Source organism: Staphylococcus equorum (assembly GCF_029531845.1).
In the GTDB taxonomy this organism is placed as follows: Bacteria; Bacillota; Bacilli; order Staphylococcales; family Staphylococcaceae; genus Staphylococcus; species Staphylococcus equorum_C.
In genome coordinates this window covers 1-115,343 of the sequence record NZ_JAMBPV010000002.1, presented here as the reverse complement: position 1 = coordinate 115,343, position 115,343 = coordinate 1, and the positions used below count along the sequence as shown (strand labels likewise).

General features: G+C 32.5%; 102 protein-coding genes and 2 pseudogenes (1 of these 104 running past the window's edge). 20 read left to right on the top strand and 84 right to left on the bottom strand.

The genetic code is table 11. From position 1 onward, the window contains the following. The 14 genes from M4L39_RS02830 to parE form a co-directional block, all read right to left on the bottom strand. On the bottom strand, window positions 1-98 hold the 5' end (the start) of the coding sequence (locus tag M4L39_RS02830) for a D-ribose ABC transporter substrate-binding protein (RefSeq protein ID WP_277580653.1). Its footprint begins 817 nt before the window's first position; only the first 98 of its 915 coding nucleotides appear in the window; it begins with the start codon at window positions 96-98; the stop codon falls past the left edge of the window. Window positions 99-115: 17 nt separating this feature from the next. After that, window positions 116-1,057 carry an ABC transporter permease gene (locus M4L39_RS02825; RefSeq protein WP_277580652.1) on the bottom strand — a complete coding sequence of 314 codons (942 nt, stop codon included), beginning with the start codon at window positions 1,055-1,057 and terminating at the stop codon, window positions 116-118. Continuing rightward, window positions 1,044-2,537, bottom strand: coding sequence for a sugar ABC transporter ATP-binding protein (locus M4L39_RS02820; RefSeq protein ID WP_277580651.1), 1,494 nt, complete (start codon window positions 2,535-2,537; stop codon window positions 1,044-1,046). The genes M4L39_RS02825 and M4L39_RS02820 overlap by 14 nt, the downstream gene beginning before the upstream one ends. A gap of 12 nt (window positions 2,538-2,549) precedes the next feature. Further along, window positions 2,550-2,939, bottom strand: a complete 390-nt coding sequence (rbsD, locus tag M4L39_RS02815) for a D-ribose pyranase (RefSeq protein ID WP_277580650.1) — start codon at window positions 2,937-2,939, stop codon at window positions 2,550-2,552. Window positions 2,940-2,984: 45 nt separating this feature from the next. Further along, a complete protein-coding gene (locus M4L39_RS02810) occupies window positions 2,985-3,983 on the bottom strand; it encodes a LacI family DNA-binding transcriptional regulator (protein WP_277580649.1) in 999 nt (332 codons plus the stop codon). Between the two features lie 240 nt (window positions 3,984-4,223). After that, complete coding sequence (locus M4L39_RS02805) at window positions 4,224-4,586, bottom strand: hypothetical protein (RefSeq protein WP_277580648.1); 363 nt, start codon at window positions 4,584-4,586, stop codon at window positions 4,224-4,226. A gap of 32 nt (window positions 4,587-4,618) precedes the next feature. After that, the gene (locus M4L39_RS02800; protein ID WP_277580647.1) at window positions 4,619-4,786 is read right to left on the bottom strand and encodes a hypothetical protein; all 168 of its coding nucleotides are present in this window, start codon (window positions 4,784-4,786) and stop codon (window positions 4,619-4,621) included. A gap of 451 nt (window positions 4,787-5,237) precedes the next feature. After that, on the bottom strand, window positions 5,238-7,763 hold the full coding sequence (gene mprF / locus M4L39_RS02795; protein WP_277580646.1) for a bifunctional lysylphosphatidylglycerol flippase/synthetase MprF: 2,526 nt from the start codon (window positions 7,761-7,763) through the stop codon (window positions 5,238-5,240). A gap of 250 nt (window positions 7,764-8,013) precedes the next feature. Beyond that, the gene (locus M4L39_RS02790; protein ID WP_277580645.1) at window positions 8,014-9,240 is read right to left on the bottom strand and encodes an AI-2E family transporter; all 1,227 of its coding nucleotides are present in this window, start codon (window positions 9,238-9,240) and stop codon (window positions 8,014-8,016) included. Between the two features lie 346 nt (window positions 9,241-9,586). Then, entirely contained in the window at window positions 9,587-10,684 is a 1,098-nt protein-coding gene (locus M4L39_RS02785; protein WP_277580644.1) for an acyltransferase family protein, read from the bottom strand. A gap of 485 nt (window positions 10,685-11,169) precedes the next feature. Beyond that, window positions 11,170-12,018 (bottom strand): glucose PTS transporter transcription antiterminator GlcT, encoded by an 849-nt coding sequence (gene glcT, locus M4L39_RS02780; RefSeq protein WP_277580643.1) that lies wholly within the window; start codon window positions 12,016-12,018, stop codon window positions 11,170-11,172. Between the two features lie 163 nt (window positions 12,019-12,181). Next, complete coding sequence (locus M4L39_RS02775; RefSeq protein ID WP_277580642.1) at window positions 12,182-13,627, bottom strand: alanine/glycine:cation symporter family protein; 1,446 nt, start codon at window positions 13,625-13,627, stop codon at window positions 12,182-12,184. Between the two features lie 252 nt (window positions 13,628-13,879). Further along, complete coding sequence (gene parC, locus M4L39_RS02770) at window positions 13,880-16,282, bottom strand: DNA topoisomerase IV subunit A (protein ID WP_277580641.1); 2,403 nt, start codon at window positions 16,280-16,282, stop codon at window positions 13,880-13,882. Then, entirely contained in the window at window positions 16,279-18,273 is a 1,995-nt protein-coding gene (gene parE, locus M4L39_RS02765) for a DNA topoisomerase IV subunit B (RefSeq protein WP_277580981.1), read from the bottom strand. Before parE ends, parC begins: the two co-directional genes overlap by 4 nt. A 201-nt stretch (window positions 18,274-18,474) precedes the next feature. Between parE and plsY the strand changes: the two genes are divergently transcribed. Both plsY and M4L39_RS02755 read left to right on the top strand, forming a co-directional pair. After that, entirely contained in the window at window positions 18,475-19,083 is a 609-nt protein-coding gene (gene plsY, locus M4L39_RS02760) for a glycerol-3-phosphate 1-O-acyltransferase PlsY (RefSeq protein WP_277580640.1), read from the top strand. Between the two features lie 355 nt (window positions 19,084-19,438). Next, window positions 19,439-19,735, top strand: a complete 297-nt coding sequence (locus tag M4L39_RS02755) for a HesB/YadR/YfhF family protein (RefSeq protein WP_277580639.1) — start codon at window positions 19,439-19,441, stop codon at window positions 19,733-19,735. A 244-nt stretch (window positions 19,736-19,979) separates the two neighbouring features. Here the strand turns inward: M4L39_RS02755 and menI are convergent, their stop codons facing one another. The 3 genes from menI to M4L39_RS02740 form a co-directional block, all read right to left on the bottom strand. Beyond that, complete coding sequence (gene menI, locus M4L39_RS02750; protein ID WP_277580638.1) at window positions 19,980-20,459, bottom strand: 1,4-dihydroxy-2-naphthoyl-CoA hydrolase MenI; 480 nt, start codon at window positions 20,457-20,459, stop codon at window positions 19,980-19,982. Between the two features lie 248 nt (window positions 20,460-20,707). Then, window positions 20,708-23,413, bottom strand: coding sequence for an aconitate hydratase AcnA (gene acnA / locus M4L39_RS02745; protein ID WP_277580637.1), 2,706 nt, complete (start codon window positions 23,411-23,413; stop codon window positions 20,708-20,710). 365 nt (window positions 23,414-23,778) lie between these two features. After that, on the bottom strand, window positions 23,779-25,422 hold the full coding sequence (locus M4L39_RS02740) for a glycine betaine uptake BCCT transporter (RefSeq protein WP_277580636.1): 1,644 nt from the start codon (window positions 25,420-25,422) through the stop codon (window positions 23,779-23,781). A 201-nt stretch (window positions 25,423-25,623) separates the two neighbouring features. Between M4L39_RS02740 and mscL the strand changes: the two genes are divergently transcribed. Next, a complete protein-coding gene (gene mscL, locus M4L39_RS02735) occupies window positions 25,624-25,974 on the top strand; it encodes a large conductance mechanosensitive channel protein MscL (RefSeq protein WP_277580635.1) in 351 nt (116 codons plus the stop codon). 386 nt (window positions 25,975-26,360) lie between these two features. Here the strand turns inward: mscL and sbcC are convergent, their stop codons facing one another. The 8 genes from sbcC to sosA form a co-directional block, all read right to left on the bottom strand. Then, a complete protein-coding gene (gene sbcC, locus M4L39_RS02730; protein ID WP_277580634.1) occupies window positions 26,361-29,390 on the bottom strand; it encodes an exonuclease subunit SbcC in 3,030 nt (1,009 codons plus the stop codon). Further along, complete coding sequence (gene sbcD, locus M4L39_RS02725) at window positions 29,391-30,521, bottom strand: exonuclease subunit SbcD (protein WP_277580633.1); 1,131 nt, start codon at window positions 30,519-30,521, stop codon at window positions 29,391-29,393. A 270-nt stretch (window positions 30,522-30,791) separates the two neighbouring features. Continuing rightward, window positions 30,792-31,259 carry a CcdC family protein gene (locus M4L39_RS02720; protein WP_002507699.1) on the bottom strand — a complete coding sequence of 156 codons (468 nt, stop codon included), beginning with the start codon at window positions 31,257-31,259 and terminating at the stop codon, window positions 30,792-30,794. 402 nt (window positions 31,260-31,661) lie between these two features. Continuing rightward, the gene (locus tag M4L39_RS02715) at window positions 31,662-31,847 is read right to left on the bottom strand and encodes a hypothetical protein (RefSeq protein ID WP_277580632.1); all 186 of its coding nucleotides are present in this window, start codon (window positions 31,845-31,847) and stop codon (window positions 31,662-31,664) included. Window positions 31,848-32,105: 258 nt separating this feature from the next. Beyond that, window positions 32,106-32,345, bottom strand: a complete 240-nt coding sequence (locus tag M4L39_RS02710; protein WP_021338794.1) for a YneF family protein — start codon at window positions 32,343-32,345, stop codon at window positions 32,106-32,108. Window positions 32,346-32,553: 208 nt separating this feature from the next. Further along, a complete protein-coding gene (gene tkt, locus M4L39_RS02705) occupies window positions 32,554-34,542 on the bottom strand; it encodes a transketolase (RefSeq protein WP_277580631.1) in 1,989 nt (662 codons plus the stop codon). Between the two features lie 78 nt (window positions 34,543-34,620). Next, complete coding sequence (locus tag M4L39_RS02700) at window positions 34,621-34,869, bottom strand: DUF896 domain-containing protein (protein WP_277580630.1); 249 nt, start codon at window positions 34,867-34,869, stop codon at window positions 34,621-34,623. Between the two features lie 130 nt (window positions 34,870-34,999). Then, window positions 35,000-35,233 carry a DNA damage-induced cell division inhibitor SosA gene (sosA, locus tag M4L39_RS02695; RefSeq protein ID WP_277580629.1) on the bottom strand — a complete coding sequence of 78 codons (234 nt, stop codon included), beginning with the start codon at window positions 35,231-35,233 and terminating at the stop codon, window positions 35,000-35,002. Between the two features lie 141 nt (window positions 35,234-35,374). Between sosA and lexA the strand changes: the two genes are divergently transcribed. Next, a complete protein-coding gene (lexA, locus tag M4L39_RS02690; RefSeq protein ID WP_277580628.1) occupies window positions 35,375-35,998 on the top strand; it encodes a transcriptional repressor LexA in 624 nt (207 codons plus the stop codon). Window positions 35,999-36,198: 200 nt separating this feature from the next. On the opposite strand, the gene M4L39_RS02685 is transcribed toward lexA, so the two are convergent. The 3 genes from M4L39_RS02685 to rpsN all read right to left on the bottom strand — a co-directional run bounded on the left by M4L39_RS02685 (window position 36,199) and on the right by rpsN (window position 38,675). After that, window positions 36,199-37,227, bottom strand: a complete 1,029-nt coding sequence (locus M4L39_RS02685; RefSeq protein ID WP_277580627.1) for a CAP domain-containing protein — start codon at window positions 37,225-37,227, stop codon at window positions 36,199-36,201. A gap of 11 nt (window positions 37,228-37,238) precedes the next feature. Continuing rightward, a complete protein-coding gene (guaC, locus tag M4L39_RS02680; protein WP_277580626.1) occupies window positions 37,239-38,216 on the bottom strand; it encodes a GMP reductase in 978 nt (325 codons plus the stop codon). 189 nt (window positions 38,217-38,405) lie between these two features. Further along, entirely contained in the window at window positions 38,406-38,675 is a 270-nt protein-coding gene (rpsN, locus tag M4L39_RS02675; protein ID WP_277580625.1) for a 30S ribosomal protein S14, read from the bottom strand. 234 nt (window positions 38,676-38,909) lie between these two features. On the opposite strand from rpsN, the gene rpmG reads away from it, so the two are divergent. Together rpmG and M4L39_RS02665 are read left to right on the top strand one after the other, a co-directional pair. After that, the gene (rpmG, locus tag M4L39_RS02670) at window positions 38,910-39,059 is read left to right on the top strand and encodes a 50S ribosomal protein L33 (protein WP_002507773.1); all 150 of its coding nucleotides are present in this window, start codon (window positions 38,910-38,912) and stop codon (window positions 39,057-39,059) included. Window positions 39,060-39,633: 574 nt separating this feature from the next. After that, the gene (locus M4L39_RS02665; RefSeq protein WP_277580624.1) at window positions 39,634-39,882 is read left to right on the top strand and encodes a hypothetical protein; all 249 of its coding nucleotides are present in this window, start codon (window positions 39,634-39,636) and stop codon (window positions 39,880-39,882) included. Between the two features lie 102 nt (window positions 39,883-39,984). Here M4L39_RS02665 and M4L39_RS02660 read toward each other — a convergent pair whose 3' ends face one another. Continuing rightward, window positions 39,985-41,472, bottom strand: coding sequence for a catalase (locus tag M4L39_RS02660; protein ID WP_277580623.1), 1,488 nt, complete (start codon window positions 41,470-41,472; stop codon window positions 39,985-39,987). A 224-nt stretch (window positions 41,473-41,696) separates the two neighbouring features. Between M4L39_RS02660 and M4L39_RS02655 the strand changes: the two genes are divergently transcribed. Both M4L39_RS02655 and M4L39_RS02650 read left to right on the top strand, forming a co-directional pair. Further along, complete coding sequence (locus M4L39_RS02655) at window positions 41,697-43,142, top strand: amino acid permease (RefSeq protein ID WP_277580622.1); 1,446 nt, start codon at window positions 41,697-41,699, stop codon at window positions 43,140-43,142. Window positions 43,143-43,371: 229 nt separating this feature from the next. Then, entirely contained in the window at window positions 43,372-43,686 is a 315-nt protein-coding gene (locus M4L39_RS02650; protein ID WP_002507777.1) for a hypothetical protein, read from the top strand. 130 nt (window positions 43,687-43,816) lie between these two features. On the opposite strand, the gene M4L39_RS02645 is transcribed toward M4L39_RS02650, so the two are convergent. From M4L39_RS02645 to M4L39_RS02630, 4 genes are read right to left on the bottom strand one after another with little or no spacing between them, the layout of a single operon-like run. Continuing rightward, window positions 43,817-44,623, bottom strand: coding sequence for a Cof-type HAD-IIB family hydrolase (locus tag M4L39_RS02645; RefSeq protein WP_277580621.1), 807 nt, complete (start codon window positions 44,621-44,623; stop codon window positions 43,817-43,819). Between the two features lie 44 nt (window positions 44,624-44,667). Continuing rightward, window positions 44,668-45,588 (bottom strand): homoserine kinase, encoded by a 921-nt coding sequence (thrB, locus tag M4L39_RS02640; RefSeq protein ID WP_277580620.1) that lies wholly within the window; start codon window positions 45,586-45,588, stop codon window positions 44,668-44,670. A gap of 1 nt (window position 45,589) precedes the next feature. Beyond that, window positions 45,590-46,651: a threonine synthase gene (thrC, locus tag M4L39_RS02635; protein ID WP_277580619.1), complete on the bottom strand. Its 1,062-nt coding sequence runs from the start codon at window positions 46,649-46,651 to the stop codon at window positions 45,590-45,592. Between the two features lie 5 nt (window positions 46,652-46,656). Then, on the bottom strand, window positions 46,657-47,937 hold the full coding sequence (locus tag M4L39_RS02630) for a homoserine dehydrogenase (RefSeq protein WP_277580618.1): 1,281 nt from the start codon (window positions 47,935-47,937) through the stop codon (window positions 46,657-46,659). Window positions 47,938-48,128: 191 nt separating this feature from the next. Between M4L39_RS02630 and M4L39_RS02625 the strand changes: the two genes are divergently transcribed. After that, window positions 48,129-49,496, top strand: coding sequence for an aspartate kinase (locus M4L39_RS02625; protein WP_277580617.1), 1,368 nt, complete (start codon window positions 48,129-48,131; stop codon window positions 49,494-49,496). A gap of 90 nt (window positions 49,497-49,586) precedes the next feature. Here M4L39_RS02625 and M4L39_RS02620 read toward each other — a convergent pair whose 3' ends face one another. Together M4L39_RS02620 and M4L39_RS02615 are read right to left on the bottom strand one after the other, a co-directional pair. Continuing rightward, window positions 49,587-50,180, bottom strand: coding sequence for a hypothetical protein (locus M4L39_RS02620; RefSeq protein WP_277580616.1), 594 nt, complete (start codon window positions 50,178-50,180; stop codon window positions 49,587-49,589). 111 nt (window positions 50,181-50,291) lie between these two features. After that, on the bottom strand, window positions 50,292-50,747 hold the full coding sequence (locus M4L39_RS02615) for a hypothetical protein (RefSeq protein ID WP_277580615.1): 456 nt from the start codon (window positions 50,745-50,747) through the stop codon (window positions 50,292-50,294). 262 nt (window positions 50,748-51,009) lie between these two features. Here M4L39_RS02615 and M4L39_RS02610 point away from each other — a divergent pair, with 262 nt between their 5' ends. Beyond that, window positions 51,010-51,873, top strand: a complete 864-nt coding sequence (locus M4L39_RS02610; RefSeq protein ID WP_277580614.1) for a hypothetical protein — start codon at window positions 51,010-51,012, stop codon at window positions 51,871-51,873. A 171-nt stretch (window positions 51,874-52,044) separates the two neighbouring features. Here M4L39_RS02610 and nucI read toward each other — a convergent pair whose 3' ends face one another. Continuing rightward, window positions 52,045-52,575 carry a thermonuclease NucI gene (nucI, locus tag M4L39_RS02605; RefSeq protein WP_277580980.1) on the bottom strand — a complete coding sequence of 177 codons (531 nt, stop codon included), beginning with the start codon at window positions 52,573-52,575 and terminating at the stop codon, window positions 52,045-52,047. A 210-nt stretch (window positions 52,576-52,785) separates the two neighbouring features. On the opposite strand from nucI, the gene M4L39_RS02600 reads away from it, so the two are divergent. Continuing rightward, a complete protein-coding gene (locus M4L39_RS02600; RefSeq protein WP_277580613.1) occupies window positions 52,786-52,977 on the top strand; it encodes a LapA family protein in 192 nt (63 codons plus the stop codon). 231 nt (window positions 52,978-53,208) lie between these two features. Here M4L39_RS02600 and M4L39_RS02595 read toward each other — a convergent pair whose 3' ends face one another. The 3 genes from M4L39_RS02595 to M4L39_RS02585 all read right to left on the bottom strand — a co-directional run bounded on the left by M4L39_RS02595 (window position 53,209) and on the right by M4L39_RS02585 (window position 55,284). After that, the gene (locus M4L39_RS02595) at window positions 53,209-53,406 is read right to left on the bottom strand and encodes a hypothetical protein (RefSeq protein ID WP_021338779.1); all 198 of its coding nucleotides are present in this window, start codon (window positions 53,404-53,406) and stop codon (window positions 53,209-53,211) included. A gap of 421 nt (window positions 53,407-53,827) precedes the next feature. After that, the gene (locus tag M4L39_RS02590) at window positions 53,828-54,247 is read right to left on the bottom strand and encodes a VOC family protein (RefSeq protein ID WP_277580612.1); all 420 of its coding nucleotides are present in this window, start codon (window positions 54,245-54,247) and stop codon (window positions 53,828-53,830) included. A gap of 296 nt (window positions 54,248-54,543) precedes the next feature. After that, window positions 54,544-55,284: an SDR family NAD(P)-dependent oxidoreductase gene (locus M4L39_RS02585; protein ID WP_277580611.1), complete on the bottom strand. Its 741-nt coding sequence runs from the start codon at window positions 55,282-55,284 to the stop codon at window positions 54,544-54,546. Window positions 55,285-56,093: 809 nt separating this feature from the next. Between M4L39_RS02585 and M4L39_RS02580 the strand changes: the two genes are divergently transcribed. The 3 genes from M4L39_RS02580 to M4L39_RS02570 are packed head-to-tail and all read left to right on the top strand — an operon-like array spanning window position 56,094 to window position 56,888. Next, the gene (locus tag M4L39_RS02580; RefSeq protein ID WP_277580610.1) at window positions 56,094-56,411 is read left to right on the top strand and encodes a hypothetical protein; all 318 of its coding nucleotides are present in this window, start codon (window positions 56,094-56,096) and stop codon (window positions 56,409-56,411) included. Window positions 56,412-56,419: 8 nt separating this feature from the next. Further along, the gene (locus tag M4L39_RS02575) at window positions 56,420-56,581 is read left to right on the top strand and encodes a hypothetical protein (RefSeq protein WP_277580609.1); all 162 of its coding nucleotides are present in this window, start codon (window positions 56,420-56,422) and stop codon (window positions 56,579-56,581) included. A 22-nt stretch (window positions 56,582-56,603) separates the two neighbouring features. Continuing rightward, on the top strand, window positions 56,604-56,888 hold the full coding sequence (locus M4L39_RS02570; RefSeq protein ID WP_346818184.1) for a tyrosine-type recombinase/integrase: 285 nt from the start codon (window positions 56,604-56,606) through the stop codon (window positions 56,886-56,888). A gap of 175 nt (window positions 56,889-57,063) precedes the next feature. Here M4L39_RS02570 and glnA read toward each other — a convergent pair whose 3' ends face one another. The 4 genes from glnA to hflX form a co-directional block, all read right to left on the bottom strand. Then, window positions 57,064-58,404 (bottom strand): type I glutamate--ammonia ligase, encoded by a 1,341-nt coding sequence (gene glnA, locus M4L39_RS02565; protein ID WP_065337891.1) that lies wholly within the window; start codon window positions 58,402-58,404, stop codon window positions 57,064-57,066. 21 nt (window positions 58,405-58,425) lie between these two features. Beyond that, complete coding sequence (locus M4L39_RS02560; protein ID WP_002507792.1) at window positions 58,426-58,794, bottom strand: MerR family transcriptional regulator; 369 nt, start codon at window positions 58,792-58,794, stop codon at window positions 58,426-58,428. Between the two features lie 265 nt (window positions 58,795-59,059). Next, a complete protein-coding gene (locus M4L39_RS02555) occupies window positions 59,060-60,298 on the bottom strand; it encodes an aminotransferase class I/II-fold pyridoxal phosphate-dependent enzyme (RefSeq protein WP_277580608.1) in 1,239 nt (412 codons plus the stop codon). A 16-nt stretch (window positions 60,299-60,314) separates the two neighbouring features. Further along, window positions 60,315-61,550 carry a GTPase HflX gene (gene hflX, locus M4L39_RS02550; protein WP_277580607.1) on the bottom strand — a complete coding sequence of 412 codons (1,236 nt, stop codon included), beginning with the start codon at window positions 61,548-61,550 and terminating at the stop codon, window positions 60,315-60,317. A 95-nt stretch (window positions 61,551-61,645) separates the two neighbouring features. Here hflX and M4L39_RS02545 point away from each other — a divergent pair, with 95 nt between their 5' ends. Then, window positions 61,646-62,119, top strand: a complete 474-nt coding sequence (locus M4L39_RS02545; RefSeq protein WP_277580606.1) for a glutathione peroxidase — start codon at window positions 61,646-61,648, stop codon at window positions 62,117-62,119. Between the two features lie 132 nt (window positions 62,120-62,251). On the opposite strand, the gene hfq is transcribed toward M4L39_RS02545, so the two are convergent. Genes hfq through M4L39_RS02530 form a run of 3 tightly spaced genes read right to left on the bottom strand, consistent with a single transcriptional unit; the run spans window position 62,252 to window position 64,379 of the window. Next, entirely contained in the window at window positions 62,252-62,470 is a 219-nt protein-coding gene (gene hfq, locus M4L39_RS02540) for an RNA chaperone Hfq (protein ID WP_107515070.1), read from the bottom strand. Then, window positions 62,442-63,419, bottom strand: a complete 978-nt coding sequence (gene miaA, locus M4L39_RS02535) for a tRNA (adenosine(37)-N6)-dimethylallyltransferase MiaA (RefSeq protein ID WP_277580605.1) — start codon at window positions 63,417-63,419, stop codon at window positions 62,442-62,444. Before miaA ends, hfq begins: the two co-directional genes overlap by 29 nt. 21 nt (window positions 63,420-63,440) lie before the next feature. Further along, on the bottom strand, window positions 63,441-64,379 hold the full coding sequence (locus M4L39_RS02530; RefSeq protein ID WP_277580604.1) for an alpha/beta hydrolase: 939 nt from the start codon (window positions 64,377-64,379) through the stop codon (window positions 63,441-63,443). A gap of 268 nt (window positions 64,380-64,647) precedes the next feature. Here M4L39_RS02530 and M4L39_RS02525 point away from each other — a divergent pair, with 268 nt between their 5' ends. Next, window positions 64,648-65,394, top strand: a complete 747-nt coding sequence (locus M4L39_RS02525) for a sulfite exporter TauE/SafE family protein (protein ID WP_277580603.1) — start codon at window positions 64,648-64,650, stop codon at window positions 65,392-65,394. Window positions 65,395-65,461: 67 nt separating this feature from the next. Further along, on the top strand, window positions 65,462-65,965 hold the full coding sequence (locus M4L39_RS02520) for a MepB family protein (RefSeq protein ID WP_277580602.1): 504 nt from the start codon (window positions 65,462-65,464) through the stop codon (window positions 65,963-65,965). An 83-nt stretch (window positions 65,966-66,048) separates the two neighbouring features. On the opposite strand, the gene M4L39_RS02515 is transcribed toward M4L39_RS02520, so the two are convergent. The 9 genes from M4L39_RS02515 to M4L39_RS02475 all read right to left on the bottom strand — a co-directional run bounded on the left by M4L39_RS02515 (window position 66,049) and on the right by M4L39_RS02475 (window position 80,766). Then, the gene (locus M4L39_RS02515) at window positions 66,049-67,722 is read right to left on the bottom strand and encodes a glycerol-3-phosphate dehydrogenase/oxidase (RefSeq protein ID WP_277580601.1); all 1,674 of its coding nucleotides are present in this window, start codon (window positions 67,720-67,722) and stop codon (window positions 66,049-66,051) included. Between the two features lie 146 nt (window positions 67,723-67,868). Beyond that, the gene (glpK, locus tag M4L39_RS02510) at window positions 67,869-69,371 is read right to left on the bottom strand and encodes a glycerol kinase GlpK (RefSeq protein WP_277580600.1); all 1,503 of its coding nucleotides are present in this window, start codon (window positions 69,369-69,371) and stop codon (window positions 67,869-67,871) included. A 183-nt stretch (window positions 69,372-69,554) separates the two neighbouring features. Continuing rightward, on the bottom strand, window positions 69,555-70,373 hold the full coding sequence (locus M4L39_RS02505) for an MIP/aquaporin family protein (protein ID WP_277580599.1): 819 nt from the start codon (window positions 70,371-70,373) through the stop codon (window positions 69,555-69,557). Window positions 70,374-70,546: 173 nt separating this feature from the next. Next, the gene (locus tag M4L39_RS02500; protein WP_277580598.1) at window positions 70,547-71,581 is read right to left on the bottom strand and encodes a S66 family peptidase; all 1,035 of its coding nucleotides are present in this window, start codon (window positions 71,579-71,581) and stop codon (window positions 70,547-70,549) included. A 212-nt stretch (window positions 71,582-71,793) separates the two neighbouring features. Further along, window positions 71,794-72,327: a glycerol-3-phosphate responsive antiterminator gene (locus M4L39_RS02495; protein ID WP_277580597.1), complete on the bottom strand. Its 534-nt coding sequence runs from the start codon at window positions 72,325-72,327 to the stop codon at window positions 71,794-71,796. An 11-nt stretch (window positions 72,328-72,338) separates the two neighbouring features. Further along, a complete protein-coding gene (mutL, locus tag M4L39_RS02490) occupies window positions 72,339-74,285 on the bottom strand; it encodes a DNA mismatch repair endonuclease MutL (protein ID WP_277580596.1) in 1,947 nt (648 codons plus the stop codon). Between the two features lie 12 nt (window positions 74,286-74,297). After that, entirely contained in the window at window positions 74,298-76,925 is a 2,628-nt protein-coding gene (mutS, locus tag M4L39_RS02485; RefSeq protein WP_431197646.1) for a DNA mismatch repair protein MutS, read from the bottom strand. Window positions 76,926-77,498: 573 nt separating this feature from the next. Continuing rightward, window positions 77,499-79,721: a beta-glucosidase gene (locus tag M4L39_RS02480; RefSeq protein ID WP_277580594.1), complete on the bottom strand. Its 2,223-nt coding sequence runs from the start codon at window positions 79,719-79,721 to the stop codon at window positions 77,499-77,501. Between the two features lie 82 nt (window positions 79,722-79,803). Then, window positions 79,804-80,766 (bottom strand): alpha/beta hydrolase, encoded by a 963-nt coding sequence (locus tag M4L39_RS02475; protein ID WP_277580593.1) that lies wholly within the window; start codon window positions 80,764-80,766, stop codon window positions 79,804-79,806. 142 nt (window positions 80,767-80,908) lie between these two features. On the opposite strand from M4L39_RS02475, the gene M4L39_RS02470 reads away from it, so the two are divergent. After that, window positions 80,909-82,120, top strand: coding sequence for an AraC family transcriptional regulator (locus M4L39_RS02470; protein WP_277580592.1), 1,212 nt, complete (start codon window positions 80,909-80,911; stop codon window positions 82,118-82,120). Window positions 82,121-82,304: 184 nt separating this feature from the next. Here the strand turns inward: M4L39_RS02470 and thiW are convergent, their stop codons facing one another. The 10 genes from thiW to M4L39_RS02420 all read right to left on the bottom strand — a co-directional run bounded on the left by thiW (window position 82,305) and on the right by M4L39_RS02420 (window position 91,369). Then, window positions 82,305-82,802 carry an energy coupling factor transporter S component ThiW gene (gene thiW, locus M4L39_RS02465; protein ID WP_431197622.1) on the bottom strand — a complete coding sequence of 166 codons (498 nt, stop codon included), beginning with the start codon at window positions 82,800-82,802 and terminating at the stop codon, window positions 82,305-82,307. A 34-nt stretch (window positions 82,803-82,836) separates the two neighbouring features. Further along, window positions 82,837-83,196 (bottom strand): RicAFT regulatory complex protein RicA family protein, encoded by a 360-nt coding sequence (locus tag M4L39_RS02460; protein WP_277580591.1) that lies wholly within the window; start codon window positions 83,194-83,196, stop codon window positions 82,837-82,839. Continuing rightward, window positions 83,196-84,737 carry a tRNA (N6-isopentenyl adenosine(37)-C2)-methylthiotransferase MiaB gene (gene miaB / locus M4L39_RS02455; RefSeq protein ID WP_277580590.1) on the bottom strand — a complete coding sequence of 514 codons (1,542 nt, stop codon included), beginning with the start codon at window positions 84,735-84,737 and terminating at the stop codon, window positions 83,196-83,198. The genes M4L39_RS02460 and miaB overlap by 1 nt, the downstream gene beginning before the upstream one ends. A gap of 421 nt (window positions 84,738-85,158) precedes the next feature. Next, entirely contained in the window at window positions 85,159-85,455 is a 297-nt protein-coding gene (locus tag M4L39_RS02450; RefSeq protein WP_002507818.1) for a thiamine-binding protein, read from the bottom strand. Window positions 85,456-85,556: 101 nt separating this feature from the next. Next, window positions 85,557-86,450: an NAD(P)/FAD-dependent oxidoreductase gene (locus M4L39_RS02445; RefSeq protein WP_277580589.1), complete on the bottom strand. Its 894-nt coding sequence runs from the start codon at window positions 86,448-86,450 to the stop codon at window positions 85,557-85,559. A 72-nt stretch (window positions 86,451-86,522) separates the two neighbouring features. Further along, on the bottom strand, window positions 86,523-86,906 hold the full coding sequence (locus M4L39_RS02440; protein ID WP_277580588.1) for an RrF2 family transcriptional regulator: 384 nt from the start codon (window positions 86,904-86,906) through the stop codon (window positions 86,523-86,525). Between the two features lie 105 nt (window positions 86,907-87,011). Next, a complete protein-coding gene (locus tag M4L39_RS02435) occupies window positions 87,012-87,647 on the bottom strand; it encodes a poly-gamma-glutamate hydrolase family protein (protein WP_277580587.1) in 636 nt (211 codons plus the stop codon). Window positions 87,648-87,839: 192 nt separating this feature from the next. Beyond that, window positions 87,840-88,706, bottom strand: a complete 867-nt coding sequence (locus tag M4L39_RS02430) for a 2-oxoacid:ferredoxin oxidoreductase subunit beta (protein ID WP_277580586.1) — start codon at window positions 88,704-88,706, stop codon at window positions 87,840-87,842. Next, window positions 88,707-90,467, bottom strand: coding sequence for a 2-oxoacid:acceptor oxidoreductase subunit alpha (locus M4L39_RS02425; protein WP_277580585.1), 1,761 nt, complete (start codon window positions 90,465-90,467; stop codon window positions 88,707-88,709). It lies immediately after the preceding gene. A 113-nt stretch (window positions 90,468-90,580) separates the two neighbouring features. After that, window positions 90,581-91,369: a TIGR00282 family metallophosphoesterase gene (locus M4L39_RS02420; protein ID WP_277580584.1), complete on the bottom strand. Its 789-nt coding sequence runs from the start codon at window positions 91,367-91,369 to the stop codon at window positions 90,581-90,583. 164 nt (window positions 91,370-91,533) lie between these two features. Between M4L39_RS02420 and M4L39_RS02415 the strand changes: the two genes are divergently transcribed. Beyond that, window positions 91,534-91,749 (top strand): hypothetical protein, encoded by a 216-nt coding sequence (locus M4L39_RS02415; protein WP_069815977.1) that lies wholly within the window; start codon window positions 91,534-91,536, stop codon window positions 91,747-91,749. Window positions 91,750-92,187: 438 nt separating this feature from the next. On the opposite strand, the gene rny is transcribed toward M4L39_RS02415, so the two are convergent. The 18 genes and pseudogenes from rny to rbfA all read right to left on the bottom strand — a co-directional run bounded on the left by rny (window position 92,188) and on the right by rbfA (window position 112,638). Continuing rightward, complete coding sequence (gene rny / locus M4L39_RS02410) at window positions 92,188-93,747, bottom strand: ribonuclease Y (protein ID WP_069815980.1); 1,560 nt, start codon at window positions 93,745-93,747, stop codon at window positions 92,188-92,190. A 325-nt stretch (window positions 93,748-94,072) separates the two neighbouring features. Further along, window positions 94,073-95,119, bottom strand: a complete 1,047-nt coding sequence (gene recA, locus M4L39_RS02405; protein WP_069832855.1) for a recombinase RecA — start codon at window positions 95,117-95,119, stop codon at window positions 94,073-94,075. Window positions 95,120-95,292: 173 nt separating this feature from the next. Then, window positions 95,293-96,435, bottom strand: a complete 1,143-nt coding sequence (locus M4L39_RS02400; protein WP_277580583.1) for a CinA family nicotinamide mononucleotide deamidase-related protein — start codon at window positions 96,433-96,435, stop codon at window positions 95,293-95,295. Between the two features lie 301 nt (window positions 96,436-96,736). After that, entirely contained in the window at window positions 96,737-97,315 is a 579-nt protein-coding gene (pgsA, locus tag M4L39_RS02395) for a CDP-diacylglycerol--glycerol-3-phosphate 3-phosphatidyltransferase (protein WP_277580582.1), read from the bottom strand. A gap of 54 nt (window positions 97,316-97,369) precedes the next feature. Next, window positions 97,370-97,762 carry a helix-turn-helix domain-containing protein gene (locus M4L39_RS02390; RefSeq protein WP_277580581.1) on the bottom strand — a complete coding sequence of 131 codons (393 nt, stop codon included), beginning with the start codon at window positions 97,760-97,762 and terminating at the stop codon, window positions 97,370-97,372. A gap of 33 nt (window positions 97,763-97,795) precedes the next feature. After that, the gene (locus M4L39_RS02385) at window positions 97,796-98,626 is read right to left on the bottom strand and encodes a YmfK family protein (RefSeq protein WP_277580580.1); all 831 of its coding nucleotides are present in this window, start codon (window positions 98,624-98,626) and stop codon (window positions 97,796-97,798) included. Window positions 98,627-98,789: 163 nt separating this feature from the next. Beyond that, entirely contained in the window at window positions 98,790-99,494 is a 705-nt protein-coding gene (ymfI, locus tag M4L39_RS02380; RefSeq protein WP_277580579.1) for an elongation factor P 5-aminopentanone reductase, read from the bottom strand. A gap of 1 nt (window position 99,495) precedes the next feature. Next, window positions 99,496-100,782, bottom strand: a complete 1,287-nt coding sequence (yfmH, locus tag M4L39_RS02375; RefSeq protein ID WP_277580578.1) for an EF-P 5-aminopentanol modification-associated protein YfmH — start codon at window positions 100,780-100,782, stop codon at window positions 99,496-99,498. Then, window positions 100,782-102,071, bottom strand: a complete 1,290-nt coding sequence (yfmF, locus tag M4L39_RS02370) for an EF-P 5-aminopentanol modification-associated protein YfmF (RefSeq protein ID WP_277580577.1) — start codon at window positions 102,069-102,071, stop codon at window positions 100,782-100,784. The genes yfmH and yfmF overlap by 1 nt, the downstream gene beginning before the upstream one ends. Before the next feature lie 10 nt (window positions 102,072-102,081). Next, complete coding sequence (locus M4L39_RS02365) at window positions 102,082-102,795, bottom strand: GntR family transcriptional regulator (protein WP_277580576.1); 714 nt, start codon at window positions 102,793-102,795, stop codon at window positions 102,082-102,084. Window positions 102,796-102,797: 2 nt separating this feature from the next. Then, window positions 102,798-104,264, bottom strand: a pseudogene (locus M4L39_RS14585) (DNA translocase FtsK); the annotation flags it as partial. A 234-nt stretch (window positions 104,265-104,498) separates the two neighbouring features. Next, a pseudogene (locus M4L39_RS14580) lies at window positions 104,499-105,245 on the bottom strand (cell division protein FtsK); the annotation flags it as partial. Window positions 105,246-105,552: 307 nt separating this feature from the next. After that, entirely contained in the window at window positions 105,553-107,226 is a 1,674-nt protein-coding gene (gene rnjB / locus M4L39_RS02355) for a ribonuclease J2 (RefSeq protein ID WP_277580574.1), read from the bottom strand. A 406-nt stretch (window positions 107,227-107,632) separates the two neighbouring features. After that, the gene (pnp, locus tag M4L39_RS02350) at window positions 107,633-109,732 is read right to left on the bottom strand and encodes a polyribonucleotide nucleotidyltransferase (protein ID WP_277580573.1); all 2,100 of its coding nucleotides are present in this window, start codon (window positions 109,730-109,732) and stop codon (window positions 107,633-107,635) included. 154 nt (window positions 109,733-109,886) lie between these two features. Next, window positions 109,887-110,156 carry a 30S ribosomal protein S15 gene (gene rpsO, locus M4L39_RS02345; RefSeq protein ID WP_021338745.1) on the bottom strand — a complete coding sequence of 90 codons (270 nt, stop codon included), beginning with the start codon at window positions 110,154-110,156 and terminating at the stop codon, window positions 109,887-109,889. Window positions 110,157-110,260: 104 nt separating this feature from the next. Further along, entirely contained in the window at window positions 110,261-111,232 is a 972-nt protein-coding gene (locus M4L39_RS02340; protein ID WP_277580572.1) for a bifunctional riboflavin kinase/FAD synthetase, read from the bottom strand. A gap of 13 nt (window positions 111,233-111,245) precedes the next feature. After that, a complete protein-coding gene (gene truB / locus M4L39_RS02335) occupies window positions 111,246-112,163 on the bottom strand; it encodes a tRNA pseudouridine(55) synthase TruB (RefSeq protein WP_277580571.1) in 918 nt (305 codons plus the stop codon). Window positions 112,164-112,290: 127 nt separating this feature from the next. After that, the gene (rbfA, locus tag M4L39_RS02330) at window positions 112,291-112,638 is read right to left on the bottom strand and encodes a 30S ribosome-binding factor RbfA (protein ID WP_031265894.1); all 348 of its coding nucleotides are present in this window, start codon (window positions 112,636-112,638) and stop codon (window positions 112,291-112,293) included. Between the two features lie 436 nt (window positions 112,639-113,074). Here rbfA and M4L39_RS02325 point away from each other — a divergent pair, with 436 nt between their 5' ends. Continuing rightward, window positions 113,075-113,947, top strand: a complete 873-nt coding sequence (locus M4L39_RS02325; RefSeq protein ID WP_277580570.1) for an HTH domain-containing protein — start codon at window positions 113,075-113,077, stop codon at window positions 113,945-113,947. 77 nt (window positions 113,948-114,024) lie between these two features. On the opposite strand, the gene M4L39_RS02320 is transcribed toward M4L39_RS02325, so the two are convergent. Further along, the gene (locus M4L39_RS02320) at window positions 114,025-115,005 is read right to left on the bottom strand and encodes a hypothetical protein (RefSeq protein WP_277580569.1); all 981 of its coding nucleotides are present in this window, start codon (window positions 115,003-115,005) and stop codon (window positions 114,025-114,027) included. Window positions 115,006-115,343 lie beyond the last annotated feature (338 nt).

Below are 115,343 nucleotides of genomic sequence, written 5' to 3'. Positions count from 1 at the left end.
TCTGACTTACCGCCATCATTATTTTCCAAAGGAGACTCAAGTGAACATCCTGTTAAAAATAATAAAATAGCAATTGCACTGATTAATCGTTTTTTCATCTTGCAAACCTCCCACACTATTTATTTTTTCTATCAATTAATACAGCTATGATAATCACTACACCCTTAACAACTTGTTGATAGAACGATGAAACGCCTAATAAATTCAAACCATTGTTTAACACACCGATAATCAGTACACCAATTAATGTGCCAAGTATACGTCCTTTACCACCAGTGAGTGATGTACCACCCAGTACAACTGCTGCAATCGCATCTAACTCATATGACATCCCTGCCGTTGGTTGTGCAGAGTTTAAGCGTGATGTTAATATTGCTCCAGCCATTGCCGACATCAAGCCAGCTAAACTATAAATCATGATTTTTAATTTATTTACTTTAATACCAGAAATAAATGCTGCTTTCTCATTACCGCCCATTGCATAAGTTTGTCTACCAAATACTGTTTTATGTAGCAAAATATATAAAATGACAAACGTTACAAACATTGTGACTGCCGGAACAGGTATGCCTAAAAAGTAACTACGTCCAAATAATTGGAAAGCATAGCTCCCATTTAAACTTGTAATTGGGTTACCATCCGTAATTACTAGCGTTAAGCCCCTAAAGACAGTCATAGTAGCCAAAGTTGCGATAAATGGCGCCATCTTACCTAAAGTGATTAATAAACCGTTAATTGCCCCTAGAACTGCACCAAAGATACAGCCGAGTAATAAGGCAATCATTGAATCTACACCTGATACCATTAAAATTGCTATCATCGCACTTGATAATGCCAATGTAGAACCGACAGACAAATCAATACCGCCCGTTAAGATAACAAATGTCATACCAAATGCAATGAGCCCGTTAATCGATACTTGTCTAAGTAAATTAAATAAGTTGGATGGTTCTAAAAATGCGCTGTTTAATGCACTAATGATAATAACCAATAATATTAATCCAATAAATGGAATTATCTTTTCTAAATATGAAAATGATAATTTAGACTGTGTCATGTACTTCCCCTCCTGTAGCTAATGTCATAATACGTTCTTCTGATAATGATGCTTTCTCTAACACACCTGTAATATTCCCTTCATGCACAACGGCCACCCTGTCACTCATACCTATGATTTCAGGCAATTCTGATGAAATCATAATGATAGACATGCCACGTTCAGTCAATTCATTCATCAATTGATAAATCTCTCTTTTCGCACCTACATCGATACCACGTGTAGGCTCATCTAAAATTAAGACATGCGGGGCAGTTGCTATCCATTTTGCGATGACGACTTTTTGTTGGTTACCACCTGATAAATCAACACAAGCATCATTTTTTTCACCTTTAATATTCAATCGTTGAACCATTTGTTCTGCATATTGTTTCATAGAACCTTGCGTTAAAAATCCAGATTTAGAAAAGCTTTTCAACGCTGGTAATGAAATATTCTCTAATATTGAATCTTGAAGCACCAAACCTTCTTCTTTTCTGTTCTCTGTGATAAATGCTAAACCTTGCTTGATAGATTGATTAGGATTATTTATCTGTAATTGTTGACCATTCATTTTCACTTGCATACGCCCCTTATCTAAACCGAACAGTACACGCATAATTTCAGATCTCCCTGCACCCATCAATCCACTAAAACCCAGAATTTCACCTTTATGTAGATTAAAGTGAATATCATTTAACTTATGCTCATTAGAACTGAGGTTTTTCACTGAAAGAACAACTTCCTCATCTTGTGTGTAATGCCTATCCGGATATTGATTATCTAGGTCTCTACCAATCATTGCCTTAACAATTTTCGCATTGGTCGTATCTGCTGTTGCAGCAGTTAAGATAGAACGTCCGTCTCGCATTACCGTAATACGGTCTGAAATACTGAAAATCTCTTCCATTCTGTGAGATATATATACAAATGACACGCCTTCACTTTTCAGTTTTCGAATTTGTTCAAATAAAATATCAATCTCATTATTTGTTAATGCTGCAGTAGGCTCATCCATAATAATGACTTTTGAATCTTGCATTAGCGCTTTACTAATTTCTAACATCTGCTGCATACCTACAGATAAAACACCCGCTTCTTTATTTAAATCGATATTAATATTTAGTTTTTTGAAAATGGCTTTTGCTTGTTTTTTCATCTTTTTATTATCGACAATACCTAAAAACTTTGTTTCCTCTTTACCGAGAAATAAATTTTCTAACACCGTCAAATTAGGCCATATATTTAACTCTTGTTGTATGAATGACACACCATTTTGTTCCGCGTCTTTGGTATTTTTAAACTGAATAGCTTCATCGTTTTCTTCAACAGAACCACTATCCGATTTATATACACCTGTGAGTATCTTCATCAATGTACTTTTACCAGCACCATTTTCTCCCATTAAGGCGTGTATCTCACCATCATCTATTTCAAAATCCACGCCTCTTAATACGTCATTTTGACCGAAAGATTTAAATATTTGTTCCATCTTTATCATTTTATTCACCCCTTAAAATAAAACACCGCTTGACAGTACGACATTAGCAAAAGGTTTAGCTTCACCTGTGCGAATGATGGCTTTGACTGCTTTACTTTGTACTTTGAATTGCTCATGTGATGTCGTTAGAATTTCAATATTTTCCGCTGATAATGTCTGATATAATGTGTTATTTTGCGTTATCATTTCTTCAGCTAATGTCATTTGTTCAATTTCCATATGCGCTTTTATAAGATTAAAAACTTCTATAAAAGAGGGCCTTCCAAATTCCAATGCGAGATCAATCTTCTTAACACCTTCTGGAACTGGAAGTCCACAATCTGCAATGATAATTTGATCAGTATGCCCTAAATCACTTAACAATTTTAAAATTTTGCTATTTAATATACCTGTCTTATACATTCAATCACCCCTAAAGTTTTTATGTAACCCGTTACATGTTATGCATTAAAATCTCGTGCTTTTCCTCCGCTTCACTGTAATCGCTACTTGGTCAACATGATTCTCGTCTTCCTCATCATATAAATTGAGCAGTTTCGATACAGCAAGTTCACCTATACGATATGCCGATTGGTCTATCGTTGTAATTTGAGGAAATGTCATTTTTGAAAATGGTATATCGTCATAACCAACAAGTTGTATGTCTTTCGGCACTTTAAATCCATGTTGTTGAATCACACCCAATATTTTAATCGCAATCAAATCGTTACTACATATAATGCTATCTATACGATTTTGGCGTATTTGTTTAATAAATTGTGCTTCGTCATCTATTTGATCTTCTTCACAACGACAATATGACACATCATGTTGCCTTAGAATATCTTCTACACCATCCACCCGTAATTGGAATGCAGCTACATTTAAATCAGAATGCACGATTAACACGTGTTGTGCCTCCCCTTCGATGATTAATTGAGCTTGGAGTTGACCACCTTCAAAATGATTTGTAGAAATCCCTTTATTGCCGTCATTGATACGATCAACAAATACAAATGGAATACCATATGTATTGAGTGTATTTTCAATTACATTTTCATTTAGTGCTGTGGAAATCATACCCGTACAATTGTGAGCTACAAATGTAGAAAGATAATTTTTTGCTTTATCAATATCGTTATCGCTATTACCTATCAATACTTGATAACCGTGTGCCAAAGCTACATCTTCTACACCACGAGCGATAAGTGTGAAAAACGGATTACTAATATCTGGAAGCAATAATCCTATCATCTTAGATTTCCGCTTATATAACGTACGTGCCGCTTCATTCGGTTGATACTTCAGTTGCGTAATTGCACTTTCAATTTGTGCTCTTGTTTGTGCTTTTACATAACCATTATTATTGATTGCTCTAGAGACAGTTGCTACAGAGCAACCTGCCAATCGCGCTACTTCTTTAATTGTTGCCAATGAAATCACCTCAGTTTGTGTAACCGCTTTCATATTACCACAACTTTTTATAATTTAATAGAACAATCGTATGTTTTATTTATTAGATTAATTTTTTGTAGAGGTATTTACAGTTTTTAAAAATTATAATAAATAATAAAAAGCGGTATTCTTTCCACTTTATAATACCGCTCTAGCATATCAATGTCTTTATCAACCAATATGTAATATAGTTCAATACTATTACTAATTATCTAGATATATTAAATGCCTACAATTGCTGCATTTTATCTTTTAATGATTGATTGTTACTTGATCAATATTTTCTATCCCCTTAATTTCACCATTCTGACCTACATAAACTTTTACTGAAAATTTATTATTAGGATTGTCATCATAGATCATTGTTCCTTCTTCGTAGTTTATTGTTCTAGTACCATGTACTTGTATAAATTGTTGGACATTCACATCTGTCGGTATGATAAAGTAGCGGCTCACTTTATGGTTGCTGTAGTGAACTCCAATGTCGCCGTATTTAATAACTTTTACGCCGGCAATATTCAATGCTTTCTCACTTTCACCAAATTCATCTTCTATTTTTTCCTTGTGCATCCCCTTTGATACTTTATGATAACCATGTCTCGTATCACGGTTCATGAAATCTGTGCTAAATTGCTGCGCTAACACATCTATTTTAGGTAGATGGCCGTTACTTTTTCTTTATTGTGTTCATTACTCTGAGAAACTTGTTTTGTCCCTTTATAATTAGAATTAAGGGATTGGTATAAAAACGTGCCTGCAACTATTAATGCAATGACTAATAAGGCTAAGATAATGCCAATTATGATTTTCTTCATTTTAATACGCCTCAATATTTTAATTTATTCTATATCTTACTACAAATAATGCACTGATTGGATCCATTTTTAATATTAAATAATTACAATGTGAATCTATTTTTTGTAGTGCATTTCGCCCCTTTAAAATAGTAATAATACAATTTATTTTTAAAAAGAAATCATGTAGATAAAATGTCATTTTTTATTTGAATAATCTCACTGCCTACTATTGAAAGCGTTTTCCAATAATGATATATTATGATTATACCTTAACAAAGGGGTAACGAGAAATTCATATATAGTTAGAGTCAAATAATATTTAGAACAGTTCTACCAGTTAGTTTATTTAAAGTAGTTAATAACTTCTCCAGATATTAACTATAAAAACCATTAAATACTTTTAAACTCCTTAAAAAAAGCAACCAGCACACAAAGCGTGTGTTGGTTGCTTTTTTTATTTATTACTTTTTTATTTATGCTTTCTAATTACACGCATTACTTTTAACATACTGAGCCATAACGAATGATGTTTCTGATAAACTAAGAACCTTGGTTCCCAAAGAGGATTGAATTTCTCTTTGTATCTTCTCAGACCTTGAAATCTATACAAACCATTAAAATGTTCGAAAACTCTACCTGCGATTCTCTCTCCATAAAATGAGAACGGCACTTGCCCCACATTAGATAACGTAGCCATACCCATATTAAAATGTTCGTAATTATGTTCCTTTGCCCATAACAGCATATTTAAATATAAGCCATCCATTAAAGGTAACTCAATACCCGACTTCCAACGAATTAAATCTACAGAAATTGTTTCCTTATAATACGTAGGCATAAATGTACAAAATGCAATAATAGATTGCTCTTTATCTTTAATGATCGCTATAGGTGCTTGAGATAAATAATGTTCATTAAAGCTACCAACAGAAAAATGCATTTCATTTCTTTCTGCTAACCAATCATCACTAATTTTTTTCAAATCAGCAAATAATCTTGATGAAAACGGTGGGTTCAACACTTCAAAAGTTAAATTAAGATCCTCAAATTTATTTAACGTTGCACGTAAGCCGCGTTTCTTTTTACCTGATGTAGTAAATGTAGTTAAATCTATAACCGCTTCTTCACCTAACTTGAAAAATTGATTGCCAAAATTATGATAAAGTGACATATACTTATCAGTTACTTGATAAAATATCACATCGTAACCTAAATATTGTGCTTCACGGTAAAACGATTCTAATAATTCATGAAATGATTCTGGATTTCCGACTGGATCACCTAATACAATATATGCACTGTATTTATAACGATACATAAGAAATGCATCTTCTTTTTCATTAATAAAATAATTCTTATCTCCACTATACATTAAATGGCTTAAATAATTACCTCCATATTGCGCTATAATTGTTTCGCACAATTCAATATTGCTACTTCTATTCTTTACTCTATAACGATACTCAAACCACCAAACGATCACCCCCACAATAATAGCAACGAGTAAAATCATAAACCAGAAATAATACCTTAATATTGAACTGTCCATTTCCAAATGATAAATATCTAATGTATAGAATGTTCCATCTATAACAATATGATTAATATACAAAATGAGTGCACCGACAGCGACACTTAACCATAACTTTGTATATCTGAATGGTCTTTTAATTGTATTCGAGCGTCTATAAAATACCAATAGTAGAACAAACATAACTGCAAGCCAACTCAGTAGTATAAAAGAAGCATAAGTATAAGCTGTAACAATAAATATTAAACTAATCGAAATCATTGAAAATAAAATAGCTCGTTTAGAGAGATGATATACACCAATTATATTTAATAATAAAAGTAAACATGCCGATGTATGCACTGATACAATAATGTAATAAATATAATGATTTGGATCATATAAGCCATCATATATAATGGTCAAATTATTTAAAAAACATATTAAGCTTGTATACATCAGCAATATTGCAATTGAAAACGATGGTATTCTTACAATAATATCTTTTTGATACGAGGCTAAAAGCGATGTCATATCTTTCACTGGTAACATAAACTTTGAATCTTCCCAATAGCGTTTTGCAGTACTTCTGAATTCAAATGTAGAAAGAATCAAAGCGATTAACACTGGGAATAAATAATAAGCAAAACGATAGAGTAATAACGCTAAAACGATTTCTTCTTCCGGTACATTTAGACTTTTCAGACCTAATAATACGACTAAATCAAATGTCCCAAAACCACCAGGAATAAAACTAATCAAACCTGATAATGACGCTATAATAAATATGCCCATAAATGTAGTAAATGGTATGTGGATGCCTACAATGACTAAAGCCATGTATAATACGAATGACGCTATTATCCATTCAACACCAGAAACAACTGTGCAATAAATACCAAGTAATTTATGTGATTGTTTAACTGGTTTTACATAAGTAACTATAATAAATATTGGTAAAAATAGTGCCACAATATACAATAACCAGCGAATCCATGGAAAAGGACTAAATATGTGCTTAACGTCAAATACGTGAATCACTACAAGAATAGACAGTAAACTAAGTCCTGTTAACATTGATATTAAAACAATAGAGATTGTATGCAATAACGCTTTTTTATCATCGGTTGCGTTCTTGTACAATAGGAAACGTACACTTGCACCAATAAAACCTCCAAATCCTACGACAGCATTAAGTGCATTTACAATATAACCAATACGAATGGTTTTCAATAAAGAGATTTTCAACTTTAACGTTTTTACTAAGAGGACATCATAAAGTGATAATACAATAATAGATAAACCACCACTTAAGAATAAAGCCACTAACCATACTCTATTAATTTCCCCAAATGATTTTACTGTTTCTTTAAGATTAATATGTGAGAGTTCTTTATATAATGTGAAAACAACAAAAATAAATAACGTAACTGCAAATACTACCTTTAATATAGAAAACAATTTACTTCTTAATTCTTTAGACATATCTTCACTTCTCTTTTCAGTGTTTCTATTGTGTCATAAAAAATATAGCACAACACTAAAATATAATAAATAAATTTTTAATGACATCTACATAACATAATTGTTAGGTGGTTTCCATTTCAATCATTTATACGATACACAATGAAGTAGTTATGCAAATTAGCACATATAAAAAAACAAGGCTAAAACACAATGTAGATGTCTTAGCCTTGTTTTTTATTTGAAGTAACTTATTGAATTGAAAATTATATTAACGAATTTCTTCTTCTGATGAAGTTTGATACTCACCCGCATCTTCACCATAATATTTATTATATCTACGTTTATACATAGAATATAAGTGTGAAATAAGCACTTTCAAAATAGCGTAAGCTGGTATACCTAAAATAACACCAACTACACCGAGTAAGTTACCTGCACTTAACAAGATGAAAATAATTGTGAGTGGATGTATTTTCAGCGTTTTACCCATTACATTCGGTGAAATGAAATGACCTTCGATAAATTGTACAGCCGTCCACACGATAATTAATTTCAATAACATAATTGGTGAAGTAATTAATGCAATGATAATTGCAGGTGAAATCGCAATCGTAGGACCAATGTAAGGTACTACACTCGTTACAGCTGCAATAGATGCTAAGATTAAACTATAATCTAATCCGATAATGCTATAACCGATAAATAATAGAATTCCAATACAGAACGAGACAATAATTTGTCCTTGGATATAAGAACCTACTTGAACACTCATTTTGTCTAATAAATCATGAAAATCTTTTCTGAATTTTGGTGGCATCAATTTTGTAGAAAAATCTTTAAAACGATAGCCATCTTTTAACATAAAGAATAATACAAATGGTGTCGTTGCAATTACTACACCAACATTGACTAACGCTTCGGCAAAATTCTTGATTTTAGATCCAAAACCATTGAAATAATCAGAAACCATAGATGGTAATTTTTTGGCTAATGTATCAAGTTGATCTTGAATCTGTGTGTAGAAATTAGATATCACAGAAAATTTAGTGAGACTATCAATAAATTGATTCACTTTATCGACATAGTATGGGAAATTATTACCAAAACTTTTGAATTGGGACCCAATCACTGGGATAAGTAGATTAATTGCCAATGATATTACACCCACGATGAGTAGAAATAAAATGATAACGCCCCAAACTCTTGGAATATTATATCGTTCCATTAAATTAACTAATGGATTCAATAAATAATAGAGAATAACTGAAACAATGATAGGGGCTGCAAGCGTATTAAATACGATGATAAATGGTTTGAAAATGTAAGAAACTTGGTCAAATATAAAAATTGCGAAACCAACTAATATTAAAATCAACAAACCAAAAAGTAAATCTTTACCGCCTAAAAACTTCATGAAGCGGGTTTCTGGAAAACTTAATTTTAATTTATCTTTTCCAGTCTTTTTTTCTTGTTTGATATTATCTGCATTCGACATAAACTCACCATACCTTAATTTGATTCTTAAAATTATAATTTCACATTAACACGATATAAAACTACGAACATAAAATACATTGTCGTTTTATTCACTAATATTAATATTAACACATTCGACATCTTCCAAACATATATTTTACCACATTATATATTGTAAGAATCCTTTTGAGAAATTATACACATAAATGAGGACACAACAATACTTCTATTATTTTTGTACTACTATCTCTTTAAATAAGTACTTAAACTGAATATTAAATAAAAAAGGCCAAACCAAACGTGATAATTTGCTTGGTTTGCCTTGTCGTTAGTAGATTCCACAATAATGCGAAAGCTCTAAATTATTAATTTAAAGTGGGTTCATTTTCACGAGCTGGTTCTTCAGCGATAACTTTATTTTTGTTAGTCTTCTTTTTGGGGATCGGAACGATATAATTGCCATAAGGTAATTTACCAATTAAGTATACAAATAATACAGATAGTGCAACTGCTGCAATAAAGACACTCACAAATTTACTTTGTGGTGCTATATTCTCTACAATTGGTAATCTTTTTACGAATTGTATGGCAACATAATGAACTAAGTATATTCCCATTGAATAGTTACCAATTACAGTTAACGTATTTAATACAACTTTATTTTTCTTAACATGCTCATACATGTAATTAAGAAAAACGATAAAGAAAGGAATATAAATAATGTTCGAAATTGTGATTGAAGTATTGAGATTATCTAAATCAATACTTATGAGTAAGTCTATAAATAATATTGCAATAATTATAGTAAGCAGCGTTTTATACTTAAATATCAATTCTTTTATTTCATTATAAAATTTAGCATATACAACGCCTAGCATAAAGAATGAAATCCAATTCAAAATAAATAATTTATCATTAATGAAGCGTTCGACGCCTCCGCCACCTAATGAAATTGGCTGAATTACAATCCAAACAACGTTGACAACGGTCGCTAAGATAAAAACCAATATAATTGGCCACCCTTTTTTAAATTTATGCACAAATGGAAAAAGAAAATAAAATTGAATGACAGTCAAAATAAAGTATAAATGAAAATTAGCTTTACCATAAACGAAATAGTTAATTAACTCACCGTCGTCCTCAAGGTTATGTAAAAAGTATTCTCTATATAACAAATAAAAAACCGTCCAAATTATGTAAGGGATAAAAATTTTACTGAATCTAGATTTCATAAAGTAATTTAAACTAAATCCTCTATTAATAACTGATATAGTCAATAAAAAAGCGCTGATAACAGCAAATATAGGCGTACCTAATCTTGCCATTTGGTTGATATAACCTAAAGCATCAGAAGTAAATTCGCCAGTTGAAGCTGAATAACCAATACTATTGACTGTATGAATTGCTACAACTAACATAGCAGCTACTGCTCTTATAATAGGCACTTCATCATAATACTTCATGCAACTGTAGCCTCCCTACTCATAATTAACCTGAAGACTAAGTCTATTATGTTCATCATAAGCTGTAAACCTTGTTTGCGTTGATATTTTAAATCTTAATACATTATTATATATCGTTTAATATTTGCTAAACATTCTTTACATTTCAACCCTTTTTAAAAGTAAAATTACTTTTTATTTAAATTAAAATAATATTCTTTAATATAAGTTCTAATTTTCCTAATGAGATTACGTTGTATGAGCCCAGACCGGCAAAGATGACTAGAAAATGGAATACAAGAGCTGAAGCTCTTGCGTAAGTACTACTTCTCTTCATAAATTAATAAATAAAGTAGTAGTTTTTTAAAAGCTTAGTATAAGCGCATTTTCAATTCAGTCAGCTACTGCCAATTAAAATGAGGCTGAAACATGTATTTATGTCTCAGCCTCATTTAATTTTGAGGAAGTTTTTACTATTTCTGATTTTGTAATTAATCAAATTATATTTAATCTGACTGCTTATCAGCCATAAAATGATAAACATGTAATGTTAAGTAAATGACCTCTGCCTCATATATAGTAATATTCAGTTCTTGTTGCAACATTTTCATTATTTTCAATGCGATATTAAAACACAAAGGATATTGTGTTTTTAATACTTCTTCAAATGCACTTGTTTTTTGCAATACTTCCCCTTTATTCAATCTTCTTATTAAAAATTGAATATGTCTAATAAAGCGTTGATATTGAACCGTTTCTTTATCGATTGTATGTTTCAAATCATGCTCTAAAATAAAGATACTTTTATTAATTAACTCATTTATAGTTTCCATCTCACGTATGGATACTGTTTCAGTATTAGAAGCAATATGTAACGCGATAAAACCAATCTCATCTTCTGGAAAATTTACCTCTAAGACATGATTTAATCGTTCAATTACTTTTTCTGCTATTTCATAAGCTTCACTATATAACTGTTTTGTTTCCATGACGAATGGATTATTAATCAATTGATTTTGTTTCATACGCTTATATGCAAAAATAATATGATCTGTGAGCGATACAACCAATTTTTGATTATCTATTTTCATTACTGAATTGGTAATAATATTTACTGCATCGATCACGGCTTGTATCAAGTTATCATCAGCTAATTCAACCAACGTTTTATAGTGGTCTTGTTGTGATTTTTGATCTAATATATATACTTTTTCAATTGATTGGTTTTCATGCAATGTCATGCCAACCTTTTTATTAAAACCAATGCCTTTTGCAATTAATACATATTCTTGCATTTCATTAGTGCAAATAATTACATTATTATTTAAAACCTTTGTAATAAGGTAAGAACTCATGTCACTCATCCTTCTTATTATGTCAATAAGCATTATATAGTGAAAAATAGAAAATTGAAAGTAGTAAAGCGCTTTTCTATTACTTTTATAGTATTAGTGCATAAAAAAACTATGTATTTCCATTTATAGAAAATACATAGTTATAATTACTCACTTTATATCATTATTTCTTTTTCATGCCCCAGCTTTCAATACCAAATAAATTAATTTCTAATTCTTCTGGTTTAAAGATAGGCTTCTTACCTGCTTTACGTTGACGTTGATAATCGTTCATTACTGCAAATGCAATATTAGATAATCCAATAATTGCGACTAAGTTGACGATTGCCATTAAGCCCATAAATACATCGGCTGTACCCCAAACAGTTTCCGTTTTAATTACTGCACCTACAAATACAAGTACAACAACTAAACATCTAAAAATAAATAATAAAGCTTTGTTTTTTGATAAAAATTCAATATTTGATTGTCCATAGTAATAATTTCCTACTACAGATGAAAACGCAAATAGTGATATTGCTACTGTTAAGAAAATACCACCGGCACTACCTAAATGTTCATTAAGTGCGGATTGTGTTACTGCAACACCTTGTGCCGCATTTTCACCAAATTCTAATCCTGTATATAATAAAATCATAATCGCAGTTGCAGTACAAACAAGCATTGTATCAAAGAATACACCTAACGATTGAATTAAACCTTGTTTTACAGGATGAGGAACAGCTGCTGTTGCCGCAGCATTAGGTGCAGAACCCATACCTGCTTCATTGGAGAACAAACCACGTTTAATCCCTTGTAAAATTGCTGCACCAACTGCACCACCAGTCGCCTGTTCAAATCCAAAGGCGCTCTTAACAATCGTAGTAATCATTGGAATAATTTGGTCATAATTGATAAACAAAATAACAACTACAAGACCGATATATATGATTGCCATAAATGGTACGATGATTGATGATATTTTAGCAATACTACGTACACCACCAAAAATAATAATACCTGTTAGTACTGCTAAAACGATACCTGTTACAACAGGGCTCACGTTATATTGTGTTTTTAATGATTCAGCGATTGTATTAGATTGCACCGTATTAAACACAAATGCAAATGTCACTGTAATTAATATGGCAAATAAAATACCTAACCATTTTTGATTTAAACCTTTAGTTATGTAATAAGCTGGTCCACCACGGAAACCACCATCTTCATCAGGTACTTTATATACCTGTGCTAAAGTTGCTTCTATAAAAGCACTCGCTGCACCAATTAATGCGATGACCCACATCCAGAACACAGCGCCTGGACCACCTAAAACAATTGCAGTAGCTACACCTGCGATATTACCTGTACCAACACGAGATCCCGCACTAATTGCAAAAGCTTGGAATGGCGAGATACCTTTCTTACCACTGTCTAGTGTTTCGGGTTTTTCGCCAATGGCACGAAACATTTCTGGAATCCATCTTAATTGAACAAATTTAGAACTAATAGTAAAGTATAAACCTGCTGTTATTAGTAGTCCAATTAGATATTGCGACCAGATTAAATCATTCCCGACTTGAACAAAAGTTTTGAACCAATCTGGAATTAAACTATCAAAATTACTCAATTTAATCCCTCTCATCTATATAATTTGAATTTTATAGCAAAATCAAGAGATTCATAGTTATTTCATGTACATATTAATAGTCAAAATGCATATGTGCACATGAAAGTGAGCAAAGGTTTAACAGCGTCAGCTAAAAGCCTTGCACTATCATATCTTGCTCCACTATAAATCTCTTGGTTTTATTTTTTATTGCACCTAAAAGGTATTTTATCATTATATAGTTGTATTTACTAACAGTTTTTTCAATTTATATTATTTAACAACTAAACTTTCTACTTCGCCAAAGTCATTAATATCTACTATGAAACTACCATTTGTGTATTGTTCGGATAAATGAATATCTTTTATATCGCCAGTTTCTTGTTGTTTATTTGAATAGATTGTATATTGCTTTTGTCCTGGTTGGACAACTTCGGCAGCTACAATACGATGTGGTGCTTTCTTAAGTTCCTTCAACAATGTAAGGCCACGTTGCGCACGTTTTGCTGTTTGCAACACTTTAAATCCTATACGTTTTAAAGAACCTCTTTGCGTTGCCATTAGAATTGAATCCTTTTCAGAAATCAATTGTGTAAGCACTGCATAATCTTCATCTTTTAAGTTGATAGATTTAACACCAGCTGCTCTTAAACCAGTATCAGAAAGTTCATCACTACTATATGTTAATGACATACCTTTATGTGTAAGCACTGTAATCAGTTGTGGCTCTTCTATGCGCATAACATTAATTATTTCATCATCAGTTTTTAATTTCATTGATACTAATGGTTTATTAAAGCGTGATGTTTTGAACATAGAAACATTACTTTTCTTAATCATGCCATTACGTGTAGCAAGAACATAAAATGCTTCAGGTTTAAAGTCACGTTCACAAAAGACATCTATAACGTGTTCACCTTCATCAATAGGTACGATTTGTGATACGTGTTGACCCAAATCTTTCCATTTGATCTCTGTTAGTTTATGCACTGGAATATACAAGTAACGTCCTTTATTAGTAAAGACAAGTGCTGTATCTAAAGTATTAACTTCTTGATATTTCAGCATCTCATCGCCTTCTTTGACACCAACTTCTTCAGCGCCGCTTGCATTAAAACTACGTAAAGATGTACGTTTAATATAGCCATGTTTTGTGACACTCATGATTACAGTTTCACTTGGTATCATAACTTCTTTATCAATTTTGATTTCCGTAATTTCCGCTTCAATTGAAGACAAACGTTTTTGTTTATAGCGATTTCTTATTTCTGTTAATTCTTCTTTAATAACATTTAATAGAGCATCATGATTATCTAAGATGTTTCTTAAAGCTTCGATAGTCTTTTTCAATTCATCATGTTCATTTTGTAGTTCAACAATGTCTGTATTTGTAAGACGATACAATTGTAACGTGACAATTGCTTCAGCCTGAGCATCACTAAAATCATATTCCGCTACTAAGTTGTTTTTAGCATCTTTTTTATTTTTAGAACTTCTAATGAGTTTTATGACCTCATCCAAAATAGAAAGTGCCTTCATTAAACCTTCTACAATATGCATTCTACTTTCAGCATGGTTTAATTCGTAGCGCGTACGTTTCGTCACAACGTCAATTTGGTGATTGATATAGCTATCAATAAATTGACGTATGCCCATTAGTATAGGACGGCCATCACTAATTGCTACCATATTAAAGTTATAAGCAACTTGTAAATCGGTATTTTTGTATAAAAAGTTCGCCACCGCTTCACTATTAACGTCTTTCTTCAATTCAATTGCTATACGTAAACCAGTGCGGTCTGTTTCATCACGTACTTCAACAATACCGTCTACTTTTTTATCTGCGCGTAACTCATCCATTTTTTTAACTAGTGAACTTTTATTCACTTCATATGGTACTTCGGTAACGATAAGTTCTTTTCTACCATTTCTCAGTTCTTCTAATTCTACTTTAGAACGGACAATAATTTTACCTTTTCCTGTTTCATAAGCTTTCTTGATACCGTCAATACCTTGGATAATGCCACCAGTAGGAAAATCAGGTCCTTTAATATATTTCATCAACTGACTCACTGTAATATCAGGGTTATCAATATATTTAAGCGTTGCTTGTATTACTTCTGCCAAGTTATGCGGTGGTATATCTGTTGCATAACCTGCAGATATACCGGTACTACCATTGATTAATAAATGAGGTAACCTTGCTGGTAAGACCATAGGTTCCATTGTTGTGTCATCATAGTTCGGCATAAATGGTACTGTTTCTTTATTAATATCCCTTAATAGTTCTTCTGAAATAGGGCTCAATTTAGCTTCCGTATAACGCATAGCTGCAGCCGGATCGTTATCAATACTACCATTGTTACCTTGCATATCTACTAACACATGACGTAATTTCCATCCTTGACTCAGTCGAACCATGGCATCATATACAGAAGAGTCACCATGTGGATGATATTGTCCAATGACGTCACCGACAGTTTTAGCACTTTTACGGAAATTTTTATCATATGTGTTTCCACTTGAATACATTGCATATAAAATACGTCTTTGAACAGGTTTGAGCCCATCACGAACGTCTGGCAATGCACGCTCTTGAATGATGTATTTACTATATCTACCGAATCGATCGCCAATAACATCTTCTAGCGATAAATCTTGAATTATTTCACTCAATTTATTTCCTCCTCATCGGGGTTTTCCTGTTCTAAAATTTGAATTTCATTATTATCTAAAATACTTTGTTCTTGTTGTAAACCAAATTCAACATTTTTTTCAATCCATTCACGTCGTGGTGCAACTTTATCTCCCATTAATGTTGTTACACGTTTAGAAGAACGCAATTCATCTTCAATTTGTACTCTAATTAATGTTCGAGTTTCAGGATTCATTGTTGTTTCCCACAATTGGTCGGCGTTCATTTCACCAAGACCTTTATAACGTTGTAGCGTAAAGCCTTTACCTAATTTATCTTGTAATTGCTCTAATTCTTCGTCAGTCCAAGCATATTCAATTTTTCTTGAAGCGCCTTTACCTTTTTCTAATTTGTATAAAGGAGGTAGCGCTATAAATACTCTACCAGCTTCCACTAAAGGTTTCATATACTTAAAGAAGAACGTTAATAACAATACTTGTATATGAGCGCCATCTGTATCAGCATCTGTCATAATGATGATTCTATTATAATTGCTATCTTCAATTTTAAATTCGTTACCAACACCTGCACCAATTGTATGGATAATTGTGTTGATTTCTTCATTTTTGAATATATCATCCAGTTTAGCTTTCTCTGTGTTAATCACTTTACCTCTTAGCGGTAATATCGCTTGATACTTACGATCTCTTCCTAACTTAGCAGAACCTCCTGCTGAGTCACCCTCTACTAAGTATATTTCTTTCTTCTCAGTATTTTTACTTTGCGCGGGCGTTAATTTCCCAGAAAGTAATGTATCTTTACGTTTGTTTTTCTTTCCTGAGCGTGCATCCTCTCTTGCTTTACGCGCTGCTTCCCTCGCTTGTTGGGCTTTTAGTGCTTTTTTCACTAGAGATTTAGACAATTGGCCCTTTTCTTCTAAATAATATGGCAACTTGTCAGACACAACAGAATCAACAGCACTTCTAGCTTCTGGTGTACCCAATTTAGACTTGGTTTGTCCTTCGAATTGGAGTAATTCTTCCGGAACACGTAAGGATATAATTGCTGTAAGCCCTTCTCTTATATCATTACCATCTAGATTCTTGTCTTTCTCTTTTAATTCGTTAATACGTCGTGCATAGTCATTAAACACACGTGTCATAGCTGATTTAAAACCAACTTCATGTGTACCACCATCTTTAGTACGTACATTATTAACGAAACTCAAAATACCTTCTGAGTATTGATCGTTATATTGAAATGCTACTTCTACTTCAATTTTATTCGCTTCACCTGAAAAATTAGCAACTTCGTGTATTACTTCTTTGCCTTCATTAACATAACTCACAAATTCTTTAATACCATCTTCATAGTGGTATACATCTTCACGTTCTTTACCAGCTCTTAAATCTCTAAGCGTGATTTTTAGGCTTTTAAGTAAAAAAGCCGACTCTTGCAAGCGTTCACTTAGCATATCGTAATTAAATGACGTTGCTGCTTTGAATATTTCAGGATCCGGTTTAAACGTTACTTTTGTGCCTGTTTTTTTTGTTTTACCATGTTTTTCAAGTCCTGATGATGGTTTACCACCATTTTTAAAACTTTGAGTATACACCGTACCATCTCTACAGATTTCAACCTCTAACCATTCACTCAGCGCATTGACAACTGATGCACCCACGCCGTGTAACCCACCTGAAGTCTTATATCCACCTTGTCCAAACTTACCGCCTGCATGAAGTACCGTAAAAATGACCTGAACAGTAGGTTTCCCTGATGTATGGATACCTGTTGGCATCCCACGTCCATTATCTTCTATTGTAATACTTTCATCTTTATTGATAGTTACTATGATTTCACTACCAAAACCGTTTAATACTTCATCGACGGAATTATCGACAACTTCATACACTAGATGATGTAATCCACGTTTATCGGTAGAACCAACATACATACCAGGTCTTTTTCTTACGGCCTCTAACCCTTCAAGAACCTGAATGGAATCATCCGAATAGTTATTTTGTTTATTCATTGCCAATCGTTTCGCCCTCCTACAAACATACGTTCGTTTTTAAAACTATACATTAGTTATTCTTATATAAATCTGGATAAATTGCAAGCACCAAATCAATTTTCAAGTAATATTTCATTCACTTATGAAAATTTTTATTCGTCTTATTATGGTCTTATGTGGTAAAATAATTTTAATGTCATTAAAGGATGTGGATTATATATGATGATTATAATCATGTTGATACTAAGTTACCTCATTGGTGCATTTCCAAGTGGCTATGTAATAGGGAAATTATTTTATAAAAAAGATATCAGACAATTTGGTAGTGGCAACACTGGCGCAACAAATAGCTTTAGAGTATTAGGTAAACCAGCAGGATTCCTAGTTACTTTTTTAGACATATTTAAAGGTTTCATTGTGGTCTTTTTACCACTTTGGTTACCTGTCAGTGCAGAAGGCCCTATTAGTTCATTTTTCACAAATGGATTAATCGTTGGTGCTTTCGCAATTTTAGGTCATGTATACCCAGTTTACCTTGGATTCAAAGGTGGTAAAGCTGTTGCTACAAGTGCTGGCGTTATACTCGGTATGAATCCTATCTTATTAATTATATTAGCAGCTATTTTCTTTATAATATTGAAATTAACAAAATATGTTTCGCTTTCAAGCATTATTGCATCAATTTGTTGTCTTATTGGTGCAGTACTAATTCGAGACTTTATCTTGTTTATCGTTAGCATCGGTGTGGTTGTACTACTGATCTTTAGACACCGTTCTAATATTGTAAGAATATTCAAAGGTGAAGAACCTAAAATAAAATGGATGTAACTATTACACAAGTCACTATGTAAACAATCAAGTAATTAAAATAAAAAGCTAGAGGACTTCTATTGTCTCCAGCTTTTTATTTTTAGCTTAAGACACCTAACATCCACGTACGAAGAATTAATTTCTCCGAGCACTTTAAAACATCATTACTTCTATTATACTACTAATGTAGCGCTTTAACATAGATTTTCGCTATTTCACATATGTCTAAATTAATTTTAAATAACTTTTTAATAATTTATGCTATAATACATTTAATATTACTCAGAACGGGTAATGTATATAATACTAATTTTTAGATTAGTGACTAACTTTCATAAGTTAAGTACTTGTGAACCGAAAGGAGACTTTTATTATGGAAATAGAACTTTCAAATAAAGCAGTGTCTTGGTTTAAAGAGGAACTTGAATTACCTGAAGGTGATAAAGTTTTACAATTTTTCGTTCGTTATGGTGGAGAATTCCAGTTAAAACAAGGATTTAGCCCTGCCTTTAGCGTAGACAGAAAAAACGAAGTTGAAATTGGTTACGAAAATAATTACGAAGGTTTAGACGTTGTAATCGCCGAAAAAGATTTATGGTATTTTAAAGATGATAATTTATTCATCGATATAAGTGATAGCGTTGACGAAATTTCGTATACTACTAAATAATATATAGTTAAATTATTTGAACTTAAGTTAATGTACAAACTGTGTTGATTATTATTTTCCTTCTATATAATATTAGTTATACAATTGCATTTAAACTTTTGGATTCAAATAATTCACTATTAGTATAATTAAAGAAGATTTCGAGATAAAAGACTTAAAGATAAATAAATAAAGGATGATTTCTATTAATTATTATAGAAATCATCCTTTTTCTTTGTCTTGTCATGCATCATTTGATCAACACTTAACGAAAAGCATCATTAAGTGAAACACCACGCACAAGCTCTAACGTTTCGCCCACTTTATTTCTTTGATCAACATCAAGATAAGCTGTGTGCCACTCCGGGAAATATTTATCTAGTCTAATAGGTTTAAAGTCTTCTTTTTTGATACAAGTTAAAGTTGTAGATCCTGTAGTCGCTAACTCGCCTGCTTCATTAAAAATCTCATAACGATACACATATCTCAATCTAGAGTATTTATCGACCCACGTCTTAACTGTTACCTTCTCAGGATACGTGATGGATTTAATATATTTAATATCTATCTCTGTTACTGGCGAAATAATACCAGCATCTTCCATGTCTTTATAACTGAAGCCCAATTTAGAGATATAATCTGTACGTGCGACTTCAAACCAAGTAGGATAGTTCCCATGATAAATCACGCCCATTTGGTCTGTCTCTTGATAACGTGATTCTATTTTTGTCATACTGTAAATCATTTTACGTCCTCTTTTCAAATACTCATAGTCATTATTACACATTAAATATTAACATAAAAAAGGGAGTAGGACAGAAACCAAAATTTGATTTCATATTCCCACACCCATAAGTCTGACTAGAAAAGGAATACAAGTGCTGAAGCTTTTGCATAAGAACTACTGGCCTTCATAAATGAAGAAGTAGTTCTTTAAAAGCTTGAAACAAGTGTATTTAAATATCAGACAGCTACTGTGTAATTTTTAAGTTACTATTTACTTGCTAATTTTTTTCTTAATACAAGTTGTAAGATACCACCATGGCGATAATAGTCCATTTCCACGTTTGAATCAAAACGTGCAACTGCTTCAAATTCAATGACTTTGCCATTTTCTTTTTTAGCTTGTACTTTAACTAAATCATGAGGTTTAACATTCTCATCAATATCAACTGAAATAACTTCAGTTCCATCGATGCCTAAACTTTCAGAAGACTCCCCGTCTTTAAATTGTAAAGGTAATACACCCATCATAACTAAGTTTGAACGGTGAATACGTTCGTAACTTTGAGCAATAACTGTTTTAACACCTAAAAGGTTTGTTCCTTTAGCTGCCCAGTCACGTGAAGATCCCATGCCGTAGTCATTACCTGCTAATACTACTAAGCCCGTGCCATCTTCTTTGTATTTCATTGCTGCGTCATATATTGGCATTTGTTCGCCTGTTGGCCAATATGTTGTGAATCCACCTTCTGTACCTGGGGCCAATTCATTTTTAATACGAATGTTAGCGAAAGTACCACGAACCATAACTTCATGATTACCACGACGTGAACCATATGAGTTAAATTGACGAATTGGAACATCGTGATCTAATAAGTATTTACCTGCTGGTGTGTCTTTACCAATAGCGCCTGCTGGCGAAATATGGTCAGTTGTTACTGAATCTCCAAATTTACCCATAACACGTAAATTATTAAGTGATTCAATTGTTCCTGGCTCTTTAGATAAGCCTTGGAAAAATGAAGGATTTTGAATGTAAGTAGATTCAGAATCGAAGTCATATAACGGTTTATCTGTAACATCGATTTCGTTCCACATTTCATTATTATTGTACACCGTTGCATATTCTTCTTTAAATAATTCAGGTGTAACAACATTATCTACAGTATCCGAAACTTCTTTAATTGTAGGCCAAATGTCTTTTAGATATACATCTTCGCCATCTTTGCCTTTACCTAGAGGTTCATTTTGTAAATCAATATTTACTGTACCTGCTAAAGCATATGCCACAACTAATTGTGGTGAAGCTAAGTAGTTACCTTTAACTAATGGATGAATACGTCCTTCAAAGTTACGGTTACCTGATAATACAGATGTAACTAATAAATCTTCTTCTGCTATAGCTTTTTCAATTTCTTCTAGTAATGGGCCAGAGTTACCAATACAAGTTGTACAACCATAACCTACAAGGTTAAATCCAAGTTTATCCAGATAATCGTTTAAACCTGAATCATTTAAATAACCTGTAACAACTTTTGAACCTGGCGCTAATGAAGTTTTAACATATTCTGGAACTTCTAATCCTTTTTCTACTGCTTTCTTAGCAACAAGTCCAGCACCTAACATTACATATGGGTTAGATGTATTTGTACAAGATGTGATCGCGGCAATAGCTAAGTCACCAGTTTTCATTGTTGTCGTTGAACCGTCTTTAAATTCAATATCAATGGTTTTATCAAACTCGCTCTCATCAAATCCGTGACCTTGGTTGCCTGCTGGTGCAGTAACTGATTTTTGGAATTCAGATTTCATATCACTTAAGAAAATTAAATCTTGAGGACGTTTTGGACCTGCTAATGAAGCTTCAACAGTTGATAAATCTAATTCAACAACTTTAGTATATTCTGGTTCATCTGCTTCTACTGTGAAGAACATACTGTTTTCTTGTAAATATTTTTTCACAAGTTGAATTTGATCCTCAGAACGACCTGTTAAGCGCATATATTTTAATGCTTCTTCATCGACTGGGAAGAAACCACAAGTCGCACCATATTCTGGAGCCATGTTTGCAATTGTCGCACGATCTGCCAATGGTAGATGTTGTACACCTGGGCCAAAGAATTCAACAAACTTGCCAACCACGCCTTGTTTACGTAACTCTTGAGTCACACGTAAAGCTAAATCTGTAGCTGTTGCACCTTGTGGTAATGCATTAGATAATCTAACGCCAATCACTTCAGGAATTGGGAAGTATGAAGGTTGACCAAGCATTCCAGCTTCAGCTTCGATACCACCTACGCCCCAACCTAATACGCCAAGACCATTGATCATTGTCGTATGTGAGTCAGTACCTACTAATGTATCAGGAAATGCTACAGTTTCACCGTCTACTTCACGAGCATGAACAACATTTGCTAAATACTCTAAGTTAACTTGGTGAACGATACCAGTTGCTGGTGGCACTGCACTGTAATTGTTAAACGCTTTAGTAGCCCAATTTAAAAATTGGTAACGTTCGTAGTTTCTTTCAAATTCTAATTTCATATTACGTTCTAGTGCATCAGGATTTGCATAGCTATCAACTTGAACTGAGTGGTCAATAACTAAATCTACTGGTACTTCTGGATTGATTTTGTCCAAATCCCCGCCAACATCATTCATTGCTTTACGTAATGATGCTAAGTCTACAACAGCAGGAACCCCTGTGAAATCTTGTAAAATAACACGTGAAGGTTTAAATGGTACTTCGCCTTCTGCGCCTTTAGTGAAGTCAGATAATGCTTTGATGTGTTCGTCAGTGATTACAAAACCATCTTCTTGTCTTAAAACAGACTCTAGTAATACTCTTATTGAGTATGGTAATTTTGATACTTTCGTTAAACCTTGTTCTTCTAACGTGTTTAAATCATAAAAAGTATATGATTTCCCGTTAAGCTCAAACGATTTTTTCGCTTGTTGTTTGATATTAGAAGCCATAAAAATCCCCCTTGAAATTTATATTGATTATATGCCGTTATCTGAATTGTATAATTAAATGCAACTTAAAACAACTACATAAGACTAGAAACCTATATAATTTAGATTTGATTTTTCAATCAGTATGTATAAGCATAACTTATCACGCGCTGAATGTGTAATAAGTTAATGTTATCAATTGAGAATCATTATCAGCTATTTTCATTTACATATCGTATTCAATTTAGTATTTTACATTATTCTAGTTGCCTATATATTTTTTATTTATATTAATGCCTTAAACAAAAGCCGCTTCTACTTAATATTTAATCTTTTTGCGTACAAAAAAACTGGGGATCCACTACGGGTTCCCCAGTTACTTCACATTATTTTTCAGTTTTTTCAGAGTCTCTTAATGGTTTACGTCTTTCAATAATATCATCTTCATATTCATCTTCTTGATGTTGTACATAATCTTGCAATCTATGTTTGTTAGGTGTCAGTGTTAAGCCTAAGAACTTACGCTCTTTGTTCGCATCTTTGTAGAATGAAATCATCATCATTATAACTACAAAGGAGAACGGCAAGGCACTTATAATGGCGGCACTCTGAATCGCGTTCAGTGCTTGTGCACCATCGCCCCCACCTGCAAATAATAATACGAAAGCAATTAATGACTGTGCAATACCCCAAGTGACTTTAACGTAATTCGAAGGATTTAACGAACCATATGTCGTTTGCATACCTAATACGAATGTCGCTGAGTCAGCTGAAGTAATAAAGAATGATGCAATTAATACCAATGCAATAATTGACAATATAATGCCCATAGGTATTTCGTTAAACACAGCAAAGAGTTGTGTTTCAACGGTCATATCGAATATTTCAGGATTTTTCTTACCAGTTTCAATACCTAGTACACCAAATACACTGAACCAAACGAAACTTACTAATGCAGGTACTAAAAGTACACCTGAGATAAATTCTCGGATAGAACGTCCTTTAGATACACGTGCGATAAATATACCTACGAATGGACTCCAGCTTAACCACCAACCCCAATAGTAAAGTGTCCAACTAGACATCCATTCACTTTTTTGAGGGTTTAAAGCTGCTGTATCAAATGAATTAAATAGGAATGAGTTCAATAGACTACCTGTTGAACTTGTCATCATATTTAAAATTAATACAGTTGGGCCAATAATAAGTACAGCTACCATCAATATTAAACCTAAACTAATATTTAGATTACTTAAATATTGGATACCTTTACTTAATCCAGACCAAGCACTCATGATAAATAATATAGTTACAATCACTATAATTATTGCTTGTACCCATATATTATTTGGAATACCGAATAAGTAATTCAAACCACCATTGATTTGTAATGCGCCCATACCAAGTGATACGGCAACACCAACAACAGTAGCAAATACTGCTAATACGTCGATTATTGTTCCGATAGGGCCTTCTACTTTATCGCCTAAGATAGGTCGCAAAGTTCTTGAAATAAGTCCCGGTTCGCCTTTTCTAAACTGGGCATATGCAAGCGCTAATGCTACTACGCCATAAATTGCCCATGCATGGAAGCCCCAATGGAAGAACGTTGCGCGTAAACCTTCAGTATACGCTTCAGTTGTTTTTGGATCTGCAGTTGGCGGTGCAGCAAAGTTAGCCATCGGTTCAGCAGCACCATAAAATACAAGTCCAATTCCCATACCAGCACTAAATAACATCGCAAACCATGAAATTGTATTAAATTCAGGTTTATCATTCGGTTTACCAAGTTTCAGTTTACCGATAGGACTAAATATTAGGAAAACACAGAAGAAAACAATGAAAGTTGTAAGTATTAAATAATACCATCCAAGTTTTTCTGTTATCCATAGTTTGATTGTATTTGTTACAGTATCAAACTGTTCCGGCAAGAATGCACCAATGAGCACTACAATCGCTACGAGAATCGCACTATAGATAAAAACTGGAGATATCTTCTTACCACTAAGTTTATCGTTAGAAGAATTCATTAATAATAACTCCCTTTCTCATCTTATTTAATTTTTTAAAATCCTAAATAGAAAAAACACAATAAATTCTATTTTTATCTTTCGCCACGTCTTAGAATAACAAACCCTAGTGTTAATATCAAATTTAGTTAAAAAAACTATTCTCTTTATTTGACACTTATTGTATAATAAAATTTATATTTAATTAAGAGGTGTTATATAATGTTAAAGGAATTTAAGGAGTTTGCATTAAAAGGTAATGTCTTAGATTTAGCAGTAGCTGTAGTTATGGGTGCAGCTTTCAACAAAATTGTTACAGCATTAGTCGCATACATCATCATGCCTTTGATTGGTTTAATTTTCGGAACTGTTGACTTTGCAAAAAGTTGGACGTTCATGGGCATTGAATATGGTATGTTCGTACAATCGATCATAGATTTTATTATCATCGCTTTTGCATTATTCATCTTTGTTAAAATTGCAAATACGTTAATGAAACCTGAAGAAGATGAAATCGAAGAAAACACTGTATTACTAACGGAAATTCGCGATTTACTACGTGAAAAAAATTAATTAAAAAAGCCTTAAAGCATTGGATATTTACTGCTTTTGACTACCAACAAAATCTATCGATTGCGTTGGTATTTTTTATGCGTATTTTTCTTCTGAACCTTAATCTATAGCCTTCATCAAACTCACGATTATAAAACAAACATCTAAATTAAAAATGTTAACTTTTCAAACTAAAACAGAGCGGGACAGAAACCAAAATTTGAAATTTGATTTCTGTCCCGCTCACACAAAGCTGACTATAAAAAGGAAAACCAAAGATGAAACTCTTGCATAAGTACAACTCATCATCATAAATGAAGACATAGTTCGTTAAAAACTTGATATAACGTTATTTTCAATTTAGTCATCTACTGTTAATATAACCATTGAGTCTGAGTTGCTGTTAATTATTGCCTTTTAAACTGTGTAGTACTTTGATATTGCTCTGTACTAACTTCAAGAATTAACGGAATTCTTTGCTTAAGTTCACTTACGTGAGAAATAATACCTACCATTCTCCCCGTAGATTTCAAACTGAGTAATGTATCTAACGCTGTTTCTAGTGTTTCTTGATCTAATGTTCCGAAACCTTCATCTACAAACATTGAGTCTAAAGCAATACCTCCAGACTCTTGTTGAACTACTTCACTAAGTCCTAAAGCTAAGGCTAATGATGCTTGAAAAGTTTCTCCACCAGACAATGATGAGATATGTCGGGATTGATTTGAATGGGAATCAAACACGTCTATTTCAAGCCCACTGTATCCTTGTGATATTTGTTCCCTTCTTGTTAATTGATAGCGTTGGCCTGTCATTAACGCTAAGCGCTGATTGGCTTGAGCAAGAATCCGTTCTAAGTAGTGAATTAATACATAGTTTTCTAATGTTAGCTTTTGATCATTTTTACCTGATAATATTTCAGCTAATTGAAATACTTCTTGTTGTGCTTTTAATTCCTTTTCTAATTTCTCTATAATTGTATTAATTTCATTGATTTTCTTCTGATTAAAATCAATCTTATATTCATGTTGGCTTAATTCAGTAGCTACCTTGTCTAATGTTTGTTGCTTTTGTTGATGAACTTCTTTTAAATGTTGGCTATCTTGAAGTTTTTTATTTTTCGTTTCCTCACTGAGTTGTGAAATAACTAATTTCAATGACTGTTTCTCTTTATTGTAAGTATTGATTTCTGCCTCAATTTTATCTTTATCTGCTACTTTAACTATCGTTTCTTGCACTTGTGCAAATTGAGTAAAGCCAATTCTTGCCATTTCTTCATCAATCTTCAGATTCATATTTTCTAATTCATTTTTCAATTCTTTTAAGCTAGATTCTATATATGCTTTACTATTTCCTTCAATAGACAGTTGGTGATTATTATTTAGAATATTTTGTTCTAATTTATAAATAATATTGTCATATTCTTTTATCTTTTCTAAATTACTTTCATAAACTTTCACAAACTTAGCAACATTATCAAAATCAGTATTATGTTCGAAGTCATTTATAGTAATATCATTTTCTCTTAAAGTGTGCTGCTTATTTTTCATATCTAATTCTAGCGTGTGATAACTTTGTTCATCTTTCTGTAATTGTTCTTTTAATTGATTAATCTCTTCATTTTCTTTTTCTAAATTCTGTTTTTCCTCATGTTTATAATCAATTCGCTTTTCAAGTTCATGATAATTTGTATTGTTAAGCTCTTTTTGAGAAATTTTTTCTATTTGTTCATTTAAATGATTTAATTCACTTTCAGATTTAATCTTTTTCTCTTTTATGTCACTACGTTGTTCTTCTATTATAGATAACTGTTGATGCCTTTCCGTAAGTTCATCAAAGTCTAAATGTTCTTCAATTGAATGTACTTCATTTCCACAAATCGGACATGTATCGCCTGAATTTAACGCTGATTGAACTTTTGCAATAATATCCTTTTTATTGTTTAAATCCATATTCGTTTTATCTATATCATGATATTTATCATCTAATTGTTGAAGCTGTATGTGAAATTTTTCTATATCTTCTAATTGCTGTTTTTTTCTTTTCTGTAAGCTTTTAAATTCAATTTTTTTGAGTTCATTTTGTTTTAATTCTTTAATTTCATTATTTAAATTGAAAATTTGTGAATTAAGCAATTCGACTTTTTTATAATCAGGCTTACGCTGGTTTAACTTCTCAGTGATAGCATCCAATTGTTGCTTTTGTGTTTTTATCTTTTCTTCAAGTGTTTTGTAAGCGCTAGTTATAGTTTCACGCTGATGATACGCATCTTGATATTTGATTGCTTTATCATAAAACAACTTACATTTCTCTACATACTTTCTAAAATCTTCTATAGCCTCTGAAGACTGTAAATATTTTTCAAGTTGTTTTTTATTTTCATGTGCCTTTTTTGTGATGATATTAATTGCTTTTTCTTTTTCTTCTATATCTTTTATTGCTTTTTCTTTTTTTAAAGATAAAGTTTCTTTAGACTCTAACAAATTAGCTAATGGTCTTACTTCATAAATTTCATTTAATAGCTTTATTTTCTTTTTGATTTCATCATCATCTAAAAGCAACTGTTCATATTGTTGTTGCTTCTCTTTAAGCTTAGTTAATGCTTCTTCAAGTTTTAAATTATAATTTAAATCATTTTCTGCCAAGATCACTTCATTTTTATGAACATTCTTTTTTTCTTTTAATTCTTGTTGTATTTTTCGAGCTTTTTCTTTAAATTCAGGCAAAACTTCCACAATTCGATTTGTCTGCCTAGCATTGATTATTTTATATTCTGTTAATGTTTCATCGTTAAATGTTTCAATATCACGCCAATTATTTTCTAATATACTGAATCTCTTTTCAATTTGTTCCCTAACTTCTTTCACGTCATTACTCAAGTGTTTCTGTATTTCTTCAAAACGCTGGCTATTAAAAAGTGTCCTTAAAATCTCTTGCTTTTCGGAGCTTTTAGATAGTAAAAAGCGCTTAAATTCTCCTTGAGGTAATATAAAAAGTTGTCTGAATTGCTCTGCATTTACGCCTAATAAATCTCTAATAAATTGATTACCCGTATTTATTTTACTCTCTCTGAGATTAAATTCGTCATCTTCATATTGATATATAGCTAATTGGCCTAATGTTTTATTTTTATTACCTTCTTTAATAAATGCACCTTGTCGCACAATCTTGAAAATATGGTCTCTTAACTTAAATTCAAATTCTACAATCATAGGTGTTTTACTATCTGCAAAATGACTTCTTAAATCACTTTCTTTTCTATCTTTAGTAGACGCTTCACCAAAAAGCGCATACACAATCGCGTCAAAAACCATTGTCTTACCAGATCCAGTTTTCCCACTGATTAAAAAAAGCTGATTATCTTTTACATTATTAAAATCTATCACTTCTTTTAAGAAAGGACCGAAATTATTTAAATGTAATGTTAAGGGTCTCATTTATTCAGATCCTCCTTCGAGTAAAACATTTAATACTTTAGATACTGTTTTACTTTGAGTTTGTGTTAGGTCTTCATCAGTAATACTTTGATAGAAATTATCAATAATCGTTTTATCATCTAATTTTTGAATTTCATAGTTATCTTGATGAATGTGTGCACCAAAATCAAAGGTTTGGTTTGTAAGTGCCAATGTATTGGGATAAATTTGTTTCAAATGTACCATTGGATCACTGACATGAGACATATGTTTTAGTTTGAAATGTAAATAATTATCCTTATCTTTTACTTTTAATTTCTCTTGTATTGCGTCTTCGTAATCCCCTTCTATAACTTCTAATTGTCGCAAAGGTTCTATCGGTATAAACTTTTCTTTTATTGTATCTTCATTAATTTCAATTGTTCTATACCCTTTAGGTTGATTCACTTCAGAAAAAGAATATTGAAGTATAGATCCACTGTAGCTTATAAAATCAGAATCTATGCTAAAAGGATGATGCAGATGACCCAACATAACTCTATCAAACTGTTGAAACGAGTCAGCTTCTACAGATTCCACTGTGCCTATAGATAAAGGTCTCTCAGATTCTGAACGAATACCACCTTGTACAGTTAAATGACCAATTAAAATATTGGTATTGTTTTTATTTATATTGTTACTCATATATTCAATAGATTTACTTAAAGCCTGTTGATAGGTCTCTATCGTACTATCTTTTAAAAAGTGTTGTGTTTCATTAATTGTTGCAAACGGTAACGTATAAAAATCTATAGATCCAATTGAAATAGGCACATTTATATTTTCAAGTTTTGTACGTATATATAAATTCGATTTTTCAAACCACTTGGACCCATAATTCAATCGTTCTTTACTATCATGGTTCCCGCTTATCATAATGAGTGGAATGCCCATCTCTAAATTCAAGGTATCAATTGTGCTTTCTAATAATTGAATGGCATCTTTATTCGGATAACTCGTATCATATAAATCACCCGCGACTACTATGACATCCGGTTGTTCATTTTCCATCGCTTCTATAAAACGATTTAATATATATGCTTGATCATCTAATAGCGATTTACCATTTAATATTCTGCCTAAATGCCAATCTGCCGTATGTATTATTTTCATTTTAACACCTCTAATAGAACGTTTGTTCGTATTTATATTATAATATTTTTACCAATAAGACAAGTATAATAAAAATGGGGGTAGGACAGAAAACTAATTTTTCTAATGTGATTTAGTTGTATGAGCTTAACCTGGTAAAGATGACTAGAAAAAAGGATACAAGCGCTCTAGTTCTTTAGAAGATTAATGTAAACGTATTTTCACATCCGTCAACTACTGCAATATAACAATTGAGGCTGAGACATATATTTATGCCCCAGCCTCTTCAAGCTATTGAATTAACGTGCTTTTAAGCTTTTTATATTTATATAACATCGCTAAACGCCAAGGAACAATCATAGAAAAGCCAAGTAAGAAAAACATACCACCAATTTCTCCTGGGTCTATCTTATTGCTAATAAATATTTTAAGTAATGTACGTATTAAAAGTAATGAAATTAGAATAATAGGAAAAGCTTTAGAGCGTTTCATATATATTTCACTACCTTGAGTTTCAAATTTAGATGTCCATATTAAAATTGTAGAAAACGCTATACCTAAAATGATACATTCTACAATTTCAAGACCGGTTAATCTAAAATATGGAACAACATACATTAAAGCACCTGTTGCCATAAAAAATGGTGGTAATATAATTTTCTTTTCATTAACTGGAAAATTTTGCGCTTTCATTCGCACAAAAATAGCACCTAGTCCCATTATAAAAGCGAAAATTATAGAAATTACTAAATATAACACTCTTACACCTTCTTTGAATTTCTATAAGATGATATTTACTTTTGATAGTATATCACTTAACAAAATATTAATCAGTATTTTTAATTCGTTTTCATCTACTTTATTGTTTATAACATTACATAGTATATATTAACATTTTCAAATTATGTAGATAATACCTATCAATATCTTTTCCTTCTATAAATAATAAATTTTTATATTAAATATGCTTAACATCTATGCGAATAATATAAATTACTACTATTGTTTTTTATTCTTTGGGAGAAGTGAATTGCTATGACTAAAGCTTTGTGTGACTAAAAAAATCCAAAACATACACCATAAAAAATGCCAACAAAGTCGTTAAGACTTTGTCGACAATGCGAATGAACCTTGATAAAGGCTTATTCTATCATTTTTTCTCTATTTCACGTGCGAATTAACGCATGCTGATAATGCATCATTTAGTGTATATCTAAGATAATTCATATTATGAATTTGCATTGCATTATGATATTTCTTAAAAGCTTCATCGTTCGGAAAGTTAATGTGCATATTAGCTAGTCGATCTAAGACTTCTCTGTCTTCCATGTCATAAGCATCCTTCACTTATCGATACCTCCCTTATATATACATAATTATAACAAAAATCATATCATAATCAAATATTTTCTGAATATTCGAAATGTAAAACTCGCATTTTACTTATTGAATACTATAGAATTTAGGACACCAATTACTTGTTAAAAACTATCATCCACTCAAGGAAACCTTTACTTCCACTAGATGTTTTAAATGGATTATTCTTAATATAAAAAATAAAGGTTCAAACCAATTCACTTATTGGCTCGAACCTTTTATAGAACATTATTTTGTTTTTTTCATTTGATCTTGTTGATTTTTGTTCATCATCGTCATCATTTGATTTATTTTCTTTTGAGATGGTTTTTGACCCATTTGCATCATCATCATACGTAGCATCTCTTCGTTAATTGGTGGGTTCTTTTTAAGATAATCCATCATATATTTTCTTGCAAGGAAAAATCCACCGACTAGTCCTAGAATTAGTGCTAACACGATTAATAAAATTGCTAACCAAGTTGCCATTGTTTCACCCACTTTCCTATCCTAATGAATTTTACTAAAATTGGTGCTCCTTTTCAAGAGCAACTCAATTAATATATTTTTTCAACCTTATGTATTATATCAATTACAAAATCACTTTGTAAATATAAGCTATTCTTTATCTAATAATAAAAATTGGTATGAGAACTTTCGCTCTCATACCAACAATTTAAATAATTAATTATATTAATTAGAATGTTTGTATTTGATTCAATACGTTTTCTTTAGTAAAGCCATATTTTTCAATTACTAAATCGCCAGGCGCACTTGCACCAAATCCATCGATAGCGATGACTTTGCCTTCAGTGCCGACATATTTATGCCAACCAAGTGGTGAAGCCATTTCAATCGCTACACGTTTTGTAATTGATGATGGTAGCACTGATTCTTTATACTCAACAGATTGTTGATCGAATGCATTCCAGTTAGGCATTGATACAACACGAACGCCTTTGCCTTGTGCTTCTAAATCTTTTGCTGCATCTACAGCAAGATTAACTTCTGATCCTGTTGCTAATAATAAGAATTCCGCTTCTTTGTCAGATTCAAACACTACATAAGCACCTTTACGTACGCCCTCTTCAACTGTTTCTTTTGGTAAGTCCATTGTTGTAAGGTTTTGACGCGTTAATACTAATGATGTTGGTGTACTTTCTGATTCTAGTGCTACTTCCCAAGCCACACGTGTTTCGTTACCATCTGCAGGACGAATCACATTCATATTAGGTATCGCACGTAAACCAGCTAATTGTTCGATTGGTTCATGTGTTGGACCATCTTCACCAACAGCAATTGAATCATGCGTAAAGATGAATGTTGAATTTAAGCCCATGATTGATGATAAACGAAGTGCTGGTTTTAAGTAGTCACTGAATACGAAGAATGTTGCACCGTATGGATGTAATCCGCCATGTGCAGCCATACCATTTACTGCAGCTCCCATTGCGAATTCTCGCACACCAAACCAAATATTTTTGCCTTCTGGTGTATCTTTGTTAAAATCAGCCGCCTCTTTTACGTTTGATTTGTTAGAACCAGCTAAGTCAGCTGACCCACCAAAGAATGAAGGCACTGTTTTACTTAATGCTTGTATTACTTCACCAGAATCAGCACGAGAAGCACCGCTATGGCCAGCTTCGAAGTGTGGTAACTCATCTTTATAATTTACTGGTAATTTACCACTAATAGCTAGTTTAAATTGTTCAGCTAAATCTGAGTACTTACCGCTATATTCTTCAACAAGTTTATTCCATGCTTCTTCTTTTTCGTTAGCACGTTTTAGCATAGTTTGTTGGAAAATTTCATATACTTCTTCAGGCACATTAAAACGTTTTTCAGGATCTAAACCATAATTTTCGAAAGCTAATTTTCTTTCATCTTCGCCTAATGGCGCACCGTGCACACCATGAGAAGCTTGTTTGTTTGGTGCACCATAACCAATAATTGTTTTAACTTCAATTATTGTAGGTACATCATTAGACTTCGCTTCTTCAAGTGCTTTATCAATTGCTTCGATATCATTACCGTCTTCAACTAAACTATGTTTCCAACCGTATGCTTCGAAACGACCTTTAACATCTTCAGAAAATGCTTTATCTAAATCACCATCTAAAGAGATATCATTAGAATCATATAAAACGATAAGTTTATCTAATTGACTGTGACCTGCTAATGAAGCAGCTTCATGTGAAACACCTTCCATTAAGTCACCATCAGAAGCAAGCACATAAGTATAATGATCTACAACTTGTGCATCATCTTTATTAAATTTACCTGCTAAGTGTTTTTCTGCCATTGCCATACCAACTGACATAGCGAAACCTTGTCCAAGTGGACCTGTTGTTACTTCAATTCCATCCGTATGTCTAAATTCAGGATGTCCAGGCGTTTTAGAATCCCATTGTCTAAATTGTTTAAGCTCTTCTAATTCTAAGCTGCCTGAAACATGTAATAAACTGTATAATAACGCAGACCCATGCCCCGCAGATAATACAAAGCGATCTCTATCAAAGAAATCTTTTGATTGGGGGTTAAAGTTTAAATGACGCGTCCATAAAGTATAGGCCATAGGAGCAGCGCCCATTGGTAATCCAGGGTGACCTGAGTTTGCTTTTTCAATAGCATCGATACTTAACGCTCTAATCGTATCTATTGCTAATTGATCTTTTTCTATATTCATCTAACATGACTTCCTTTCTTCTAGCAAGATTCAATAATCATTATACATTATTTTTCTTCTATTTAACAAAAAAGTGATTTAGTTTTTATCTTCTTTACCTTTAGAATCTAATATTTTTTTTACTTTATTAGGTGTAACATCATTTCCCTCTGAATCAATAATTCTAGTGCTTTCAATTTGTTGTTTGAACTTGCCTCTAAATTCATCTAAATAAGCTTTACGCAACTTAGATTGTTCTTTAGCTTCAGTTTGAGTAAGTCCTTGTTCCTTTTTCTTCTTTGCTAATTCATTAATACGTTCTAAATCTACGCCACCCTTGTTAGCCATAGTAAACCTCCGTAATTTATAATCTAGGAAAAATATAACAAAAAAGTGAGCGAAACTAAATCGTTTCGCTCACTTTATCCCTATTTACTATTAACATGATTGCTTTCCCAGAACACTTCTATAAAAATGATTATTTAACAGCTGCAATAACCGGCTGATGTTCGTGTTCGCTATTTCCTTCAGTTTTTACATTATATTGTTCGCTTTTTGCAGGTTCATGCGTTATTTGGTGATCGGTCATTTCGTACGTCTGTTCTGATTCGGCATTATTATGTGCACTTAAAATAAATAATGCACTTAATAACATAGTAACAAATAACACTGTTACATATGCTTTTATTTGGTGTTTATATATTTTTAACATTAGCAGTCACTCCTAGAACGTTTGTTTGTATTTACACCTTACCAGAACACTTGTTCCGAGTCAACAAGAAACGAACAAACGTTTGTAAATTATATATATGCATGCTATAATAAAAATAAATTAATCTAGGGAGTGCCTACTATGAGAGAGTTAACAAAGCGACAAAGTGAAATTTTCGAATATATCAAACAAACAGTTCATTCAAAAGGATATCCACCAAGCGTAAGAGAGATTGGTGAAGCTGTAGGGTTAGCATCAAGTTCCACAGTTCACGGTCACTTATCAAGGTTAGAAGAAAAAGGATATATAAGAAGAGATCCGACTAAACCTCGTGCAATTGAAATTGTATCAGAACAATTAGGTGATACTTTAAATATGGAAGAAACCATACACGTTCCTGTAATCGGTAAAGTAACAGCCGGTATACCTATTACTGCTGTAGAAAATGTTGAGGAATATTTCCCATTACCCGAACACTTCACTTCAACACATAACAGTGATATTTTCATTCTCAATGTCGTTGGAGACAGCATGATTGAAGCAGGTATTTTAGACGGTGATAAAGTAATCGTTAGAAGCCAGACAATCGCTGAAAACGGAGATATTATTGTTGCTATGACTGAAGAAAATGAAGCTACTGTTAAACGATTCTACAAAGAAAAAACACGTTATCGCTTACAACCTGAGAATAGTACAATGGAACCTATCTATTTAGATAACGTAAGCGTATTAGGTAAAGTTGTAGGACTATTTAGAGAAATGTAATTATAAACTTAATCTTTAAAAACACTCTCACAAAAAATAAGAGATTGAGCAATGAGCTCAACCTCTTATTTTTTGTCTTTTTTATCTAAGACTTCTTTTACTTTTTCAAGTATATCTTCTGTTTTATCTTTTTTATTTGTTGTCATAACTTATTCATCCTCACAAATTATAAGATACCCTTTTATAACAATCAATAAACACTATCCACTGTAATTTTCAGTCCAATAAGGTTGTCTATCCTCATTAAAGTCCACACCTACACCTAATGTTTTGAATTCTTTTTTTAGTATATTCTTTCTATGTCCTAATGAATTCATTAAACCTTGGTGTGCGTAAATGCTACTTGTTTGACCATAGGCAAGATTTTCACCTGCTGCATTAAAATCATGGCCATCAGCTTCTAATCTGTCAAAAGGTGAATCACCTGATAAATTATCATGATCAAAATAGTCATGCTCTGCCATGTCTACACTGTGTTTTCTAGCGGTATCAGAAATACTTGACGAATAATTTAAAGATGCTAAATCACGTTGGACTCTCTCAGCATTTACCAAATCAAAGTTTTGTAATTCGAAACTTTGCGCCAATCCTTCTGAAGGTGCACCGTATTGTTGTTGTAAGCGGTTCTCCATTTTTTCACTAACTTGTAAAAGTGCAGTTAAGTTATTATTCTCATGTTTGTCATAAAAAGCTGTTGTATAAATCTGATTATCATGGAAATTGTCGAATTCATCATCTTGCACATCAAATTTCACATGACCTTTTTCTTTTTCAGTAATAGGTTCACCTAATCTATCTCTAACGACTTCTTTTGGTGATCCATATTTAATTTTTGATTTTGATGAAATTACATTTTGATTACTATAAAGTGCGTTTACTTTATCATCAATGTAACTCACCATAACAAATGACCTATAATCACCAGAATAGTAAGTATGCCAATTTGTGCCATATTCATTAGAAGTCACACGTTGTGCGTCTCCTAACTTTTTGTCAACTTCATCCTTAGTCATATTCATTTGAATATTATTCACAGCAAATTCTTGTTCACTCGGTACTTTTAGCGCATCATCAGAAGTAGATTGTTCTGATTCTGATGTCCAACCGTCCACTTTTGATTTGAACTGTTGTTGTAATGATGTCATAGGTGTAGTTTCTTTGATTGGAACGACTAATACTATTATTAACAAAACAACTATATATAATAAAATTTTCCTGATTTTATACACCCACTATAAAACTAGTCTCTATCACCATTAAAAATAGAGTTTCTAACAATTACATAATCCACTTTTCTTAATGAATTCAAATCTTTGCCACCTGAATACGAAATTGAACTTTGTAAATCTTGTTGCATTTCTATTAAAGTATTAAGTAAAGAACCTTTGTGTTCAACAAACATTTTTTTACCTTCAACGTTTTTATGTTCACCTTTTTGGAATTCAGAAGCACTACCAAAGTATTCTTTATACATTTTACCATCTAATTCAACAGTTTCACCAGGAGATTCTTCATGAGCTGCAAATAATGAACCCACCATTACCATTGATGCCCCAAAGCGAATTGATTTAGCGATATCTCCATGTGTTCTGATACCACCATCAGCGATGATTGGTTTTCGTGCTGCTTTACTACAATGGTTGAGTGCTGATAACTGCCAACCACCAGTTCCAAAACCAGTTTTAATTTTAGTAATACAAACTCGACCAGGGCCTATACCCACTTTCGTAGCATCCGCCCCGGCATTTTCAAGTTCACGAACGCCCTCAGGTGTCCCCACGTTACCAGCAATTACAAATGTTTCTGGAATATGTTCTTTTATATGTTTAATCATATTAATGACTGAATCTGAATGACCATGTGCAATATCAATTGTAATATAGTCAGGGATTATATTTTCTGCTGCTAATTTTTCGACAAAACCGAATTCACGTTCTTTCACTCCTACAGAAATAGATGCGAACCAACCTTTTTCTTGCATCTTTTTAGTAAACGGAATTCGAGCTTCTTCGTCAAATCTATGCATAATATAAAAATAATTATTTTCTGCAAACCATTCTGCTAATTCTTCGTTCATAACTGTTTGCATATTTGCTGGTACTACAGGCAATTTAAAATTTCTTGAACCAAATTTAACGGTTGTATCACATTCAGAGCGACTATCAACAATACATTTATTTGGTATCAGTTGGATATCTTCATAATCAAAAATTTTCATAATTTAACAAACCCCTAACATTTTTAATAAAACAATAATATAATGGTAAGATTTTCAAGATGATTTTCATTATTGCATAAGAAAAGCACATATTTTTACAGCAAATTCCGAACAATAACTTTTAGTTTATCTTAACCAATTGATAATATACATTGTTTTACTACAAATGTAAACGAACTTGGGTCGTATTTACCAACTTGATTTTTTAACCCCTGGAATTTGTCCTTTATGTGCATATTCACGAAAGGCAATTCTAGACATTGTAAATTTTCTATAAACACCTCTAGGTCTTCCAGTAACCTTACAACGACTTGTTAATCTTGTCGGAGAGGAATCTCTCGGTAGTTTTCTTAATGCTTCATAATCTCCTTTAGCTTTTAGTTCTTGGCGTAATTCATAATACTCAGCTACTAAACGTTCTCTTTTTTGTTCTTTTGCTATTTTTGATTTTTTTGCCATTAATTTGTCTCTCCTTTTAAATCGTAATTATTTCGTTTTAAATCATAACACATCTGTTTAATTAATCAAACAGAAAGTTTTATATCCAGATTTTTGAGTTACAATGTTTTTGAATGATACAATTCGAATCTTAGTTAATGAATGCATATATTTTAGAAAAGTAATTGAAATCGAATACTTTATATGATAGAATTTTAAAGCGTAACCATTCCTATTAAGAAAGAGGTGTCTACTTTGCGCGTAAATATTACATTGGCTTGTACTGAGTCTGGTGAACGTAACTATATTACTACTAAAAACAAACGTAATAATCCTGAGCGTATTGAACTTAAAAAGTTCTGTCCAAGATTAAATAAATATACGTTACATCGCGAAACAAAATAATATGATGTTAAATCTTATCTTTTGAATACGACATATTTAAAAGTAATACTGAACTTAAACCGTTTGTTAAGTTCTAAAGTTAAAGGTGTCTCCATAATGGAGACATTTCAGAGTGCCAACAACGTCTCCGACTTTGTTGGCTTTTTTTGCACGCTTTACGCGAGCACAACCTCAGCCTGTAGTCTACAGCTAGTGCTTACCCCCAGAGTCGGCCCAAATCACTGCCAATTCAAAAATAATATAATATAATATATTTAAATTTCATTTATGAACTTGTCATTAACAAATATTTGAAGGAATTCTTACAGTAACAATTAGAAATAAATTATCTGAAGACTTTTCATAATACTGAATCCTTTATTTTTATGATTGAAATTATAACTTTGATTAGCTCTTCACAGGAAGATAAGCTCTTTGCAATGTCTTTTATAGCTTACAAAACTCATATTCCCATTAATAAGTGTTAATTAACATTTTACAACTTAATTGTCACTTTTAAATTTTCACTCCGTCTTCTAATCAACAACGAAAGATCTTATAATAGTATAAGTATCTATTATTGGAGGAGAATTTTATGGAAAATCGCCACATGTCAGACGAGCAAAAAAGTCATATCATTAATTCAATAACGGCAAAAACCAAAAACAAAAGTATTTGTAACTGTGAACATCCAAAAATCGAAATTTTAAATGGCCATTATTTCGCACCCTTATTAACAGCTTCATTAGGAACTGATGCAACTCCATTAATTGCACTTATGTGCAATAATTGTGGTAAAATCCATTTTTATTCACAAAACTTTTTAGGCATTAAAACGAGATAACATAAAAAAGGTAGCCTCCATTATTTTGGAAGCTACCTTTAATTATAAATTTTGTATTAGGATTTAAAAATTTCTTAAAAAATTAATACCCATCATATTAATTTAGTCTGCTACTTCTAAATCTACATCGTTTATATCAATACCTAATGCATTCGCCACACCTTTACCATATTCACTATCAGCTTTGTAACAGTGACGGATATGACGGTGTTGAACTTCTAATGTAGTACCTTGCATTTCATTTGCAGTATTTACAAATATACGCTCTTGTTGCTCTTTAGATTGTAATCTAAACAAGCGACCTGGTTGTTCGAAGTAATTGTCATCATCTTGTCTGAAATCATATTCATACGCTTCGCCTTCAATTGGTAATCCAGGTTTTTTAAATTGTGGTTGATCCTCGAAAGAGCCATCACTATTTGGATAATAGTGTGTGCCACCACCTTGATTATTATCTAAAATTCTCATTTGACCATCTCTACTAAATGGACAAATATTTTCAACACCCACACCTTTAGGTTGGTTCACTGGAATTTGCCAATGGTTTGCACCAAGTCTGTAACGTTGTGTATCGCCATATGAGAATAAACGACCTTGTAACATTTTATCAGGTGAAAAATCTAACCCTGGAACAATGTTCGTTGGCGCAAATGCAGCTTGTTCAACATCTTGGAAGTAGTTATCTGGATTGCGGTTAAGCTCCCATTCTCCAACTTCAATTAGCGGGTAATCACCTTTATACCAGACTTTAGTTAAATCAAATGGATTATCTTTATGATTACGTGCTTGCTCCTCAGTCATCACTTGGATATATAATTTCCATTTTGGATAATCTTTATTTTCAATTGCTTCGAACAAATCACGTTGTGATGATTCTCTATCGTTAGCAATTACATTTGCCGCTTCATCAGGTTGTAGATTTTCAATGCCTTGTTGTGTTCTGTGATGGAATTTTACCCATACACGTTCACCTTTGTCATTGTACATTGAATAAGTATGAGAACCAAAACCATGCATATTTCTAAAACCTTTTGGAATACCACGATCTGACATCAAGATTGTTACTTGATGTAATGCTTCAGGTAATGATGTCCAAAAATCCCAATTGTTTTGTGAACTACGCATATTTGTTCTTGGATCACGTTTAACTGCGTGGTTAAGACTTGCGAATAATTTAGGATCTCTAAAGAAGAATACTGGTGTGTTATTACCTACTAAATCCCAGTTACCTTCATCCGTATAAAACTTCAAAGCAAACCCACGGATATCACGTTCAGCGTCCGCTGCCCCACGTTCCCCAGCTACTGTAGAAAAACGTGCAAACATTTCTGTTTGTTTTCCAACTTCTGAAAAAATACTTGCAGAAGTATATTTTGTAATATCATTTGTAACTGTGAACGTACCAAATGCACCAGAACCTTTCGCATGCATACGTCGTTCAGGAATAACTTCTCTATCAAAGTGAGCCATTTGTTCTAAAAAGTACCAATCTTGCATTAATAGTGGCCCTCTTGGCCCTGCAGTCATACTATTTTCTCTGTCAGAGACTGGCGCGCCAAAAAGGCTCGTCAATTTTTTATCATTACTCATAAAAATTCCCCCTCGATTTTCTAAATAATAATAATTATTATCTAGCATATATTTTAATGTAATATGACTTTAAAAGCAACAAAGTGTTATTAAAATATGTGAAAATTTTCTAAATATTTAAACATTATATGAATTTTAAGTCACAAAAGGCATTGCTTGTATCACTTAAAAGCATTAAAATGGATTGTATATATAAAATTCAATAGATTATAGGAGATTTTTTTATGGCACAAAATAATATGAATCGTGGTCTTAACTCTCGACATATTTCAATGATAGCAATTGGTGGCGCCATCGGTACCGGGTTATTCGTAGCAACTGGGAATGTTATATCTCAAGCTGGTCCAGGCGGCGCAATATTGGCTTATTTGATTATCGGCGTAATGCTATATTTCTTAATGTCGTCTATCGGGGAATTAGCTACATTTTATCCTGTTTCGGGATCATTCAGTTCTTACTCTACCCGTTTCGTAGATAGTTCATTAGGCTTTACGATGGGTTGGTTATATTGGGCAATATGGTTACTCGTAACGAGTGTTGATATCATTATATCTGCAAGCGTACTTTATTATTGGGATGTATTTCAGTTCTTTTCACCAATGACGTGGAGTATTATCTTTTTATGCTTACTCTTCTTACTGAATATTTTTTCAGTTAAAGCTTTTGGTGAAACAGAATTTTGGTTGTCACTGATTAAAGTAATAACAATTGTTGTGTTTATCGTAATTGGCGTTTTAACTATTGTTGGTATCTTAGGCGGTAAAACATATGGCTTAAGCAATTTCACAAGCGGAGAAGCACCGTTTGTCGGTGGATTTTCAGGCTTCTTAGGCGTATTACTAGTCGCAGGTTTCTCTGTTGGTGGTACTGAAGTTGTCGCTGTAACGGCTGGAGAATCATCCAATCCACATCGTTCAATGCCTAAAGCAATTAAACAAGTATTTTGGAGAATTTTATTATTCTATGTATTATCAATTGCTGTTATATCAGCAATTATCCCTTATACTGATCCAATGTTATTGAACAAAAGTGAATCAGTAGCACAGAGTCCATTTACAATTGTATTTGACCGTGTAGGTATTGCATTTGCAGCATCTGTAATTAACGCTGTAATTTTAACTGCATTGTTATCTGCAGCTAACTCTGGTATTTATACAACAAGTCGTATGCTATACTCGATGGCTGAAGATAAGCAAGCACCAAAATTCTTAGGTAAATTAAATAAAACTACAAAATTACCAATGGCTGCACTTTTCGCTACTTTTATCATTGTATTAGCTATAATTATTATCGCTCAATTTAAATCAGATATTATTTTCACGTTACTTAATATTATTGGTTCCTTAGTCATTGTAATTTGGGGATCCAGTATTTTAGCACAAATAAGATTACGGTCAGCAATTAAAAAACAAAATAAAAATCCTGATGATGTGCTTCCTTATAAAGCACCATTTTATCCATTAGGACCTATCATTGTAATTCTTGCCTTACTCTTCTTATTTATCGGAAATTCACTTGGCGCGGCTATGTCTGGTGATTTTGGAGCATTATTCCGAAATATTTTCCCAATGGTTATTTTAGCTATTGTTTACTTTGGACATAAGTATTTCAAAAAAACTAAAGTTGTTAAACTTGAAGATCTAGATTTAAAGAGTCACGATTACAGTTAATATCTTAGCATTGATGTCGAAGCAATTATTTGTTTCTCGCATCAATGCTTTTTCTTTATTAATAGATAGCGTTCGTTTAATTTCACAGTAACTTTTTCCCAGATTTATAAAATTTATTTTCACTTTTTATTCAACGCAAATTCAAATTCATAAGGCGATGATATTTTCAGTTTCAAAGAAATATAGTATAATGAATTATAATAATAAACGTAACTTAGAGGTGGAAACTATGATTGGACAAACGAATTTATTCGACGATATTTTAGAAACTGAGGAACGCTTCGTTATTGTTGTGCAATCACTTGAAGATAGACATAACCGCTTAATTAAACGCACATTAAGGGAGTATAGTAGTTTAGACCATTCACAAATGGAAAGTCTTTTTAACCATCTTAAAGATTTATTTCTCGAGGAAGATTTCGAAGAGAATCAATCCGCGTTTTCTATTACGGTATACACAAATTTAGATTATGCAGCCGATCAGGTATACGCACATGTAAAACGACATCGTGGTAAAAATGAATGGACACACACAGCAAAATAGATACGTAAATGAACTTAAAGCAATTGCTCTATTCATTAAATAAACCACCAATTCAGCGGCATATCATGCAACTGAATTGGTGGTTTTTAAATACAACGAATATAAACCAGGCTTAAATACAAGCCTATTTCTATTTTATTATTTTTTGCAAAGTATGCGGAATGCCATTATCAATATTACTTAAAGTAATTTCATCTGCTACAGCTTTCACAGCATCATTTGCATTATCCATGGCTACTGCATAGCCTACAACTTCAAGCATCGATATATCGTTAGAACTATCACCAAATGCAACCACTTGGGCTATATCTATATTCAATTTCTCGCATAGAGCAATAATTGCATTTCCTTTAGATACATCTTTTGTCATAAATTCTAAAAAATAAGGTTTACTAGTTGTAACATCTACAGCTTCATTGAAACTGCCATCTAATTCAGTGTTAATAGCTGAAACTTTAGATACATAATCAACGCCCATAATTTTAGGCACATCTGTTCGAATATACGTCTTTATATCATCTACATGTTTCATTGGTAAACCAGTAAGTTCTGATTCAATGTTCATATATTCGTGTTCGCCTTCATATATGATGTGACCATCTTGATAAGTTAAAACAAATAACTCATGTTTTCTACAAAAATCTACAATTAAATCAAAATTTTCTTTCGTTATTGCCCGGCTCACTTCAATCGCTTCATCACGTACATTGATTGTTTGACCACCATTGTAGCTAATTACATAACTATTATGTTGATCTAACTCTAACAATTTCGCAGTGGGCAGCATTCCTTCAGTTGGACGACCTGAAGCTAAAATAACTTTATACCCTTGTTTTTGTATCTCAATTAAATAAGATTCTGTTTCAGGGCTGACTTTATTTTCAGCATTCATCAATGTATCGTCCATATCCATTACTATTACTTTATATTCACTCATGTTGCCTATCTCCTTTCAACATCTTCAGTCTATACTACAACAAATTAAAGATGTTGGTACAATACTTTAGATTCTACACCAGATTCATTGATTGTAACAAGTTCAGATCGGCAACTTTCAAATTCACGCTTCAATTCTCTTACTAACTCGCCGCTACGTTCAGGTGCAATTAAATTCAAAACCGTAGGTCCTGCACCACTTATTACTGTCGCATAGGCTTGGTATCGTTTAGCAATTGATTTAATCGATGGAAACTCAGGTATTAAATGCTGTCTATAAGGTTCGTGGAAACCGTCTTGCTCCATCATCTTACCAGCGAGTTCATAATTGTGTTGTATGAGTGCACTAATCATTGTATTACTTATCGCACTGTTTTGAACGGCTTTTTTGTGCGAGAAAGTATCAGGTAATGCATTTCTTGAGTCAGTAGTCTTCAATTCATATGATGGGATTGTGATAATGATATCTACTTTTGGTGTGTCAATATAAGACACATCTGTAACCTTTGTATCTGGATTATAATAACCAAGTACTAAACCACCATATATCGTTGGTGCTACATTATCAGGATGCCCTTCAAATTCTGTAGCAAGCTGAAGTAATTCATATTTAGACAGCTCTATATCACCAAAATAGTTAGCAATATAAAGCGCACCAACCAATGCAGACGCTGAAGAACCTAATCCCCTTGCTAATGGAATTTCACTTCTCATTTCTATATCTAAGTTGGGTAAAGTGACGTTATATTTACGCGCAACTTTTTGAGCAACTTGAAAAATATAGTGGCTGTTATCAGTTGGTAATCCTTCAACATTTGGCCCAATATGGTTAAAAGTCCAAACATTATTTTTACTTACTTTCACATCTAAATATAAAAATTTATTTAAAGCCATTCCTATAGAATCAAAACCGACACCTAAATTTGCAGTAGATGCCGGAATTTTTAAATATAACCTATCGCTCATGCTATAGTGCTCCTTTGATGTAGTCTAGAATACTCTTTCTATCATTTGGTAAAGGTTTAATAGGGTTATCTAATAAAGAAATTGCAGTGTCAGGGTCTTTTAAGCCATTACCCGTTAATACTGCTACTACTTTTTTCCCTTTTGGCAATTTTCCAGAACGGTGTAACTTAATTAATCCTGCGATTGAAGCATTACTTGCAGGTTCACTAAAGACGCCTTCTTTTCTTGCCATAAGTTGATATGCTTCTAAGATTTCATCATCAGTCACACTGTCGACTAATCCATTAGATTCATTCAATGCATTTGTCGCTTTATCCCAACTTGCAGGATTACCTATCCTAATTGCTGTTGCAACTGTATCAGGATCCTTCACTACTTTGTTTTGTACAATCGGCGAAGCACCTTCAGCTTGGAATCCGTACATGTTAGGTAATTGCGTATCATGTTCGTCGTGATATTCTTTAAAACCTTTCCAATAAGCTGAAATGTTTCCAGCATTACCCACTGGTATAGATAGAATATCAGGCGCAGCACCGTCTAATTGTTGAATCACTTCGAAAGCACCTGTTTTTTGACCTTCAATACGGTATGGGTTCACTGAATTCACGAGTGCGATTTCACCATTTTTAGCAACTTCTTGAACAATTTCTAAAGCTTCATCGAAATTACCTTCTATTGAAACGATTTCAGCACCATACATAACAGCTTGAGATAATTTACCTAACGCAATTTTTCCTTCAGGTATTACAACGATTGCTTTTAAACCAGCACGTGCAGCGTATGCTGCAGCTGATGCTGATGTGTTACCTGTAGAGGCACAAATCACTATTTTTTTGCCTTCTTCTTTTGCTTTGGCCATAGCCATAACCATACCTCTATCTTTAAACGAACCTGTTGGATTTGCACCTTCATACTTCACATGTAATTCAATACCAAGCATTTCTGACATGTTCTCACAGTAAATTAAAGGGGTATGTCCTTCGTTTAATGTTAACTGTGGCGTCGCTTCACTTACTGGTAAATATGTTTTAAATTCTTCTACTAATCCTTGCCATCTTTTCATAAATATTAAACCCCTTCTACTGGATAAATTTTCTTAACAATATAACCTGACTCTGTAATAGAGGTCTCTGGTGCTTCATCAATACCAACGATGACTATACCTACTGTATGCGCATCACGCTCTGATACTGATAATGATTTATGGAAAGGTAATTTACTTTTTATTTGAGTTTCAACTTTGTTTATTTCTTCACCATCTGTTTGGACTACTAAGTAATAACTTTCTTTATCTTTAAGAGAAATTGTATCCTCGTCATCCATCATTTCTTTTGTTTCTGCAGTTTTCAATTCAAAGTGTGGTGGTAATGTATGCAAATTCGTTTCGAAATTTAATGTGACATTTAATAAGTCACTTACTACAGCACTACCTGTAGCTAAACTACCTGCGCCTTTACCATAGAACATTGTTTCACCGACAGCATCACCAATAACATAAATTGCATTGAATTCATCTTCAACTGAAGCTAATTGGTGAGCTTTATTAATTAGTGTTGGCGCTACAGATGCTTGTATTTGGCTATTTTCATAAGTACCCTTACCAATTAATTTAATTTTATAGCCTAATTCATCAGCTACTTTAATATCTGAAAGTTCAACGTCACTAATGCCATGTCTATCTACATCAGCTAAATTAATTACTTGATTAAATGATAAATAAGACGTAATTACTACTTTTCTCGCTGCATCAATGCCTTCCACATCATCTGTAGGATCTGCTTCAGCAAAACCTAATCTTTGTGCTTCGTCTAAAGCATCTTTGAATGATGTTTCTTCTTGAGTCATTTTACTTAAGATAAAGTTCGATGTTCCATTTAAAATACCCATAAATTTACTGATATTATTTGCGTTCAAACCATTATTGATTGCATTGACGATTGGTATACCGCCTGCAACACTAGCTTCATATTTTAAAGCCACATCATTTTTTTGAGCTAATTCTTCTAATACATTCAAGTGAACTGCCAATAAATCTTTATTTGCTGTAATAACATGTTTTTTCTCGCTTAAAGCACGTTTCAACCAATCTACTGTTGGTTCAATACCACCCATGACTTCTACGACGATATCAATTGAATCATCATTTAATATTTCATCAATATCTTCCGTCAGATGATACTTTGAAACATTTATAGGTCTTGAGCGACTCTTGTCGCGTACCAAGATATGTCTAATATTAATATCTTTGTTCATTGTTTCTTTAATTTGTTCTCTATTCTCTTCAATAATTTTTACTACACCTGAACCTACAGTACCTAAACCGAGCAGGGCTACATTTAATTCCTTCATAAATTCATTCCTCCGATTGTTCTTCTAAAAAATACAATTGTACAGTTGAAAAATACTTGAATATGGTATAGTATAAATTCATTCATTATTTTTGTAAAGCTTGAAAATCTAAATCGTATATCTATCCTATCACTCTCGTGATAAAAACTAAACAAAATTTTCTGATTTTTTAGAAAGGTTGTATGTCACTTATGAAAGTTTCAAAATTTGGAGGAAGTTCTGTTTCTAATGCAGAACAAATTAAAAAAGTATTAAATATTGTCAATTCGGATGAAGATAGAAAAATCACTATTGTTTCTGCACCAGGTAAACGACATAAAGAAGATGTGAAAACAACTGATTTATTAATTCGTCTATACGAAAAAGTAATTGACCGTTTAGACTATATTTCTAAAAAAGAAGAAATCATTCAGCGTTATGCCGATATTATTCATGAATTACATATGAGTGATACATTACTATCTACAATTGATCAAACACTAGAGTCTTATATTGCTACATTAAAAGACAAACCTTCTCGTTTGTTAGATGCTTTATTATCTTGTGGAGAAAACTTTAATGCTCAATTGATTGCTGAGTATAATAACAGCCAAGGTGTTCCTACCCGTTATATTTCGCCAGGAGATGCTGGCATAACTGTTACAGATTTACCCCAAAATGCTCAAATCTTAGATCAATCTTATGAAGCGTTATATAAATTAAGAGAATATGATGAAAAATTAATTATCCCAGGTTTCTTTGGTCTTTCAAGACAAAATTACATTGTTACATTCCCTCGTGGTGGTTCTGATATTACTGGAGCAATTGTCGCTAGAGGCGTTAGAGCTGACATATATGAAAACTTCACAGATGTGTCTGGTATTTTCAGAGCCAATCCTTCTATAGTAAAAAATCCTGAAGTGATTGATGAAATTACTTATAGAGAAATGCGTGAACTTTCATACGCAGGCTTTGGTGTCTTCCATGATGAAGCGCTACAGCCATTGCATAAAGATAGAATTCCTGTCGTTATTAAAAATACGAATAGACCTGATGATATAGGGACATATATTCGTCATGACAGAGAAATCAATTCTAATAATGTTATCAGTGGCATCAGTTGCGACAAAGATTTCACAGTATTGAATATTAAAAAATATTTAATGAATAGGCAAGTTGGTTTTACGCGTAAAATATTAGGTGTGCTTGAAGATTATGAGATTTCATTCGATCACATGCCATCCGGAATAGACAGTATCAGTATCATTATGCGTTCAAAAGAAATTCAACATAGAGAAGAGCAAGTCTTAAACGATATTCGCGAACGTTGTGAGGTAGATGAGTTGAGTGTAGAGCACGATTTAGCTGTACTCATGATTGTAGGAGAAGGTATGCATAGAATTGTCGGAACGGCCAATACAATAACGCATGCGCTTGCTGAGGCTAATATAAATTTAAAAATGATGAACCAAGGTGCTTCGGAAATATCTATCATGTTCGGGATAGATGTAATAGATGCAGAAAAAGCGGTTAAATCAACATATGAATACTGCTATAATGGTCAATGCTTAAAAATCTAACCCGTTTCATTTAGAAAGATTAAATAATAAAAATCCTTCAAATCAAATGAGTCTTAAGTTTAAAAAACTGATGCTCTGATTTGAAGGATTTTAAATTGCTTTCTTTTCTGAAATTAAAGCTTGATTAATACGTTCATCTCCAACAACTAAGCGTAAGATAACGAATTGGTAATAACTTAATGAATCAATGACACTTCTATAATTAGGAATTTGATGATAATCGATGGGATCTAACAATTCATACATCAAGACAATTTCTGGTTTAACATAATCTACATCCCATTTGATTGAATGAAAATATATATGTTTCTCAGGCATCCTGATATTATGATTCCATCTAAACATCCAATATTCATCTTCTACATCATAAACAATAACTGTCATGATGATATCTTCATTATCAAAGATATTAGCATGTGTCACTTTAGGAAAATCAATCTTTGTGAAATCGGACGTTGAGAATGTGCCATCATATAGCACAGATTTAAATGTTTTAGGTATGTATTTTAAAACTTGCCCTAAAAATTTTCTTTCAACGCTTATGTCTACTTTTCCATTTAAATTAAATTCATCATGCAAAAACAATTGTTTAGCAACTTCGCCATTATATTTAAATAAACTAGCTACATTTTCATTTAGCGTCTCTACAATTTGTTTAATATTATTATTTTTAGCATCCGGCAAATGAGCACCCCCTATTTAAAGTAAGCGTTTCCAATAATATTCATTATATAATTTGTAGAAGCGTTTTTCAATGTATAAAACATGAAAATGTGAAATAAAACACATTTAATTTTAAAAGTCACCTATATGTATAAATTCAGGTACTAATGCTGTATTTAAAAATTCAGGTCTATTAATAAGCAAAAACTGATCAGCGCTTTGTTTAAGCACAATTTGAATTTCAGCTACTTCAGGTATAGTCTGATACAATGAACTATCTGCCATATAAGGCATAGTAGCAAAATACCGACTAATACGATATTTTGAAAATGTTTGAGCGACATCTGCACCAACTATAATATGGTATTCACTACTAACGACACCATTTGATAATATAATATTAAAATTTGTATGTTTCGCTACATATTTAATAATATCCGTAGAATAACTAATCACTGATATTTTAATGCCTTTATAAAATAATTGATCAATTATTTTATAAGCAGTAGGATGATTATCAAATGCGATAATTTCATTTTCATTGATTTCCTCAATAATTTGCTCGAGATAATTTTTAATAGAACTCAAATTGTCGTCCTCCGTCTCCACTATTTATATTGCGCATCATTTATTATATCTATTTATAGTCATAAGTAAAACTATAAATCATTGTTCAAATGTTCGTTTTGTTTTCTTTTGTTTTAAAATCAATCGCAAAATCAGTGCAATTATGGTTAATAATAATTTAATTGTATTTTTATAACAATTTAATAAATATAATTTGTACTACTTTAAAGAAAGGCGTAAAATAAACCTTGTTAAAAATTAAATTAAGATTAGGATGATACACATGTTTTTAATTTCTATTTTACTCATAATAATTTTGCTATTAATTATTATTGTTTTTATAAATCATCACCTTATGAAACATAAGCTTGAAACTGAAATATATTCTAAGAATCAATTAGTGAATAAAATCAGTATGGTTACTAGTGAAAATACACATTTAAAAAATCAGATGTTAGACATTGACGCAAATAACGACACATATCATCACGGATTAAGAAAAGCCAAACAAGATTTAAACGAAATTTTATCACAGTACAAAGCAGATGCTAAGATTAAGTTTTATGACATAATTGCTACGAGTAATCTTGCAGTAAAACATCCATTATTTGAATATGCAAGAACATTTGATTATATTGTCATAACTGATAAAGGGCTTTTCAATATCAATGTTAAAAATTGGAAACAAAAAACGTTCTATCACTTTAATGTCAACCCTAATACAGAAACCTTATCTAATAGTGATGACACAGCGAATCAAACTGTTGGTCGCTACATTGCACATCAATACCATTCACAATTTCAAACAACACGCGAATCAAATTATACATTTATAGAGCGTATCAAAAATAATTCAGTGATTTTTGATTTTTATAATTATGATCCATATGAACAATCTTCTCAAAATGCCAAAGTATTGGAAGATAAAATTAATGAACATTTAAAACGTCAAATCAAGAGTATAGGACTTGTTTATTTTACAGATGGTAGCGTAAACATCATAGATGGACCGACAATTAGAGGTGGTTACGCAGAAACCGTTTCTTCAAAATCATCTTTAAAAGAGGTAATTGGTGAAACGTTAGTATCTTCAAACGAATCATTAACTAAAGAAGAGTATAATAAATTAGTTAATCATATGCATTAATCAAATCACAAACAACTATTATTTCAAAATCCATATTAAAATAAATACAGCACAATATAAAAAGGTAACTTCCAATTTTTAGGAAGTTACCTTTTATACTGTCTACAAAATCATATGATTCTATTTGGCATTTATGTGTATGCTTAGCATAGCCATGTTTGGTTGATCACTTTAACTCCAAATATTCTCATTGTTATTTTTTGCTTGTTGTTCAGCTTTTTCAAATACATCTCTGTATTTACCATTAGGTGCATAATATTTTTCTTTAGCCAAACCTTTTTTTATTAACTCTTCATTAAACATTGTATCCTTATCTAACCATAAATAAGCTAATGTTCTTCCATATTGATCTTCTTGCTCTTCATCATATTCCAAAAAAACGTCTTTATTTGTCAATTGTGCCTTAGAATAATCAGAAGCTTCTTTACCATACGGTTGAACTGGTGTATCAGGTTTAACTGTTTCTGGCGTATCCACCCCGATAAGTCTAACCTTCAATTTTTTGTTATTGTCACCTTTGGCAACCAAAGTATCACCATCAACAACACGTTCAATGTGCACTTCCTCAGTTTCGTTAGGCCCAGACTCTGATTTTGATCCATTATTTTGAAAAGGCCCTGTTCCATTTATAAATTGAAACGCAAGTACACCTAACACAATCACACTAACCACTAATATTGTCATTTTTTTAGTCGATTTCACAGTTGCACCTACTTCTTTTGAATTGTCCAAATTATCATATAGAAAATCAATTAAGTCGTCAAGTTAGCGTAGTCCATAATATTTTATACTTTAATTCAAATGACAAAATTCTGTTATAATATTCAACGTAATTATAATGACGAATAATAATATTTTATTTTATATCACTGATAAACTCGTGCTATAATACATTAGATAGGAGTGAACAAATTGAGTATATTTAAAGAGAATATGATTACAATCATCGCAGTGATTATTGCAATGATTGTAGGACTCATATTACAAAATCAATTTCAATTACCATTAATGGTATCAGCAGTCGTAGCAATTTGTTTAGGTGTCCTTATTGGGTTCATTGTTTTTGTTATCCAAGCAGTCGTAACGAAATATAAAAAGAAATAACCTTTACTGCCGCATATCAAAATGCAGGCAGTTTTTTTATGTATCATTTGAATACGTATTAACTATAGGATGAGAAAGTATGAAACGTCTTCTTTAGTTTACATAATTATATTATAGTTGCTTGAATTCCTTTTAAAGCTTTTTAAATTAGTTTCATTACTCTATACGTTGCTTCCACAAAATAAAAAAGTCGCGTAAAAAGTTTTATAACTTCATACACGACTTTTTATTTTAATCATTTTTTACGAATGTCAGTATAGCATTAAACTCTTCTTCATTCGATGAGTATGTGCGTTCCTCTACTTCTCGCACTGTAGCATTTAGTAATTGATAACCTGCCACTTCATCATCTTCTAAAAATGCATTAATACTACTCTCTAATTCTTTTAATGATGCCGCTCTCAATGTACTTAATTTAATCTTGTTCATCTACCCATCCCCTTATCAAGATAAATAATATTTATTAGTTACATATTACTACTTATACATCATACATACAATTAATAATACAATAGCATCAAATATTAACGTGGATTAAAATGCTCTTTGTTGACTCTTATAATCTTTTTATCTTAAAATTAAGTTTCAGTTTATAATGATTGAGGTGATTATTTTCTTCAAATCAAAAGAAGCGCGTGCATTTATTATATACTTTGGAATATGTCTTACTTTATTAACATTATATTTATTACCTTTCGTGCACGCGATATTCGGTTAATATAGTCGTATCATTACAATTATATTATCTCAACAAACAAACAGGTTCAAATCACTCAATAGGTTGAGCGATTTGAACCTGTTTCTTAATAAAAATAATTTAGCATAGAATATTCTTTTAAATTCACAAAAATCATTCGTTCACTTCGGTATAAATTTGAAATCTCACCCCAAATTTATCTTTAACTACTCCAAATGCCGGACTAAAACCTGTTTCAGATAATGGCATTTCAATTTGACCTTCTTTTCCTAAATCTTCAAAAATTTGGCTTGCTTTATTTTTATTATTTAAAGTAATACAGATTATAACTACATTACCCTCTTGAGACGGATAACCTGGGAACGTATCTACAATCATAATTTTCGAATTCTCTATTTCCAACGCTGAGTGAGAAATTAAATCTTTTGTATTTTCAGGAAGTGAAAAACCTGAATCCTCTGGAAGATCCCCATATGTCATAATCCCTAAATTCTTAGCTCCAAAAGTATTTTCATAAAAATCAATTGCTTCTTTAGCATTTCCATTCAGTTGCAAATAAGGACTTAATTCCATATTTTAGTCTCCTCTTCATCTATTCACACAATTTTCAACTTAATATATTTTAATAATACCCTAGATAAACATAAGTTAACGCATTTAATTGTTCTTCTAATAACCTCTGTTCATTTACTTGTCTATTACTCTACATGTATTTTATGACCTATGAACAGCAATATTCTTTAAATTAATAATATTTACAATAACTTCTCTATCTTATCCTAAATGAAAAGAAACTTCGTTTACACTCGTTTCAAATATCGATATCAAAACATAAATTCAGCTATGAAAATATACGAGCAATTTTAAAATTACCAAGAAGCAACTCCTTCATTGTTGGTAAAAGTTATATTTTTATTTTCTTTATCATTTTCTACTAATTCAATAACTCTTCTTATACCTTCATCAACTGGTTTTGCCCCCATTTTTTTAGCAGTTTTTGGTTCTAAACCTCCAAATTCTGTGGCAACCATCCCAGGATCAACTAAATCTACAGTGATATCACTTTCTTCTTTTACTAATTCTTTTGCTAATTGAATAGAATACATATTTAAAGCTGCTTTTGATGATTGATAACCAGCGACACTTGCACCATAAACGATTGAATTTTTATCTAACGCTGAATTAAGAGAACACATTATACTGGACATGTTAATGATTTTTGCTCTTTTCGAATTTTTTAATAAGGGCAACATCGCTGAAGTTACATTCATAACACCAAAAACGTTAACATCAAACTCTTTCTTTACTTGAGCAACATCAAGATTAGATGGACTAGATGTCTCTAAAGCTATACCAGCATTATTAATTAAAATATCTAAAGAACTTATTTCTCGAGCTGCATTCTGTACAGAATTAATATCAGTAACATCTAATTGAACTGTAGTCGCAGAAAAGCCTTTAGACTCAATCTCTTCCACAAGAGATTGACCATCTTGTATATTTCTTGCCCCCAAGATAACATGATAACCTTGTCCGACTAATACTTTTGAGATTTCTTTTCCCATTCCTCTAGTAGCACCAGTTACGAGTATATTCTTTTGATTAGTCATAATAAAAATCTCCTCATCATATCAAAATTGTAAATGTTTAACAGGTACCCTACTTAATATAGATATAAACCCTTTCTTTATTTCAATTGATTGACATTAACCTTTAAAACACATCTAAAATCTAGTTAGACTTTTGCATATTCGTATAATTTTTCTGTAGTTTTTAAATTTTAATTATCTGTGTCACAGGATTCAGTTCTCAAAGCAGATAATACTGTTTGACTTAATTCAGTTGCTTTATGAATTTGATGACCCGTAATGTCACTATCAATCAATTTTATTATCATCTGTTTGTATCCTGACAAGTTCATCACCTTCAAGTCTATAGCCTAATGATTTCATGTGTTTAATGTGAATAAATTTTATTATTTTATCTCAACAATATCCTTTAAATTAATTTTACTTAAACTAGTTTATTTATACTAAAAAAGTAATTGTGTATGTAACCCCCTTTAGATTGAATTTAGCCATCAATAAAATATCGTAATTCTATAGATGGTTCATGATACATCTTAAATATTAAAGTACCGTTTAAATCGTTCAACTAGCCAGCACTTAGTATAGTTTTATTTATTTTATTTTCGTCTTATTTAAATTGATTTATCATTTCATATTGTTCAAGCATTGTGGCGAATGGTGCCTACTTAACCATTCCTCGTCCTTCGAGTATACGTAGGTTAAGATATACTCTAGCTATATTACGATAGTCGGCTTCATATATATAAATGAAAAATAACCTCTACAATTTATAGGAAGTTCAAAATACAATAAAAATTGAAGCAAATAAGTTTAAACAGAAAATTTTAAAGGTGAAAAGTAGGGCTGAGTATATTAAAGTAATTAGAAAAGTTATTGATAGACACAAACACAAACAATCTTATGCAAATATTTCAGCAATTACTACAATAAGTAAAAAAATTCAAAAAATTAATAGTGAAGCTAAACGTGCAACTGTTGAATTAGAAAAATCTCTAAACACAGGTATGCAATTACAAAAAGATTACTTATTAGATGACTGGTTAGATTATTATTTAAAAACTTGGCATAACGATAAACTTAGTCAAAGTACAATAGAAATAGAAAAAGGATACAGCAAATCCACAATTAAAAATCTCATTCATTCCTAAACCTTGTATTGCAACAAGCTGTTTATGACCGTATTCCACATTTCAACCCATGTGATAACGTAGAATTAAAGCATAGAGATTTAAAAAAACCAGAAAAAGCACAACATATACCGAAAGATAGAATCATATATATAACTGATGGATTGGCAAAAGAATTAATAAAATTATAATATCTAAAAAAATACAAACAGAATAGTTAATAATGATATTTATAATGACGCTCATGATTTTATATTTTGTAATTCTTTTGGTGACCCTATCCCTCGAAGTACAACACACAATACTATGAAAGATGTAACAGAAAAATTATTAGATTTAGAAAAATGTTTGAGTATTCACAAATTAAGACATACACATGTAACGTTGCTACTAGAGAGCGATGTACTCATGAAAGTAATTCAAGAAAGACTAGGTCATAAAACAATGAGTTTAACTGAACAAGTGTATAGTCATATAACAGAAAATATGAATTTATAAAAAAAGAAGACTTTGAAAAATGCATTCAAGATAAAGAAATCTTTTGAAATCTGCACCCAAATTCCACCCAAATGACTTCCGAAAATAAAATGGGGGCAAAAAAACAACCCGAAATCATTCATTCAGAATGACCCGAGTTGTTGATATTACTGATATTATCCCTCTTGCTTAGCACCTAGTATTCTTTAAGGTATTGTTCTCTTTCCCATTCAGAAACTTGCGTTCTATAATAATCCCACTCAATTGATTTAGAGTTAATGAATTGATTATAAATATGATTGCCTAACGCTTCTTTAATTGGTGCGTTATTTTTCATTGCTTTAACAGCAGTGTATAAAGTTGAAGGTAAATCTTCTATACCAACAGCTTCACGCTCTTCGCGATTCATTTCATAAATGTTTTGGTTAACTGGTTCTGGAACTTCTAGTTTATTTTTAATACCATCTAAACCTGCTTCTAAAAGTGCTGCTAATGCTAAATATGGATTGGCAGCTGGATCTACTGAACGTACTTCAACACGTGTAGATAATCCACGAGAAGTTGGTACACGGATTAATGGTGAACGGTTTTTACCACTCCAAGCGATATAACATGGTGCTTCGTAACCTGGAACTAAACGTTTGTATGAGTTTACTAAAGGATTACATACAGCTGTGAAACCACGTGCGTTTTTCAAAGTACCTGCTATGAAATGATAAGCATCTTTCGTCATTTGCATATCGCCATCTGGATCATAGAATGCGTTCTCTTTGCCCTTGAATAATGACATGTTAAAGTGCATCCCACTACCATTAACACCGAATAAAGGTTTCGGCATGAACGTCGCATGTAGATTATGTTGGCGTGCAATTGTTTTTACAACAAGTTTAAATGTTTGAATGTTATCACAAGCTGTAATTGCATCTGCATATTTAAAGTCAATCTCATGTTGACCTGGTGCGACTTCATGGTGACTCGCTTCAATATCAAAGCCCATGTCCTCAAGTTCTAATACAATATCACGGCGACAATTTTCACCTAAATCTGTTGGTGCAAGGTCAAAGTATCCACCATTATCATTTAATTCTAATGTTGGTTCACCTTTTTCATCTAATTTAAATAAGAAGAATTCTGGCTCAGGTCCTAAATTCAAATCTGAGAATCCTAATTCTCTCATATTTTCCAAGACACGTTTTAAGTTTGAACGTGGGTCACCTTCAAATGGTGTATGGTCTGTTTTATAAACATCACAGATAAGTCGTGCAACTTTTCCTTGTCCTGCTGTCCATGGGAAGATAACCCATGTATCTAAATCTGGGTATAAATACATATCTGACTCTTCAATTCGAACGAAACCTTCAATTGAAGAACCATCAAACATCATTTCATTATCTAATACTTTTTCTAGTTGGCTAACTGGCACTTCTACGTTTTTAATTACACCTAAAATATCAGTGAATTGTAAGCGTAAATATCTTACGTTTTCTTCTTTAGCAAACTTATGAATGTCTTCTTTAGTAAATGTACGTTTTGGCATTGTAAATGTCCCCCGTTAATATTATTTGATAAAACGTGATAAGTCACCACGATTTATCGGTATTGCTTCTCGTTGTGGTTTCTGGGTAGCTTCAACTATCATTTGTTTTCTTGTTTCTTGTTCATCATCAGAAAGATGACTTTGCTCTTCATTAAGAATTTGCTTAATACCCTTGATATTAAATCCTTTTTCAATCAGTTTTTTAATTTCTAAAAGTCGTTCCAAATCATTTAATGAAAAGAGCCTCTTATTGCCTTCTGAACGTTGTGGTTTAATCAGTTCATGTGTTTCATAGTAGCGAATTTGCCTTGCGGTTAATTCACTCAATTTAGTTACAACACTGATAGAGAATACAGGCATATTGCGTCTTAATGTATCATTTGACTTCAATTCCCTCACCTCTATTTTTGAACTTGTTCTAAATTTAGCACAATTTTTCAATAATTTCAAAAATATGTAAGGTTTCCTTACATACCCTTTGAATCCTTGGTATCACTAGCGTACGTCTTATCAACACTTGTAAATCATATTAATTTTTAGAAAATTCCTTTAATTTGTTCAAAAAAATCCATATATTTTATCTAAATTCACATCATTAACAAGTATATTACTTCAAAATGTGTCTTTGATAGAATAAATGGATTTCAACTTCCTTTTATATCAGTTGCTGTGATTTAAGATTTGCTGCAGCTCTTGTTACTGCTAATTTAACATGCTCGTATGTTAAACCACCTTGTACATAAGCTTCATAAGGCGGTCGAATTGGTCCATCAGCCGATAATTCAATAGACGAGCCTTGTATAAACGTACCCGCAGCCATAATAACATCATCTTCATAGCCTGGCATAGAAGCAGGTTCTGGCTTAAAGTGTGCGTTAATCGGTGAAGCTTGTTGAATACTTTGGCAAAATTGAATCATTTGCTCTTTAGTATCAAATTCAACTGTTTGTATAAGATCCGTTCTCGGAACATCATATCTTGGTTTTGTACGCATGTTCATTTTTTCTAATAACAGACTCGTAAACAATGCGCCTTTTAAACTTTGACTAACCACATGTGGTGCTAAGAAAAAGCCTTGGTACATTTCTTGTAATGAGTTAAGGGAGGCGCCCGCTTCTTTACCTATACCAGGTGCAGTTAAACGATACCCACATCTAGCAACTAAGGATTCTTCACCGGCAATATAACCACCAATTTTAGCTAAGCCACCACCTGGATTTTTAATTAATGATCCAGCAATTAAATCCGCACCACATTCTATCGGTTCACGCGTTTCAACGAATTCACCATAACAATTATCTACAAAAATAATCACGTCCGGATGCTGCGCTTTTATCGTTCGAATCGCTCTCTCAATCACATCTAAATTAATAGAAGGTCGTTGATCGTATCCTTTAGAACGTTGAATTGCAATGACTTTGGTTTGTGGTTTAATTTGATTCATCACTTCTGCTATATCTATATCATCATCTTTTAAATCAACTTTATTATAACTCACGCCGTATTCTTTCAAACTTTCAATACCATTCCCATTTATGCCAATAACTTCTAATAAAGTATCATAAGGGTTTCCTGTTATATATAACAACTCATCACCATATTTTAATGTACTTTGTAAAGCAATCGTTATCGCATGGGTACCTGAAATAATTTGTGGTCTGACAATAGCATCTTCTGCTTTAAAAACATGAGCGTAAATTTCTTCCAAGTGATCTCTACCGAAATCATCATAACCATAACCTGTAGTACCTTGTAAATCATTTTCAGTTGCTCTAACCGCATGAAATGCATCTAATACTTTTTCCTGATTAACATATGCTGTTGCTTCAATATTTCTAAAATATGGTGCTAGCGTTTCTTCTGTATTAGCAATCAGCTGTTTCATATCTTTCATTAATGATTACTTCCTTCTATTCTTTTTTATAACCTTTAATTTCATAAGTCGCATCATCTTCATTAAATATTAATTCTGACACGAGCGTGTGCTGTTTTAGAAAGTATAATCTATCCGCGTTCACACTTGGTACGCTTTCTTCATAATACGTAAGTGTTTTTTGCACTTGGTCAAATAACAATTGTTTTACTTTGTCTATATCTGCTTCATCTCGACTAGAAACAAATACTGATGGCTTATTCGTTGTCGGCGTCGCACCTTCATGTAAATCTTTTTTATTAAATATAATCGCTTGCGGAATTTGTGCCATATCTAAATCTGCAACAATTCCATTCACAGTATCATATTGCGCTCTATACTCAGGGTGACTACTATCAACGACATGTAATAATAGATCCGCATTTTTTGCTTCTTCAAGCGTTGATTTAAAAGCTGCAATTAATGTCGTTGGCAACTTTTGAATAAAACCAACTGTATCTGAAATAATTAAGTTAAACCCATCATTTATTTGAATTTGTCGTGTTTTAGGATCAAGTGTAGCGAATAATAAATTCTTTTCATATGTTGTTTCATTGGCAAGCATGTTAAACCAAGATGATTTACCTGCGTTCGTATAACCTATGAGTGCAACTTGGAAAACATGGTTCTGTTCACGTTTATTACGATAACGTTCACGATGTTCAACCACTGTTTCTAATTGGTGTTTAATTTCATTCATTCTCGTTCTAATATGACGGCGGTCCATTTCTAGCTTCGTTTCACCAGGGCCTCTTGTCCCAATACCGCCACCTAAACGTGACAAACTACGTCCATGTCCTTGCAATCTTGGCATTAAATAATCAAGTTGCGCTAATTCAACTTGTAATTTACCATCTTTACTGCTTGCTCTTAATGCAAAAATCTCTAATATTAATTGCGTTCTGTCGATAATTTTCACATTTAAATTTCCATTTAGCGTTTTTGATTGTGCTGTTGTTAATTCATCATTAGCAACGACGACATCGATATCATGATATTCAATATACGCTCGAATATCTTCTAATTTCCCTTTACCAACATAATATTTTCTATCAAAATGCGTTCTGTTTTGAGTGAACTGTTCTTGAACATTCAGTTGACATGTTTCTGACAATGATGCTAATTCTTCCATTGTCGACTCAAAATCAAATTCGTCATCATTTTGAGCATGTACTCCAACTAAAATAGCTGTTTCTAATTCTTTTTTTGTATTATGTGTTTGTTGTTGGGTCATAACATGCACCTCTTTTCTTAGCTATTCTATCATAGTGTATATATAAAGACTACAGAGTCAATTTATGTTAAATTGTTTGTAAGAGGTGAATTAAAATGACTATATATGACATAGAAGTTCAGAAACCAAATGGAGAATCGTACAAGTTAGATACGTACCAAGGACAACCCATGTTAATTGTTAACACGGCTAGTGAATGTGGTTTCACACCACAGTTCGAAGGACTTCAAAGTTTATATGATAAATATAAAGATCAAGATTTTATAGTATTAGGTTTCCCTTGTAATCAATTTGGAGGCCAAGAGCCTGGCACTGGCGAAGAAGCTACACAAAACTGTAAAATTAACTACGGTGTCACTTTCCCAATGCATGAAAAAGTTGATGTCAAAGGTGAAAATCAACACCCACTATTTGAATTTTTAACTAAAGAACAAAATGGTGTCTTCAACGAAAAAATCAAATGGAACTTCACTAAATTCCTAGTAGATAAAAATGGTAAAGTTGTAAAACGCTTTTCTCCACAGAAAAAACCTAACCAAATTGAGTCAGAAATTGAAGCATTATTATAATTTGAAGATTCTATGATTTTCTGAAACAGTACTAAGTATTACAATATCTATAAATAAATATAAGCTACACTAGATATTAATTAATCTAGTGTAGCTTATTTAATTTTTAACCTTTAATCTTATATTTTCTGATTATGATGCTTCAGGTGCATCATCAATTGTAAAAGTACTGATAGCATGTTTATAAATAAAATGCTGTTTACCTTGAGATAATAAGCATACTACATACTTATCATAATCCTCAATAACACCTTTCATTTGAAAACCATTCATTAAAAACACAATCACTTTTGTTTGATCAGTCTTAAATTGTCCTAGGAATTTATCTTGGATGTTTTCTGTTGTCTTCATGTTCTATACTCCTTTTCTTTATTTGGACTGAAACTTCATCTAACATCGATGAAAGTGACATTTTCTCTTTATCTAACCATACTACGTCTAGCTTATTTTTGAACCAAGTCATCTGTCGCTTTGCATAGTTTCGAGAATGTTGCTTTAATTTATCTATTGCGTCATCTTGATGTGTATCGCACTTCACTACAGGCAACATTTCTTTATAACCTATAGCTTGCATACTTTGACATGATTCATACCCCGCATCTACGAGTTGTTTCACTTCATCAAGTAAACCACGTTCCAACATTATATCTACGCGTTTATTTATCCTTTGATATAATATGTCACGCGACATTTCTATCCCTAATAATAATGTATCATAATTTTCCGTATATTGTTGAACTTTCTTACGAGAACTTAAAAGTTTTTTTGTTTTCAAATAATATTCTATTGCTCTACGTACTCTTTTCCTATTATTGGGATGAATATCTTCAGCAGATTCTCTATCAAATGATGTTAAATATTGATGTAACGCTTCATTTGATAACTGATCTAATTCCGCTAATTTTTTATCTATTGTAATACTCTCTTCTTCTGTGATTGTTTCATCTTCAAACGCATAATCATGAATCAGAGACTGAATATATAAGCCGGTACCTCCAGCAATAATAGGGACACATCCTCTATCAGTAATTTCAGTTATTAGTTGCTGGGCCCTATTTTTAAAATCATACGCAGAAAATGTTTCATCTGGTTCTAATATATCTATCATATGATGCGGCACGCCTGACATTTCATCTGGCGTAATCTTTGCTGTACCTATATCCATATGTTTATATACTTGCATTGAATCGCCACTGATAATTTCACCATTAAATTTTTTTGCTAATTCAATGCTAAACTCTGTTTTGCCAACAGCAGTCGGTCCTACAAGTACAATTAAAAAAGGTTTTTCGTTATGCACGTGTATATCAACTCTCTTTAGTTATTTACTATTATTATTTATCTTTTTCAAAATTTGCTTTTCAATCCATTCATACATGTTATTCCATGTAATTGCAGAATCTTTATCGAATAAAACTTCATGTCGTTTATTTTTGTATAAATGAACGGTTACATGTTTCACACCACAGCGTTTGTATAATTTCCCTAGTTTTCTAACGCCTTTACCTCTGCCGCCTAAAGCATCATCTTTACCCGATATAAGCAGTATAGGAAGTTCTGAATTCATTTTTTTGATATTTTTTTCACGACTAGTTGCTAATGCGTGTTTTATTATTTGGTATATAAGTTGATTGGAAACTAAAAAACCTGTATTCGGATCTTTTATAAATTTTGCCACTTCCCGAGCATCGCTAGATAGCCAATCACTTGAAGTTTTTTGATTTTTAATATCTTTATTAAATGATTTATACATTAATCGATTAACCCACTTCAAACGACGTCGTTTCCCTAATATTAAAGTGATGCTTTTCATTAATACAGCAATTGGTAGACCTAAATATCTTGGATATTGCGCTGTACCACTAAGAATTAAACCTTGCGCTGCATCAGGATATTTTTGAGCAAATATACGCGCTATAATAGAACCCATTGAATGACCAATCATAATATATGGGATGTTCGTGTAGTGCGTACACATTGTCTGAGCGATTTCATATGTATCATCCGCAACTTGCGATATATCAGCTATGTGTCCACGTTCTTTTTCATTTATTTCTTTACCATGCCCTCTATGATTATGGCGTAACACATCATATCCTTGTTGATTAAATGATTCAACAAGTTCATCATATCTTCCCATATGTTCTGCCATACCATGAAGCAAATGCACGACACCAATTGTTTCATGTTTGGCTTTATCTAATTTCACTTCTAACATTGTGCCATCTTCAACAGTAATTTTAAATTCCTTTTGACTCATGTGATAGCCCCCAAATCATGCATCATTTCAAACTTCTTATATTATACAATATACCCTCAAAATTCAATGTTATCAAATAGAATGCAAAACGTTAACCACTAGCCAACGATATATTAAAAAATATTCTTGCCGATAAAAAAACAATAATCATTAGAAACACTAATCTAATTCTATTTTAAAAATGTTATACTCAATACCAAGTATTGAGTTAATTATGCCTATGGTATAACGTGAAAAATAGACAACCATTCATCGAGGAGGCCATCTAATGGATATAACAATTTTTATTTTAATTTTATTAGCTATATTCTTAGGTGCTTTAGTACGTACATACTTTGGCTTTGGAGAAGCTTTAATCAGCATGCCTTTATTAGCTTTAATAGGTTTAGATATAAAAACAGCTATATCTTTGGTTGGTATCGCTGGTCTAACTGTGGCTTTATTCAATATTTTTTCTGAAATGAAACATATTAAGTATAAAACTTTGGCAGTCATGATGTCTGGCAGTTTAATCGGTATACCTTTAGGCATATGGATACTCCATCATTTTAATACTGGAAAAATCCAATTACTATTAGCTATTTTTCTAATCTTTTATGGTATTTATGCTTTTATAAAGACTGTTTTTCTTACCCATCACGCTAAAATTAAACTTAAATCTTCTCTATGGGAAGGTTTGGCAGGACTTGTTTCAGGTGTACTAGGCAGTGTTTATAATTCTCATGGTGTACCAATTGTTATTTTCGGAACGCTAAGTCAATGGCATATTAAAGATTTTAAAAGTACAATTCAAGCTCATTTTCTATTAACAGCTATCTTTGTTGTCATAGGTCAATTGTTAGGTGGGATATGGACGAGCCAAACTATTCAATTATTCTTAGCTACCTTACCTATATTGATTGTTGCAGTTTTATTAGGTAAATATTTATCGAAAAAGACACGCCATAATCATTTTGAAAAATGGATTTATATTTTTATAGTTATCTTAGGTATATTAATGCTTTCAACACAGTAATTAGATTTTGTATTACTTGCTTCAGAAAACAAAGACTTAAATATAATTTAGCAAAGGCTGGTTTATTATGTTTGAAAAATATGCTTCTAAAAAGTTAATAAATAAAATGCACGAAATGGTAATTGACTTTTCCCCAGTTAATTTTGAAGTTGAAAAATGGAATCATGAATATGAGGCTTTTAATTTTAACTTAGCTCATCACACTTTTAAAAGTCGGTTAGCTAAAAAGACACCTAAAAAAACTGGTTATTTCGTTGCAATGTGGCAAAAAAATGAAATAGCTAAAAATATCCCTTTTAATTGCGAGAATTCTAAAGATTACTTGGTTATTAATATTATTGATGGTGTCCATAAAGGACAATTTATTTTTCCGAAAGATATTTTATTAGCAAATGGCGTAATCACTTCAACCCAATACAAAGGCAAAATGGCTATGCGTGTTTATCCAAATTGGGAATCAAATTTAAACAAGACTGCATTAAAAACACAAAAATGGCAAAGCCTTTACTTTTTAGATTTATCTACACCCTTCAACGAAAAAGATATCTATACATATTATGATATAAAGTAACACGGAGATATATTGAGGTAGATAAACAAAAACTGGCGACAAAGCCCTAAGACCTTGTCGCCAGTTTTAATAATTATACGTATTTACGCTTTAACTGCTGCTTGGTTATTACCTGTTTGTGCTTCTTTAATCGCAGTTTCAAGTTCATTTGTATATAATTCTTTTTGAATGTTTGTATAGCCTAATAATTCAGCCATTACATCGATTACTTGTTCTTTATAGTTTAGTACATCATCAATTTTGAAATATAATTTACCTGTACGACGGATAAAGAAATCAGTTGGACGGTGAACCATTTCATTTTGAATTGAATAAATTAATTCTGTGTAGATATCTAACGGTAAACCAGTTTCTTGATATTGCGCAGTTTGTGCAATTTTGAATAACTCTTCAGCGTTTGAACCATATTTAGATACAAAGTGACGTGCAGTCGCTTCGTCTATTTGATAAGCTTTTGCATCTTCAATTTTTTGTTCAATATATTTAGCGAAGTTTTTACTTCCGCCTACATCGCCACCAGAGATTGGCAAGTGTTTTGTTGCCGCTTTATCGAATGTAAGTTTATATTCTGATTTTAAGCGTTTTGCTAATAAATCAACAATTTCTAGTGCCATATGACGGTAACCAGTTAATTTACCACCTGCAATTGTTAATAAACCAGATTTTCCTTCCCAAACTTCGTCTTTACGAGAAATTTCTGAAGGGTCTTTACCTTCTTCTAAAATAAGCGGTCTTACACCAGCCCATGATGATTCGATATCTTCATCAGATACGTTAACATCAGGGAACATATAGTTAATTGCTTCAATTAAATAGTCTCTATCTTCTTGGTTAACTAATGGTGATGATTTAACGTTGTCATAAAAAGTATCTGTAGTACCAACATATGCTTTACCTTCACGTGGAATGGCAAAAATCATACGACCATCGTTTTCTGTATCAAAGTATACAGCTTGACCTAGAGGGAATTTAGACTGATCAATTACAATATGAACACCTTTAGTTAAACGTAATTCTTTATTATTACGTGCGTAATCGCCACTACGTACTTCGTCTACCCATGGGCCACTTGCATTGATAACTTTTTTAGCTTTAATTGGGTAAGTTTCATTGCTAATTTGGTCTTCTACTTGGATACCATTAACTGTTTCATTTGAATCATATGTGAAATGAACAGATTTTGTATGGTTAATGATAGTAGCGCCTTTTTCTTCAGCACGTTTCATTACTTCAATAGTTAATCGTGCATCATCTGTACGGTATTCAACATATGAGCCACCAGCCTTAAGTCCAGCTTTTTTAACAAGTGGTTCTTTCGCAAGCGTTTCTTTTGCATTTAACATTGTTTTACGTTCAGCTTTTTTAACGCCTGCTAATCTATCATAAACGCCTAAACCGATCGATGTAGTAAATTTACCCATAGAACCGCCTTTATGCAATGGTAATAACATACGTTCTGGCGTTGTTACATGGGGGCCATTTTCATAAACAATCGCACGTTCGCGACCAGTTTCTGCTACAACGCCTACTTGTAATTGTTTTAAATAACGTAATCCACCATGTACTAATTTAGTAGAACGTGAACTTGTACCTTGTGCAAAGTCTTGCATTTCTACTAAAGCGACTTTCATACCTCTGTTACTAGCATCTAAAGCAATCCCAGCTCCGGTAATTCCGCCACCGATAATCACAACGTCATAAGCGTCATTTTTTAATTCTTTCTTAATCTGTTCTCTTTTTAAAGTTGATAAACTCATAAAATCTAGCGCCTCCTAAAGTATTAAAAAAAGAGAGATTCATCCCATACATATATAATTGTACGAATTGAATCTCTCATTTCTCACCTCGATATTATTAACTTACCCGTATTGTAGCATAGATAACACTTTTAAGTCTAATTTTTTTACTCATCATCTAATTTAAAGACTTGAGTAGCTTCCACAGCTTTCTTCCAGCCTTTATAGTATTTTTCTCTTTCTTTTTCTACCATTTTAGGATTGAATTGTTTTTCTAACTTCCAACGGTTAGCAATTTCATCTTTACTATCCCAGAAACCAACTGCCAGCCCAGCTAAGTATGCTGCACCTAACGCTGTTGTTTCACTAATTTCTGGACGTTCAACACCAACATTTAAGATATCAGATTGGAATTGCATGATAAAATTATTTTTAACTGCGCCACCATCGACACGTAAATTATTCACTTTAATACCAGAATCTTTTTCCATCGCTTCTAATACGTCACGTGTTTGGTAACATAATGATTCTAAAGTAGCACGAATGAAATGTTCTTTTTCAGTACCACGTGTAAGTCCGAAAATAGCACCACGTGCTTCTGCATCCCAGTACGGTGTACCAAGACCAACAAATGCTGGCACAACATAAACGCCCTCTGTTGATTCGACACGTTCTGCATAATTTTCTGATTGCGGTGCTGAATTAATCATTCTTAATCCATCTCTTAACCATTGAATTGCAGAACCTGAAACGAAGATAGAACCTTCAAGTGCATAATTGACTTTACCATCAATACCATATGCGATTGTTGTTAATAAACCACTCTTAGAAGTTACAGCTTCTTCTCCTGTATTCATTAACATGAATCCACCAGTACCATAAGTGTTTTTCGCATCACCACGTTCGAAACATGCTTGACCGAATAGCGCTGCTTGTTGGTCACCAGCGATACCGGAAATCGGCACTTCTTTACCGAAGAAATGATAATCCACAGTATTAGCATAAACTTCACTAGAAGATTTCACTTCAGGAAGCATTGAATTTGGAATTTCTAAAATGTCTAATAATTCTTGATCCCATTCTAAATCATGAATGTTGTAGATTAATGTACGACTTGCATTTGTATAATCTGTTATATGTGCTTGTCCACCTGATAATTTCCATACTAACCATGAATCAATCGTTCCAAATAATAAGTCGCCGTTGTCAGCTTTTTCTCTTGCGCCTTCAACATTATCAAGTATCCATTTTACTTTTGTACCTGCAAAGTAAGGATCTAATAAAAGACCTGTTTTTTCACGGAATTTACTTTCTAAACCTTGTTCTTTTAAGTTTTGACAAATACTTTGTGTTTGACGCGATTGCCATACAATTGCGTGATACACTGGGCGTGACGTATGTTTATCCCAAACTACTGCTGTTTCACGTTGGTTTGTAATACCAATACTCGCGATTTGATCTGCGCCAACATTTTCTTCATTAAGCACTTCAGCAATAACTGCTAAAACAGACGTCCAAATTTCATTTGCATCATGCTCTACCCAACCAGATTTAGGGAAATATTGTTTGAATTCACGTTGTGCTACGCCTTGGATTTTCCCATCTTGATCAAAAAGAATTGCTCTTGAACTCGTTGTACCTTGGTCAATTGACAAAATATATTTTTCCATAATGATAATCTCCCTTTTATTATGCTTGTTGAATAAATAATGTATGTAAAATGTATATTTCCCTATAATCTATTTGTATACATTTCGTTTTAATAACCCAACAAACATATTCATATTATTTATTTTTTTATAATATAAGACCTGTTTATATTTTAACGTATAAACAGGACAGTTAAAACTTATTTAATAAATTGTTTCGATACCTTTTGCACTTTTTGCTTTATTTAAAGCGATTCCAAGCGCAATTGTTACAATTAGTAACACAATTGATACAACAGACATCATATCAAACGCACCTTTATAGAACAATCTATAAATGACCGCACCCATCATACCACCTGTAATAGGTCCTAAAACTGGAACAATTGCATAACTCCAATTCGATTTACCTTTACCAGCAATTGGTAAAATGGCATGTGCAATACGTGGCCCTAAATCACGAGCAGGGTTAATGGCATAACCAGTCGGACCACCTAGACTTAAACCAATCGCAACGATTAAACTACCAACAATTAGTGGGTTTAAACCATCAGCTATTTTATTCATTCCAATGAATAATAAACCCATTGTTAAAATAGCAGTACCGATAATTTCACTTAAAAAGTTTGCAAAGTAATTTTTTATTGCTGGTGCTGTAGAGAATACAGCTAATTTTGTATCTTTATCTTCAGTTGCTTTCCATTGCGCTAAGTACATTAACCAAACTAAAGTACCACCGATGATACCACCAAGTATTTGAGAAATGATGTATCCAGGAACCATGCCCCAGCTTAATGCACCGTCCATTGCGAACGCTAATGTTACAGCCGGATTTAAATGTGCACCAGATATACCACCTGAAGCGTAAACGCCCATAGTTACGGCAAGGCCCCAACCTATACCGATTACAATCCAATCAGCACCGTTACCATTAGTTCGTTTTAAATTAACGTTGGCAACGACGCCACCCCCAAATAATACTAATATTGCTGTTCCCAATAATTCAGCAAAATATACACTCATAGAGACTCCTCCTAAAAAAAGACAAAGAGATTCCTACAATTATGTCCAGCGTTAATCCACTGGTTTAATGACTGTAGAAATCTCCCATCTCTGTTCTAATTATTAACTTGTGTTTATCTTACACCTCTATTGAAAGCGTTGTCAATCATTTTTTGTAAAAGAATTGCCACAATTTAAAAATCAATAACAGCGCTTTCTTTAATTTTGAATCGTTTAGTATAACAATTCACTTCTGCTGATAAGCCGTATGGCACGCTGTGCTTGGGCTCATTGTGTCCAAATGACAAATTATATAAAATTGGAATGTTTGGTTTTTTACTTTTTTTAATAATTTTTAATATTTCATTTTTATACGCTTCATAATAAATTTGATTAAATGGTTTGCCGAAAACAATTCCTTCTACTTTGTCTAGCACCCCTATTTGTAACAATTGGTGAAAAAAATTTGAAAATTCTAAGGGCGATGGTGTATCTTCTGAAGTTTCTAAAAATAGAAGCGCATGATTGAAATGCGCTATGTCAGGAAATAAGGGCGTATCTATTAAACTCACAAACGTTTCTAAATTACCTCCAATTAAATGGCCACTCACAATGCCCGCCCCATTTATAACTTCATAACTTTGATTGTCTATTTTAGTCCTAGCAATATTTTTATTTTCTATTTTCCACTCTAACCCCGTTGGTCTTATGTAAGTAGTCGGCAATAATTCACCAATTGCTGAACTATTGAACCAATATTTTTTAATATCATTAATTGTATAGTTATCCATTTCTATATTCTCTGCAAAATCTGTTAATAACGCTTGGCCATAAAAACTGACGATACCCATTTTATAAAACATCATATGTACAGTGGTTGAATCAGAGTAACCCGAGAAAATTTTAGGGTTATCGTAAATCGCTTTAAAATCTACATAAGGGAGTATTCTAATAGCATCTTCACCACCAATGCAACTTATAATCGCTTTTATATCACTATCTTGTAGTGCTTCATTTAAATCTGCAGCTCGCAGTTCTGGGTGCTCACGTACATATTCAATACCTTTGAGTGCGTTAGGCATGATTTTCACATCCAAACCAAATACGGATTCCAATCGTTCGATGCCTTGCTTAGTACGCCATAAAATTGAATCTTCACCGGCTAAGCCAGAAGACAGAGATACAATTGCAACAGTGTCGCCTCTTAATAATTTTCTCGGTTTTATCATGAAATATTCCTCCTAAGCTTTTAAATTTACATAAATTAATGCTTAATAATTAAAAGAAGTATAAAAAAAGAATTAGCCGTATGTTTTAGAAATTATTATACATCAATAAGATGATTTAATCCGTTTCTAAAATAGCTAATTCTTTTATGTTCAACATCATTCAATCTTTATTTTTTAATAAAACAACGGTTAATTCAACTGACTTAGTTTTATTACCACAATTCTCGATCACTTGTAGTGATATATTTCGCTCCATTTTTTACCGCAACTTCAACTTCCTCAACATCATTAATCAAGCCACCAGCAATCACTGATGTATTTGTCTCTTCATTGATTATTTTTATAGCCTTTGTTGCTATACCTGGCAACACTTCAACAAAATCAGGCTCTACACGTTTAATAAGCTCGATGCTTCTCGTTAATGCATGACTATCTAGAATAAATACACGGAAAACGGTAGTTGTATTCAACGCCTTTGCTTTGTTTATAACTTTTGTTTTTGTCGATACAATACCTTTGGGGTGATAGTTTTGAATGATAAATTCACAGGCAAATTCATCGTGACTCATACCTCTAATTAAATCGATATGCATATACACTTCTATATTATTCTTTTTCATTAATTCCATAATACTTTTAATATGACCTATATGCGTATCTAATAACACACATTCTTTATAATCTGTCTGTATCAGTTTCTCTAAATCTTTCATTGAGCGAATTGCCGGTAAAATATATGGCTTCATCCACTAACCTCCTATACAATACGCTTAAATAAGCGTTCTAATTCATAATTTGAAAAATTAATAATTATCGGTCTGCCATGTGGACATGTAAACGGGTCTTCTGTTTCTCTCAATTGATTCACTAAATCCGCCATTTCATTATTTTTTAAATAGTGATTTGCTTTGATTGATTTCTTACAACTCATCATTATAGCAGCTTCTTCACGTATTTTTTTTACATTCACTTTTTTATGTTCTAAGACATACTCAATCATATCCTTAATAATTTCTTCCGCTTCAGCAGCAGGGAACCATACTGGATAACTATCGACAATATAGTCATTACCACCAAACGGTTCTAAATGCACACCCACTTTATCTAATTCTTCAACGTGTTGATTGATAATCATCAACTCATCTTTGGAGAAGTGAAAAGTTAAAGGAATTAATAAATTTTGAATTTCATTAGAAACATCGCCTATTTTATCTCTAAAATATTCGTATTTAATTCGTTCCTGTGCAGCATGTTGATCAATCATAAACATACCATTCTCATTTTGCGCGATAATATATGTGCCATGAACTTGACCTACGACTTCCATATAGGGTACACGCTGTGAAGGATTGTTACTTATACTTCCTTTAATATCTGGTGCTTCAGCTACATCTTCAGAAGGTGCTAATGTATCAGTAATATCTTGTTCTTCCATATCAGTCAAGACATCTCTTTGCGTCTTAGCATAATCATAAGTCGATTCTTGCACTGAATAAGAATCGTCTGAAGAGGTATTCGGACTTGAGGGTGTATTATCTAAGGCTTCATTTGTTTGATTTGTTTCATTGGGCTGATTATCAAGGTCAAAGTTCAAATTCGTTGAATGTGTAGCCTCTCTTTGCTGTTTGCGTTTCTCAAAATCAATTTTCTGCTGTTCAAATTTATCCAATACTTTGTTTTTCTGCGTCAATTTATTCATATCATTCTGTGGTATTAAAATACGATCTTTAAAAGTTTCTCGTATTTTTTCTACGATTAATTCAAACAACTGATCTTCTTTAGATAAACGTACCTCTAATTTAGTTGGATGCACATTGACGTCGACCAGTATCGGATCCATTTCAATATTAATATAACAAATCGGGAATCTACCAATCATTAAAAGTGTATGATAACCTTCTAAAATTGCTTTATTTATTAAAAAGTTCTTGATATATCTACCATTAATAAAAATAGAAATATAATGTTTATTACTTCGAGAGTGTTCTGGCTTAGCAATATAGCCTTCTAAGCGATAATCGCTCGTTTCACCTGAGATATGCACTAAATCTTTAGCCACTTTCATTCCATATATTTCTGCCATCACTTCATTTGTGCGGCCTGAACCATTTGTCTTAAGAATCGTTCTGCCATCTGAAATGAGCGAAATACGGATGTCTGGATGACTCATTGCCATACGATTTACGATATCTGTAATTTTACCTAATTCTGTGTATAAACTTTTAATATATTTTAAACGCGCTGGTGTATTATAAAATAATGATTCTACTAATATATCTGTACCTTGTTTCGCTTTTGCAGGTTTTTGATTTAGAATTTCACCATTTTCCACGTAAATCTCTTGGCCTTCTTCATTATCTGTACATGTTTTCAAAGTCACTTTAGAAACAGAAGAGATACTTGCTAACGCTTCTCCACGGAACCCCAATGTACGAATATGAAACAAGTCATCATCTGCATCTAGTTTACTTGTTGCATGCCGATGAAAGACGAGACCTAAATCTTCTATATGAATACCCGTGCCATTGTCAACAACACGAATGGATGCTACACCAGATTGTTCAACTTCGATATTGATTTCAGTCGCTTGGGCGTCAATGGCATTTTCTAATAACTCTTTGACTACTGAACCTGGACGTTCAACAACTTCTCCAGCAGCAATCTTATTCGCTAAAGATGTCTGCAGCTCTTTAATTTTACCCATTTGACTTCACCTCTATTTCAATTGTTTTTGTAGTTCACTTAATTTAATTAATGCTTCTATCGGCGTCATGTTTGATAAATTCAACGTCTTAATTTCATTTTCTATTTCGGATTGCTCGATCGGTGCATCAAATAGTTCGAATGCTGTTTGTTCAAATTGATTCTTATTATCTCGCTGTTCTGTTGTTTTAGATTGTTCTGAATATGTTGCAGTTGATTCTTCTATATTTGAGTATTGCTCATTTTGAATACTAGGATTTACTTCAAGCTTATTAACTACGACTTCGTTATCTTGTTTATCATTTTGTTCAAATGCATCTAATATTACTTGTGCGCGTGAAATTACTTCGTCAGGTAAATGCGCTAATTTAGCTACTTGGATACCGTAACTATCATCTACTGCGCCATCTTTAACTTTATGCAAGAAAATAAGTTCACCTTTATATTCGTTTGCTGCGACATGCACATTTTTTAAACAGGATAAAGACTGGTCTAAAGTTGTCAATTCGTGATAATGTGTAGAAAATAGTGTCTTGGCGTGAGACGTATTTGCAACATATTCTATCATAGATTGTGCAAGTGCTAATCCATCGTATGTCGATGTCCCTCTTCCAATTTCATCAAAAATAATCAAACTATCCTCTGTCGCATGTGCGAGTGCTTTTTGTGCTTCTAACATTTCAACCATAAACGTACTTTTACCTGATACAAGATCATCCGCGGCGCCAATTCTTGTAAATATTTGGTCAAATACCGGTAGCGTTGCTGCTTCACATGGTACATATGCTCCCATTTGAGCCATAATACTAATAATTGCTACCTGACGCATATATGTGGATTTACCCGACATATTCGGACCAGTAATTAAATATACAAATGTATCTTGATCTAATTCACAATCATTTGGCACATAATCATTATGATCCATTACACGCTCGACAACTGGATGGCGCGAATTTGTTAATTGTAGTGTTTTGTCTTCACTAAAAGTTGGACGTGCATAGTTATATTTTTGCGCTATTTCTGCAAAACTTTGTAAACAATCAAGCTCAGAAATCACTTTTGCTTGTTTCTGTAAGCGTTCAGTATAGGTTTTGATTTTTTCTCTTAATTGCACGAACAATTGATATTCTAATTCTATTGCTTTATCTTCAGCACCTAGAATAATGTCTTCTTTTTCTTTTAATTCATCTGTAATAAAACGTTCCGCATTAGATAATGTTTGCTTGCGATGATAACCAAATGCGGTAGGATCGAAACCTTGTAAATTCGCTCTAGTAATTTCGATAAAGTAGCCAAACACTTTATTAAAACTAATCTTTAATGATTTAATGCCAGTACGTTGGCGTTCTTTAGTTTGTAATTCAGCTAGCCATGACTTTCCATTTTTAGATGCTTCTAAATACTCATCTAATTCACTATTAAAACCAGTTTTAAAAAGGCCGCCCTCTTTTACAGAAATTGGTGGTTCTTCTTTTAAACTTTCCTCGAGTAATATAAGTAATTCATCTAAAGGCTCTAATGCTTTAAATTGAGCAGTCATCTGCTCATCAAAATCATTAAGTAGATTTTTAATGTTTGGGATTTCTGAAATAGAGTGTTTCAACTGAATTAAATCGCGTGCATTGACGTTACCGTAACTTACACGGCCTACTAAACGTTCAATATCATAAACTTGATTCAAATGGTTTCTTAATGTATCTCTTTCGATAAAATGATTAATAAATTGTTCGACTGTATCTAAACGAGATTCTATATGCTCTTTATGAATAAGTGGTCTATCAATCCATTGTTTTAATCGTCTGGCACCCATTGGGGTCTTCGTCTCATCCATTAACCAAAGCAGTGTTCCTTTTTTAGTTTTTAAACGAATACTCTCTGTTAATTCTAAATTTCGTTTAGCGTAAAAATCCATTTTCATAAAATCTATCGCTTCATATTTAACAACTGCTTCAATATGCGATAAATCTCTTTTTTGTGTATGATATATATAATCTAACAATAATTGTGTTGCATTAAATAAGTTGCCTTCCGTCATAGTATTCACTTTATATCGTGCATCTGAAATTTCGGATAAGACCGTTATAGTTTCGGTAGTTAAACTAATTTGTCGTTTTAAATCATCATCGATATTTTCATTTACGACGATTTCGTTAGGATTAATAGTTGTAATTTCATTCATTAATGTCGCTTCGTCTTCGAAATGTGTAACTTTTAATTCTCCAGTAGAAACATCACAATAACTTAATGCATAAGCGATATTATCTTTCACAAAACTTAATATATAGTTGTTTTGTTTTTCATCAACGCCACCTTTATCCATTACCGTTCCAGGCGTAACGATTCTAACAACTTCACGACGAACCATACCTTTTGTCTGTCTTGGATCTTCCATTTGCTCACATATAGCTACTTTGTATCCATTGCTAATCAATGTTTCGATATAGCCATCTGCTGCATGATATGGCACACCACACATTGGTATAGGATTCGTTTTTTTAGCATCCCTTTTCGTTAAAGTAATTTCTAATACTCTTGATGCCTCTTTCGCATCATCGAAAAACATTTCATAAAAATCGCCCAATCTAAAAAATAATAGACAATCTTGATATTGTGATTTTATTTTTAAATACTGTTGCATCATGGGAGTTTGGTTAGTCATTTTGATATTTCACAATCCTTCTATTAGTTTCTTACTTTTGAATAATTAAATTCATTTATTGCTGTATATTTCAATATGTATATGTGATCATGCATGTACATATTAAAAATTATGCACTGAGCGTGTTTTCAAATTCATTTATGTATCGAAAATCACTTTTCACGTTATCGCTATCCATTTAATTTTCTTTAACTTAATTAGTTAATTTAACTCTTAAATTTTAACATAACTTTAGATATTACGCCTATTTATTCAATCATAGCGTTAAAGCTTAATTATAATCAAACGCTTTTATAAGCGCTCTTAGAAAAACCTTGATTTTATATATTCAAACTATATAGATGCGTATATGTTATATGTATATTGGCGATGCAAATGTAATGATAAATAGGCGATATTAGCCACACCAATAAAACCCCCTCACTACTGGCATAGTGAGGGGTAAAGTATTTATACTACAAATCCTAATAATCATATTGCAACATCGTATAGTGTAAAAATACAAAATAAATTAATCTGTGCTCTATTTTATAATAAACAATTCACATATAATTATTTATCCTTTAATTCTTCATTTGCGGCATTGATAAAGTCATGTACTGTCTCTATATCAATATCGAGCATTATAAGTGAGCGTAAGGGTAAATTTTCAAAAAGTGGCGCAAGTTCGGGATCTTCTGTTACTTTAGCTATGATTTCGTCAAATTGATATTGTTTCAGTGATTGCTTGATTTCATTTTTTCTTAACACTAATTCATACACATAAGTGTCTTCATGAATCCAATGTAATTTTGTTTGATTTGTTATATCTAGAGTGACTGATCGCTCTAATCTAATATCTTCAACTGATGAACCTACATATATTACATAGTCTCCATCATCTATTAACCACTGTCTTGTATTATTATTAAACCAGCGCAAAGCTTTATAAGGTATATCAAACGTAATTGTTTTTGACTCGTTTGCATCTAAAGCAATACGTTCAAAATCTCGGAGTTCTTTGAACGGCATATCTATATCACTTGTACGATTTCCAATATAAACTTGTATAACTTCTTCCCCAAATATTTTCCCAGTATTTTTGATATCCAAATTAATTTCCAGGCTATTTTCTTGTGGAGCAACCTGGATATTAGAATACTCAAAGGTTGTATAACTTAAACCGTGACCAAATGGAAATTGAGTTTTGATACGCTTTGTATCGTAATATCTATACCCTACATATATCCCTTCTCTGTATTCTTCTTCTGCTTTACTTTGATTAAATGTTAAATACGAAGGAACATCTTCAATTCGTTTTGGAACAGTTTCTGTTAATTTACCTGCTGGATTTTGTTTACCAGTTAATATATCTTTGATTGCTTCTCCTACCGCTTCACCTGATAAATAGGTTTCGACAATAGATTTCACTCTATGAGCCCAAGGCATAAGTACTGTCCCACCATTTTGTAAAACCACAGTTACATTTTGATTCTCTCTCGTTACTGCATCTAATAATGTTAATTGATTGTCTGGTAATGCTAAAGCATTTTTATCGAATCCTTCAGTTTCATAACTTTCAGGATAGCCTAAAAATAATATTACTTGGTCGTTTTGTTGCGCTACTTTTACAGCTTCTTGTTGAAGCTTTTGATCTACTTCATGATTACTAATATGGTAACCCTGTGTATATTCTATTTGGTGTGTATTAAAAGCATCCAATGGCGTTACAATGTTATACGGATTAACTTTTGAAGAACCGCCACCTTGAATTCTTGGTTTAGCTGCAAGCTCACCAATCAAGCCTAATGATGATGAATTTAATGGTAGGTTATTTTTTTCATTTTTTAATAAAATAATACTTTTACTTGCCAGGACTCTTGAGAAATCATGGTAACTCGCTTTGTCATAAGACTGCGCTTCATCTTTGATTTGATATTGTTTAATTAACGTTAAAACACGATCTACTGAGATATCTAGTATATGCTCGTCCAATTCGCCACTTTCTATAGCATTTGTTATTTCAGCTAATGTACTTTGTCCCTTACCAGGCATTTCCAAATTTAGTCCTGCCTTTAATGATTTGGAACGATGTTTTACCGCCGACCAGTCAGAGACAACTACACCTTGATATCCCCATTCATTTCTCAGCACGTCTGTAAGTAGCCATTTATTCTCAGAAACGGGAACGTAGTTAATGGCATTATAAGAACTCATAATTGTAGCTGGATGGGCATATTTTACAACTGTTTCAAATGCACTAAGATAAATTTCTCTCAGTGTTCGTTCATCCATATTAGAAGAATTTGTAAAACGTTGATTCTCTCTATTATTAGCTGCAAAGTGTTTTACACTTGAACCTATGCCTTGAGACTGTAAGCCGTTAATATATGCTGTAGCAAGGTTACCAGCTACTAAAGGGTCTTCAGACATATATTCAAAATTCCTGCCGGCCAAAGGGTTTCTTTTAATGTTTATACCAGGACCTAACAGCACATTAACTTTTTCACTTTTTGCGATTTGTCCTAAGTATTCACCATATTGACGTAACAAATTTTTATCAAATGAACTAGCAATTAGTGCTAAACTTGGAAAACTAATTGTTTTAATGCTTTGGTTTAATCCTAGAGCATCAGCTCCCTCTTCTTGTTTTCTAACTCCAGAAGGACCATCTGTAAGCAGTAGTGCATTTAATCCATTACCTTCTAAGTCATGTGTATACCAAAACGCCTGTCCAGTCACAATTTTAATTTTTTCTTCTAATGATAAATTTTTAATTATTTCATTGTTTTTCATAAGATACCTCTCCCCTAAAATAAGAATTTGCGAAATACAGGAATTTCCAAATTAATTGTTAATTTGTCGAAATTATCTTTGCTTAGTTTGTAATAAAACGAATTGTTTCATCAAGTGCATCATCTGCTTCAACTGAATACCCAAGATCATTTATGAATGCATGATACGTATTTTCATATAATAAACATGATACATCATGTCCTGATTTTTCTAATAACTCAGCGTATTCTATACCATCACTTCTTAGTCCATCTTTTTCAGCAACTATAATTAATGTCTTAGGCATTTCAGTTGGTATATTTGCTCTTAATGGGGATACAAAAGGTAAACTTCTTTCCTTTTTGTTCTTTAAATATAAATGACGTATTGCATAAACAAGTTTTTTCATCCCCTGAAAGGCTGCGCCTTGTTGTTTATAACTAGGTTTATCTAAAGAAATAAAATCTGTTAATGGATAATATAAAATTTGATTTTGGACCTTAATCTTTTCTTTTGCTAATTTTAAAATTAATGACGCTGCTAAATTACCACCTGCACTATCTCCGCCTATACTAATTTGAGTTGTATCAATTTTAAAGTCATCCGCATACTTCAATAAATAATTTAACCCCTTATAACAGTCGTTTAACCCCTCTGGGTATTTGGCTTCAGGTGATAAGGTATAATCTACACTCGCAATAAGGTAACCTGTTCTGTCAGCAAGTGCTCTCATAAAATTATCATTTACGTAGGAAGAACCACCAATAAATGCACCACCATGGATAAAATAAAATAATGGTTTCTTGTCACCGGAGTTGCTATTATTTCGATATACATTTAATAAAATTAAATTTTTCCACCCGTAAATTTTATACGTTTCTTTATGATTTGGATTACTGTAATTCAATAGTTTTTGATCTTGATTTTCCATAGATTTTCTAAAGGTTTTAAGATTGAATCGAATAAAATATTCTAATACAGGCCCCGGAAGCTTAGCTAATAACTTCATACTATCCATAGCATTTTCTTTTTTATCTTCGCTTAATTTTTTTCGTAAAATATCCACAATAGCGTCACTCCTTTTATTTACAAACAGCATAATAAATAAAACTTTTTCTTATATCTCTTATTCTACTCTTTTCCTAAAAGATTTAATTGCACTTTTTCCATAAAAATAGTATATTTTCTATCAATAAGGAGGAAGTATTATGAATTGCGTTATAAACGATGAACTTGATTATATATGTAAAATGATACAAGCCAATACTGGAATGAATATTCTAATAAGTAATGCAAATATCACTATTAAAGAATATAAATTTTCAAATCGAGAAAACCCTTTTCTTACCACAGATGAATTATATAAGGATCTATTTATGGGAATTGAATCTACTTTTGAAATACCGATAATTAAATCACTTAATGATATAGAATATTATTTATGTTTACGAACTGAAGATTTCGACTTTACTATAGGACCCTGTGTGTTAGAAGAAGTGACTCATAGTCTTTTTTATGATTATATAAAACGCTATAAAGTGCCACTTTATTTAAAAAAGAATTTGAAAATTTATTTTAACTCTATTCCTATCTATAAAAAAAATGACCTCATTAATATGGGGCAACTCGTTTATTTTTTGTTATTTAGAAAGCAAATTTCGCCATCAACTGTCAAAGAACAATCTCTTAATACTCCTGTCTTAGAAAATGATATTGATTTCGAACTTTCTATTAAACGACTAAATAAACAACTACATCATGATATTTTGTTAGAAAACAAATTTAATGAATATATCAAGCATGGAGATATAGATAACATAAAAAGAATTTTTAAAAATACAATTAATTTAGAAACAGTTGGCGTAGTTACGCCTGATAACCTTATTCGTAATGATAAAAATCTAGCTATTTCTGCTGTGGCTATAGCGAGTAGATCAGCAATTGAAGGTGGATTACACTATGAAGTAGCATACTCAATGAGTGATCTACTCATTCAAAAGATAGAAGTAGAAAAAGAAATTGATTTAATAAACTCTGTAGAATATATATTTATAAAATTTGCCAATCAGGTTAAAAAATTAAATAGTTCTAAATATTCACAACCCATTAATTTAGTGCAGCAATATATTTACAACCATTTATATCAATCTTTAACTTTAGATAAATTAGCAAAGCATGTGAATTTAAGCTCAAAATATTTATCTCATATCTTCAAGAAGGAAGTTGGTATTACTATAAGCGCGTATATAACGGAGAAAAAACTAGAAGAATCTAAATTATGGCTAGATAACTCGCACTTATCTATTTCTGAAATAGCACATCAGCTTAGCTTCTCAGATCAAAGCTATTTTATTAAAGTTTTCAAGCGCACTGTCGGATTAACTCCAAAACAATATCGCTTAAAAAATTATGAAACATAATATATCTTTATGGTTATCAATATAGTAAATGTAAAGTAGCCATAGATTTAAATCCAAAAAAACGAGATCAAGCCTCTATAAGTAATCAAGAATATTAGCATGTCATAACTTGTTTCGTTATCCATCCAAAAACTTCATGATTAGTTATTTGAGTCTTAATCTCGTATCGTAAATCTGATATAGCTTATAAGAAGCGTTTTAATATGCCTTTTCTTTTCAATATCATTAATATTATATAACTGATGATAGCACCAATAATACTAGAAACGATAAATGCTAACATTAATGGTTTAATCGCAAAGTTTGAAAAGCCAAGTATCCAGGCTAATGGAATACACACTATACTTCCAATAATGCCTGTCCCTATAACTTCACCAACCGCAGCCATAAAGATATGCTTACGGTAATGGTAAAAACCACTTGCGAGTAGTACACCTACCATACTTCCAGGAAAGGCGAAGAAGCTACCAGTACCAAAAGTCATGCGTAATATAGAAGATATAAATGCTTGAGCTAGTCCAAACCAAGGGCCGACAAACACGGCACATAGTACATTAATTAAATGTTGAATAGGTGCTGCTTTAATTGGCCCTAACGGAATGACAATAATACTACTCAACACTACATTGATAGCGATGAATATTGCAGTTAATGTTAACCTTTTCGTCTTAATTGTCTTCATTCGGTTCATTCCTTTCCTGAAAGTACATTACAAGCTAGTCCTCATTTTGTTCATGCTGATTTAAACGATCAGACATTGTACTTATCATCATTTGTAATAAATCATTTGCTTCAGTTTGTGATTCTCTGAACTCTTCAACTATAGGTAACACATTAATATCTTGCTCAATACCCTGTATTTTACCTTCAGATTGTTTTAAAGCCTCTGTTTTACCGTAATTCTGTAAGTTTACGGATTGTTTTTGCGTTTTCTTTAAATCTTTCATCCGCTGTTCAATATTTTTATTGTAATGAATTTGTTGTTCTACAGTATGATATTCTTTTACTGTATCCAATGATTTAATTCGTTCACTAATGCGATTTGCTTCAGCTAATATATCATCTTTTTCATACATTATTGAGTCACCACTGCTTTTTCAGTCGCACGTAAAAATGTACCGTTTAATGAAAATTGCTTCGCTTCGTCAACTTGTACATCTACAATTCTACCTATCATTTCTTTAGGTGCTTTGAAGTTAACAAGTTTATTTTTTGAAGTGTAGCCTGCTAACACAGTATTATCCTTCTTACTGGCACCTTCACATAACACTTGAATTACTTTGCCTTCATATTGTTTCATAGCTTGTTCTGAATAATAAGCTACTTTTTTATTTAATTGCTGTAATCTATCTTTCTTCACATCTAAAGGCACATTATCTTTCATCTTCGCTGCTGGCGTGCCATCTCTTTGTGAATAAATATAAGTATATGCATGTTCAAATTCAACTTCATCATACAATGTTAACGTTTCTTCAAATTGTGCTTCAGTTTCATTTGGATAACCAACAATAATATCCGTAGTCAATGCAACATTAGGTATCTGCGTTTTAATTCTATCTACTAAATCTAAATAGCTTTCACGTGTATATTTACGGCCCATAATTTTTAATACTGCATTGTTGCCTGATTGAACTGGTAAATGTACATGAGGTACAATATTGCCTCCGTTTGCAATAACTTCAATCATACGATCCGTAAAGTCCCAAGGGTGGCTTGTAGTAAATCTCACTCTTGGTATATCAATTTGTGTAATATCTTCTAATAAATCACCCAAACCATATTCCAAGCCCTCTATATCTTTACCATATGCGTTAACGTTTTGACCAAGTAACGTAATTTCCTGATAACCTTGACGTGCCAAATCTCTCACTTCAGCAATGATATCATCTGGACGTCTACTACGTTCTTTACCTCTTGTAAAAGGTACAATGCAATATGTACAGAATTTGTCACAGCCATACATAATATTTACCCATGCTTTAATATTACCTTTTCTTACTTTAGGGAGGTTTTCAATAACGTCTCCTTCTTTAGACCATACTTCAACAACCATCGCTTTTGATAAATAAGCTTCTTCTAAAATTTCTGGTAAACGATGAATGTTATGCGTTCCAAAAATGATATCAACGTTTTGATATGATTTAAGGATTTTGTTAACGACTGATTCTTCTTGTGACATACAGCCACATACACCAATAACTGTTTCTGGCTTTTCTCGTTTCAAGTGTTTTAAATTGCCTATTTCACTAAACACTTTACTTTCCGCGTTTTCACGTATTGCACATGTGTTAATTAAAATCACATCAGCATGATTAATATCTTCTGTTGCTGTATAACCTAAAGCGCCTAAAATACCGGCCATGACTTCTGTATCATGAGCATTCATTTGGCAACCATATGTTTTAATTAAGAAGGTCTTCCCTTGACCCATATTGCGATATTTTTCATCTATGTGGAAATCACGGTTATAGTTCACTTCTTCTTTACCGCGTTTACGCGCTTCTTTTAGACTTGGTGGTTGATACACATGCTCAAAATACTTACTATAATCTTTAGTCTTCTTGTCTCGTTCAGCTAAAATATCTATAGAAGTACTTTTTCTTTGCTCTTCATTCACTCTACAAAATCCTTTCTATATCATATAAACTAAGAACAAGTGTTTTAAAATATGTTTTATATTTTTGTATTTCAACCTAGTCGTTCAAAGTTCTATAACTTTATCCATAATCATTACTTCATTATATTAAATTTAGCCCCAAAGTGCAAAAGGTCTTGCCAAATAAACAAAAACGAGGCTGAGAAAATATACATGTCTCAGCCTCAACTATTAAATTGGCAGTGGCTGACTGAATTGAAAATGCGCTTATATCAAGCTTTTAAAGAACTACTACTTCATTTATGAAGATAAGTAGTCTTATACAAGAGCTTCAGCTCTTGTATTCCATTTTCTAGTCAGCTTTGCCGGGGTGGGACGACGAAATCTTGTTAAAATAATAGATTTCTGTCTCATTCCCGTAAAATCATTTATTATCTATGTTTTAAATTTCGTCATATTTTCCAGTAAGTGTCTCGATTGTAATACCTTCAGGGACATGGTAAAACTTAACCTGACTAATCGTACTTGGTATTTCTAATTCTACCATACGCTCATTTAATTTTTGAATCAAGATCAAACATTCATTCATTTCACCCTGTACTGTGGTTTCTAGTGGCCCTACTCTATAAGCCAAACCAGAATCGTCAATTATTTTTATCGCTTCATCAACATAAGGTATAACATCTTCACCATTAGCAGTTTTCGGAATAATTTGGACACTCATTAACGTATCATGCATATCTCTTCAGCCCCTTATATGTTTTACTTACCTTTTAGTTTATCAAATAATATCTTTTAGGCATAGATATAAAGAGCGAACCATTTATAATAAGGATTTATTTAAAAATCTTCATTGATTTGTGTCATCATTATCATTTTAGCAACCATACCACCATTGGCCGCTGCATCTATAATTTGACCCGCAAAATTATCTTTTGTTTCTCCTGCAATATAAAAATGCTTAATCGAAGTTTCACCAAATGCATTGACTTCAAATTTCTCATGATCATCACGCTTTAAATTCAAGTTTTCCAAGAAATCAAAATGTGTATCCCATTGCATTTGGCTAAATGCCCCTTCAACTTCAACTTTTTCGCCATTTTCCAATGTAACATGGTTCAATTGACCATTTTCGCCACTTAAGTCAGTAATAGATTCGGTATATATATCAATTTTTTTAGCTTTGAGCCAAACTTTGTCTTCAGATGTAACACTTTCACCGTTTGTAAAAACAATAAGTTCTTTTGAAAAGTTGCTTAATAATTTAACCATATGTGTCATCATCTCAACTGAATAAATGACAGCTAACTTACGGTTACGCATTTCATAGCCATCACACCATGGACAATAAAATATAGATTGTCCGTAAAAATTACTGAAACCAGGTATGTCTGGCCCTTGTTCTCTTAAACCTGTCGCAAGTAGCACTTGTCTTGCTGTAAATGATTGTTCTTGTGTAGAAACTTCAAATCCATCATCATTTTCCTTAATATCTATAACACGTTCTGCTAAAAATGACACATCTTTGTATTTGGCAATATCTTGTTTTGCTTTTTGTTTGAATTCAGCTGGTGAAATACCATCTTGCGTTAAATAACCATGTGATTCTGATGTCACTCTGTTTCTCGGTTTATCTTCATCGATAACTAATGTATGCATCATACCTCTTCCAAAATTTAATGCTGCGCTTAAACCAGCAGGACCGCCACCAATAACTATGATTTCATAATCCATTTACTTCACTCCTTTACACCCTTTAAAGACTTTCAATATCTATAATCTATCGAATAATATAAGAACTTAGCGTTAAGCCAAGTCCTTTAATTTTTTTTGTTCTAAATTATTTATTAAACTACGTTCCGCTTCATCCATGATTTGTTTAATAGAGCAACCTTTACCATGACTAAAACTATCTTCTAGTAAGCTTTGTTTACCATCTATAGTTACAATAATTTCATAAATTGAAACATCTTGCCATCCATTTTTTAATTGATAGCCGCCTTTGGCACCACTATTTGCTGAAATTATCCCAGCTTTAACAAGTCGAGTTAAAATTTTAGATAAATAAGTCGTAGAAACTTTCAATGCCGCTGCTAAGTCTTGTACTGGTATTCTTTTTGAATCACCGTTACTTTTTATCATAAATAATAAAGCATGTAATGCATAATCTGTTGCCTTAGAACATTTCATCTGTTTATCAACTTCCTATTATAGATATAATATGTCTATAATATCTTATTATGTTTTACTTTGCAAGTATTTTTCTTTTGTTAGTCAAAATAAGCTTACCCATAGTTAATTACCTTCATTTTGATAATGCTTTACAGCTATAATGATTGCTTGTGTAAAATCATCCATTAACGGAGACCAATTATCACGATTTTCCCTATCATAAAGATTATATTTTTTGTTAATAAAGAAATTTTTTCTTAGACGCGTAGTTAATTCTAGCTGAACACCTGCTTTGTGTTGGCAACAATTAACAAAATTATCATCGTGTATACCAGAAATATGAGCTGGTGCATTTTTAACAATGACATTAATTTCAGCTAAATAATGTTTAATATACTTTATTAGCGTTTGATCTTTTCCTCCAATATACACTTCTGGTTGGTCGCCTATGCAACCGTGAACAGATATCGCATGTCGATTATCATTGAGCATTTGTAAAAGTTTAGGCTCATCAAAATGTCTCGACGTCACATGTAGTTCGTGATTTTTATTATGACGTACACCTTTAAAAGTATAAAAATCATAGTTCCCGCATTCACTTATAGATTGAGCAAGTTCAGTGGTTCCACGTTCAATAGCCCCACCATGGGCTGCCGTGATAATAATTGGCTGATCTGTTCGCCGCGTATGTATTTCCCAATCTTTACCTTCACTTGTATGTAACAAAAGTTCAGTCATTGAATTAAATTGGTCTACCATCGTATCCCTCCAAGTATAAAGCCCTGTTTAGCTCCAATAATACTATAAAATCAGAATAAATCATTCCTTCATTTACTAAAAAAGCTGACACTATACGATATTGAATGTGTCTCAATCCATCATCGCATGTGATCAGCTTATATGCTATCATTTAATTATTTTTACTATATTAGTATTATCTATACTTCCAATTTACACAAATTGTTTTGTTAATTCATTGAATTGCGTTTCATCAATATGAATATCTCTTTTAGCTAATGGCGTATCTTCCATTTCTTCAATTTGAGATTCATATGAAGGTGTTTCAGTATCTTGATAAACAATACCTTTAATCAAAGAATCATACTCTAACACTTTTTGTGTTGCTTTACTTTTATCTGTAACATCAAAACCTTCTATATCATCAATGCTTGTAAGGTTTTCTTTGAACCAGTCATAAGTATTCACTTTATTATACGTGACACACGGTGAAAAGACGTTAACAAATGAAAAACCGTCATGGTTAATGGCATCTTCAAGCATTTTTGTAAGTCCTTTTATATCACTTGAGAAACCTTGTGCTACGAACGTTGCTCCAGAAGATAATGCGAGCTCTAATGGTTTAACATTTTGCTCGATATTTCCTTTTGGTGTTGATTTTGTAACGAAACCTGGCGCTGATGAAGGTGATGTTTGACCTTTAGTCAATCCATAAATCTGGTTATCCATTACAATGTATGTCATATTCATATTTCTACGTAATGCATGAACTGTATGGCCCATACCTATTGCATAACCGTCACCGTCGCCACCAGAAGCAATAACAGTCAAATCTTTGTTCGCCATTTTCACACCTTGTGCTAATGGTAATGAACGGCCATGTATGCCATGTACACCATAAGAATTCACATAGCCGGATAAACGACCAGAACAGCCGATACCAGTAATGATTGCTACTTCTTCAGGTCCCAAGCCGATATTAGCTGCTGCTTTTTGAATTGCTGCTTGGACTGAAAAATCTCCACAACCTGGGCACCAATTGGGCTTAACATTATTTCTAAAATCTTTAAACGTTGCCATTTATACCAGCTCCTTTAAATCTTTGGCAATCTCAAGTCCTTTTGTTTCAATTTCATGTGGCAAGAATGGCGTACCATCGTATTTTGTTTGGTTCACTAATTTATCACCTAATGTGACATTCATTTTCAAGATGCTTGCAAGTTGCCCTTGGTAATTGTGTTCAACTACGACAACTTTTGATGCTTTATCGATGGATTTTTGAAGTGTTTCTTTAGGGAAAGGATGTAATTGTCTAATTTGTAAATGATTTACTTTTAAGCCCTGTGCTTCTAATCTATCTTTACCTTCTTGAATTGCGCCTTTAGTTGAAATGAAACCTAAATATAAAATATCTGCTTCATCATATTGTTCATCTGCTTCTACTGGATTGTTAATCAGTAAATGCTCTGTTTTACGCATACGTTTATCCATTTGTTGTTGTCTGTTATCAGCCGCTTCACTCGTCTTACCTTCTTCATTATGCTCGACACCTGTCACATGGTGTATGCCACCTTTAACGCCTGGAATAGGTCGAGGTGAAACGCCACTCTCAGTCAATGCATAACGTTTGAAATAAGCTTTGTCATCTTCTTCTCGCTCTATATCAGATTGGATTGTTTCTCCGCGGTTAATTTCAATTTTGTTATAATCTAATTTTTCTACAGTTTGTTTCCCTAATGACAATTGTAAATCACTTAAAATAATTACTGGACATTGATACATTTCTGCTAAATTAAATGCTTCAATCGTAAGATAAAATGCATCTGCTGCATCTGTAGGTGCAACTACAATTTTAGGGATATCCCCATGTGTACCATAAATCATCTGCATTAAATCAGATTGTTCTTGTTTAGTAGGTAATCCTGTGGAAGGACCGCCACGTTGTGTATTAATCACCACAAATGGTGTTTCTGTCATACCAGATAGACCAATTGCTTCCATCATTAATGAAAGTCCAGGACCAGCACTAGCAGTAAAAGCACGCACGCCAGCATAGTTTGATCCAATAGCCATGTTTGCAGCAGCAATTTCATCTTCAGTTTGTACAACTGTGCCGCCTACTTTTGGTAGATTGTCTATCATATACTCCATAATTTCTGAAGCAGGCGTAATAGGGTATGCAGCCATAAATCTTGAACCAGCTGATAAAGCGCCTAAGCCGATTGCATCATTACCAATCATATATAGATGTGGCGCCCCGTCTGTTTCTTCTAAAACAAAATCACCTTCAACATTATCGAGTTGTTCCATCATTAAACGGTAACCTTCATTTAATGCTTCTATATTCATTTCGACAACTTTCTCGCCTTTTCTACTAAACATATTAGTAATAAGCGTTTCAAAAGCTGAAATATCTAATTTCATAACTGCACATGTCGCGCCAATAGCGACCATATTTTTCATTAAGGCAGTGCCTAATTCTTTTGCGGTTGCTGTAAATGGTAAATCTATCAGTTGTGCACGACAGCCCTCAGGTTTTTCTGGTTTTGCCTTGCTGTCTGCAATGATAATACTGTCTGTTCTCATTTCATGATGGTTAACTTCTATTGTTTCTTGATCAAAAGCAATTAATATATCTAAATCATCACTTATCGCGTGTACAGGTGATGTTGATACTCTTATTTTATTATTCGTATGTCCGCCCATTATTCTACTTGAAAAATGACGATATCCATATAAATAGTATCCTTTGCGGTTCATAGCAGTAGCAAAGATTTCCCCCGTTGATTCAATACCTTCACCCTGCTGGCCGCCCACTTTCCATGATACTTGTGATTTCATACCATCTTGCCTCCTAATGGTTATAATAATTCATAATCAATCATATCAAAATAAACCACCCTATTACTATGTAAAGAGTGGTTTATTTTAAAATTCATACTAACGGACGATAATTAAAATGGATGATCGTCGTTGATGAGTACACGTTCAATATGCGTGGTTTTACCTTCTTTATTAATATCTATAATAACACCAGATAAGACACTACGCCCTTCATCTGGCACTACATGTCTTTGTGGTAGGCTAGTAATAAAACGTGTGATAACCTCACCTCTATTGATTCCAAGTATACCATCATAGAATCCAGTCATACCTACATCTGTAATATAACCTGTACCACCTGGCAATATTCTTTCATCAGAAGTTTGAATATGTGTATGTGTACCTACAACAGCACTTACTCTATTATCTAAATACCAACCCATCGCATTTTTTTCAGAAGTTGTTTCCGCATGAAAATCTACAAATATATAATCCGTCTCTTTTTGTGCTTCAGCAATTAATTCATCTGCTTTTTTGAATGGATCATCTATATCTTGCATAAACGCACGACCTTGTAGGTTAATAATCGCTAATTTAAGATTGTTGATTTGAATGATGCGCATACCTACACCTGGTGCTTCATCTGGAAAATTCGCTGGTCGAACCATACGTTTAGCATTTTCTATAAAATCATAAATTTGACGTTGTCCGTACGTATGGTTGCCCATAGTCATGAAATCTACGCCTTCTCTTAACAATTCTTTATATATCTTTTCAGTTAATCCTTTACCATGTGCGGCATTTTCCGCATTTACAATTGTAACTGTAGGACGATGCGTTTGTTTAAGCTTAGGCAAGTACGTGTTAATCGCTTCTCTACCTACTTTACCTACGATATCTCCAATAAATAATATTCTCATTTACTTGTTCATCCTCTCTTAATGTTAGTTTAATGTAAATGATTTACGTTGAAAAGGCTCTTTAGTAAATATTTCTTTAATTTTTAAGTTTTATATTTTGTAATGGGGGTATAATTCATTATAGTAATTATTTTAATCCATAATATAGGAGTTGGAAGTAATACATGTCAATTAATATCGATCCACAACATTTTGCTGATCTCGTTGTTACAGCAAACCCATCAAAAAGTGAAGATGCAGAAGATATAGCAAAAGATAGTCTAGAGCTATATATTAATGCCTACCGTTTAGCAGAAAGATATGCAAATATCGCTACAAACTGCTATGACACAGCTGAAATTATCAAAGAAGTTAAAGTTGCAGATTTAGAATTAAACTAATTAATAAAAATATAAATTGCTTAGTATAGTGAAGTTTTATTTCAGTATACTGGTAAAGAGTCTTTTAACATTATAGTTAAAGGCTCTTTTTTTATCTTTTGAAATTTTGAATTTCTTTTACTATATTAATAAAGTGTATTATCGTCTTGTTTAAGATACGCTATAAATACAAGTAAATGATACGCATCATTTAAAAAGCCAAACAAAATATGATTGACTTCAAGTTATAACGTTGCATAGACAAGATGCTTGAAGCATCATTATAAGTCACGAACCTACAGTCCAACATCATACCACTACCTCTGTAGACGAGAAACTAGAGAGCTATGACTACGCTATTTTTTTATCATCGACCGAATTTAACATTCAATCAAAAAACTGCCAACAAGTCTTATGACTTTGTTGGCAGTCTGTAGTTTGTCATTGAATGACTAACATTTATTTTGCATATTCAATTGCTCTAGTCTCACGAACAACTGTCACTTTTATATGACCAGGATATTGAAGTTCGTCTTCAATTTGGCTTTTTATATCTCTTGCTAAGCGATGTGATTTTAAGTCGTCGATAGTATCTGGTGATACAATAACTCGGATTTCTCTACCTGCTTGAATTGCAAACGCTTTTTCGACACCATCGTAATTTTCAGATAGTGTTTCTAATCTTTCCAATCTTCTAATATAATTTTCTAATGTCTCTTTACGAGCACCTGGTCTCGCAGCTGATAACGCATCTGCTGCTGCTACCAATATAGAAATAATAGAAGTTGGTTCTACGTCACCATGGTGGGAATGAATTGCATTAATAACTGTTTCATTTTCAGCATATTTTTTTGCTAATTCTACACCTATTTCAACATGGCTACCTTCAACTTCATGGTCGATGGCTTTACCAACATCATGAAGTAGACCAGCACGTTTAGCTAATGTAACATCTTCACCTAATTCAGCTGCTAACATACCACTTAAGTGTGCAACTTCGATAGAATGTTTCAATACATTTTGTCCATAGCTTGTACGATATTGTAAACGACCTAAGATTTTAACTAAATCTGGATGCATATTATGCACATTTATTTCAAATGTAGCTTGTTCCCCTGCATCTCGAATAATATCGTCTACTTCTTTACGAGCTTTGTCTACCATATCTTCTATTCGTCCAGGATGGATACGTCCATCTGAAACAAGATTTACTAATGCAGTTCTTGCAATTTCACGTCTAATTGGGTCAAAACCAGAGAGGATAACCGCTTCTGGCGTATCATCTATAATTAAATCAATACCCGTTAATGTTTCTAACGTACGGATATTTCTTCCTTCTCTACCAATGATTCGACCTTTCATTTCGTCGTTTGGTAAATTAACAACTGATACTGTAGATTCAGAAGTATGTTCTGCTGCTAATCTTTGAACAGTAGTTGCTAACAATTCTTTTGCATTTTTATCGACTGCTTCTTTTGCTTCTTTCTCTTTTTCCTTAACAAGTATTGCAATATCTTGTGACAATTCATCTTCAACTCTTTGAAGTTGCTCTTGTGCAGCTTCTTCTTGAGAGAGACCAGAGATGCGTTCTAATTCTTGTTCATGCTTATTTATTAATGTTTGAACACTACTCTCTTTTGCATCTACTTGTTGTTGTCGTTCTTCAAGTTTAGACTCTTTTTGCTCTAAAATCTCATCTTTTTTATCTAACAGATCAGATTTCCGCTCTAAGTTTTCTTCTTTTTGTAGAAGTCGAGCTTCTTGCTTTTGAAGATCACCGCGTCTTTCACGAAGTTCGTTTTCACTTTGTTCTTTTAAGATTTGATTTTCTTCTTTAGCTTCTAGGAGCTTTTCCTTCTTAGTATTCTCTGCTTCTTTATTACCTTGTTCAATAATATCTTCTGCAGTTTGTCTTGCTTGTAATTGCTTTTGGTGCAATAGATTACGGGCTACAATATACCCTACAACAACTCCGAGAATAATACCTAGCAAAATGAGTAGGAGGCCTAATAAACTCACACAAACACCCCCTTTTTATCTAGGATTTTGCTCTGTATATCAATTTCAATATGATTATATGAAGTTATATAAGAATCATACAATGTAATTGTACGGTTTTAAACTAAGAAGTGTCAAGGTTTCCTACACATTAATTCAATATTTGAGACCCCTCTTTTACACTATTTCCACTATAACTATTGTTGTCACTTACGTTATAAAGATTATATAGCAAAATATTCATCATTTTATATTTTTAAGTTCTTATATTTATATAAAAAAATAAACGCATATTTATATATATACGCTTATTTTATAGTAAATCTTCAATTAATTTTAGATAACACTATTCATCTTCAAGAAGCGTAGTTTGTTTTTCATCTTCGTCTTCTTTAACATCACCATCAACAATGCCTAGTGCTTCACGCAATCTACGATTAATATCTTCTTTGATTTCAGGGTTTTCTTTCAGATATAATTTAACATTTTCTTTACCTTGCCCCATACGATCTCCATTGTATGAATACCAAGCACCTGATTTATCTACAATTTCATTTTCAACACCTAAGTCAATAAGTTCTCCTTCTTTAGAGATACCTTTACCATACATCATATCCACTTCTGCAACTCTAAATGGCGGTGCTACTTTATTTTTAACCACTTTAATTTTCGTTCTATTACCAACAATATCTTGGCCTTGTTTTAATTGTTCAGCACGACGTACTTCTAAACGTACAGAACTATAGAATTTTAATGCACGTCCACCTGGTGTTACTTCAGGGTTACCGAACATCACGCCTACTTTTTCGCGAATTTGGTTAATAAATACTGCTGTTGTTTTTGATTTGGAAATAGCGGCTGAAAGTTTACGCAATGCTTGTGACATTAAACGTGCTTGTAAACCAACATGTGTATCACCCATTTCACCTTCAATTTCAGCTTTTGGCGTTAATGCAGCAACGGAGTCAATAACTACGATGTCAACAGCACCACTTCTTACGAATGCTTCAGTAATTTCCAATCCTTGTTCCCCATGGTCAGGTTGAGATAAATATAAATTTTGAATATCTACACCTAAAGCTTCTGCATAGACAGGATCTAACGCATGTTCAGCATCAATAAACGCCGCAACGCCACCATTTTTTTGTACTTCTGCAATAGCATGTAATGCTACTGTAGTTTTACCAGAACTTTCTGGTCCATATATTTCTATAATTCTTCCTTTTGGGTAGCCACCTACACCTAACGCATTATCCAAAGTAACTGAACCACTTGAAACGCTAGAAACTCTTTGGGCTTTATTGTCACCTAATTTCATAACTGCGCCTTTACCAAATGATTTTTCCATATTTTTAATTACTGTATCTAAAGCTTTTTGACGATCGTTATCCAATGCTGGACCTCCTAATTGAGATTAATCTCTGTAAAATATCTTAACCCTACTATACCTTGATTTAAATAATTCTGCAAGCATTTTGCGAATATTTGTTCGCTTATATAGACGATGCCAACAACAAAAACAGAACACACGTGCTATGTTTTTGATTTTTCGTAGCCTGTAAATGCTTATTTAAACCAATTTAGTAATCGTATTAATACATAATTTTGAGTTCTGCTTTTTATTAAATTTCTTCTTTGGGTCATTTTAAAGGACTGAATTTCAAGTCGCTCATTTTCTAAAATGCCTAAATAAATTGTATCATTTTGATACATTATTGAAATGCCTACTTCTGTTTGGTACAAATCTTTAACGATATTTGCAGAGACAGAAAGTTGAGTTTCAATTGTATCATGTTCATCTATAAATTGCGTATGATGTGGTAACATACCTTGAAGCAATTGTGAGGTATTAAAATTATTCAGCCTAGAATATAATTCTCCATCTGTAACAGCGTCATATATTGCAAATGATTGATCAATTTCATCCATTAGGGATTGTTCCAGTAGTATATCATCAGACCCATAATAATATTCGCCGATACGTGATAAAATCTCTGACTTAATCGGAGCGATAAGTTGCTCACATTCGCGTTGCGTATCCCCATTTGCTGTTAATCTAATATTAACTTCATGCGTTCCAGCCAATGGTGCAATCGTAGGATTTGTTTGTCCATCTATTAAATCCATTAATACTGTTTCTACTTTAGATTCGCCGATGCCCGCAAAACGCAATAATTCTGAGAATATAGTACTTTCACCATTTAAGAAGAATGGCAAAAGTTCGTTTTTAGCCATAGGTTGCATTTCTCTTGGTGGACCTGGCAACAATACAATACGCTTTTCATCTTGATCTACTAACATACCTGGCGCCATGCCGACTTTATTTTCTAATACATGTGAACCTTCTATAACTAACGCTTGTTGGCGGTTATTTGGAGTCATTTCAATATTCTGTTCTTCGAAGAATTGTTCAATGTATTTCAAAGCATGTTCGTCAATAACTAATTCTCGGTCTAATACCTTAGCAACCGTATGTTTAGTTAGGTCATCTTTTGTTGGCCCTAAGCCACCAGTAAGTATAATAGTGTCATAATGGTTAAGTGATGCTTTAATCACTCTTTCTAATCGCTCTGGATTATCACCTATTACAGTATGTTCTACCACACTGTGTCCTACATCATTCAACAATTTTGATAAATATTGACCATTGGTATTAACTATTTGCCCTAATAATAATTCTGATCCTACTGCAATGATAGATATCTTCACAACTTCTCCTCCTCAACACTTAGTTACATGATTCACTTTATTTTATACTTTTTATGCACTTAAAAGCGAGCGCAAAATTATTTTTCGGTAAACTTAATTATAAATCTAAATTCTTCAAAAAACTAAGGATTAGATTTTTATAACTTTTAAAAAGATTCGTACATCTTAATAAATCGATTTTTGTATTATTTTGTCAAATAAAATAAAAACAGCCCAAATTTCATCATTTTGGACTGTTTTGCTATATAATAGCGCTTAATTTTTTTTAGCAAAGGTAGACATTAACACAGTTAACGTCGAGTTATTTCGCTTTAAATACATCTCTACCTTTATAGAAGTACTCAATTCCAGATAATACTGTGAAGAATACACCGATGTATAACAGAACTTGTCCTAGTTCAAAACCAATCCAAGTCGCTAAAGGATCACCTAGGAGAATCCAAACAATTGCGACCATCGTCACAGCAGTTTTAATTTTACCTAATTGCCCTGCAGCACTTACAAAACCTTGCTCAATTTGTAATAAGCGTAATCCTGTTACAGCGAATTCACGTGCAATGATAATAATCGCAACGATTGAATTTGTTAAATCAATTTGCACAAGTGCGATTAAAGCACTTGAAACGAGCAATTTATCAGCTAATGGGTCCAAGAATTTCCCCATATTTGTTACAAGTTCCCATTTTCTTGCTAAATAGCCATCAACAAAATCACTTAACGACGCGATAATAAAAATAATACCACTAATTAATAATTCTATTCTAATTTCATTGCCACCGATAAATGAAATGTCACCAAATCCAAAATCTACCAATGCAAATAGAAGAAATATTGGAATTAGTATAACTCTAAAAACAGTTATCCAATTCGGTATATTCATAAGAAGTCCTCTTTTCTTTTTTATAACTTAATCGTTGCCTTATACATTAACCGATTATAATAGTAAAACAGCTGAGACCCATAATAATGCTGTAATGATAATAACAACACTTACTATAACAGCTACTTGCAACGGTTCTTTATTCTTACTGCGATATGTTGGCTTATTTTCTTTAGAAAAAGCTTCAATCGTCTCTTGCATGCTTTCATCATTATTAGGAATTTCGTCTCTATGCGCTTTGATTAACTGCACAGAATCAATATTAACGGCTTTTGCATATTTTTTAATAAAACCTTCTGCATAATCAACCTTATTCAAAGATTCAAAATCATTATTTTCTATCAAAGTCAATGTTTGACGTTTTATCTGTGTGCGCGTTTCTAATTCATTTAAAGTCATACCTAAACGTTCTCGGCGTCCCTTTAAAGTTTGACCAACTGTGTTCACGACGTCAGTCCTCCTTGATAACTAGTCATTTTTTTATTCAAAGAAACCAAATCCGCCACCAAATTCATCATTACCAAAGTCTAGGTTGTTTTTACTTTTAACAGTTTGTTTCTTCATTTCTTCATAATGAATTTCTTGGTTTTTATTTTCTCTTAATTCAATAATATAATCAAAGTCGCTCATTTCATAATCACTTGTTTCGACAAATAAGTCAGGGTGCTCTACCACCTTGATAGACGGTAAACTCATAACTTCTTTTACTAATTCTTGGTGTTTTACATTAGATTCTCTTGCTGTGACTGCACCATCAATTATATAAACATGATTAGAATCGTATTCACCTTTAATTAATGAACTACGCACAGTTTGTTTGATTAATGTAGAACTGATGAACAACCAACGTTTATGCGCACAGACACTACCAGCAACAATAGATTCTGTCTTTCCAACTCTAGGCATACCTCTAATTCCTATTAATTTATGACCTTCTTCTTTAAATAACTCTGCCATAAAATCAACGAGCAAACCTAAATCTTCTCTTTCAAAACGAAATGTTTTTTTATCATCAGCATCTTGTTCTATGTACCTGCCATGTCTTACTGCCAATCGATCACGAAGTTCAGGCTTACGTAATTTAGTAATAGAGATATCATCAATTTCCGTGACAATATTTTCAAATCTACTCACTTTTTCTAAGTTATCAGACTTAATGAGTAAACCTCTGCGACCTTCATCAACACCATTGATTGTTACAATATTGATACCCATCATACCTAACAGACTAGATACATCACCTAATAAACCTGACCTGTTCAACGTTATCTCATATTCTAAATACCATTCTTTTTTAGTAGCTACTGTCATGAAATAAACACCCCTTAGTTTAAAAACAACGGTTATTTTATAATAGACTGGTGCTCAAGAAACATCTATTAATATCACTTTTTTTAATCATGTGATTTATTGTACTGTTATTATATCATTGAATGTTTCATAGTTGGCTTATTTTTTTACACAATATTAAAATTTATAAATACCATGCCCCATTTACTTTCTGTATCGTTCCAGTAATACTCTTTGCTAATGGATGGCATAAATAACTACACGTATGTGCAACTTCTTCAGGCGCAATCAATCTTTGTTGTGGCAGCTCTCTTGTTAATTCACTAAGTTCAGCTGCTGTCCAAACTTGAGTCATGTTGCCACTTACAAATCCAGGTGCGATAGCATTGACTGTGACATTTGTCATAGCTAACTCTTGGCTAAGTGCTTTAACAAAACTAATTTGTGCACCTTTCATAGCTGAATAAACAGTCTCCATGCTTGCGCCAGTTTCACCCCAAATAGATGAGATAACGATGATTCTACCATTGGTACTTTGTCTTAATTGATCAACAAAATATCTACTGGTTCTTATAAATTGACGCACATGTATTTGATAACTCAAATCGATCATTTCATCTGTCATATCCTGTAAATGTCCATATAAAGCTGAACCGCTAGTATAAATTAAACAATCCAAATTCTTTATAAAACCAAAAGTTTTTTCTAAGTCATTACATTGAGTTAAATCACATTGTACAAATTGTACTGACTTTTGTTCATAGCGTGTTTTTAGAATTTCTATATTTGTTTTATTATAGTGTACGATGACTTCATATCCATCCGTTAATAGACGATCGACAATTGCAGAACCAATTGTGCCAGATCCACCCATAACCAACGCTTTCATTTTATTTCATCTCCAAACGACTATCTACAACTTGAGTTAAATTTAAACATGCTTTTGCTGTTTCATTTACGCTGTCTAAAGTGATACTCTCAACAATGTCTAATAAGTCGAATAAGCTTACACCTTCAAAATAAAGTTTTGTGTATTGATTAGCAATGTACTCTGGTGAATTTAAACCTGAGATAAATTCTCCAATAAATTGTTTTTTCAATAAACTAAAGGCTTCTTCATCACTTAGTTTACCTTGTGTATTTTCTAACTCAGCTAATAATAATGCTTTCAATTTATCCGGGTATTGAGTTGCACTCGTGATAACTGAAAAACTATAAGTTGGTTCTAAAACAAATTGGTAACCAAATGTTTCATCTATTAAATCTTGATTAAGCAACTTTTGATAGAAATCTGTCTCTTCTCCAAATACCATCTCATAAAATAGTGTCATTTCTAAATCACGTTTAACATACGCTTTGTTAGGTTCATTTTTTAAAATTTCATTTTTAAAACCAAGCATTAATCTTGGTGATTGAAGTTTCATTGATTCTGTTACATTGAACTCATTAACTTCGCTTTTTTCATCTAATGCATCTCTGACAATTTGTGATTGATTCACTTTGTCCCTTTTATTTTCGTGCTCAGCAATGACCTCATAAATGTGATCTGCATCTACATCACCGACAACAAATAATACCATGTTTGATGGATGATAGAATGTTTCATAGCATAGATATAAATCGTCTTTAGTTATTTCATAAATGCTTTCAACACTACCTGCAATATCCACACGGATTGGATGTGTTTCATACATCGCCTTCAATGTATTGAACATTAGTTTATAGCCGGGTTGTTCTTGATACATTTTAATTTCTTCTTCAATGATTCCTTTTTCTTTATCAACAGTTTCTTTAGTAAAATAAGGCGTTTCTACCATCGTTAATAAACGTTTGATATTGCGGTCTACATTATCAGTAGCACTGAATAGATAGCTTGTACGATCAAAGCTGGTAAATGCGTTAACTTGAGCATTGTCTTCCGCGAAAGCAGTAAACAAGTCTTCTTCTTCATTTTCAAATAATTTATGTTCTAAAAAGTGTGCTACACCATCTGGAACTGTAACATATGTATCGGTACCATGTGGTTTAAATTTATTATCTAATGAACCAAATTGTGTTGTGTATGTTACGAAGGTTTTTTGAAATCCTTTTTTCGGGATAATAAATAACTTGAGACCATTATTTAACTCCGCTTCATAAACTTTTTCGTCTATTTGTTTATAATATTTTTCATTCATCAGTCATTACCTCCTTTCGTCAAAATGTAGATTGTATCTAATATTGTTTCTTGTGCTAATTGCTGAATCTCTGTTCTAGACACATTTTGTATACCTTCAATAAAACTTGTTTCTGACATATCTTCATCAAGTAATATATTATTATTTAAAATTTCTATAATACTTTTCGGTCTATCATGAGATTCTTGACGTTGGGAAATAATAACTTTTTTAGCTAGTTCTAATTTATCGTCATCAAACTGACCTTGTTGAAATTTTTCAAATTCAGCTATAATTGTATTTTTAGCTATTTCATATTTGTCAGCTGAAACACCACTAAGTACAAACATAAAACCGTTTTTAGCATCCATTTGAGAATGTATTGAATAAGCTAAGCTTTGCTTCTCACGTACTTCATTAAATAATACGGACGATGGATCGCCGCCGAACATGACATTTAATACGACCATAGCAAAGTATTGTGGATCTCCATATCTTGCTGGAAATTTATATCCCATATTTAATTTGGCTTGGTCCACTACATCTGTTTCAATAATTTCTTGTGGTAAATCATGAGTGAGTGGTGTTGGCACCGCTTGTGATAATTCAAATTGAAAAGGTTTAAGATCAAAATATGTTTGAATTTGTGATTTTACTGCTTGCTCATCTACATTACCTACTACATAAACCGCGCAGTAGTCATCTTGTAGCATAGATTGATATGTATGATATAAATTTTTGGGTGTTATGCCTGATATGTATTCTACTTGACCTGACGCTATATGGCGATAAGGTTGGTCTCCAAACATGTTTTTCAATAAATTTAAAAATGCAATTTGTGATTTATTATCAACTATAGCGTCTAATTTTTTTGTTAATAAAGATTTTTCTTGTGCAACAAAAGTTTCATCAAATTCGCCATCTGTAATTAACGGATTCCATATCATTTCTTTTAGTAGATCTAAACCTTTTTCAAATAATGGCGTTTGATCTTTTAAATAACGTTCATTTACGATTTCTAAAGATATTGTAATTACATGCTTGTCTTTGAATTTTGAAATAAAACTATTGACGTAAGCACCATATAATTGTGATAAGTGTTGGTTAAATGCTTTATCCGTCGGCCATTGTTTTGTCGCACGAACGAGTACTTTGCTCAATAATGAACGTGCTGTCATTGTTTCACTGTCTAATGGCGCCATAAATTTCAGTGTGATTGTGGTTGTTTTAAACTTTGCTGTTGGCATTACTTTTATATGCAAGTCATTTTGCTGTTTATCTATCTTCAAATTGTCATGCCTCGCTTTCATAATTTTGTTTTTATATTCTATTTCTAACCGTTTTAAATTTTACTAAACTACTTTTGAAATAATTAAAAGAATAAAGTATTGGTTGATCATTGTTATCATAATGTATTAATTTCAAAAGCATAAGCCCTTCATGCGGTGATGCATCTAGTACATCCGAGATATGAGGTTCGTAACTAATTGCCTCAATTTCTGTATTTGCATAGGCAACTTTTTTATTAGCATAAGCTTCAATCGCATTTAATAAAGATTCATCACTATTCTGATACTGGGCACACGTTAAATCATCAGCAGGTACTTTATCTAAGCAATATACTACTGGTTGTCGATCTGCTAGTCTGACACGCTCTATAATGGTTACAGAAGCTTTATCAGGAATATTTAATCTTAACGCATCTAATGAAGTAGCTGGTTTTTCATCTAAACTTATAAATTCTGTCCTAGCGTTAAAGCCTTGTTGTTCTATCATTTGACTAATACTTACTAGTTCACCTAAAGGATAGAAGAATGGGTGCAGTGATTTAACACTCGCACCTTCCCCTAAATTATTAGATAATACTTGCTCTGTAATCAATTCATCCACAGCATCATAAACGTCATCTGTTTTAACGTTTAGTGTTCTAGCCACTGCTAAATTACTTGGCAATGGCTCTCCGGGACTCAATTTACCTTCTTTAATTTGTTGGATCATCCACTCTTTAACTTTATACACAGAAGTAAGTTCCATATTTACACCTCATCACTATCTAAATCCACAAGTATCTGTCTAGGTTTGCTACCTTTTTGTGGTCCAATAACTTGATTCCGTTCTAAATCATCCATCAATCTTGAAGCTCGATTATAACCAATTCTAAACTGTCTTTGTAGCAAGGAAGTACTGGCTTTTTGTTGTTCAATTATAAATATATATGCTTCATCATAAAGTGAATCTTCACTTTTCATTTCTGATTTTTCAACTGGTGCATCTGGTTCCATTTCTTTAACATAATTCGCTTTTTGTTGTTCAACAACATAATTAACAATATCTTGTACCTCTTGATCGCTTAAAAATGCACCTTGTACACGTGTTCTTGTAGAACCACCATTTGCAACGTATAACATATCACCTTTACCTAGTAGCTTATCTGCACCGCCGCTATCTATAATCGTTCTAGAGTCAATTTGTGAACTCACAGCAAAAGCGATTCTTGACGGAATGTTATTTTTGATTATACCAGTTATAACATCTACAGATGGGCGTTGTGTTGCAATAATTAAGTGAATACCTGCTGCACGTGCCATTTGAGTAATACGTTGAATTGCATTTTCCACATCTTTACCTGCAACCATCATTAAGTCTGCTAATTCATCAACAATTACCACAATATACGGCAACTCAGATTTTTTCTCTTCTAGTTCCTTATTTTGTCGTCTAATTGCTTCGTTATAACCCTCAATATTTCTAGTTGAAGAATGTTGAAATAAATCGTAACGTCTTTCCATTTCAGCAACTACTTTTTCTAGTGCTTGTGACGCTTTATGTGGATTTGTCACAACAGGTATAAGCAAATGAGGTATACCGTTATATACATTCAACTCTACCATTTTTGGATCAATTAACATAAGTTTTACTTCGTGTGGCTTAGCATTAAGCAAAATACTTGTAATGATACCGTTGATACAAACTGACTTACCACTACCAGTAGAACCTGCTACGAGTAAATGTGGCATTTTATTTAATTCAACCGTAATCGGGTCACCTGAAATATCTCTACCTAATCCCACTTCTAATTTGTTTTTAGCGGGAAACTTCTCATCTAATACTTCTTTTAATGAAACGAGTGAAACTTTGTCATTCGGTACTTCTATACCGACAGCCGAACGTCCAGGTATCGGTGCTTCGATACGGATATCTTTCGCAGCTAGTGCTAAAGCAATATCATTATGTAAATTAACGATTTTACTCACTTTCACACCCTGCGCGGGTTGTATTTCATATTGCGTAACTGCTGGGCCAATTTTTATTTGGGTTACTCTAGCATTAACACCAAAGTTTTTGAGCGTTGTTTCAAGTAACTGTCCCTTTTTTTGTACTTCTGCCTTAGATGTAGCTTTTTGCTTAGCAGGTTGATTGAGCAAGGATAACGGTGGTATCGTATATGCTTCGTTTTCAACCTCACCAGCCTCAGATATAGAATTTGCGCCTTCTTCATCTGACAGTTGTTCTGCTTCATCTATCAACTGATCTAATGAAGCTTGTTCCTCTTTAGAACTTTGTTGTGATGGCGTTTGCCCATCGGCACCTTTTTGGTCTATCATCTGTTGACTACGTTTATGTTTTTTATTTTGCGTAGGTTGAGTGCTGTCATCATCATTATCACCATGACCATATATAGGTATGGATTGTTGTTCAGTAGTTGAACTTGAAACTTCAGGCAAATCACTTACATCTTTAACTTTATTATGTGATTCATCCTGAGTAGCTGCTTGTTGTGCTTGCAATTTAGCTTTTTTCTCTGCTTTCACACGCGTTTTAGCATCTTTTTTAATTTTATTTTGTTTTCTTTTTTCTCTTAAGTTTACTGAAGCATCTTGACTTTTAATTTTCATCTTTTCAAATACAATTTTCGACACATCACGGTGACTTTGTTTTAAAAGTAAAATTGCACTTGAAGCAATCAATAAAATTGTCACAATAATAATACCAACAATAGAAATTAAAGGAGTGAATAAAGTTAATAAATAATATCCTATTAATCCTCCACCAAAATTAGGGAAGTTTGTCTGTTCATAAGCCTTATAGACAAATGACAATACCGGTTCTCTCTGAGCTTGTGCATTATTAGTAAAGTAAAAAATAATTTGTGTCACTAACAATAGTGCGAATTGTAATATAAAAGCACCAACTGTGCGTCTTGTCTTTGGCAAGGCTTTATAATAAGTGATAAATATTGTGCCTATAAACAGTAATATATATGTTAAGAAACGGCTATTACCGAATAAATAGTTCAAGAAACTATCTATCATTGTTCCAATAATTCCAAGTTGAAACGCGCCTAGTACAATTAATACAAAGCCGATAATAGCAAAAACGTATCTCATAGGGCTGTCGCTTTGTTTTTTCTTTTTATTTGTTGCTTTCTTTCTTGTATTTGTTGGTTTTCTCTTAGTTGTAGTTCTCTTTTTTGTTTGTGCCACGCTCCACACCTACTTTTCTAACTCTGATTTCAATTTTATTTTAGTTATATACCCTTTTATTGTGATGTAAGTCACTGTTATTTATCGTAAAAAATATGTATTTAGGTTTTTTATATCAGTACTATTGTATAAATAAAGTATATTTGTATTCTATAATAACATAAAAGAGGTAAGACAATGTTCGCTTTGAGTGGATTTAAAGGTTGCTTGCATGTCATATTTAAGATATAACAATAGAACTGCAATCTACTTTTAAATATGTTTACCTAAGCGTTTGTCTTAACCTCTTTGTTTAGTATGGAAACTATTAAATTTCAGAAATAACTGGAATAATCATTGGACGACGTTTCGTATTTTCAAATAATAATTTACTAATTTGATCACGCATACTTTGTTTGATTTCAGACCATTCAATTCGTTTCTCTTGTAGTCCTAGTTCAACGATTTCACGCACTTTTTCTTCAGCTTCATTTAGTAAAGCTTCACTTTCTCTGACATAAACGAAACCTCTAGATTGAATTTCTGGTCCAGCTGCAATTCGTCTATTTTTCGGATCAAGTGTTACGACCGCAATAAAGATACCATCTTCTGCTAATAAATGACGATCTCTTAGAACGATATTTCCTACGTCTCCAACACCAATACCATCGATAAGTACGTTACCAAAATTCACTTTTTCATTTAAAATCATTTCGTCACCATCATAGTTAACAACATCACCCTTTTCTACAAGGAAGATTTTCTCAGGTTGTACGCCCGATTCATTTGCTAATTTTGCATGAGCAATTTGCATTTTAAATTCACCATTTACTGGTATAAAGTATTCTGGTTTCATAATGTTGATCATCATCTTCAATTCTTCCATGCAACCATGACTTGAAGTGTGTATTTTTTTGCTACTAGGTAAGATTTCTGCACCAGCACGCGCTAATTCATTAAGCGTGTTACCAACGATGACTTCCATACTTGCAGAAGCAGTAATTGCTAGAAATACAGAATCCCCTTGTTCAATATTCATTATTTTATGTTTCTTTTGAGCCATTTGACTTAATGCTTCTACTGGTTCGCCTTGCATACCAGTTGCAATAATAATAACTTCATTTTTAGGATGATTTTCAACTTCATTAATTGGAATTAATAAGTCCTTAGAAATATCAAAATAACCCATCTTTCTAGCAATATTGAATGAACTTTCTAATGAACGACCTAGGAAAGAAACTTTTCTATTCAATCTCTGAGCCAAATTCAATACTTGTTGAATACGTATAAAATTCGATGCGTAACAAGAAACAATTAATCTGCCTTTTACTTTGGTAAACGCATCATACATATGTGATTCAATTACATTTTCTGGTGTATTATAACCTGGCTTTTCCGCCTCAGTGGAATCACTGATGAGCGCAAATACACCTGCTTCACCTATTTCAGTCATTTTTTTCAAGTCTGGTGCGTAATGACCTTGAAGACTTTGGTCAAATTTAAATTCACCAGTATACACGATAGCACCATACGATGTATGAATACATACGCCTAAACTATCTGGGATACTATGCGTTGTATTGAAAAATGTAATGTTTACCCCTTTAAAACGCATAACTGATTCATTATTTACAGTATAGTATCTTACTTTTTTATTAACATTACGTGCTTTCATATTTTCTTTAACTAACGCAATTGTCAATTTAGAACCGTATACAGGTGCATCTACTTGTTCTAATACATATGTGACAGCCCCGATAGCGTGTTCGTGACCATGCGTTAAAAATATACCTTTTAATTTATCTTTATTTTCAATGACATATTGAATATCAGGAATAACAATGTCCACACCTAGCATTTCATCTTCTGGGAACATCAGTCCTGCATCTAACATGAACATTTCATCGTCTACTTCAACGACATACATATTTTTCGCAATTTCTCCAACTCCGCCAAGTGGAATTATACGAATATTTTTATTTTTTTTCTTAATTAAACTCAAAATGTTACCTCCTATTTAAATTCCCGTCCATATATAAACTCATAGTATATTATAAGTTAAAATAGGCTTTATGTACACTATTAAAGTAATTACTATAAATAGTTCGGGATTGATATCAATAATTCAACAATTACTTATAAATCGTCGCTAAATCCTATGTTTTGTTTTATATTTTCATATTCACGTTTTTACTACAACAGAAACTATGAATTCAATAAAAATTAAACTTTAGTCTTATACACTTATGTATTCAATGATTCTGCTAGTATTTGCACTTGAATTAAATAAAAAAAGAAACCAGTATACTCTGATATGAAAACTGTTTAAAAATAGAACAGGAAACATTCTATCGTAACGCGATTCATATCATTTACTAGTTTCTAATAAAATTCAATTTTATTTAATATTAATTTGATAAAAGCACTTTATGAGACGCATTGACGCGACCTTGTTTATCAATTTCTGTTACTTTTATTTTAAATGTATCTCCAATTTTCAATACATCTTCAACTTTATCAATACGTTCATTTGCAATTTGTGAAATATGAACTAATGCATCTTTACCAGGGAACAATTCAACAAATGCACCATATTTTTCAATACGTTTCACTTTGCCTTCATATACTTGGCCAACTTCAGCTTCACGCGTAATGTCTTCTATGATACTACGTGCTTCAGCAATTGCATCTTTATCAACTGCACCTATAAAGATTGTACCATCTTGTTCAATATCAAGTTTTACGCCTGTTTGATCAATAATTTCATTAATTTTCTTACCACCAGGTCCAATAACATCTCTGATTTTTTCAGGTTTGATTGTCATCGTAACGACTTTAGGTGCAAATGCACTTAACTCACCGCGTGTTGTATCAATTGTTTGTAGCATATGGTCTAAAATAGCTAAACGACCTTCTCGAGCTTGATCTAAAGCTTCTCTAATAATTTCTCTTGTTAGACCATCAATTTTTATATCCATTTGTATTGCAGTGATACCTTCAGGCGTACCTGCTACTTTAAAGTCCATATCACCTAAAGCATCTTCCATACCTTGAATATCCGTTAAAATAGTGTAACTATCATCACGTGTTACTAATCCCATAGCAATACCAGCTACTGGCGCTTTAATAGGAACACCTGCATCCATTAATGCTAACGTAGAACCACAAATTGACGCTTGTGAAGATGAACCATTGGATTCTAATACTTCACTCACAATTCTTACAGTATAAGGGAAATCTTTAGTATCTGGAATAACATGACTCAATGCACGTTCACCTAAAGCACCGTGACCAATTTCACGACGTCCTGGAGAACGAACTGGACCTGTTTCACCAACTGAATAGTTAGGGAAATTATAATGATGCATGAAACGTTTTTGTTGTTCCTCGCCAAGACCATCAAGAATTTGATACTCGCTCATTGAACCTAATGTTAAAACAGATAGTGCTTGTGTTTGACCTCGAGTAAATAAGCCAGAACCATGTACTCGTGGTAATACGCCAACTTCTGATTCTAGTGGACGAATTTCATCTGATTTACGACCATCAGGTCTAATTTTTTCTTCGGCGATTAATCTTCTTACTTCTTCTTTTACTAAACTATTTAAAATGCCATGAACATCTTTAATTAGAGCAGCATTATTAGCATCTTCTTCATCAATAAATTCTGCAACCACTTTTTCTTTTAATGTATCAAGATTGATATCACGTTGTTGTTTATCAAACGTTAATACAGCTTCTTTCAAACCATTGGCTTCAGTAAGCTGTTTCACTTTTTCTGCAAGTGTTTCGTCTTGTTCAACAGGTGTGAATGGTTTTTTCACTGGTTGGATGTGATCAACGATTTCTTGTTGAAAATTAACTAAACGTTGTATTTCATTATGACCAAAGAAGATTCCCTCAAGCATTTCACTTTCAGTAATTTCACTTGCGCCTGCTTCAACCATGTTTACTGCATCTTTATGTCCAGCAACTTCTAAATCAAGACGCGATACTTCTTTCTGTGCAACAGTTGGGTTAATAACATATTCACCATCAACATAGCCTACGTTCACACCAGCAATAGGTCCTTGGAATGGAATATCCGAGACACTAAGTGCCATAGATGAACCAATCATTGCTGCCATTTCTGGAGAGCAGTCAGGGTCAGCACTTAATACTGTATTCATGATTTGTACATCATGTTTATATCCTTTAGGGAAAAGTGGACGGATTGGTCTATCAATTAAGCGCGCAGTTAATGTTGCTTCGTCGCTTGGACGCCCCTCACGTTTTTTAAATCCACCAGGAATTTTTCCTGCTGCATACATTTTTTCTTCATAATTTACCATTAATGGGAAAAAGTCAACATCGCGTGGTTCTTTTGAAGCTACTGCAGTAGATAATACTACTGTATCGCCATAACGAACTAACACGGCACCGTTAGCTTGTTTAGCAAGTTGCCCTGTTTCAATCGTTAATGATCTATTTGCCCATTCAGTTTTAAAAACTTTTTTCTCTTGAGACATTACGAATCTCCTCTCATATATCTATTAGTTATATCATATCATTTCTTAGAAAAATTTTATATTAGTATATTACTTTTTAAATAATATGCTTTCTAGATTATAAAAAAGGGAAAGGACCCTAAAGGTTCTTTCCCTATCAATATCCATATTAAAATTAACGACGGATACCTAATGATTTAATTAATTCACGGTAACGTTGTACATCTTTGTCACGTAAATAGTTAAGTAAATGTCTACGACGACCTACCATTTTTAATAGTCCACGACGTGAATGGTGATCTTTCGTGTGTTGACGTAAATGTTCGTTTAATGTAGTGATTTCTTCAGTTAACACAGCGATTTGTACTTCTGGAGATCCAGTATCCGCTTCGTGTGTACGGTATTCTTTAATTAGTTCATTTTTACGTTCTTGTGAAATTGCCATAGTCAATTTCCTCCTTTTATTTTTATGCGCCTTTAACCGAGCGAACCGTTGGAGACTCGGACTGCCAAGATAAAGGTGCCTTAAATGTGTAAAACACATTCGACTTAAATATTATATGATATTTCGTCTCCAAAATCAACCGATAATAAGTATTTCGCTTTTTCTTTATCTTTATTCATTTGTTCTACTAAAGGATCTATACCATCAAATTTAATTTCTGGTCTCAAATAATGGTGCCAAAATACAGTGACACGCTCTCCATAAATATTTTCATTAAAATCAAATAAATTCACTTCTATGACTACCTGGGCTTTAGAGGGGTCATGAAATGTTGGTTTCACACCAACATTTGCGACACCTCGATATACCTTTTTATTCGCCCCAATTTCCATACTTACTGCGTAAACACCATTTTTAGGCAAAACATAATCCCCACTTGGTTGAACATTTGCTGTAGGAAATCCAATTGTCCTACCTCGTTTTTCACCCTGAACAACTGTACCTTTAATACGATAGCGATAATCTAATTCTTCATTAGCCTTTTGTAAGTCACCCATTTTAAGTGCTTTTCTAATTTCAGTTGTTGAAATTTTTTCGGATTCTATTTCTTGCTTACTTACAACAGTCGTATTAAATTCAGTCATTTCATTTAATATCATCATATTACCTTTACCAAATTTGCCAAATGTAAAATCAAAACCAGCTACTACTTCTTTAACATTATTTTTTATAATGTACTCTTCTATGAAAGTTTCCGCGGGTACATTTGCAAATTTTGAAGAAAAATTAATAACGATACAATAATCTATACCATAAGACTCCAATATTTCAACTTTATCTTGTATTGGTGTTAAATAATCAGTACGTTTACGTTCAGGATTTAGAACTACCGAAGGGTGCGGATCAAATGTCATCACAGCTTTTTTTAAATTTGCTGATTTTGCTTTTTGATCTAAAGTATCAAATACTTTCGCGTGTCCCTTATGCATGCCATCAAAAAAACCAAAAGCCATGGCAACGTCTTCTGTTATATATTGATCTGCTTGAATTGGATGAGCTACTTCTATCACTTTCATGCGTATTTCTCCTTTAGTTAAATACCTTCTTAGGCTTAATTTCGTCTTTTTTTTCTGGATGTGGCGCATAAATTGCTAAGACTTTATTATCTGTAGCATCTATCAATGCCACAAGCGTATCTATTGTTTCTGTGAATTCATTTTTATAAAATTTTTGGCCATTTAAAATTTTGCTTTTTACTACTGCATCTGAAATCAAAATTTGTTTTAAACCTTTTAATCCATATTCTATCGGAAATAACTTTTCTTGTAACGCGTCATGCTCATGTAATTCTGCAACGTCACTTAATGTAAGGCTTTCCTCTACATCAAATCCACCACTTTGAATTCTAGTTAATTTTGACATATGGGCTGGGTATGCTAAGGCTTTTCCAATATCTGTTGCTAAAGTTCTGATGTATGTTCCTTTACCACATTCAACTAAAATATCGAAATGGCAACTTTCATCTTCAAAGTGTAGCTCAGATGTGCGTTTAATATGCATAATATTAACTTGTCGCTCTGGTCTTTCTACTTCTTCGTTGTTCCTTGCATATTCGTATAATTTTTTACCATTCACTTTTACTGATGAGTACATCGGTGGTATTTGAGTAATCGTTCCTTCAAATTGATTCAATATTTGATCAATGTCCTGACTTGTAATTTCACCTTGAAAAATTGTCATTCGCTCAAGGATTTCACCTGTTTGATCTTCAGTAGTTGTACTACTTCCAATTGTAACAGTCGCTTTGTAAGATTTCCCCATATCCATAATGTAATCACTGACTTTAGTTGCACCACCAATGCATATAGGTAAAACGCCTGATACTTCTGGGTCTAAAGTGCCAGTATGTCCAACTTTTTTTGTTTTTAAAATTTTCCTCAATTTAAATACTACATCATGGCTTGTTAAACCACGTTCTTTATATATAGGTAAAATACCGTTATACATCTTTACGCCACCTTTAATACTCTTTTTTACATTACTCTCATATTAACATGACTCAGCTTGTTTTGGGTTATGTAAAAAAGCTGAAACATAAAATCTACAAAGATTTTGTTCCAGCTTGGTATCATAATTAATCTTTTTTATGCAAATCTTGAATCATTCTTTCAATTTTATTTCCGTAATCAATTGATTCATCATATTCAAAATTCAATTCAGGAATAATTCGTAATCTCATTCTTGAACCTAATTCAGATTTTATAAAACCTTTTGCTTTTTCTAACCCTTTAAAAGTATCTTCTTTTTGCTTTTCATTACCTAATACTGTTAAATAGATCGTTGCTATTGATAAATCATTTGTTAATTGCACATCTGTAATCGTTAAAAATCCGATTCTTGGGTCTTTGACTTTGTTATTAGCGATATCCATAATTTCTTGTTTCATCTGTTCGCCAACACGCTCAGCTCTCATATTCATTATATTCACCTCACACTTTTTATTTGTCCGGGAAATGTTTCCTTACTTAAAGATTATATGACAGTTCATTTCATAACGTCAAACAAATTTATTATTTCAGTTGGTTATATCTTTCAAACTTTCGTTCGACCTCTGTACATTTTATATTGTACAGCATTAACAAAAAATAAATATTTTATGACACTTAGGCATTATTTTAATTCCTAACTGTTATATTATGAAACATTTTTTCATTAATAGGCAATAAAAACTATTTTAAATTTCTCAAGTGTTTAATATGATGCTCAACTGTTATTTTAAGTGTATTTTCTGACATACAAATACCTTGCCTAATTTTATAAATGTTTTTTATAAAGTTTCACACATTATATAAATTGTAATGTTATACTATAAGACAACTTAATAATTAAATTTATTTATTTTTAGGAGTTGTGAATGATTGGAAAAACCAGAAAGACTTTTATATATTTATACTCGCTTTTTAAATGGAAAAAAACTCAATAAAGAAGAACTCGCCCAGCGACTTAATGTCAACGTTCGTTCCATTCAACGGGATTTTAGTGATATTAATAATTTTTTATACGAAGATAATGAGTGGCATGGGCTTGATGGGGAAATAATATACGATAATAATTTTGAAAAACATTGTTTAAGAATCGACAGATATAAATTTAAAAATAATAGATTGCTTAACTTGCTATTTAGATTAAAAAATTTCACACCGATAATACATGAAGATACTTATAATCTTATCAGAGGCCTGAATGCAAACTCTAATCTTGCTGAAAAAATTCTATCTAACAAACTCTTAAGCCAATTCAAAATCACTCGTGAAATGAGCAAAACCACATTAATTTTTAGGCTCCAACTGGCAATTGAAAATAATAACTTTGTTGCAATACATATAAGTCACAATTTAACTATAAAAGTAATACCTATATATACGAGATATTTTTCAAACAAATACTGGTTTACTTATTTGTACCAAGGGAAAGTCTACATATTGAAATTATCTTCAATTATAAATATCGATCAACTTGATGAAGTGTTTGATAAAGCTATTTTTTCAAATATCCAGTGCGTAACCATGCACATTAAAGATCCTATTTGGCCAGAGATACAAAGACAGTTCATTATAATAGATACAACTGAAAGTAACCTAGGAACTAATGCAAATATTATTATTTCAAAAAAAGAAAGTATTCAGATTGCATATGAGTATCCACAGTATATTACAATAATGGAACCTCAACATTATGTAGATGAATTCAAAGCACATATCCAAACTTTATTTAAAAACTATAATATTTAAAAAAGCCTGTGCTCAACTTAGCTGTCGTCTACGTTGAGCACAGGCTTTTTATAAATCAATCTTTCAGCGTTGATGTTCTACATTTTTTGCAATGCGTTTATTTTTCTATAAAAATCTGAATTACCTTTTTCTCGTTTTTCCTTTTGCTCTTTATTCCAGTTATAATATTCTATTTTACTCAATTCTTGTTTCTTTCTTAAACGTGTTTTATGTTCTTGATAACTTAACACATTACATAAAGTAACATGCCGATTTTGTTTTGAAGAAAGTACAAATAAATGGTCAATTAAATATTCACATAACGAACTATGAGCAAAGTTTTTCAGAATCGAAATATATAATTCTTCCTCACTAACAAGATATATGCGATGTTTATCATCGTTTAAAAGTTTCAACAACAGATCAAAACTCATTCGTTGAGAAGGTAATCCATGTTTAAATGTTAAAAAATCTTTTGGTATTCCTGCAGTATGCCCCGATTGATAAGGGAAAAAATTAAGTACCATAACTCTATTCGGATCAATATTAAAACGTTTTAAAGTTGAAGAAGCGTTATATAAATATTTCATAAACCATCTATGTCTATCTACATAGGGTAAGAATAACTTCTTTCCATCAAATGTTAATCTACCTTGTATATCCAATAATATCCTTCTGCGATAATCTATCGCAACAGATTCCGGTAAGTCTGGTTCATACATTTTAAAATCATTTTCAGGTTGTTTTTTTAATATAACAATATCAGCTAAAGTAGGGTTCCCAAAATATGGTCTAGCTATCGCAGGGTTTATTTCTGCGTTTTCTAATAAAATTCTTTGTCTATTTTTATCAATAATTATTTTTCCATTTGCAAAATCTATCATTTTTTTAAATCTAGGTATTTCAGCAAAGTTATTCCCAAAATGCTCTTGAAAATACGCTAAATCCTGTGGATGCAAAAATGCTGTCGTATCACCATTTTTTATAATTTGTTCCAATGTGTTTTGATCATAAATAGAGTTATATTGCTTCAAATATTCTTGCCAGAATTCATTTATCTCCCTTAAATATTCACTCATCCTTTATAACCTCCTGTTTCATTTAATTGTAATTAAGTACATAGACAGAGAGTGTCAGTAATATAGTTATCCCAAAATTTCACTATAATATTTTTACTTATTCGCAACCAAATAAATACATATGGTATAAAAAAATCATATGCCATCCTTTTTAATATTCAATTTAATTATTGTGAAAATTGTTCTATTCAAGAGTTTTTCTTCAATTTGATTTTTAAAGTAAGCTACATCATTACGAGGAATTAAAATCTCTATTTCTATTCGAAGTTGTTAAATGAGTCATGTTATATTTTAATTCATACATTTTATCGCTAGTTTTATATATAATAATATCATTA

What these genes read in the sequence shown, in the direction of transcription:
- M4L39_RS02825 (WP_277580652.1), bottom strand. Translation starts at nt 1,057, where the DNA reads ATGACACAGTCTAAATTATCATTTTCATATTTAGAAAAGATAATTCCA.
- M4L39_RS02820 (WP_277580651.1), bottom strand. Translation starts at nt 2,537, where the DNA reads ATGATAAAGATGGAACAAATATTTAAATCTTTCGGTCAAAATGACGTA.
- rbsD (WP_277580650.1), bottom strand. Translation starts at nt 2,939, where the DNA reads ATGTATAAGACAGGTATATTAAATAGCAAAATTTTAAAATTGTTAAGT.
- M4L39_RS02810 (WP_277580649.1), bottom strand. Translation starts at nt 3,983, where the DNA reads ATGAAAGCGGTTACACAAACTGAGGTGATTTCATTGGCAACAATTAAA.
- M4L39_RS02805 (WP_277580648.1), bottom strand. Translation starts at nt 4,586, where the DNA reads ATGAACCGTGATACGAGACATGGTTATCATAAAGTATCAAAGGGGATG.
- M4L39_RS02800 (WP_277580647.1), bottom strand. Translation starts at nt 4,786, where the DNA reads ATGAAGAAAATCATAATTGGCATTATCTTAGCCTTATTAGTCATTGCA.
- mprF (WP_277580646.1), bottom strand. Translation starts at nt 7,763, where the DNA reads ATGTCTAAAGAATTAAGAAGTAAATTGTTTTCTATATTAAAGGTAGTA.
- M4L39_RS02790 (WP_277580645.1), bottom strand. Translation starts at nt 9,240, where the DNA reads ATGTCGAATGCAGATAATATCAAACAAGAAAAAAAGACTGGAAAAGAT.
- M4L39_RS02785 (WP_277580644.1), bottom strand. Translation starts at nt 10,684, where the DNA reads ATGAAGTATTATGATGAAGTGCCTATTATAAGAGCAGTAGCTGCTATG.
- glcT (WP_277580643.1), bottom strand. Translation starts at nt 12,018, where the DNA reads ATGAGTTCTTACCTTATTACAAAGGTTTTAAATAATAATGTAATTATT.
- parE (WP_277580981.1), bottom strand. Translation starts at nt 18,273, where the DNA reads ATGAATAAACAAAATAACTATTCGGATGATTCCATTCAGGTTCTTGAA.
- plsY (WP_277580640.1), top strand. Translation starts at nt 18,475, where the DNA reads ATGATGATTATAATCATGTTGATACTAAGTTACCTCATTGGTGCATTT.
- M4L39_RS02755 (WP_277580639.1), top strand. Translation starts at nt 19,439, where the DNA reads ATGGAAATAGAACTTTCAAATAAAGCAGTGTCTTGGTTTAAAGAGGAA.
- menI (WP_277580638.1), bottom strand. Translation starts at nt 20,459, where the DNA reads ATGATTTACAGTATGACAAAAATAGAATCACGTTATCAAGAGACAGAC.
- acnA (WP_277580637.1), bottom strand. Translation starts at nt 23,413, where the DNA reads ATGGCTTCTAATATCAAACAACAAGCGAAAAAATCGTTTGAGCTTAAC.
- M4L39_RS02740 (WP_277580636.1), bottom strand. Translation starts at nt 25,422, where the DNA reads ATGAATTCTTCTAACGATAAACTTAGTGGTAAGAAGATATCTCCAGTT.
- mscL (WP_277580635.1), top strand. Translation starts at nt 25,624, where the DNA reads ATGTTAAAGGAATTTAAGGAGTTTGCATTAAAAGGTAATGTCTTAGAT.
- sbcC (WP_277580634.1), bottom strand. Translation starts at nt 29,390, where the DNA reads ATGAGACCCTTAACATTACATTTAAATAATTTCGGTCCTTTCTTAAAA.
- sbcD (WP_277580633.1), bottom strand. Translation starts at nt 30,521, where the DNA reads ATGAAAATAATACATACGGCAGATTGGCATTTAGGCAGAATATTAAAT.
- M4L39_RS02710 (WP_021338794.1), bottom strand. Translation starts at nt 32,345, where the DNA reads ATGGCAACTTGGTTAGCAATTTTATTAATCGTGTTAGCACTAATTCTA.
- tkt (WP_277580631.1), bottom strand. Translation starts at nt 34,542, where the DNA reads ATGAATATAGAAAAAGATCAATTAGCAATAGATACGATTAGAGCGTTA.
- M4L39_RS02700 (WP_277580630.1), bottom strand. Translation starts at nt 34,869, where the DNA reads ATGGCTAACAAGGGTGGCGTAGATTTAGAACGTATTAATGAATTAGCA.
- sosA (WP_277580629.1), bottom strand. Translation starts at nt 35,233, where the DNA reads ATGTTAAAAATATATAAACACCAAATAAAAGCATATGTAACAGTGTTA.
- lexA (WP_277580628.1), top strand. Translation starts at nt 35,375, where the DNA reads ATGAGAGAGTTAACAAAGCGACAAAGTGAAATTTTCGAATATATCAAA.
- guaC (WP_277580626.1), bottom strand. Translation starts at nt 38,216, where the DNA reads ATGAAAATTTTTGATTATGAAGATATCCAACTGATACCAAATAAATGT.
- rpsN (WP_277580625.1), bottom strand. Translation starts at nt 38,675, where the DNA reads ATGGCAAAAAAATCAAAAATAGCAAAAGAACAAAAAAGAGAACGTTTA.
- M4L39_RS02665 (WP_277580624.1), top strand. Translation starts at nt 39,634, where the DNA reads ATGGAAAATCGCCACATGTCAGACGAGCAAAAAAGTCATATCATTAAT.
- M4L39_RS02660 (WP_277580623.1), bottom strand. Translation starts at nt 41,472, where the DNA reads ATGAGTAATGATAAAAAATTGACGAGCCTTTTTGGCGCGCCAGTCTCT.
- M4L39_RS02655 (WP_277580622.1), top strand. Translation starts at nt 41,697, where the DNA reads ATGGCACAAAATAATATGAATCGTGGTCTTAACTCTCGACATATTTCA.
- M4L39_RS02650 (WP_002507777.1), top strand. Translation starts at nt 43,372, where the DNA reads ATGATTGGACAAACGAATTTATTCGACGATATTTTAGAAACTGAGGAA.
- M4L39_RS02645 (WP_277580621.1), bottom strand. Translation starts at nt 44,623, where the DNA reads ATGAGTGAATATAAAGTAATAGTAATGGATATGGACGATACATTGATG.
- thrB (WP_277580620.1), bottom strand. Translation starts at nt 45,588, where the DNA reads ATGAGCGATAGGTTATATTTAAAAATTCCGGCATCTACTGCAAATTTA.
- thrC (WP_277580619.1), bottom strand. Translation starts at nt 46,651, where the DNA reads ATGAAAAGATGGCAAGGATTAGTAGAAGAATTTAAAACATATTTACCA.
- M4L39_RS02630 (WP_277580618.1), bottom strand. Translation starts at nt 47,937, where the DNA reads ATGAAGGAATTAAATGTAGCCCTGCTCGGTTTAGGTACTGTAGGTTCA.
- M4L39_RS02625 (WP_277580617.1), top strand. Translation starts at nt 48,129, where the DNA reads ATGAAAGTTTCAAAATTTGGAGGAAGTTCTGTTTCTAATGCAGAACAA.
- M4L39_RS02610 (WP_277580614.1), top strand. Translation starts at nt 51,010, where the DNA reads ATGTTTTTAATTTCTATTTTACTCATAATAATTTTGCTATTAATTATT.
- M4L39_RS02595 (WP_021338779.1), bottom strand. Translation starts at nt 53,406, where the DNA reads ATGAACAAGATTAAATTAAGTACATTGAGAGCGGCATCATTAAAAGAA.
- M4L39_RS02590 (WP_277580612.1), bottom strand. Translation starts at nt 54,247, where the DNA reads ATGGAATTAAGTCCTTATTTGCAACTGAATGGAAATGCTAAAGAAGCA.
- M4L39_RS02585 (WP_277580611.1), bottom strand. Translation starts at nt 55,284, where the DNA reads ATGACTAATCAAAAGAATATACTCGTAACTGGTGCTACTAGAGGAATG.
- glnA (WP_065337891.1), bottom strand. Translation starts at nt 58,404, where the DNA reads ATGCCAAAACGTACATTTACTAAAGAAGACATTCATAAGTTTGCTAAA.
- M4L39_RS02555 (WP_277580608.1), bottom strand. Translation starts at nt 60,298, where the DNA reads ATGAAAGATATGAAACAGCTGATTGCTAATACAGAAGAAACGCTAGCA.
- hflX (WP_277580607.1), bottom strand. Translation starts at nt 61,550, where the DNA reads ATGACCCAACAACAAACACATAATACAAAAAAAGAATTAGAAACAGCT.
- M4L39_RS02545 (WP_277580606.1), top strand. Translation starts at nt 61,646, where the DNA reads ATGACTATATATGACATAGAAGTTCAGAAACCAAATGGAGAATCGTAC.
- hfq (WP_107515070.1), bottom strand. Translation starts at nt 62,470, where the DNA reads ATGAAGACAACAGAAAACATCCAAGATAAATTCCTAGGACAATTTAAG.
- M4L39_RS02530 (WP_277580604.1), bottom strand. Translation starts at nt 64,379, where the DNA reads ATGAGTCAAAAGGAATTTAAAATTACTGTTGAAGATGGCACAATGTTA.
- M4L39_RS02525 (WP_277580603.1), top strand. Translation starts at nt 64,648, where the DNA reads ATGGATATAACAATTTTTATTTTAATTTTATTAGCTATATTCTTAGGT.
- M4L39_RS02520 (WP_277580602.1), top strand. Translation starts at nt 65,462, where the DNA reads ATGTTTGAAAAATATGCTTCTAAAAAGTTAATAAATAAAATGCACGAA.
- M4L39_RS02515 (WP_277580601.1), bottom strand. Translation starts at nt 67,722, where the DNA reads ATGAGTTTATCAACTTTAAAAAGAGAACAGATTAAGAAAGAATTAAAA.
- glpK (WP_277580600.1), bottom strand. Translation starts at nt 69,371, where the DNA reads ATGGAAAAATATATTTTGTCAATTGACCAAGGTACAACGAGTTCAAGA.
- M4L39_RS02505 (WP_277580599.1), bottom strand. Translation starts at nt 70,373, where the DNA reads ATGAGTGTATATTTTGCTGAATTATTGGGAACAGCAATATTAGTATTA.
- M4L39_RS02500 (WP_277580598.1), bottom strand. Translation starts at nt 71,581, where the DNA reads ATGATAAAACCGAGAAAATTATTAAGAGGCGACACTGTTGCAATTGTA.
- M4L39_RS02495 (WP_277580597.1), bottom strand. Translation starts at nt 72,327, where the DNA reads ATGAAGCCATATATTTTACCGGCAATTCGCTCAATGAAAGATTTAGAG.
- mutL (WP_277580596.1), bottom strand. Translation starts at nt 74,285, where the DNA reads ATGGGTAAAATTAAAGAGCTGCAGACATCTTTAGCGAATAAGATTGCT.
- mutS (WP_431197646.1), bottom strand. Translation starts at nt 76,925, where the DNA reads ATGCAACAGTATTTAAAAATAAAATCACAATATCAAGATTGTCTATTA.
- M4L39_RS02480 (WP_277580594.1), bottom strand. Translation starts at nt 79,721, where the DNA reads ATGAAAAACAATGAAATAATTAAAAATTTATCATTAGAAGAAAAAATT.
- M4L39_RS02470 (WP_277580592.1), top strand. Translation starts at nt 80,909, where the DNA reads ATGAATTGCGTTATAAACGATGAACTTGATTATATATGTAAAATGATA.
- thiW (WP_431197622.1), bottom strand. Translation starts at nt 82,802, where the DNA reads ATGAAGACAATTAAGACGAAAAGGTTAACATTAACTGCAATATTCATC.
- M4L39_RS02460 (WP_277580591.1), bottom strand. Translation starts at nt 83,196, where the DNA reads ATGTATGAAAAAGATGATATATTAGCTGAAGCAAATCGCATTAGTGAA.
- M4L39_RS02450 (WP_002507818.1), bottom strand. Translation starts at nt 85,455, where the DNA reads ATGCATGATACGTTAATGAGTGTCCAAATTATTCCGAAAACTGCTAAT.
- M4L39_RS02445 (WP_277580589.1), bottom strand. Translation starts at nt 86,450, where the DNA reads ATGGATTATGAAATCATAGTTATTGGTGGCGGTCCTGCTGGTTTAAGC.
- M4L39_RS02440 (WP_277580588.1), bottom strand. Translation starts at nt 86,906, where the DNA reads ATGAAATGTTCTAAGGCAACAGATTATGCATTACATGCTTTATTATTT.
- M4L39_RS02435 (WP_277580587.1), bottom strand. Translation starts at nt 87,647, where the DNA reads ATGGTAGACCAATTTAATTCAATGACTGAACTTTTGTTACATACAAGT.
- M4L39_RS02430 (WP_277580586.1), bottom strand. Translation starts at nt 88,706, where the DNA reads ATGGCAACGTTTAAAGATTTTAGAAATAATGTTAAGCCCAATTGGTGC.
- M4L39_RS02425 (WP_277580585.1), bottom strand. Translation starts at nt 90,467, where the DNA reads ATGAAATCACAAGTATCATGGAAAGTGGGCGGCCAGCAGGGTGAAGGT.
- M4L39_RS02420 (WP_277580584.1), bottom strand. Translation starts at nt 91,369, where the DNA reads ATGAGAATATTATTTATTGGAGATATCGTAGGTAAAGTAGGTAGAGAA.
- M4L39_RS02415 (WP_069815977.1), top strand. Translation starts at nt 91,534, where the DNA reads ATGTCAATTAATATCGATCCACAACATTTTGCTGATCTCGTTGTTACA.
- pgsA (WP_277580582.1), bottom strand. Translation starts at nt 97,315, where the DNA reads ATGAATATACCGAATTGGATAACTGTTTTTAGAGTTATACTAATTCCA.
- M4L39_RS02385 (WP_277580580.1), bottom strand. Translation starts at nt 98,626, where the DNA reads ATGACAGTAGCTACTAAAAAAGAATGGTATTTAGAATATGAGATAACG.
- ymfI (WP_277580579.1), bottom strand. Translation starts at nt 99,494, where the DNA reads ATGAAAGCGTTGGTTATGGGTGGATCTGGCACAATTGGTTCTGCAATT.
- yfmH (WP_277580578.1), bottom strand. Translation starts at nt 100,782, where the DNA reads ATGAATGAAAAATATTATAAACAAATAGACGAAAAAGTTTATGAAGCG.
- yfmF (WP_277580577.1), bottom strand. Translation starts at nt 102,071, where the DNA reads ATGAAAGCGAGGCATGACAATTTGAAGATAGATAAACAGCAAAATGAC.
- M4L39_RS02365 (WP_277580576.1), bottom strand. Translation starts at nt 102,795, where the DNA reads ATGGAACTTACTTCTGTGTATAAAGTTAAAGAGTGGATGATCCAACAA.
- pnp (WP_277580573.1), bottom strand. Translation starts at nt 109,732, where the DNA reads ATGTCTCAAGAGAAAAAAGTTTTTAAAACTGAATGGGCAAATAGATCA.
- rpsO (WP_021338745.1), bottom strand. Translation starts at nt 110,156, where the DNA reads ATGGCAATTTCACAAGAACGTAAAAATGAACTAATTAAAGAATACCGT.
- M4L39_RS02340 (WP_277580572.1), bottom strand. Translation starts at nt 111,232, where the DNA reads ATGAAAGTGATAGAAGTAGCTCATCCAATTCAAGCAGATCAATATATA.
- truB (WP_277580571.1), bottom strand. Translation starts at nt 112,163, where the DNA reads ATGTATAACGGTATTTTACCTATATATAAAGAACGTGGTTTAACAAGC.
- M4L39_RS02320 (WP_277580569.1), bottom strand. Translation starts at nt 115,005, where the DNA reads ATGAGTGAATATTTAAGGGAGATAAATGAATTCTGGCAAGAATATTTG.